General features: G+C 60.6%; 100 protein-coding genes, 2 tRNA genes and 3 pseudogenes (1 of these 105 running past the window's edge). 63 read left to right on the top strand and 42 right to left on the bottom strand.

The annotated features are described in order from the left end of the window. The 9 genes from AC72UB_RS09790 to AC72UB_RS09750 form a co-directional block, all read left to right on the top strand. Positions 1-91, top strand: the 3' portion of a protein-coding gene (locus tag AC72UB_RS09790; protein WP_505189606.1) for an asparaginase. 770 nt of this gene lie to the left of the window's left edge; only the last 91 of its 861 coding nucleotides appear in the window; its start codon lies off the left edge, out of view; the stop codon is at positions 89-91. Positions 92-193: 102 nt separating this feature from the next. Beyond that, positions 194-1,444: a sarcosine oxidase subunit beta family protein gene (locus tag AC72UB_RS09785; protein WP_505189605.1), complete on the top strand. Its 1,251-nt coding sequence runs from the start codon at positions 194-196 to the stop codon at positions 1,442-1,444. 11 nt (positions 1,445-1,455) lie between these two features. Beyond that, on the top strand, positions 1,456-1,728 hold the full coding sequence (locus AC72UB_RS09780; protein WP_505189604.1) for a sarcosine oxidase subunit delta: 273 nt from the start codon (positions 1,456-1,458) through the stop codon (positions 1,726-1,728). After that, positions 1,725-4,646 (top strand): sarcosine oxidase subunit alpha family protein, encoded by a 2,922-nt coding sequence (locus AC72UB_RS09775; protein ID WP_505189603.1) that lies wholly within the window; start codon positions 1,725-1,727, stop codon positions 4,644-4,646. The genes AC72UB_RS09780 and AC72UB_RS09775 overlap by 4 nt, the downstream gene beginning before the upstream one ends. Continuing rightward, positions 4,639-5,175 carry a sarcosine oxidase subunit gamma gene (locus AC72UB_RS09770; protein ID WP_505189602.1) on the top strand — a complete coding sequence of 179 codons (537 nt, stop codon included), beginning with the start codon at positions 4,639-4,641 and terminating at the stop codon, positions 5,173-5,175. The genes AC72UB_RS09775 and AC72UB_RS09770 overlap by 8 nt, the downstream gene beginning before the upstream one ends. Continuing rightward, the gene (locus tag AC72UB_RS09765; RefSeq protein WP_505189601.1) at positions 5,175-6,323 is read left to right on the top strand and encodes an amidohydrolase; all 1,149 of its coding nucleotides are present in this window, start codon (positions 5,175-5,177) and stop codon (positions 6,321-6,323) included. Before AC72UB_RS09770 ends, AC72UB_RS09765 begins: the two co-directional genes overlap by 1 nt. Before the next feature lie 92 nt (positions 6,324-6,415). Continuing rightward, complete coding sequence (dnaG, locus tag AC72UB_RS09760) at positions 6,416-8,341, top strand: DNA primase (RefSeq protein WP_505189600.1); 1,926 nt, start codon at positions 6,416-6,418, stop codon at positions 8,339-8,341. Between the two features lie 95 nt (positions 8,342-8,436). Further along, positions 8,437-10,437, top strand: coding sequence for an RNA polymerase sigma factor RpoD (gene rpoD, locus AC72UB_RS09755; protein ID WP_505189599.1), 2,001 nt, complete (start codon positions 8,437-8,439; stop codon positions 10,435-10,437). A 186-nt stretch (positions 10,438-10,623) separates the two neighbouring features. Next, positions 10,624-11,004, top strand: a complete 381-nt coding sequence (locus tag AC72UB_RS09750; RefSeq protein ID WP_505189598.1) for a hypothetical protein — start codon at positions 10,624-10,626, stop codon at positions 11,002-11,004. Between the two features lie 69 nt (positions 11,005-11,073). Here AC72UB_RS09750 and AC72UB_RS09745 read toward each other — a convergent pair whose 3' ends face one another. After that, positions 11,074-14,844, bottom strand: coding sequence for a beta strand repeat-containing protein (locus AC72UB_RS09745; protein ID WP_505189597.1), 3,771 nt, complete (start codon positions 14,842-14,844; stop codon positions 11,074-11,076). A 247-nt stretch (positions 14,845-15,091) separates the two neighbouring features. After that, positions 15,092-15,167, bottom strand: a tRNA-Ile gene (locus AC72UB_RS09740). Between the two features lie 118 nt (positions 15,168-15,285). On the opposite strand from AC72UB_RS09740, the gene purM reads away from it, so the two are divergent. The 7 genes from purM (at position 15,286) to AC72UB_RS09705 (ending at position 22,099) form a co-directional block, all read left to right on the top strand. Continuing rightward, positions 15,286-16,332: a phosphoribosylformylglycinamidine cyclo-ligase gene (gene purM / locus AC72UB_RS09735; protein WP_505189596.1), complete on the top strand. Its 1,047-nt coding sequence runs from the start codon at positions 15,286-15,288 to the stop codon at positions 16,330-16,332. Beyond that, positions 16,329-16,922 carry a phosphoribosylglycinamide formyltransferase gene (gene purN / locus AC72UB_RS09730; protein ID WP_505189595.1) on the top strand — a complete coding sequence of 198 codons (594 nt, stop codon included), beginning with the start codon at positions 16,329-16,331 and terminating at the stop codon, positions 16,920-16,922. Before purM ends, purN begins: the two co-directional genes overlap by 4 nt. Before the next feature lie 145 nt (positions 16,923-17,067). After that, positions 17,068-18,102 (top strand): cysteine synthase A, encoded by a 1,035-nt coding sequence (locus AC72UB_RS09725; RefSeq protein ID WP_505189594.1) that lies wholly within the window; start codon positions 17,068-17,070, stop codon positions 18,100-18,102. A gap of 8 nt (positions 18,103-18,110) precedes the next feature. Then, entirely contained in the window at positions 18,111-20,537 is a 2,427-nt protein-coding gene (locus AC72UB_RS09720; RefSeq protein ID WP_505189593.1) for a DUF3772 domain-containing protein, read from the top strand. Continuing rightward, a complete protein-coding gene (locus tag AC72UB_RS09715; protein ID WP_505189642.1) occupies positions 20,537-21,253 on the top strand; it encodes an alanyl-tRNA editing protein in 717 nt (238 codons plus the stop codon). The genes AC72UB_RS09720 and AC72UB_RS09715 overlap by 1 nt, the downstream gene beginning before the upstream one ends. 111 nt (positions 21,254-21,364) lie before the next feature. Next, positions 21,365-21,454, top strand: a tRNA-Ser gene (locus AC72UB_RS09710). 438 nt (positions 21,455-21,892) lie between these two features. Next, positions 21,893-22,099 (top strand): hypothetical protein, encoded by a 207-nt coding sequence (locus AC72UB_RS09705; RefSeq protein WP_505189592.1) that lies wholly within the window; start codon positions 21,893-21,895, stop codon positions 22,097-22,099. A 19-nt stretch (positions 22,100-22,118) separates the two neighbouring features. Here the strand turns inward: AC72UB_RS09705 and AC72UB_RS09700 are convergent, their stop codons facing one another. The 5 genes from AC72UB_RS09700 to AC72UB_RS09680 form a co-directional block, all read right to left on the bottom strand. Continuing rightward, positions 22,119-22,595, bottom strand: coding sequence for a DUF411 domain-containing protein (locus tag AC72UB_RS09700; protein ID WP_505189591.1), 477 nt, complete (start codon positions 22,593-22,595; stop codon positions 22,119-22,121). A 29-nt stretch (positions 22,596-22,624) separates the two neighbouring features. Further along, positions 22,625-23,227, bottom strand: a complete 603-nt coding sequence (locus tag AC72UB_RS09695; RefSeq protein ID WP_505189590.1) for an SCO family protein — start codon at positions 23,225-23,227, stop codon at positions 22,625-22,627. Then, positions 23,206-23,679, bottom strand: coding sequence for a copper chaperone PCu(A)C (locus tag AC72UB_RS09690; RefSeq protein ID WP_505189589.1), 474 nt, complete (start codon positions 23,677-23,679; stop codon positions 23,206-23,208). Before AC72UB_RS09690 ends, AC72UB_RS09695 begins: the two co-directional genes overlap by 22 nt. 5 nt (positions 23,680-23,684) lie before the next feature. Further along, the gene (locus AC72UB_RS09685) at positions 23,685-24,278 is read right to left on the bottom strand and encodes an SCO family protein (RefSeq protein WP_505189588.1); all 594 of its coding nucleotides are present in this window, start codon (positions 24,276-24,278) and stop codon (positions 23,685-23,687) included. 89 nt (positions 24,279-24,367) lie between these two features. Beyond that, positions 24,368-25,693, bottom strand: a complete 1,326-nt coding sequence (locus tag AC72UB_RS09680; RefSeq protein ID WP_505189587.1) for an Nramp family divalent metal transporter — start codon at positions 25,691-25,693, stop codon at positions 24,368-24,370. A 120-nt stretch (positions 25,694-25,813) separates the two neighbouring features. Between AC72UB_RS09680 and mntR the strand changes: the two genes are divergently transcribed. Continuing rightward, the gene (gene mntR / locus AC72UB_RS09675) at positions 25,814-26,266 is read left to right on the top strand and encodes a manganese-binding transcriptional regulator MntR (protein ID WP_505189586.1); all 453 of its coding nucleotides are present in this window, start codon (positions 25,814-25,816) and stop codon (positions 26,264-26,266) included. A 6-nt stretch (positions 26,267-26,272) separates the two neighbouring features. On the opposite strand, the gene AC72UB_RS09670 is transcribed toward mntR, so the two are convergent. The 5 genes from AC72UB_RS09670 to AC72UB_RS09650 are packed head-to-tail and all read right to left on the bottom strand — an operon-like array spanning position 26,273 to position 30,747. Continuing rightward, the gene (locus AC72UB_RS09670; protein ID WP_505189585.1) at positions 26,273-26,932 is read right to left on the bottom strand and encodes a DsbA family protein; all 660 of its coding nucleotides are present in this window, start codon (positions 26,930-26,932) and stop codon (positions 26,273-26,275) included. After that, positions 26,929-27,366, bottom strand: coding sequence for a disulfide bond formation protein B (locus tag AC72UB_RS09665; protein WP_505189584.1), 438 nt, complete (start codon positions 27,364-27,366; stop codon positions 26,929-26,931). The genes AC72UB_RS09670 and AC72UB_RS09665 overlap by 4 nt, the downstream gene beginning before the upstream one ends. Then, on the bottom strand, positions 27,353-27,838 hold the full coding sequence (gene lspA / locus AC72UB_RS09660) for a signal peptidase II (RefSeq protein WP_505189583.1): 486 nt from the start codon (positions 27,836-27,838) through the stop codon (positions 27,353-27,355). The genes AC72UB_RS09665 and lspA overlap by 14 nt, the downstream gene beginning before the upstream one ends. After that, a complete protein-coding gene (locus AC72UB_RS09655; RefSeq protein ID WP_505189582.1) occupies positions 27,835-28,458 on the bottom strand; it encodes a methyltransferase family protein in 624 nt (207 codons plus the stop codon). Before AC72UB_RS09655 ends, lspA begins: the two co-directional genes overlap by 4 nt. A 3-nt stretch (positions 28,459-28,461) precedes the next feature. After that, positions 28,462-30,747: a heavy metal translocating P-type ATPase gene (locus AC72UB_RS09650; protein ID WP_505189581.1), complete on the bottom strand. Its 2,286-nt coding sequence runs from the start codon at positions 30,745-30,747 to the stop codon at positions 28,462-28,464. 89 nt (positions 30,748-30,836) lie between these two features. Between AC72UB_RS09650 and AC72UB_RS09645 the strand changes: the two genes are divergently transcribed. Beyond that, positions 30,837-31,277 carry a MerR family transcriptional regulator gene (locus AC72UB_RS09645; protein WP_505189580.1) on the top strand — a complete coding sequence of 147 codons (441 nt, stop codon included), beginning with the start codon at positions 30,837-30,839 and terminating at the stop codon, positions 31,275-31,277. After that, positions 31,274-31,606, top strand: coding sequence for a YnfA family protein (locus AC72UB_RS09640; protein WP_505189579.1), 333 nt, complete (start codon positions 31,274-31,276; stop codon positions 31,604-31,606). The genes AC72UB_RS09645 and AC72UB_RS09640 overlap by 4 nt, the downstream gene beginning before the upstream one ends. A gap of 822 nt (positions 31,607-32,428) precedes the next feature. On the opposite strand, the gene AC72UB_RS09635 is transcribed toward AC72UB_RS09640, so the two are convergent. From AC72UB_RS09635 to AC72UB_RS09565, 15 genes are all read right to left on the bottom strand, one after another. Continuing rightward, positions 32,429-33,031 (bottom strand): class I SAM-dependent methyltransferase, encoded by a 603-nt coding sequence (locus AC72UB_RS09635; protein ID WP_463290505.1) that lies wholly within the window; start codon positions 33,029-33,031, stop codon positions 32,429-32,431. An 89-nt stretch (positions 33,032-33,120) separates the two neighbouring features. Then, entirely contained in the window at positions 33,121-33,975 is an 855-nt protein-coding gene (locus AC72UB_RS09630) for an SDR family oxidoreductase (RefSeq protein ID WP_463290472.1), read from the bottom strand. A gap of 72 nt (positions 33,976-34,047) precedes the next feature. Next, on the bottom strand, positions 34,048-35,145 hold the full coding sequence (locus AC72UB_RS09625; protein ID WP_505189641.1) for an AraC family transcriptional regulator ligand-binding domain-containing protein: 1,098 nt from the start codon (positions 35,143-35,145) through the stop codon (positions 34,048-34,050). A 114-nt stretch (positions 35,146-35,259) separates the two neighbouring features. Further along, on the bottom strand, positions 35,260-35,661 hold the full coding sequence (locus AC72UB_RS09620; RefSeq protein WP_505189578.1) for a hypothetical protein: 402 nt from the start codon (positions 35,659-35,661) through the stop codon (positions 35,260-35,262). Continuing rightward, entirely contained in the window at positions 35,661-36,026 is a 366-nt protein-coding gene (locus tag AC72UB_RS09615) for a hypothetical protein (protein ID WP_505189577.1), read from the bottom strand. The genes AC72UB_RS09620 and AC72UB_RS09615 overlap by 1 nt, the downstream gene beginning before the upstream one ends. Positions 36,027-36,032: 6 nt before the next feature. After that, positions 36,033-36,572, bottom strand: coding sequence for a recombinase family protein (locus AC72UB_RS09610; protein ID WP_505189576.1), 540 nt, complete (start codon positions 36,570-36,572; stop codon positions 36,033-36,035). 139 nt (positions 36,573-36,711) lie between these two features. Then, entirely contained in the window at positions 36,712-37,893 is a 1,182-nt protein-coding gene (locus AC72UB_RS09605; RefSeq protein ID WP_505189575.1) for an NAD(P)/FAD-dependent oxidoreductase, read from the bottom strand. Between the two features lie 63 nt (positions 37,894-37,956). Beyond that, the gene (iolG, locus tag AC72UB_RS09600; protein ID WP_505189574.1) at positions 37,957-38,952 is read right to left on the bottom strand and encodes an inositol 2-dehydrogenase; all 996 of its coding nucleotides are present in this window, start codon (positions 38,950-38,952) and stop codon (positions 37,957-37,959) included. A gap of 15 nt (positions 38,953-38,967) precedes the next feature. Next, positions 38,968-39,732 carry a 3-methyl-2-oxobutanoate hydroxymethyltransferase gene (locus tag AC72UB_RS09595; RefSeq protein ID WP_505189573.1) on the bottom strand — a complete coding sequence of 255 codons (765 nt, stop codon included), beginning with the start codon at positions 39,730-39,732 and terminating at the stop codon, positions 38,968-38,970. Positions 39,733-39,779: 47 nt separating this feature from the next. Then, positions 39,780-40,553 (bottom strand): TIM barrel protein, encoded by a 774-nt coding sequence (locus AC72UB_RS09590; protein WP_505189572.1) that lies wholly within the window; start codon positions 40,551-40,553, stop codon positions 39,780-39,782. Between the two features lies 1 nt (position 40,554). Then, a complete protein-coding gene (locus AC72UB_RS09585; protein ID WP_505189571.1) occupies positions 40,555-40,866 on the bottom strand; it encodes a MocE family 2Fe-2S type ferredoxin in 312 nt (103 codons plus the stop codon). Positions 40,867-40,876: 10 nt separating this feature from the next. Further along, entirely contained in the window at positions 40,877-41,695 is an 819-nt protein-coding gene (locus tag AC72UB_RS09580) for an ATP-binding cassette domain-containing protein (protein WP_505189570.1), read from the bottom strand. Continuing rightward, a complete protein-coding gene (locus AC72UB_RS09575; RefSeq protein WP_505189569.1) occupies positions 41,695-42,576 on the bottom strand; it encodes an ABC transporter permease in 882 nt (293 codons plus the stop codon). Before AC72UB_RS09575 ends, AC72UB_RS09580 begins: the two co-directional genes overlap by 1 nt. A 194-nt stretch (positions 42,577-42,770) precedes the next feature. After that, entirely contained in the window at positions 42,771-43,742 is a 972-nt protein-coding gene (locus tag AC72UB_RS09570) for a substrate-binding domain-containing protein (protein WP_505189568.1), read from the bottom strand. 104 nt (positions 43,743-43,846) lie between these two features. Next, positions 43,847-44,935: a sterol desaturase family protein gene (locus tag AC72UB_RS09565; RefSeq protein WP_505189640.1), complete on the bottom strand. Its 1,089-nt coding sequence runs from the start codon at positions 44,933-44,935 to the stop codon at positions 43,847-43,849. A 169-nt stretch (positions 44,936-45,104) separates the two neighbouring features. Here AC72UB_RS09565 and AC72UB_RS09560 point away from each other — a divergent pair, with 169 nt between their 5' ends. Then, positions 45,105-46,127 (top strand): LacI family DNA-binding transcriptional regulator, encoded by a 1,023-nt coding sequence (locus tag AC72UB_RS09560; protein ID WP_505189567.1) that lies wholly within the window; start codon positions 45,105-45,107, stop codon positions 46,125-46,127. A 47-nt stretch (positions 46,128-46,174) separates the two neighbouring features. Here AC72UB_RS09560 and AC72UB_RS09555 read toward each other — a convergent pair whose 3' ends face one another. From AC72UB_RS09555 to AC72UB_RS09545, 3 genes are read right to left on the bottom strand one after another with little or no spacing between them, the layout of a single operon-like run. Continuing rightward, positions 46,175-46,579: a hypothetical protein gene (locus AC72UB_RS09555; protein ID WP_505189566.1), complete on the bottom strand. Its 405-nt coding sequence runs from the start codon at positions 46,577-46,579 to the stop codon at positions 46,175-46,177. Continuing rightward, positions 46,576-47,904 carry a recombinase family protein gene (locus tag AC72UB_RS09550; protein WP_505189565.1) on the bottom strand — a complete coding sequence of 443 codons (1,329 nt, stop codon included), beginning with the start codon at positions 47,902-47,904 and terminating at the stop codon, positions 46,576-46,578. Before AC72UB_RS09550 ends, AC72UB_RS09555 begins: the two co-directional genes overlap by 4 nt. Next, a complete protein-coding gene (locus AC72UB_RS09545) occupies positions 47,901-48,356 on the bottom strand; it encodes a DUF2924 domain-containing protein (protein ID WP_505189564.1) in 456 nt (151 codons plus the stop codon). The genes AC72UB_RS09550 and AC72UB_RS09545 overlap by 4 nt, the downstream gene beginning before the upstream one ends. Positions 48,357-48,743: 387 nt before the next feature. On the opposite strand from AC72UB_RS09545, the gene AC72UB_RS09540 reads away from it, so the two are divergent. The 5 genes from AC72UB_RS09540 (at position 48,744) to AC72UB_RS09520 (ending at position 55,082) form a co-directional block, all read left to right on the top strand. Next, entirely contained in the window at positions 48,744-49,472 is a 729-nt protein-coding gene (locus tag AC72UB_RS09540) for a hypothetical protein (RefSeq protein ID WP_505189563.1), read from the top strand. A 403-nt stretch (positions 49,473-49,875) separates the two neighbouring features. Beyond that, positions 49,876-53,364 (top strand): toprim domain-containing protein, encoded by a 3,489-nt coding sequence (locus AC72UB_RS09535; RefSeq protein ID WP_505189562.1) that lies wholly within the window; start codon positions 49,876-49,878, stop codon positions 53,362-53,364. Further along, entirely contained in the window at positions 53,361-53,888 is a 528-nt protein-coding gene (locus AC72UB_RS09530) for a hypothetical protein (RefSeq protein WP_505189561.1), read from the top strand. The genes AC72UB_RS09535 and AC72UB_RS09530 overlap by 4 nt, the downstream gene beginning before the upstream one ends. A 502-nt stretch (positions 53,889-54,390) precedes the next feature. After that, the gene (locus AC72UB_RS09525; RefSeq protein ID WP_505189560.1) at positions 54,391-54,669 is read left to right on the top strand and encodes a hypothetical protein; all 279 of its coding nucleotides are present in this window, start codon (positions 54,391-54,393) and stop codon (positions 54,667-54,669) included. Positions 54,670-54,818: 149 nt separating this feature from the next. Further along, entirely contained in the window at positions 54,819-55,082 is a 264-nt protein-coding gene (locus tag AC72UB_RS09520) for an SPASM domain-containing protein (RefSeq protein ID WP_505189559.1), read from the top strand. Positions 55,083-55,625: 543 nt separating this feature from the next. Here the strand turns inward: AC72UB_RS09520 and hppD are convergent. After that, positions 55,626-56,738, bottom strand: a complete 1,113-nt coding sequence (gene hppD / locus AC72UB_RS09515; protein WP_505189558.1) for a 4-hydroxyphenylpyruvate dioxygenase — start codon at positions 56,736-56,738, stop codon at positions 55,626-55,628. A 129-nt stretch (positions 56,739-56,867) separates the two neighbouring features. Between hppD and AC72UB_RS09510 the strand changes: the two genes are divergently transcribed. The 5 genes from AC72UB_RS09510 to AC72UB_RS09490 all read left to right on the top strand — a co-directional run bounded on the left by AC72UB_RS09510 (position 56,868) and on the right by AC72UB_RS09490 (position 61,459). Further along, entirely contained in the window at positions 56,868-57,329 is a 462-nt protein-coding gene (locus AC72UB_RS09510) for an Lrp/AsnC family transcriptional regulator (RefSeq protein ID WP_505189557.1), read from the top strand. A 539-nt stretch (positions 57,330-57,868) separates the two neighbouring features. Beyond that, the gene (locus tag AC72UB_RS09505) at positions 57,869-58,873 is read left to right on the top strand and encodes an NAD(P)H-dependent amine dehydrogenase family protein (RefSeq protein ID WP_505189556.1); all 1,005 of its coding nucleotides are present in this window, start codon (positions 57,869-57,871) and stop codon (positions 58,871-58,873) included. A 16-nt stretch (positions 58,874-58,889) separates the two neighbouring features. After that, positions 58,890-59,798 carry a PhzF family phenazine biosynthesis protein gene (locus tag AC72UB_RS09500; protein WP_505189555.1) on the top strand — a complete coding sequence of 303 codons (909 nt, stop codon included), beginning with the start codon at positions 58,890-58,892 and terminating at the stop codon, positions 59,796-59,798. Positions 59,799-59,824: 26 nt separating this feature from the next. Further along, on the top strand, positions 59,825-60,286 hold the full coding sequence (locus AC72UB_RS09495; protein ID WP_505189554.1) for a RidA family protein: 462 nt from the start codon (positions 59,825-59,827) through the stop codon (positions 60,284-60,286). 12 nt (positions 60,287-60,298) lie between these two features. Further along, entirely contained in the window at positions 60,299-61,459 is a 1,161-nt protein-coding gene (locus tag AC72UB_RS09490) for an amidohydrolase (protein ID WP_505189553.1), read from the top strand. An 8-nt stretch (positions 61,460-61,467) separates the two neighbouring features. Here the strand turns inward: AC72UB_RS09490 and AC72UB_RS09485 are convergent, their stop codons facing one another. After that, positions 61,468-62,268 carry an IclR family transcriptional regulator gene (locus tag AC72UB_RS09485; RefSeq protein WP_505189552.1) on the bottom strand — a complete coding sequence of 267 codons (801 nt, stop codon included), beginning with the start codon at positions 62,266-62,268 and terminating at the stop codon, positions 61,468-61,470. Between the two features lie 226 nt (positions 62,269-62,494). Between AC72UB_RS09485 and AC72UB_RS09480 the strand changes: the two genes are divergently transcribed. From AC72UB_RS09480 to AC72UB_RS09450, 7 genes are all read left to right on the top strand, one after another. After that, positions 62,495-63,601, top strand: a complete 1,107-nt coding sequence (locus tag AC72UB_RS09480; protein WP_505189551.1) for an ABC transporter ATP-binding protein — start codon at positions 62,495-62,497, stop codon at positions 63,599-63,601. 22 nt (positions 63,602-63,623) lie between these two features. Then, positions 63,624-65,318 (top strand): FAD-dependent oxidoreductase, encoded by a 1,695-nt coding sequence (locus tag AC72UB_RS09475; protein WP_505189550.1) that lies wholly within the window; start codon positions 63,624-63,626, stop codon positions 65,316-65,318. A gap of 101 nt (positions 65,319-65,419) precedes the next feature. Continuing rightward, positions 65,420-66,466, top strand: coding sequence for an ABC transporter substrate-binding protein (locus tag AC72UB_RS09470; protein WP_505189549.1), 1,047 nt, complete (start codon positions 65,420-65,422; stop codon positions 66,464-66,466). A 15-nt stretch (positions 66,467-66,481) separates the two neighbouring features. After that, on the top strand, positions 66,482-67,663 hold the full coding sequence (locus AC72UB_RS09465; RefSeq protein WP_505189548.1) for an ABC transporter permease: 1,182 nt from the start codon (positions 66,482-66,484) through the stop codon (positions 67,661-67,663). 6 nt (positions 67,664-67,669) lie between these two features. Continuing rightward, on the top strand, positions 67,670-68,458 hold the full coding sequence (locus tag AC72UB_RS09460) for an ABC transporter permease (RefSeq protein WP_505189547.1): 789 nt from the start codon (positions 67,670-67,672) through the stop codon (positions 68,456-68,458). 104 nt (positions 68,459-68,562) lie between these two features. Beyond that, positions 68,563-70,044, top strand: a complete 1,482-nt coding sequence (locus tag AC72UB_RS09455) for an FAD-binding oxidoreductase (protein ID WP_505189639.1) — start codon at positions 68,563-68,565, stop codon at positions 70,042-70,044. Further along, a complete protein-coding gene (locus AC72UB_RS09450; RefSeq protein ID WP_505189546.1) occupies positions 70,041-70,928 on the top strand; it encodes a DMT family transporter in 888 nt (295 codons plus the stop codon). Before AC72UB_RS09455 ends, AC72UB_RS09450 begins: the two co-directional genes overlap by 4 nt. A 243-nt stretch (positions 70,929-71,171) precedes the next feature. Here AC72UB_RS09450 and AC72UB_RS09445 read toward each other — a convergent pair whose 3' ends face one another. The 3 genes from AC72UB_RS09445 to menC form a co-directional block, all read right to left on the bottom strand. Beyond that, positions 71,172-73,649, bottom strand: a complete 2,478-nt coding sequence (locus AC72UB_RS09445; protein ID WP_505189545.1) for a GcvT family protein — start codon at positions 73,647-73,649, stop codon at positions 71,172-71,174. Between the two features lie 462 nt (positions 73,650-74,111). Beyond that, positions 74,112-74,843, bottom strand: coding sequence for a GNAT family N-acetyltransferase (locus AC72UB_RS09440; RefSeq protein ID WP_505189544.1), 732 nt, complete (start codon positions 74,841-74,843; stop codon positions 74,112-74,114). Beyond that, a complete protein-coding gene (gene menC, locus AC72UB_RS09435; protein ID WP_505189543.1) occupies positions 74,840-75,982 on the bottom strand; it encodes an o-succinylbenzoate synthase in 1,143 nt (380 codons plus the stop codon). The genes AC72UB_RS09440 and menC overlap by 4 nt, the downstream gene beginning before the upstream one ends. Before the next feature lie 125 nt (positions 75,983-76,107). On the opposite strand from menC, the gene AC72UB_RS09430 reads away from it, so the two are divergent. The 4 genes from AC72UB_RS09430 (at position 76,108) to AC72UB_RS09415 (ending at position 80,592) form a co-directional block, all read left to right on the top strand. After that, positions 76,108-77,022, top strand: a complete 915-nt coding sequence (locus AC72UB_RS09430) for a MurR/RpiR family transcriptional regulator (RefSeq protein ID WP_505189542.1) — start codon at positions 76,108-76,110, stop codon at positions 77,020-77,022. A gap of 79 nt (positions 77,023-77,101) precedes the next feature. Then, positions 77,102-78,625: a M81 family metallopeptidase gene (locus AC72UB_RS09425; protein WP_505189541.1), complete on the top strand. Its 1,524-nt coding sequence runs from the start codon at positions 77,102-77,104 to the stop codon at positions 78,623-78,625. Next, entirely contained in the window at positions 78,622-79,770 is a 1,149-nt protein-coding gene (dapE, locus tag AC72UB_RS09420) for a succinyl-diaminopimelate desuccinylase (protein ID WP_505189540.1), read from the top strand. Before AC72UB_RS09425 ends, dapE begins: the two co-directional genes overlap by 4 nt. Positions 79,771-79,818: 48 nt before the next feature. Continuing rightward, a complete protein-coding gene (locus AC72UB_RS09415; protein WP_505189539.1) occupies positions 79,819-80,592 on the top strand; it encodes an SDR family oxidoreductase in 774 nt (257 codons plus the stop codon). Between the two features lie 3 nt (positions 80,593-80,595). Here AC72UB_RS09415 and AC72UB_RS09410 read toward each other — a convergent pair whose 3' ends face one another. Then, positions 80,596-81,705, bottom strand: coding sequence for a histone deacetylase-like amidohydrolase (locus AC72UB_RS09410; protein WP_505189538.1), 1,110 nt, complete (start codon positions 81,703-81,705; stop codon positions 80,596-80,598). 219 nt (positions 81,706-81,924) lie between these two features. On the opposite strand from AC72UB_RS09410, the gene AC72UB_RS09405 reads away from it, so the two are divergent. The 7 genes and pseudogenes from AC72UB_RS09405 (at position 81,925) to AC72UB_RS09375 (ending at position 88,902) form a co-directional block, all read left to right on the top strand. Continuing rightward, a complete protein-coding gene (locus AC72UB_RS09405; protein WP_505189537.1) occupies positions 81,925-82,857 on the top strand; it encodes a MurR/RpiR family transcriptional regulator in 933 nt (310 codons plus the stop codon). After that, positions 82,857-84,431: an ABC transporter substrate-binding protein gene (locus AC72UB_RS09400; RefSeq protein ID WP_505189536.1), complete on the top strand. Its 1,575-nt coding sequence runs from the start codon at positions 82,857-82,859 to the stop codon at positions 84,429-84,431. The genes AC72UB_RS09405 and AC72UB_RS09400 overlap by 1 nt, the downstream gene beginning before the upstream one ends. Positions 84,432-84,454: 23 nt before the next feature. Then, a complete protein-coding gene (locus AC72UB_RS09395; protein WP_505189535.1) occupies positions 84,455-85,381 on the top strand; it encodes an ABC transporter permease in 927 nt (308 codons plus the stop codon). Continuing rightward, complete coding sequence (locus AC72UB_RS09390; protein WP_505189534.1) at positions 85,381-86,226, top strand: ABC transporter permease; 846 nt, start codon at positions 85,381-85,383, stop codon at positions 86,224-86,226. The genes AC72UB_RS09395 and AC72UB_RS09390 overlap by 1 nt, the downstream gene beginning before the upstream one ends. Next, complete coding sequence (locus AC72UB_RS09385) at positions 86,226-87,185, top strand: ABC transporter ATP-binding protein (RefSeq protein WP_505189533.1); 960 nt, start codon at positions 86,226-86,228, stop codon at positions 87,183-87,185. The genes AC72UB_RS09390 and AC72UB_RS09385 overlap by 1 nt, the downstream gene beginning before the upstream one ends. Continuing rightward, positions 87,182-88,135 carry an ABC transporter ATP-binding protein gene (locus AC72UB_RS09380; RefSeq protein WP_505189532.1) on the top strand — a complete coding sequence of 318 codons (954 nt, stop codon included), beginning with the start codon at positions 87,182-87,184 and terminating at the stop codon, positions 88,133-88,135. The genes AC72UB_RS09385 and AC72UB_RS09380 overlap by 4 nt, the downstream gene beginning before the upstream one ends. Before the next feature lie 58 nt (positions 88,136-88,193). Continuing rightward, positions 88,194-88,902: pseudogene (locus tag AC72UB_RS09375) on the top strand (IS6 family transposase). An 87-nt stretch (positions 88,903-88,989) separates the two neighbouring features. On the opposite strand, the gene AC72UB_RS09370 reads toward AC72UB_RS09375, so the two are convergent. The 4 genes from AC72UB_RS09370 to AC72UB_RS09355 all read right to left on the bottom strand — a co-directional run bounded on the left by AC72UB_RS09370 (position 88,990) and on the right by AC72UB_RS09355 (position 94,614). Further along, positions 88,990-90,132, bottom strand: a complete 1,143-nt coding sequence (locus AC72UB_RS09370; protein ID WP_505189531.1) for an MFS transporter — start codon at positions 90,130-90,132, stop codon at positions 88,990-88,992. Positions 90,133-90,604: 472 nt separating this feature from the next. After that, positions 90,605-92,560 carry an ABC transporter permease gene (locus AC72UB_RS09365; RefSeq protein ID WP_505189530.1) on the bottom strand — a complete coding sequence of 652 codons (1,956 nt, stop codon included), beginning with the start codon at positions 92,558-92,560 and terminating at the stop codon, positions 90,605-90,607. Continuing rightward, positions 92,557-93,588, bottom strand: a complete 1,032-nt coding sequence (locus tag AC72UB_RS09360; RefSeq protein ID WP_505189529.1) for a quaternary amine ABC transporter ATP-binding protein — start codon at positions 93,586-93,588, stop codon at positions 92,557-92,559. The genes AC72UB_RS09365 and AC72UB_RS09360 overlap by 4 nt, the downstream gene beginning before the upstream one ends. Positions 93,589-93,669: 81 nt before the next feature. Continuing rightward, entirely contained in the window at positions 93,670-94,614 is a 945-nt protein-coding gene (locus tag AC72UB_RS09355) for an ABC transporter substrate-binding protein (RefSeq protein ID WP_463291373.1), read from the bottom strand. 189 nt (positions 94,615-94,803) lie between these two features. Here AC72UB_RS09355 and AC72UB_RS09350 point away from each other — a divergent pair, with 189 nt between their 5' ends. Beyond that, on the top strand, positions 94,804-95,511 hold the full coding sequence (locus AC72UB_RS09350; protein WP_463291372.1) for a response regulator: 708 nt from the start codon (positions 94,804-94,806) through the stop codon (positions 95,509-95,511). On the opposite strand, the gene AC72UB_RS09345 is transcribed toward AC72UB_RS09350, so the two are convergent. Then, on the bottom strand, positions 95,492-98,386 hold the full coding sequence (locus AC72UB_RS09345; RefSeq protein WP_505189528.1) for an ATP-binding protein: 2,895 nt from the start codon (positions 98,384-98,386) through the stop codon (positions 95,492-95,494). The two genes, AC72UB_RS09350 and AC72UB_RS09345, sit on opposite strands and share 20 nt — an antisense overlap. A gap of 61 nt (positions 98,387-98,447) precedes the next feature. Here AC72UB_RS09345 and torT point away from each other — a divergent pair, with 61 nt between their 5' ends. Next, on the top strand, positions 98,448-99,521 hold the full coding sequence (gene torT / locus AC72UB_RS09340; RefSeq protein ID WP_505189527.1) for a TMAO reductase system periplasmic protein TorT: 1,074 nt from the start codon (positions 98,448-98,450) through the stop codon (positions 99,519-99,521). A gap of 260 nt (positions 99,522-99,781) precedes the next feature. After that, positions 99,782-100,150, top strand: coding sequence for a hypothetical protein (locus AC72UB_RS09335; protein WP_505189526.1), 369 nt, complete (start codon positions 99,782-99,784; stop codon positions 100,148-100,150). A 234-nt stretch (positions 100,151-100,384) separates the two neighbouring features. Here the strand turns inward: AC72UB_RS09335 and AC72UB_RS09330 are convergent, their stop codons facing one another. Continuing rightward, positions 100,385-101,191 carry a helix-turn-helix transcriptional regulator gene (locus AC72UB_RS09330; protein WP_505189525.1) on the bottom strand — a complete coding sequence of 269 codons (807 nt, stop codon included), beginning with the start codon at positions 101,189-101,191 and terminating at the stop codon, positions 100,385-100,387. A gap of 76 nt (positions 101,192-101,267) precedes the next feature. On the opposite strand from AC72UB_RS09330, the gene AC72UB_RS09325 reads away from it, so the two are divergent. The 12 genes and pseudogenes from AC72UB_RS09325 to AC72UB_RS09270 form a co-directional block, all read left to right on the top strand. Next, a complete protein-coding gene (locus tag AC72UB_RS09325) occupies positions 101,268-102,326 on the top strand; it encodes an ABC transporter ATP-binding protein (RefSeq protein ID WP_505189524.1) in 1,059 nt (352 codons plus the stop codon). Further along, positions 102,326-103,261: an ABC transporter permease gene (locus AC72UB_RS09320; RefSeq protein WP_505189523.1), complete on the top strand. Its 936-nt coding sequence runs from the start codon at positions 102,326-102,328 to the stop codon at positions 103,259-103,261. Before AC72UB_RS09325 ends, AC72UB_RS09320 begins: the two co-directional genes overlap by 1 nt. After that, a complete protein-coding gene (locus AC72UB_RS09315; protein ID WP_505189522.1) occupies positions 103,258-104,061 on the top strand; it encodes an ABC transporter permease in 804 nt (267 codons plus the stop codon). The genes AC72UB_RS09320 and AC72UB_RS09315 overlap by 4 nt, the downstream gene beginning before the upstream one ends. Before the next feature lie 18 nt (positions 104,062-104,079). After that, positions 104,080-105,108 carry an extracellular solute-binding protein gene (locus AC72UB_RS09310; RefSeq protein ID WP_505189521.1) on the top strand — a complete coding sequence of 343 codons (1,029 nt, stop codon included), beginning with the start codon at positions 104,080-104,082 and terminating at the stop codon, positions 105,106-105,108. Positions 105,109-105,156: 48 nt separating this feature from the next. Next, positions 105,157-105,921: a carbon-nitrogen hydrolase family protein gene (locus AC72UB_RS09305; protein ID WP_505189520.1), complete on the top strand. Its 765-nt coding sequence runs from the start codon at positions 105,157-105,159 to the stop codon at positions 105,919-105,921. A 10-nt stretch (positions 105,922-105,931) separates the two neighbouring features. Further along, on the top strand, positions 105,932-108,022 hold the full coding sequence (locus tag AC72UB_RS09300; protein ID WP_505189519.1) for an oxidoreductase: 2,091 nt from the start codon (positions 105,932-105,934) through the stop codon (positions 108,020-108,022). 220 nt (positions 108,023-108,242) lie between these two features. Beyond that, a pseudogene (locus AC72UB_RS09295) lies at positions 108,243-108,677 on the top strand (aldehyde dehydrogenase family protein); the annotation flags it as partial. 65 nt (positions 108,678-108,742) lie between these two features. Then, complete coding sequence (locus AC72UB_RS09290; protein WP_505189518.1) at positions 108,743-109,657, top strand: LysR substrate-binding domain-containing protein; 915 nt, start codon at positions 108,743-108,745, stop codon at positions 109,655-109,657. A gap of 502 nt (positions 109,658-110,159) precedes the next feature. Continuing rightward, a complete protein-coding gene (locus AC72UB_RS09285; protein ID WP_505189517.1) occupies positions 110,160-111,932 on the top strand; it encodes a sigma-54-dependent Fis family transcriptional regulator in 1,773 nt (590 codons plus the stop codon). A 150-nt stretch (positions 111,933-112,082) separates the two neighbouring features. Further along, entirely contained in the window at positions 112,083-113,882 is a 1,800-nt protein-coding gene (locus AC72UB_RS09280; protein ID WP_505189516.1) for an NAD(P)-binding domain-containing protein, read from the top strand. A gap of 876 nt (positions 113,883-114,758) precedes the next feature. Next, a pseudogene (locus AC72UB_RS09275) lies at positions 114,759-115,148 on the top strand (IS21 family transposase); the annotation flags it as partial. Between the two features lie 82 nt (positions 115,149-115,230). Then, the coding region (locus tag AC72UB_RS09270; RefSeq protein ID WP_505189638.1) for a transposase at positions 115,231-115,343 on the top strand (113 nt) is incomplete at its 3' end.

Here is a 115,343-nt window from a genome sequence, read left to right as displayed (position 1 = left end):
CGCAGGCGTGGAGAATGGCGGCCGGATGTCGGCTGAACAGGCGCTCGCCCGGCTGTGGCTGCGCCTCTCTGTCGCGCCGCCCGCAGCCTGATTGCGACAAACTTTGTCGTCTGCGTCAAAGGAAATCGCGCCAAGCTCTTGCATATAAACCGCTAAGCCGCTTCACTGCGGACGAAAGAACGGGGCAGGCATCATGCGCTATTCAGGCTTCAAAGTCTTCACCGAAGGGCTTTTCGGCAACAAGGGTTGGATGCCCGCGTGGCGCGACCCGGCCCCCAAGGCCGCTTACGACGCCATCATCATCGGCGGCGGCGGGCATGGATTGTCGACCGCCTATTATCTGGCCAAGAACCACGGGCTGCGCAACATCGCGGTCTTGGAAAAAGGCTATCTCGGCAGCGGCAATATCGGGCGCAACACCACCATCGTGCGCGCTAACTACTTCCTGCCGGGCAACTCGGAATTCTACAGCCATTCCATGAAGTTGTGGGAAGGTCTTGAGGGCGAGCTGAACTACAACGTCATGCATTCGCAGCGCGGGTTGATTAACCTCTTCCATTCGGACGGCCAGCGCGATGCTTTTGCCCGGCGCGGCAATATGATGATCAACCAAGGCGATGATGCGATCCTTCTGGACCGCGAGGGCGTGCGCGATCTCTTGCCCTATCTCGACTTTGAAAACACCCGCTTTCCGATTTACGGCGGGCTTTTGCATCCGCGCGGCGGCACGGCGCGCCATGATGCGGTGGCGTGGGGCTATGCGCGCGGCGCGGACCAGTTGGGCGTTGATCTGATCCAGAACTGCGAAGTCACCGGGATTGATGTCGAAAACGGCAAGGTCGTGGGCGTGCAAACCACGCGCGGCGCGATCAAATCGGCCAAGGTCGGCATCGTCGTGGCAGGCCGTTCCGGTCAGGTCGCGGCCATGGCGGGCATGCGCCTGCCCATTGAAAGCCATATCCTGCAAGCCTTTGTCACCGAAGGCCTGAAGCCCGTCATCGACCATGTCATCTCATTCGGGATGGGGCACTTCTACATCAGCCAGTCCGACAAGGGTGGCCTTGTGTTCGGGGGCGATCTGGATTTCTACGCCTCCTATGCCAGCCGCGGCAACCTGCCGATGGTCGAGCATGTGATGGAAGCTGGCATGACGCTGGTGCCAATGATTGGGCGCGCCAAGGTGCTGCGCTCATGGGGGGGCATCATGGATATGACGCCCGATGGCAGCCCGATCATCGACAAGACCGCTGTTGACGGTCTGTTCATCGACTGCGGTTGGAACTATGGCGGCTTCAAGGCTGTGCCTGCCTCGGGCTGGTGCATGGCGCATCTGATGGCCACCGGCCAGTCGCATGATGTCGCCCGCCGCTTCCGCCTTGACCGCTTCCGCGCCGGCCAGATCCTCGACGAGGAAGGCACCGGCAGCCAGCATAACCTGCATTAAGGGACACTTTCATGCGCATCCCATGCCCCCTTTGCGGCCCCCGCGACCGGCGCGAATTCTACTACTACGGATCAGATGACTATCTGAACCGCCCCGCTCCCGATGCCCCGATTGAGGCATGGGACGACCATTTGCACCTGCGCGACAACCCGGCGGGCAAGACGCATGACCTGTGGTATCACGAAACCGGCTGCGCCCAGTGGCTGCGCGTCCATCGCAACACCGTCACCCACGAGATTTACAGCGCCGAACTGGTGGCCGATCTGAAAGGCGGTGCGAAATGAGGATCGCAGGCAAGGGGCTGATCGACCGCGCAAAGCCCGTCAGCTTTACCTTCGACGGCAAGCCTTATCAGGGGTTCAAGGGCGACACTGTCGCCTCGGCGCTTTTGGCCAATGGCGTCAAAGTGGTGGGGCGGAGTTTCAAGTACCACCGCCCGCGTGGGGTGCTGACCGCCGGATCTGAAGAGCCGAACGCGATGATCGAAGTGATCGGCGCAGCCAACCAGACCCCGAACGTCCGCGCCACGATGCAGGAGTTGTTTGAGGGGCTGACCACCCGCAGCCAGAACCGCATGGGGTCCCTTCGCTTTGACCTTCTGGCGGTGAATGACCTTATGGCCCCGTTTCTCTCGGCGGGCTTTTACTACAAGACCTTCATGTGGCCGCGCGCCTTTTGGGAGCGGATCTACGAGCCCGCCATTCGCCGCGCGGCAGGGCTTGGCAGTCTTTCGGGCCGCCATGATGAGGGGCATTACGAAAAGGCTTTCGCATTTTGCGATCTTCTGGTCATCGGCGGTGGCCCGACCGGGCTTATGGCGGCCCTGACTGCCGCCCGCGCCGGGGCTGATGTCATTTTGGCCGATGAGGACAGCCGCCTTGGCGGGCGTCTGATATCGAACGGTGAGACCATCGACGGCGCGCCGGGGTTGGATTGGGTGGCCGCGGCCGAGGCCGAACTCGCCGCGCTGCCCAATGTCCGCATCATGCGCCGCACCACGGTGACCGGGGCCTATGATGACGGCGTGTTCGCGGCGCTTGAACGCGTGGCGCTGCACAAGCCCGCCCGTCCCGATGTGCCGCGCGAATGCTTCTGGCGCATCACCGCGCGCCGCACGATCCTTGCCTCTGGCGCGCTGGAACGGCCGATTGCCTTCCCGATGAATGATCGCCCCGGCATCATGATGGCCAGTGCTGTGGAAACCTATCTGCACCGCTATGGCGTTGTCCCCGGTCAGCGCGTGACGCTCTTTGCCAACAACGACGGCGCCCGCGCCAGCGCCCGTGCGCTGATGGCCGCAGGCGTGCAGGTCGCGGCCATCCTCGACAGCCGCACCAATGCCAGCGCGGTTGAGGATTGCCCGGTCTATCTGGGTGCCCGCATCACCGACACCGCTGGACGCCACGGTCTGACCCGGATCGAAGGGCACCATGCGGGGGGCGAATTCAAGCTGGAAACCGATCTGCTGGCGATGTCAGGCGGCTGGAACCCCACGCTGCACCTGACCTGCCACATGAATGGTCGCCCGCGCTGGAACGATGAGATTGCCGCCTTCGTGCCCGCCGAGGGCGCGGTTCCCGGCCTCACGGCCGCCGGGTCGGCCAATGGCATCTTCACCACCCATGGCTGCCTTGCCGCGGGGCATGAGGCCGCGAAGGCGGCGCTGGGCGATCTGGGGCTGAACCCCGGCAAAGCCGCGCTGCCCAAGGCTGAGGGCCTGCCCTATGCCATCGAACCCCTTTGGGCGGTTGAGGGCAAAGGCCGCGCTTGGCTGGATTTTGCCAATGACGTCACCACCAAAGACGTCAAACAGGCCGCCGTGGAAGGCTATGCGTCGGTCGAGCACATGAAGCGCTATACGACCCAAGGCATGGCGCCCGATCAGGGCAAGAACTCGAATGTGGGGGCCTTGGCCGTTCTGGCCGATGCCACCGGGCGCGGCATCCCACAAACCGGCACCACCACCTTCCGCCCACCCTATACGCCCGTTTCCATCGCGGCGATGGGGGCAGGGGGGCGCGGGGCTGGCTTTGCGCCGCAACGCTTCATGACATCGGATCAGGCCAGCCGCGACCGTGGCGCGCCGATGATCGAGGCTGGGCTTTGGTATCGCCCCAGCTACTTCCCCAAACCCGGCGAGACGACGTGGCAAGAGGCCTGCGACCGCGAAGTGGCCATGGTGCGCAGCGCCGTGGGCGTGGCCGATGTCTCGACCTTGGGCAAGATCGACATTCAGGGCCGCGACGCCGCGCGCTTCCTTGATCTGGTTTATGCTAACACCTTCAGCACCTTGCCCGTGGGGCGCGTGCGCTATGGGTTGATGCTGCGCGAAGACGGCTATGTGCTGGACGATGGCACGACGGCGCGGTTGGGGGAAAACCACTTCCTGATGACCACCACCACGGCCGCCGCTGGTCTGGTGATGCGCCATCTCGACTTCATTCACCAAACCCACTGCATCAACTGGGACCTGCGCTTTATCTCGGTCACAGAATCTTGGGCGCAATTCGCCGTGGCGGGCCCAAAATCCCGCGCGCTTCTGAACGCGGTTCTCGATCAGCCTCTCGCGGATTTCCCCTTCATGGCCTGTGGCCCGGTGACGGTGGGCGGGGTCAAGGCCCGGCTCTTCCGCATCTCGTTTTCGGGCGAAGAGGGCTATGAAATCGCCGTGCCCACCCGCTTTGGCGAAAGCCTGTTCCGCGATCTGGTGGCCAAGGCCGAAACCATGGGCGGTGGTCCCTACGGGATGGAGGCGCTGAACGTCCTGCGCGTCGAGAAAGGCTTTATCACCCATGCCGAGATTCATGGCCGCACCACGGCCTTTGACATCGGCATGGAAAAGATGATCAGCCCGAAGAAGGACTGCATCGGCAAGGCCATGGCGGCCCGCCCCGGCCTTGTTGGGCCCGAGCGTCAGCAGCTTGTCGGCCTGAAGATCGTGGTCGGCACCCCACCTTGCTCGGGCGCGCATCTCTTTACCCAAGGCGACACGGTCGGGCGCGAACAAAGCCAAGGCTATATCACCTCATTCGCCCATTCTGATCTGATGGGCGCCTGCCTTGCGCTGGGCTTCTTGAAAAACGGCCGCGCGCGGCATGGCGAAAAGATCCGCATCGTCGATCACCTGCGGGGCTTGGACCTTTTGGCCGAGGTCTGCGATCCGGTGTTCCACGACAAAGAGGGGGAGAAGCTTCGTGCCTGAACTCATCGCAAAGCCCGCCGTTGACCACGCGGCCCTGACCCATGGCAGCTGCACCCTAACCCCCGTGGATCTTGGCCCGATCACCTCGATCGCCCTCTTTCCGGGGCAGGAAAAGGCCGCAAACAAGGCGCTGAAGCCCTTGGAACTGACCTTTCCCGCCCCCAACATGCTGGCGCATAAGGACGGCGCTGTGCTGGTCTGGACTGGCCGCGAACAGGCCTTCCTGATCGGTGTTGAGGCCCCCGATTTTGGGGCCTCTGCCGCGGTTACCGACCAATCCGGCGGTTGGTCCGCGCTGCGTCTGACGGGCGCCAAGGCGCACGATGTGCTGATGCGCCATGTCCCCTTGGACCTGCGGCTGCAAGCCTTCCCGGTGGGCCGCGCGGTTCGCGCGCCCTTGGGGCACATGTCCGCCATCTTGCTGCGTGAAAGCGAGGAAAGCTTCCTCGTCCTCACCTTCCGCTCCATGGCCCGCACCGCTTGGCATGAGGTGGAGACCGCCCTGCGCACCGTGGCCGCCCGCGGCTGATGCTGACCCCCCGCGACATCGCCGAGTTGACCGACTGGCGACGCGACCTGCACCGCCACCCCGAGGTCAGCCGGCATGAAGCCGATACGGCCGCCCGGGTGGTGGCAGCGCTCCAGCCCCTTGCGCCCGATCAGCTGCATACCGGCCTTGGCGGCCACGGGGTTGCGGCGGTCTTTGACAGCGGTCATCCCGGCCCCACGGTAATGTTCCGGGCCGAGCTTGATGCCCTGCCGATCACCGAGATTTCCGATATCCCTCACCGCTCCACCCGCCCCGGCACCGGGCATCTCTGTGGCCATGACGGGCATATGGCGCTTCTCGTCGGCTTGGCGCGGCTCTTGTCGCGGCAGCGCCCGGCGCGGGGCAGGGTGATCTTGATGTTCCAACCCGCCGAGGAAGACGGCTCGGGCGCAGCGGCGGTTGTGTCCGACCCGGCCTTTGCCGCCATGATCCCCGATTGGGCCTTTGCCATCCACAACCTGCCCGGCATTGCCTTGGGCCATGCGCTGGTGAAACCCGGGGTGGTGAACTGTGCCAGCCAAGGGCTGAAGATCACCCTTGGTGGCAAGACTGCCCATGCAAGCCAACCCGAGACTGGAACCTCGCCGGGCCTCGCGCTGGCTGCCCTCATCACGGCCTTCTCCACTTTGGCCCCACCCGCGCCCCTTGCCCCGGGCTACCGGCTTGTCACCGTCACCCATGCCCATCTGGGTGCGCCCGCCTTCGGCATCGCCCCCGGTGCTGCGGAGCTGTGGATCACCCTACGCACGCTCGAAGATGCCGACATGGCCGCTTTGCGCGCCGAGGCCGTGGCGCTCACTGAAACTCAAGCCCGCGCGCATGGCCTGACGCTTCATCTGGAAACTCATGACGATTTCGCGGCCTCAGTAAACCACCCCGAGGCCACCGCCCGCATCACCGCAGCACTTGGGGCCTTGGGCATCGCCCATGATCCCGGCGACTTGCCGATGCGCGCGTCAGAAGATTTTGGCCGTTTCGGCCAGCCCGGCACGCGCTCGGCCATGCTGTTTCTGGGCGCGGGCCAAACCCACCCCGCCCTGCACAACCCCGATTACGACTTTCCTGACGCGCTGATTGCCCCCGGCGTCGCGATTTTCCACCAGATTGCCCACGAAGTTCTGGGGTGACTCTCGCCTTCAATGTGGCCTAAATATCCCACGGGGGTGCGGGGGTGTCCCCCCCCCCCGCACCGCCTGCCAAATGCACTACGAAAGCCCCAATGTCCCTGCCGCCCGGTTTCCTTGACGAACTGCGCACCCGCGTCTCCCTGTCGTCCGTCGTCGGGCGCAAGGTCACATGGGATGTGCGCAAGTCCAATCAGGGCAAGGGCGACATGTGGGCGTCTTGCCCGTTTCATCAAGAAAAATCCGCGTCTTTTCATGTGGATGACCGCAAAGGCTATTACTATTGCTTTGGCTGCCACGCCAAGGGCGATGCGCTGACCTTCATCAAGGAAACCGAAAACCTTGGCTTCATGGAGGCGGTGGAGGTCTTGGCGCGCGAGGCGGGCATGCCGATGCCCGAACGCGACGCCCGCGCGGCCCAAGTGGCCGACCGGCGCACGCAACTGATTGCGGTGATGGATGAGGCGGTCAAATGGTTCCGCCTGCAGCTGAAAACCTCTGCCGCCGCCGAGGCGCGGGCTTATCTTGCCAAGCGCGGGCTCTCGGAAGCCGCGCAAGACCGCTGGGACATCGGCTTTGCCCCCGATGGCTGGCACGGGCTGCAACTTGCGATGAAGCAAAAGGGGATTTCTGACGATCTTCTCGTCGCCTCCGGGCTCTGCGCCAAGTCCGACAAGGGCGGCGAGCCCTACGACCGCTTTCGCAACCGCATCATCTTTCCGATCCGCGATGGCCGGGGTCGGGCGATTTCGCTGGGTGGGCGGGCGATGGACCCCAAGGACAACGCCAAATACCTCAACGGTCCGGAAACCGAGATTTTCGACAAAGGCCGCAACCTTTACAACCACGCCCCCGCGCGTGAGGCGGCGGGCAAGGGCAAGCCGCTGATCGTCGCCGAAGGCTATATGGACGTGATTGCGCTTTGTGAGGCCGGGTTCACCGCCGCCGTGGCCCCGCTTGGCACCGCCGTCACCGAAGACCAGCTGCGCCTGACGTGGCGCATCCATGACGAGCCGATCATCGCGCTGGATGGGGATGCCGCGGGCATCCGCGCCGCGCTGCGCGTCGTGGACCTTGCGCTTCCCCTGCTTGAGGCGGGCAAAGGCCTGCGCTTTGCGGTTCTGCCCGGTGGTCAGGACCCTGATGACCTCATCAAATCCCAAGGCCCTCAGGCCATGCAGGCGGTGATTGAGGGCGCGCAACCCATGGTGCGTCTCTTGTGGCAGCGCGAGACCGAAGGCCGGGTGTTCGACAGCCCTGAACGCAAGGCCACGCTGGACAAATCCCTGCGCGCCGCCCTGAAACGCATCGCCGACCCTTCAATCCGCGCCCATTACGGCGAGGATATCAAGCGGTTGCGGCTGGAGCTGTTTGGCCAAGGTGGCGCTCGGGTTCCGGCGTTTCGTGGGGCGCGTTTTGTGCCAAAGGGCACGCCCTTGCCCGCCTCTGCCTCGGCGCGCCAATCGCTCTTGGCCCAAGGCCTTGCCGTCGAGGAAGTGCTGCGTGAGGCGGTGATTCTCGCCAGTCTGATCCTGCACCCTGGCCTTATTCACCGCTTTGAAAGCGCGTTGGAACGGCTGGACCTAACGGGCGAGGATCACAACCGCCTGCGCGCGCTTCTACTGGCCCATGCCGACGAAAACCCCGCCAGCTTGGACGATATCCTGCGGGTTAAGGCGGGCGCGGCCCTTGACGCGTTGATGCGCCGTCCCCATGTGCAGATCGCACCGCCCGTTCGCAACCGCACGGACGTTGATCTTGCAACCCTTTGTCTTGCCGAGGAAATGGCCAAACTTGACGCCCATCGCGCTGCCCGGCGCGAGATCGAGGACGCGGTTCTTGACCTCACCGGTCTGGCCGATGAGGGGCTGACATGGCGGCTCTCACAGGCCGCCGAGGCCCGCCACCGCGCCGATCATCCGGCGCGCGATGATGCCAATGACATGGGCGAAGACCGCGCCGCCCTGTCCAGCCACCTTCAGGCCTTGATCGATGATCGGGTCTGGGAAAAGAAACGCTAACCCAACGCCCGCACCCCCCCTGTGCTTTCCGCTGATTCGCGCTATTGATTCGCAAACGCTCAAGTGATTCGCCCTTACTGACGAACGGAGACGACATGGCCTCGAAAGACAATGACGACGGCAAACCCGAAGGCGAAGAGGCCGAAGTTTCCCTTGATCTGAGCCAAGCCGCCGTCAAACGGATGATCGCCGACGCCAAGGAGCGCGGCTATATCACCTATGACCAGCTCAATTCGGTGATGCCGCCCGATCAGGTCTCGTCCGAGCAGATCGAAGACGTGATGGCGATGCTGTCGGAGATGGGCATCAACATCATCGACGACGAAGAGGTTGAAGAGGGCGAGGCGCCGGTGGGCGAGCTTGTCGAGACCAGCTCGACATCGCGCGAAGTTGCCGTGGTCGGGGCTACCAGCGAAACGCTGGACCGCACCGATGACCCGGTCCGCATGTATCTGCGCGAAATGGGCAGCGTCGAACTTTTGTCGCGTGAGGGCGAGATCGCCATCGCCAAGCGTATCGAGGCCGGCCGCAACACCATGATCGCGGGCCTGTGTGAAAGCCCGCTGACCTTTCAGGCGATCATCATCTGGCGCGACGAACTCTTGTCTGAAGACATCCTTCTGCGCGATGTGATCGACCTTGAGGCCACCTTTGGCCGCTCACTGGACGGCGAGGAAGATATCGTTGGCGCCGGTCTAGAGGGTGTTGATGTCGACGCCAGCGCCGCCACGCGCCGCGCACCGGGCGCTGCCGAGCCTGAACTGGATGCCGATGGCAACCCGATCTTTGCCGAGGTCGAGGAAGATGATGACGAAGACGGCGTGTCCATGTCGCTGGCTGCAATGGAAGCCGCGCTGAAGCCCAAGGTTCTGGAAACGCTGGACCTGATTGCGCGCGACTATGACAAGCTGGCCGAGATGCAAGACGCTCGTATGTCGGCGACGCTCTCCGAAACCGTGCGCTTTACCGCCGCCGAAGAGGCTGCCTATCAGAAACTGCGCTCGGAAATCGTGGCGCTGGTCAACGCGCTGCATCTGCACAACAACCGGATCGAAGCGCTGATCGACCAGCTTTATGGCATCAACAAGCGCATCATGGCGATCAACTCGGGCATGGTGAAGCTGGCCGACGCCGCCCGCATCAACCGCCGCGAATTCATCGACGAATATCAAGGCTATGAGCTGGACCCGACCTGGCTTGACCGCATGGCCGCCAAGGCGGGCCGGGGCTGGCAGGCGCTGATCGAGAAATCGCGCGACAAGGTGGAGGAACTCCGTACCGAAATGGCGCAGGTCGGCCAATATGTCGGCGTCGACATTTCCGAATTCCGCCGCATCGTCAATCAGGTGCAAAAGGGCGAAAAAGAAGCCCGTCAGGCCAAGAAGGAAATGGTCGAGGCGAACCTGCGCTTGGTCATCTCGATTGCCAAGAAATACACCAACCGCGGTCTGCAATTCCTTGATCTCATTCAGGAAGGCAATATCGGCCTGATGAAGGCGGTCGATAAGTTCGAATACCGCCGGGGCTACAAGTTCTCGACCTATGCGACGTGGTGGATCCGTCAGGCGATCACCCGGTCGATTGCCGACCAAGCCCGCACGATCCGGATCCCGGTTCACATGATCGAGACGATCAACAAGCTGGTGCGCACCGGCCGCCAGATGCTGCATGAGATTGGCCGCGAACCGACGCCGGAAGAATTGGCAGAAAAGCTGCAGATGCCGTTGGAAAAGGTCCGCAAGGTGATGAAGATCGCCAAGGAGCCGATTTCCTTGGAAACCCCGATTGGCGACGAAGAAGACAGCCAGCTGGGCGACTTCATCGAAGACAAGAACGCGATCCTGCCCTTGGATTCTGCCATTCAGGAAAACCTGAAAGAAACCACGACGCGCGTTCTGGCCTCGCTCACCCCGCGTGAAGAGCGTGTGCTGCGCATGCGCTTTGGCATCGGTATGAACACCGATCATACGCTGGAAGAGGTGGGCCAGCAGTTCAGCGTGACCCGCGAACGCATCCGCCAGATTGAGGCGAAGGCGCTGCGCAAGCTGAAGCACCCCTCGCGCAGCCGCAAACTGCGCAGCTTCTTGGATCAGTAAGTCGGGGTTCACCCCGACGCGCCTGCCGCAAGATCAAGCCGCCGATGCCCCATCGTGCGCTTGCTCTTGCGTTGTGCGCCGAAGCGCCGTGGAACCCTTTAGGGCGCTATGATCGGCCAGTCCTTGCCACTCTTCAGAGTCGGACTTGCCTTTGACTGCGCCAAGCCTCAGAAAAGATCAGGTCTCATGTATGAGGTTCCCATGTTTCGCTGTCTGCTGCTCTTATCGCTTCTGGCCAGCCCTGCCATGGCCTTTCAGGCCCGAAATGGTGCAGAAGTTACCGGCACGGCGACCGAGATCGTGGTGGTCGCACGTCCGGGACTGTCCTCCTCGGAAAGCTGGTGCGCGGCGGGCGATTTCGTGATCCGCGCCCTGGGCCAGCCCGCCACGACGCCGCTTTACCGCGTCACCCCACCGCCGCGCCGGGCGGGTGAGGGGGTCTCCTTCTCGCTCTCGCCCGAAGGTGCGACCGATCGCACGGGCCTCTTGCTGCTTGGTGATCGCGATGCCAGCCTTAGTGCGGGCCATGCACAGGCGCTGTGCCGGGTTGGCCGCTGGCGGTTTTGACCGCGGCATCCGCCAAAAGCAAACGCGCCGCCCTTTTTGGCGGCGCGCTATTGTCGGGTTCGGCTCAGATCAGCTCCACAAGAAGTCTGACCCGGTGACTTGCGTGGCTTCGGTCATCCCCGTCAACACGAGATGGAAGTTTGCGGTGCCATCGCCGTCGGTGTCGATCAACAGCCGATCCGTTGCACCGTCAAAACGCGCCTCCGAATTGTTCGATCCGCCCGTGAAGGCCGCATCGCCACGATAGACAAAGGTTCCAACCAAAAGGCCTTCGAACACCAGCCGGTCACCTTGTGCCCCGCCGCCGTTCACAGCGTTGAAGTCGGTGATGTTGTCATTTCCGGGCGTGGTACCCGAGAACACAAAGTGATCCGCCCCCGCGCCACCGGTTAGCACATCATTGCCTGCGCCGCCGTTGAGGGCGTCATCACCATCGCCCCCCTGCAGCATGTTTTTGCCACGGTTGCCGATCATCACGTTATCAAGTTCGTTGCCCACTCCGCGGTACGATCCGGTGCTGACCATCGTCAGGTTCTCAAGATGGGCGCCCAGCGTCCAGTGGGTCGCGGCCAAAACCGTATCGACCCCAGCTGCAGCACTTTCTGAAATGCGGTCGCCCGACGCGTTGACAGAGTAGGTGTCATCGCCCAAGCCGCCAATCATGCTGTCATTGCCGGTACCGCCGTTCAGGGTATCGTTGCCCGCGCCACCGTTCAGCGTATCATTGCCTGCCCCGCCGTTCAGCGCGTTGTGTCCCGCATTGCCGATGATGGTATTGGCCGAGGTATTGCCAGTCGCTGTAAGGTCAGCGGTGCCTTGTAGGATCAGGGTCTCAAGCCCGCTCGCCATTGTGTAGCTGGCGCTGGCATAAACCAGATCCATTCCCCCCGAGTTGCTTTCGACGATCACGTCAAAGCGGCTGTCCACCATGTAAACGTCATCGCCCGTGCCGCCCAACATGCGGTCATTGCCGCTGCCGCCGTCCAGCGTGTCGTCGCCGTTGCCGCCGGACAAGGTGTCATTGCCACCGAACCCGCTCAGCAGGTTGTCGCCGTCGTTGCCGGTCAGCTTATTGGCTACCGCGTTGCCAATCCCGTTCAGATGGGCGTTGCCGGTCAGCACCAGATTTTCGACCGTCGCGGCCAATGTGGTGTTGAACGCGCTCTGGATGGTGTCGGTGCCGCCATTGGCCGCTTCGATCACAACATCGCCCAGCGAGTCGACGATGAACAGGTCATTGCCGGTGCCGCCGCTCATCACGTCATTGCCGATCCCGCCGTCCAAGGTATCGGCACCCGCGCCCCCCGTCAGGGTGTCATGACCGCCGAGCCCGCTCAGCCGGTTCGCGCCGCCATTGCCGGTCAGGATGTTGGCGGCCGCGTTGCCGGTTCCCATCAGGCCCGAGGTTCCTGATAGGGTCAGGTTCTCAAAGTTCTCAGTCAGAACATGGCTGACAACCGTGATCACCGTATCAATGCCTTGACCTGCCAGTTCGATAAGGACATCGCCCGCCGCGCTGAGCATGAACGTATCGTTGCCCATGCCGCCTGACATGGTGTCATTGCCGGAGCCTCCGTCCAAGGTGTCGTTCCCAGCGTTGCCGCTGAGCACGTCATTGCCGCCATCGCCGCGCAGCAGATTGTCGCCAAGGTTGCCTAGGATGGTGTTCGCCATTGAGTTGCCGGTGCCATTGGCATGGGCAGACCCCGTCAGCGTGAGGTTTTCCAAGTTACTGCCAAGGACATAGCTGACCGAGGCTTCGACCCGGTCAATGCCGCCTTGGTTTGACCGCTCAAGCACTTTGTCGCTGGTGTGATCAACGACATAAACATCGTCGCCCGCGCCACCTTCCAAAGAGTCGATGCCCATGCCGCCGTCCAGCGTGTCATTGCCCGCACCGCCGAACAGGCTGTCATTGCCGCTGCCGGCATAGAGTGCATTGTTGCCGTCATTGCCCGTCATGCGATTGGCGGCGGCGTTGCCGGTGCCAATGAAATCGCCAGTGCCATCCAGAAGCAGGTTTTCCAGATGTTCTGACAAAGTATAGCTTGCGGCGATTTGAACGGTATCGATGCCGTCGTTCAGGGTCTCGACGACGACCTCTGTCGCGCTGTCCAGCACGAAGGTGTCATTGCCCTCTCCGCCGTGGAACACATCCACCCCTGCGCCGCCGATCAGCGTATCCTCGCCATCGCCACCGTGCAGCGTGTCATTGCCGTCCATCCCGTTTAGCAGGTTGTCGCCCCCCCCGCCGGTCATCACGTTGTTCAGGAGGTTGCCAATTCCGTCCACGTCGCCGCCACCGATCACCAAAAGGTTTTCGATACCGACGCCCATACTGTGGTGGGCGGTCACTTCGACCCGGTCATTGCCACCCGATCCGGCCAGCGTTTCCTCGGCAATGTCGTCGACGTTGTCGACGCGGTAGACATCGTCACCCGCACCGCCCTGCATGCTGTCGGCCCCGGTGCCGCCAATCAGCGTGTCATTGCCCGCGCCCCCGAACAACGTGTCATCGCCGGTCTTGCCATCCAGCAGGTTGTTCGAGGCATTGCCGGTCAGGATATTGCCCAGACCGTTGCCGCTGCCGGCCACGACGTTCACGCCCAGGTTCAGGTTTTCGACATGGTCGGACAGGGAATAGCCGCTGACCGCAGACCAGACGGTATCGATGCCGCTGTCGATCGCTTCGGACACATCATCTTGGCTGTGGTCGAAATAATAGACATCATCGCCCAAGCCACCGATCATGGTGTCATTGCCGATGCCACCGTCCAGAACATCATTGCCTTCCTCGCCGCGCAGCATGTCGTTGCCACCGCCACCCGTGAGGATGTTATGGCCCGAGTTGCCAATCAGCGTGTTGCGCAGGCTGTTGCCGGTGGCCGTCAGGTTGGCGGTGCCGGTCAGCGTCACGTTCTCGATGTGGTTTGAGGTCACAACGTCATACAGAATGTAGTTGATGGACGCCGCCACCGTATCGGTGCCACCGTTGGCCAGTTCGATCACCTGATCGCCTGCACTGTCGACAATGAACAAATCATCGCCCGTATCGCCGTACATCACGTCATTGCCGGTGCCGCCGTCCAGCGTGTCAAAGCCGTTGTAGCCAAACAACGTGTCATTGCCGCCCAGACCCCGCAGAATGTTGTCGCCACCAAAGACCAGGGTGCTTTCGTTGCCGTGGAGTATATTGGACAGCGCGTTTCCGGTGCCGTCGACGTCGTGTGTCCCGAAAAGGCGCAGCACCTCGACGTTGTCGCTCAGCGTATGGCTGACCCAAGCATTGACCGTGTCATTGCCCGCGTTCAGCGCCTCGATCACGATGTCGTTCGCATCATCGACCTCATAAAGGTCATTGCCCGCGCCGCCGTGCAGAGTGTCCGCGCCCAGACGTCCGTCGAGCGAGTCATCCCCCGCAAGGCCCCAAAGAACGTTGCCAAGGGCGTTACCGGTCAGTGTGTCGTTAAATGCGCTGCCACTCAGGTTTTCGATGTTGGTGAAGGTGTCGCCCAGTGCGTGGCCGCCTTCGGCCGTGCCGCTGGATAAGCTAACAAACACGCCGACGTTCGAGGTCAGGAAACTGAGCGTGTCGATGCCATCGCCGCCGTCTATGTCGTCGTTGCCCGAACCGCCTTCGAGAATGTCGTTGTTAAGGCCGCCAAACAGCGAGTCATTGCCGTCACCGCCAAGCAACGAGTCATTGCCATCGCCGCCATAGATTGAGTCATTGCCGCCGAGGCCCAGGAGTGTGTCATTCTCCGCAAAACCCGTGATGCTGTCTGACTCGGCCAGACCCGTCAGCGAGTCATTGCCCGTTCCACCGTTGATCGTTGCCATTCTAATGCTCCGAATTCAAAACGGGCCAAAGCCCACCTAAACATCGTGAATTTTTAGGCGTGGATTTGGGTTTGAATGTGACCTTGGGCGCAGCAAACCGGGCCAGCCTTGGGCAATTGCGCGGCAGGCCTGCGCAGATCGGCGCGAATGCTGGGAATGGGGGATTATTGTCCCTTGGGTTGAACCAATCGCCAAACTGGACGACTTGATTCGAATGCGCGCGGTCTGACGGCGCGGCGCCGGTCTGTGGTAGGGCCGGAGGGACTCGAACCCCCAACCAAGGCGTTATGAGCGCCCGGCTCTAACCATTGAGCTACAGCCCCCCACGCGCCTGCCTACCAGAGCGGGGCAGGGCGTGGCAAGCGGGCGGCGTCATGCGTTGCGCGCCCGCGGCAGATGGCGTAAGGGGCAGGCAATTGCCGCCAGCATGGGATTCTCGACATGACCACCGGACATAATGGCCTGACCTATGCAGATGCGGGGGTGGATATCGATGCTGGAAATGCGCTGGTGGACCGGATCAAACCCGCGGCCAAGCGCACCAATCGCACCGGGACCATGGGAGGCCTTGGTGGCTTTGGGGCGCTCTTTGATCTGAAGGCGGCGGGCTACAACGACCCCATCCTTGTGGCGGCAACCGACGGTGTGGGCACCAAGCTGCGCATCGCCATCGACACCGGCAATGTCGACACCATCGGCATTGATCTGGTGGCCATGTGCGTGAACGATCTGGTGTGCCAAGGGGCCGAACCCTTGCTGTTCCTCGACTACTTTGCGACCGGCAAGTTGGACGTCGAAGAGGCGACCCGCATCATCACCGGCATTGCCGCAGGGTGTGAAGCCAGCGGCTGCGCGCTGATCGGTGGTGAGACGGCGGAAATGCCGGGCATGTATCACAAGGGCGATTTTGACCTTGCAGGCTTTGCCGTGGGCGCGATGGAGCGCGGCACCGAATTGCCCGCAGGCGTGGCCGAGGGCGATGTGCTGTTGGGGCTGGCGTCGAACGGGGTGCATTCCAACGGCTATTCTTTTGTCCGCAAGGTGGTGGAGTTGTCTGGCCTTGGCTGGGATGCGGCCTCGCCCTTCTCGGACGGTACGCTGGGGGCGGCGCTCCTTGCCCCGACCCGGCTTTATGTCAAGCAATCCTTGGCCGCCATTCGGGCTGGGGGCGTGCATGCGCTCGCCCATATCACCGGCGGTGGGTTGACCGAAAACCCGCCCCGCGTGGTGCCTGAAGGGCTGGCGTGTGAGATTGATCTGTCCGCATGGGACTTGCCGCCAGTGTTCCGCTGGCTGGCCAAGACCGCCAATATGGCCGAGCCAGAGCTTTTGAAAACCTTCAACTGCGGCATTGGTATGATTGCTTTTGTCGATCAGGCCCGGGCCGCCGAACTGGCGGATCTCTTCCGCGCTCAGGGTGAAACCGTGGTCGAGCTTGGTCGCGTCGTCAAAGGTGAGGGCGTGATCTACAAGGGTCGCCTTCTGTGAAACGCGTCGCCATCCTGATTTCCGGGGGTGGCTCAAACATGCTGGCGCTGCTGCGCGACATGGCGTCCGGGCCGCATCCGTGCGTGCCGGTTCTGGTTGCCTCGAACGATCCCACGGCGGGCGGGCTGGCCAAGGCGGCCGCCCTTGGCATCCCGACCGCCGCCGTCGATCACCGCCCCTTTGGCCGCGACCGCGCGGGCTTTGAGGCGGCCCTTTTGCAGCCGATCCTTACGGCCAAGCCCGACATCCTGTGTCTGGCGGGTTTCATGCGTATTCTGACCCCCGACTTCATTCGTCAGTTTGAGGGCCGGATGTTGAACATCCATCCTTCGCTCTTGCCGAAGTACCCCGGTCTGCACACCCATGAGCGTGCGCTGGAAGCGGGTGACGCCGAGGCCGGTTGCACCGTGCATGCGGTGACGGCGGAGCTCGATGCAGGGCCGATCCTTGGCCAAGCTCGCGTGCCGGTTTTGCCCGGTGACACCGCTGACAGCCTTGCCGCACGGGTTTTGGTGCAAGAGCACCAGCTTTATCCGGCGGTCCTGCGCCGCTTTGCGCTGGGTGAAACCGTCCCCCTGATGATGGGCTGATCGGGGCAGGGTTCTGCCAAACGCGGCCTATCCGGAACGGCTTTCCCTTCGCTTTGACCTTGGCGGATATGCCGCCTTTTCCGCCGCGCTGGCTTGAGTTTGCCGCCGCTCGGGCCTAGGTTCGCTCAACAGTCAGGGGAAGACCATGCGCATTCACAGCGATCTGGCCGATACGATCGGCAACACGCCACTTCTGAAGCTCAAGCGGGCGTCGGAAATGACCGGCTGCACGATCCTTGGCAAATGCGAGTTTCTGAACCCCGGCCAATCGGTCAAGGACCGCGCGGCCTTGTTCATGATCCGCGATGCGGTGGCCAAGGGTCTTTTGCGCCCCGGCGGCACGATTGTCGAAGGCACGGCGGGCAACACCGGGATTGGCTTGGCGCTGGTCGGGGCCTCGATGGGGTTCAAGACGGTGATCGTCATTCCCGAAACCCAGTCTCAGGAAAAGAAAGACATGCTGCGGCTGGCGGGGGCGGAACTCGTGCAGGTGCCCGCCGCGCCTTACAAGAACCCCAACAACTATGTGCGCTATTCTGGCCGTCTGGCCGAAGCTTTGGCGCAGACCGAAGCCAATGGCGCGGTTTGGGCCAATCAGTTTGACAACGTGGCCAACCGCCAGTCGCATATCGAAACCACTGGGCCCGAGGTTTGGGAACAGACTGGCGGCAAGGTTGACGGCTTTATCTGCGCCGTGGGCTCGGGCGGCACCTTGGCGGGTGTGGCGATGGCCTTGCAGCATAAAGGCGTGAAGATCGGTCTGGCGGACCCTGAAGGTGCTGCATTGCACAGCTTTTACACCACGGGCCAGTTGGACGCGCCCGGCTCATCCATCACCGAGGGCATCGGGCAGGGCCGGATCACCGCAAACCTTGAAGGCTTCACCCCAGATTTCAGCTACCGCATCCCCGACGCTGAGGCGCTGCCGCTGGTGTTTTCCATGGTGGAGGAAGAGGGCATTTGTCTGGGTGGATCGTCAGGCGTCAACATCGCAGGCGCGATCCGCATGGCGCGTGAGATGGGACCGGGGCACACGATCGTCACCATCCTGTGCGACTATGGCAACCGCTATCAGTCCAAGCTCTACAATCCCGCCTTCCTGAAGGAAAAAGGCCTGCCCGTGCCGCGTTGGCTGGATCGTGCGCCCATGGCCATTCCTTCGGTCTTTTTGGACGCATGAGACGGGGCTTGCGCCTTACTCTCGGGCTGATCCTTGCCGCGCTGGTTTGGGTCGGCCCACTGCACGCCCCGCCCGCGCAAGCGCAGGACAGCCTGCGTCAGGTGGATGAAACCGGCGCCTTGGTGCCGCGGCAGGGGCCGGGGCTTATAGCGCCCGTCGCCAGTGCCACAGCAGACGCGGTCTCGCTGGACTATGCCGCTTGGGAGCGGCTGGCTGAACGCGCAGAAAAGGCGGCGGCCAACCGCAACGTCGGGTCTGAGGCTTTGGAGGCGATCCGTCGGCAGATGGTGGATTGGCGCAGCGCCCTTCTGGGCGAACAAAACGCCAATGCCGCCCGCATCGCCACCCTGCGCGCCCAGATTGCCGCCTTGGGGCCATCCCCTGGCGAAGGCGTTCCTGAGGTGGAGGAGATCGCGCAGCGCCGGGCGGTCTTGACGGAACAGCTTGTTACCCTGCAAGCCCCCGGCCTTGCGGCAGAAGAGGCCTATCGTCGCGCGGATGGCCTGATCGCGGAAATTGACCGTGTGCTGCGTGAGCGGCAGGCCGACCAGTTGCTCAAACTCTGGCCCGCGCCAATCAACCCGGCCAATTGGCCCGAAGCGCTGATTGGCGTGACCGATACAGGCGTGCGGATTTGGGAGGAGACGGCCGAGAAATGGGCCGATCCCAAGGCCCGCACTGCTTTTGGCGATAACGTCCCTTTCATCCTGCTTTTGCTGGCGCTTGCGGTGGGTCTTTTGGTCTATGGGCGGTCTTGGGTGCAAGACTTGTCCAGCCGATTGCAGGACCGCGCCTCGCTGCGCGGGCGCAAGATCTTGGCGCTTTTCGCTTCGCTTGGGGAAATCGCTTTTCCTTTGGTCGGGATTATGTGCGTCCTTTTGGCCTTGTCGCTGACCGAGATGCAGGGCGAGGTGGGCGCAAGGCTGGTCGATGCGGCAGGCGATCTGGCGTTGTTTGTGATCCTTGCGGCGTGGTTGGCCGGACAGGTTTTCCCGCGCGGGGTGTCGGCTGGGCCGTTCGGCCTGCCATCTGAACGCCGGGCTGAGGCGCGCTATAACGCGGTGCTGATGGCGGCCCTGCTGGGCCTTGATGGCCTGCGCTTCGCGGCGATGGATGCCCAGTCTTACTCGGAAGGGACCACGTCGGTTGCAAGCTTTCCGCTGCTGGCTGTCTCGGGGCTGTTGCTGTTCCGGATGGGCCAGCTTTTGCACCGCCACTTGCTGCGCGAGCGTCGCGAAGGGGATGTCACCCGCTATGGCATGCGGCTGATCGGCTTTCTGGGGCAGGGGGCCATGCTGGTGGCCGTGGTGGGCCCGCTGTTGGGCGCGGTTGGCTATATCCCGGCCGCCACGGCGCTGATCTACCCGGCCATCCTCAGCCTTGGCGTTGTCGGCTTGCTTTTGGTGCTGCAAGAGTTGGTCAGCGACATCTATGGCGCCATCACCCGCGCCGAGGGTGATCCCAGCGAAGCGCTGGTGCCGGTTTTGGCGAACTTTGCGCTGGCGCTTCTGAGCCTGCCCGCGGTGGCGTTGATCTGGGGTGCGCGCACCTCAGACCTCACCGAGCTTTGGACGCGGTTCCGTGAAGGTATCGCGCTGGGCGACACCCGCATCTCGCCGACCAATTTTCTGGTCTTTGCCACGGTTTTTGCGCTGGGCTATGTGCTGACGCGGCTGTTTCAGGGCGGATTAAAGAACACGATCCTACCGCGCACCTCGCTGGATCAGGGGGGGCAGAATGCCATCGTGTCGGGCGTGGGCTATCTGGGGATGTTTCTGGCGTCGGTGGTGGCCATCAATGCCGCCGGGATCAACCTTGCGGGTCTGGCCATCGTCGCCGGTGCCCTTTCGGTCGGTATCGGTTTTGGTTTGCAGACCGTGGTGTCGAACTTTGTCTCGGGCATCATCTTGTTGATCGAGCGGCCCGTCAGCGAAGGGGACTGGATCGAGGTCGGCACCACCCAGGGCATTGTGAAATCCATCTCGGTGCGCTCGACCCGAATCCAGACTTTTGACCGATCAGATGTCATCGTGCCGAACTCAGACCTGATTTCGGGCCGGGTGACCAACTGGACGCACTTTAACCTGACAGGCCGGCTGATCGTGCCGATCAGCGTTCCCCTAAGCGCGGACAGCCGTAAGGTCGAGGCATTGCTGCGCGAGATTGCCGAAGCGCAGCCTTTGGCCATTTTGCAGCCACCGCCGATGGTGGCGCTGGTGGGCTTTGGGGCCGAGACCATGAATTTCGAGATCCGGCTGATCCTGCGCGATGTGAATTTCCAGCTGCAGGTGCGATCCGAGGTCAATCACCAGATCGCCGCGCGATTTGCGGCGGAAGGCATCTTGCCCATGCCCGCCCAAACCCTTGCCGAAGCCGCAACCCAGTCTGCCGCCCGCACTCGAAAACCCGCCGCCAAGGACGCCACCAAATCATGATGACCCATCCCTTGTTTCGAGACGACGCCTATCTGCGCGAGGCCGAGGCCCGCGTTATTGGTCACACACCAGAAGGCGGCATCGTGGTGGATCAATCGGTGTTTTATGCCACCAGTGGCGGCCAACCCGGTGACAGCGGGCTGATCGATTGGGAGGGTGGGCGGTTGACGATTGCCACCGCCGTCAAGGTCGAGGGGGGCGCCATCGCGCTTGTGCCGGCCGAGGCCCGGCCGCTGCCCCCGATTGGCGCCGATCTGCGCCAGCGGATTGACTGGGACCGCCGCCATCGCCACATGCGCGTGCATACGGCCTTGCACCTTCTGTCCGTGGTCATTCCGCTGCCGGTGACAGGTGGGCAGATCGGCGCGGACAAAGGTCGGCTTGATTTCGACATGCCCGAGGCCCCGGCGGATGTGCCGGCGCTGAACGCCGCCTTGGCCGCCCTGATCGCGCGCGATCTGGCGGTGAGCGACAGCTGGATTAGTGATGACGAACTTTTGGCCAACCCCGGCCTTATCAAAACCATGTCAGTGCGCCCGCCGATGGGGCAAGGCAAGGTGCGGCTTGTGCGGATTGGCGACGCCGAGAGCCAGATCGACCTACAACCCTGCGGCGGCACCCATGTCGCGCGCACTGCCGAGATTGGCGAGGTTGAGATCGGCAAAATCGAGAAGAAGGGCAAGCTAAACCGCCGCGTCAGCCTGATCCTGTGCTGATCAGAGGTGGATACTCGTATCATCACGGGCTTACGCTGACGAAATCCTTCGTGAATTTCAGCCTCCTCCCCCCTTGAGTGCCCCCGCACTTCCCGCTAAACACCCCGCAACGGATCGGTGGCCGAGTGGTCGAAGGCGCACGCCTGGAAAGTGTGTAGGCGGGGAACCGTCTCTAGGGTTCGAATCCCTATCGATCCGCCACTTGCACATTGCAAACCCGAGATGAGGTCCCTGACGGGGCCTTTTTTCTTTTTGTTTCAAAGGGGTTTAGCGAGGCCATGCGACTTTCAGAGATTGGCGTTTCCGCCGAAATCGGTCTCTGAACGCCCCGCGTCTCTTTCCATCCGCCCTTCACCCAAATTGAGACGGATTCAAAAAGTGACGCTTTTTCAGTGCTTTGGCGAAATCAGTCTACGCCGCGGTTGAGGCACGTTCGTTTGCCCTCGGCCCGAACCGAGACACCCGAAGGCGGCGTGGTTGTGCGTAAGCGCGCGCATGTCAGCGGGCCGCTGGTCAGGAGGCCTGCGGTCGCAACGGGCGGACAGCGGTCAGTCACTAAGCTCATCATGAATGGCAGCTTCGCCCTCTCGCGCGCCTGTTGGCTGGTCATATACCCGCTGGCCGGCTGGATCGGCGCCGGTGCCCGATCTTTGCGTCACGGCGCTCATCGGCGCGGCTGGCCTCGTTGCGGTGCTGCGCCTCTGGCCCGCGAACGATCAGACGATCTTGCGGCACGACCTTCCTGACCTGCCCGCCGATTATCTCCACCTGTCAGAACACGGGCCCCACCACACCCATGCCGTCTTCATCGACAACCTGCATCGCCGTTGGCCGAAGGCGGCATGAAGCACGGCCGACACAATTGTCAGGCGGCCAGATAGCGGGTGAAGACCTCGGTTGAGCCATCGCGGCGGATCAGCAGGACGTCGTAGGCCTCACGCTGACTTTCCGGTCCCATCCCGGGCGATCCATAGGGCATCCCTGGAACGGCAAGCCCGACCGCGTCCGGCCGCTCCTCAAGCAGGCGCCTGATATCGGCCGCAGGGACATGGCCTTCGAGCACATAGCCCTCGATCATCCCTGTGTGGCAGGAGATCATTCTTTGAGGCACCCCCACTTCGGCCTTGTAGGTCATCAGGAGCGTGCCGTAGCGCTCCTCGTCCGTCACGGTGAAACCCTCGTCCCGAAGATAGGCCACCCAGGCGTTGCAGCATTCGCAACCGGTTCCCTTGACGACATGGATCGACGGGGCGGCGCTGCGCACCGGACTGGCCGCGAAAGCTGCGACGGCGAGGCCGGACAGCAGCATTGTGCGGCGGGTCAGAAAGGGTGTGTTGGTCATGTGGCTCTCCGAAAGAACAGGGATGGCTGTCAGGTCAGAACCCTGCGGATCTTTGGCAGGGCGAAGCGGCGGTCCTCGTGGTAGTCGATGATGCTGGCAAAGCGACCGTCGGCGCGGAACAGGAACACGCCGGCGGTGTGGTTCATGGTGTAATCCCCGTCGCGGGGCACCTTTTCGAACCGGGCGCGGAAGCCTGCGACGGCGCGTTCGACCTCGGCCAGCGGGCCGGTCAGGCCGGTGATCCGCGGATCGAAGTTCGCCAGGTAGTCTGCCAAAACCTGCTGTGTATCCCGTTCGGGATCGACGGTGATGAAGACGGTGTTCAGCCGGTCGGCGTCGGGCCCGAGCTCTTCCAGCCAGCCCGAGATGTCGCTGAGGGTGGTCGGGCAGACATCGGGGCACCAGGTGAAGCCGAAGAAGGCCATGGTCGGGCGGCCGATCCAGTCTGCCGGGCGCACCGGTTCACCGCGATGGTTGGTCAGGGCAAAGCCCATCTCGCCGATGGGATGTGGCAGAAGCGCGGCGGGCGGCTGCGCGCGGCCGCGGCTTTGCCACCAGCCGAGGCCGAGCGTGAAGGCCAGTGCTGCGGCCGTCCCACCAAGGCCAAGTGCTACTGCCCGGCGTGTGCGCAATCCGGCCCCTCCGCCCGTAGGGACAGAACGTCGACATTGACGACGATTTCCCCTGCATTCTGGAAAGTCAGCGTCACGGGGAAGCTGTCGCCTTCGGCCAGTGTTGCGGTCAGGCCCATCAGCATTCCGTGATAGCCACCGGGCGCCAGTTCGACGGTTTGGCCAGCCGGAACCGGGATCGACATGGCATGCGGCATCGAGGCGACGCCGTCGGTCACCACGGTTTCGTGCAGCATCGGCATCCCGGCAGCAGGTGTCGCGATGCCGATCAGCGCATCATCTGTGCTGCCGTTGTTGGTGATCTCGACATAGAACACCCCCGGCCGGTTGGCGCCGATGGTGGCGCGGGACCAAGCGTGGTCGATGGTCAGATCGCCCAAGGTGAAGGTTTCACAGGCGAGCACGGGGGTGGCGGACAAGGTGAGGAGGGTCGAGAGGATCAGGGATTTCATGGGCGTCACAATCTGGATTGAAGGTCGGCAAGGATATCGGCGGCGGGCGTGCCGTAGGTGAACTGACGCAACCAGTCGCCGGTAGGCCCGATGAGGTAGAGCGCCGGGCTGTGCGACATGGTGTAGCCGTCCGGGGCCGCGGCATCACCCTCGCGCGCGTAGAAGATGCGGAAGCTGTCTGCCGCGGCACGGGTCTGTGCCTCATCCCCGGCAAGCCCGATGATCGACGGGTGGAACGCCTCGGTGAACTCGGCCAGCCCCAGCCTGCGATCCCGTTCGGGGTCGATGGAGATGAACAGGGGCTGCACAAGGGCAGCATCGTCGCCCAGATCGTCCATCACCTGCGCCACTTCGGAAAGCGTTGTCGGGCAGACGTCCGGGCAGTTGGTGAAGCCGAAGAAGACCAGAAGATGCTGGCCCGCAAACTCGGAAGGGGTGCGCATACGCCCCTCAGCATCGGGAAGCGAGAAGGTCGGCCGGAAGTCGGCTTGCGTGACAACCTCCGGCGTGCGGTTTGGCAGCAACACGAGCAGCCCATAGGCCAGCGTGGCCAGTCCCGCCGCCGCCCAGAGGATTTTCTGTAACCTTGTCAACTGCATCCATTCCTGCCTCTAATAATGCTCTGTCTAAACCCTCTAGCCGCTTGAGGTTCAAGCCCGAATTCGTGTTGTCACCGAAGGGTGAAGGGTCAGCCCAAAAGCACGGTCGACAAGAGGTTCACGTTCAGCACGATGATGACAGCGGCGATCAGCCAGCAGAGCCCGGTCAACCAGCGGGGGGCGACCAGTTCGCCCATCTTGGCGCGGCTGGCGGTGAACATGACCAGCGGGACGATGGCGAAGGGTAGTTGGAAGGACAGCACCACCTGGCTCAGGATCAGCAGCTCACCCACGCCCTCACTGCCGTAGAGCAAGATCACGAAGACCGCCGGGATGATGGCAAGGCCGCGCGTGATCAGTCGCCGCGCCCAAGGCGCGATGCGCAGCCGAATGAACCCTTCCATCACGATCTGTCCGGCCATCGTGGCGGTGACGGTGGAGTTGAGCCCTGCGCACAAAAGCGCCACCCCGAACAGAATGGGCGCCAGTGACGAGCCCAGCAGGGGTTCAAGCAACAGATGCGCCTTGTCGATCTCGGCCACGTCGGTTTCGCCCACGGTGTAGAAGGCGGCGGCCGCAAGGATCAGGATCGAGGCATTGATCGTCAGCGCGAACATCAGCGCAATGGTGCTGTCCCAGGTCGCCAACCGCAGCGCCTCGCGCTTGGCGGGCAGGTCCATGCCAAAGGCGCGGGTCTGCACGATGCCCGAATGCAGATAGAGGTTATGCGGCATGACCGTGGCCCCGATGATGCCAAGTGCCAAGTAGAGCATCGTCGGGTTACTGACGATCTCGCTGCTGGGCGCGAAGCCTGCGATCACCTCGCCCCAGACCGGGTCGGCCTGCGCGATCAGCACGACGAAACACGCGGCAATCAGCGCCATCAGCGAGATGATCAGCGCCTCAATCCAGCGAAAGCCCTTGTACTGCAGCCACAGGATCAGGAACACGTCGGCAGCGGTGATGAAGATGCCGATCTCCAGCGGGATGCCGAACAGCAGGTTCAGGGCGATGGCGGTGCCGATCACCTCGGCCAGGTCGGTGGCGATGATGGCCAGCTCGGCGAAGATCCAAAGCGGGACCGACATCCATTTCGGGAAGGCATCGCGGCAGGCCTGCGCCAGATCGCGGCCCGAGGCGACAGCCAGCCGGGCGCACAGCGACTGCAGCAGGATCGCCATGATGTTCGACAAAAGGGCAACGAACAGTAGCGTATAGCCGAAGGCCGCCCCACCGGCGAGCGAGGTCGCCCAGTTGCCGGGGTCCATGTAGCCCACGGCCACCAGATAGCCGGGGCCAATGAAGGCGAGGAACCTTCGGAACCGGCTGGTGCCGCCGTTGCCCACCGCGATGGTGCGGAAGACCTCGGACAGCGAGGGCGTCTCGCGGTCTTGCCGCCAAGCTTGGGTGGACATGGTTCTTGGCGCTCCCGGCTTCGCCACAATCCTGACCAGACGCGGCGCATAAAGTTAGCCAGTGCTAACAATCTGCCCCGCGACTTTACTTGTCAATCCATCCCATGCGACACTCTGCGGATGACCGAGCTCGACCCTGACACCCGCACCTCACCGCACGACGGCCCCGCAGACCCCCGCACCGAGGCGTTTCAGGGTGTGCGCGAGGCACGGCGGAATGAACTGGCCGAGGACTATGTCGAACTGATCGCCGAACTGATCCACGAGCAGGGCGAGGCGCGCCCTGTAGACATTGCCGCCCGGCTTGGCGTGAAGGTGCCGACCGTGAGCAAGACCCTCGACCGGCTGGCGCGCGAGGGGCTGATCACCCGCGCAAAGTATCGGTCGGTGTTTCTCACGGACGCGGGCCGCTCGCTGGCCAAAGAATGCCGGCGGCGGCACGAGATCGTCCTGCGCTTTCTGATCAGCCTTGGCCTTGATCCCGAGACGGCAGAGCGTGACGCCGAAGGCATCGAGCACCATGTCAGCGAACGAACGCTGGCCCTGTTTTCGGCCTTCGCCAACCGGTCCTGAGCGCCGTCAGCTGTTCTCGACGGCAAACCGTACATCGGCGATCAGGCTGTCTGCGCTGAAGTTCTCCAACCGCCTGCCGTTCAGAAAGAAGGTCGGCGTCTGTCGAATGGCCAAGGCTTCGACGTCGTCTGCGTCCTGGTTGAGGATGCCGGTGATCCCCGGAAACAGCCTGTCGCCTCGCGCCTTTTCCAGATCAAGCCCCGCAGCCCCGGCGATTTCCCAGGCCACGTCCAACTGCGGCGCACCATGCACTGCCCAGCCCGGTTGCTGTTCCAGCAGCGCGTCCAGCACCGGCTCGAACTTGTCCTGCATCCGCGCGGCCTCGAGGATGCGCACGGCCTCGTCCGATCCTTCGTGGAAGACGGTATAGCGCAGCACGACGCGGACCTGCGTGGGGAACTGCCGCCGGATCTCTTGCACCACGGGGTGATAAGCGCGGCAGGCCTCGCAGGACGGATCGAAGAACTCGACCAGTGTGACAGGCGCATCGGCGGGGCCAAAGCTGGGGGAATACTCCCGGACCAGTAGCGTCTGGTCGGCCGTTGGCGCAGCTGCGGCCGCCGCTTCTGCCTCGGCGTCGCGGCGCTGGTTCAGCACGTAGGCACCACTCGCGAAGGCAGCGAGCCCGAGTGCGGAGGTTCCGATCAGAAGGGTGCGGCGGTTCATGGGCGGTGTCCTTTCGGAAAGATGAGACAGGCAAGGATCGCCGCAAAGGCGACCGCGGAAAGATAGGGGATCGGCAGGCCAAGGATCATCTGCGCCTCACCGGTGCAGGAAGGGCCATTCTCAGTGCAGGGCACGATTGGCGCGGGCAAAAACCCTGCGTAAAGGCCCGAATGCCACGCCGCCAGCGCCAACCCGGCGAGGGACAGCGGCAGGGCATAGGTGCGCGCCATACCGTCGCCCCACCAGAGCGACATGCCGAGGATCGGCACCAAAGGGAACATGGCGATGCGCTGATACCAGCAGAGCGTGCAGGGCATCTGGCCCAACACTTCACCGATGAAGAGCGCGCCAAGTGTGGCCGCCAGCGCAATCAGGAAGGCGGCAGTCAGGGCAAGGTCGTCGCGCGACAGGGTTTCGGGGTCAGCTTTTGTCAAGAACCGGCTCCTTGCGGCGGCGAAGGGGAAGTGAGGCGGCGAGGATCAGGACCGCGCCCAACGTGATCGCAATATCGGCAACGTTGAACGTGGGCCAGTGCCAGTCGCGCCAGTAAAAATCAAGGAAATCGGTCACGGCACCCTGCCGCAGCCGGTCGATGATGTTGCCAAGCGCCCCGCCCACGACCAGTGCAAAGCCTGCCCGTTCCCATGCGTGTTGCGCACGGAATGACATGACGGCGAAAGCAAGGGTCAGTGCGCCCGTCAGCGCGGCCATCAGAAGGGGCTTACCCGCCATTATCCCGCCCATCATGCCGAAGCTCGCGCCTGTGTTGAACCCGAGGGAGAGGTTGAAACTCGGAAAGACAGGGACAGCCGTCCCTTGCGACAGCAGCGATAGTGCCGCTGCCTTGGTCAACTGGTCTGCCACCACTGCGGCAGCGATCAGGGAAATCAGCATCGCCTTGGTCATTGAACAGTCTTGCCCTTCATGCCGATCCAGCGCGGGACCGATGCGGTGTAGCGGTCATAGTCCGGCCCGATTGCCATGCGCAGGGCGGCCTCTTCGGACCGGACCTGCGTGGTGGCGGACCAGAGAAACAGGAGTGGGGCCAGGACCGTCGGGACAGAGGGCACTGCCAGGGTAACACCCGCCAGTAGCGCCGCTTGCCCCACAAAGGTCGGGTTGCGGCTAAAGCGGTAGAGGCCGCCGGAGACCAGATCGCCGGTTTCGCCGCCGACCACGCCGACGCGCCAGGATGATCCCATCGACATCTGCGCGGCAAAGGCCACCATCGCGCCGAGTCCTGCGACAAAGACCCCGACCAAGCCAAGAAGCACGGCGCGCCCCTCGCTCCAAAGCGGATCGATCTTGTGCAGGATAGGCATGGCGAGCCAAAGAAGCGGCCCAAAGAACGCCAGGGCAAAGGCCACGCGGAACCCGATGGCGGCCAGACGGTCGCGTCCGGTCGCACGGGCGAACAGCCAGACTGGACGCCCCGCCGCTTGTGCGGCCAGCGCGCTGCCCCAGAAGAACAGCGCCAGATAGCCGAAGAGAAGGGCCAGTGCGGCCCAGCCTAAACCGGAGATCATCGCTTACGCCTCCCGTTCAGGATTGAACCGCAGCAGGCGCAGGGCGTTCAGCGTCACCAGCACAGTCGCGCCCGTGTCGGCCAGGATCGCGATCCAGAGGCCGGTCAGGCCAAAGACCGAGGTCACGAGGAAGACTGCTTTCAGGCCAAGCGCGATGGTGACGTTCTGGCGGATATTGGCCATCGCCGCGCGCGACAGACTGATCGTTGCGGGAATGTCCGTCACCCGGTCGCGCAGGATTGCCGCATCGGCGGTTTCCAAAGCTACATCGGTGCCCGATCCCATCGCCACGCCGACACTCGCCTGTTTCAGTGCGGGGGCGTCGTTGATACCGTCGCCGATCATCATGACGCCGCCTTGGGTGCCGATCTCGCGGATGTAATCGAGCTTGTCCTCGGGCATCATGTCGGCTTCGAACTTCAGCCCGAGGCTTCCGGCGATGGCGGCGGCCGTGCGCGGGTTGTCGCCGGTCAGGATCACCGAAGTCACTCCCATCGCCGTCAACTGGCGCACCGCCTCTTTGGCATCCGCCCGCGGCTCGTCCCGCATGGCAATCAGACCGAGTGGCGTCTTTTCGCGGAACACGGCGACGGCGGTCTTGCCGTCCTCTTCAAAGATGGTGGCCTGCCGAAGACCGATGCCATCGAGCCCGCCGTTTTCCATCGCGTAACGGGGTGAGGACACATAGGCCACAGCGCCGCCCACGGTTGCAACAACGCCCTTGCCCATCAGGGCCTTGGCATCCTGCGAAGGCAGCGCGGAAATGCCCGCGTCCTTGGCCTTGTTCAGGATCGCAATCGCCAGCGGGTGGCTCGACCCTGTTTCGACGCCCGCAGCAACGGCAAGAAGCTCGGCCTCGGTCGTTGCCCCGAACGGCACCACATCCGTCACCTGCGGGCGGCCATGCGTCAGCGTTCCGGTCTTGTCGAAGGTCACGACATCCACCTTCGCTGCGGCTTCGATCACGGCGCCGCCCTTCATCAGGAGCCCGCGGCGCGCCCCGGTGGACATGGCCGACGCGATGGAGGCAGGCACCGAGATGACCAGCGCGCAGGGGCAACCGATCAAGAGAAGCGCAAGCCCCCGGTAAATCCACGTGTCCCAAGGCTGACCAAATGCCAGCGGCGGTACCACGATCACCAGCGCGGCAACCGCGACAATGGCGGGCATGTACCAGCGGCTGAAGCGGTCGATGAAGCGCTCGGTCGGCGCGCGGGCCTCCTCGGCCTCTTCGACCAGGCGGATTATGCGCGCGATGGTATTGTCTTCTGCGCCCTTGGTGACCTTTACCCGCAGCGCCGCCTCGGTGTTGATTGCGCCTGCAAAGACCGCATCTCCCGGCCCGCGCGTCTTGGGCACGCTTTCGCCGGTGACCGGGCTTTCATCCACACCCGAGGTGCCGTCCACGATCTCGCCATCGGCCGGAATTCGGTCACCGGGGCGGACAAGGACTGTCTGGCCCACAGACAGGCTTGCGGCTGGAACCTCGCGCGTGGTGTCGCCGGTGACCAGTTGCGCCGTTTTCGGGACAAGGTTCGCCAAGGCCCGGATGCCGTCGCGCGCCTTGCCTGCGGCCACGCCTTCCAGCACTTCGCCCACGGCGAACAGGAAGACGACCAGCGCCGCCTCTTCCGCCGCATTGATGAACAGCGCGCCGATGGCGGCGATGGTCATCAGGCTTTCGATGGTAAATGGTTGCCCCATCCGTAGCGCCGCAAAGGCGCGCTGTGCCACCGGGGCCACGCCGATCAGACAGGCGGCGACAAAGGTCCATTTGCCAATCTCGGGCGCAAGATATTCGATGATCCAGGCGGCACCGAGCAACAGCGCGGTGAAGATGACCAGCTTGCTCTTGGCCGTCTGATACCAGCGCTTGCCCCAGTCGGCGGGGTCGTCATGGACATGGCCGGGGCTACCGTGGCCGCTGTCATCGCGCTTTGCGGCGGCCGCCTTCGGGCCGTGGTCGTGCCCGGCGTGATCGTGGCCCTCATGTGCCGCATCGTCATGGCCGTGCCCGTCATGGGCGCCGGGCAGCACAAAATCCTTCTTCGCACCGGCAGCGCGCGGCGCAATCTGATAGCCAAGCGCCCGGACGGTCTTCTCGATCTTGTCCCGCCCGGTCTGCGCCTCATCCAGCGTCAGCCGCAGGCGTTCTGTCATGATCCCGACCTCGACGCCGCTCACCCCCGGAAGACGCGCCACCGCATCCTTGATCTTGGTCGCGCAGGACCCGCAGTCCATGCCCGTCACGGTCCAGTCACAGGACGTTTCGCGTGCAGCTTCCGACATTGTCATTCCTCCTGCCGCAGTGCGGGCAGTTGCTTTCATCGAATCAGGAACCTAATGTCTCTAGCAACTATAGCTTCAAGGGGAATCTGATGCTGACCATCGGAAAACTGGGCGAGGCCGCGGGGGTGAAGGTTCCGACGATCCGCTACTACGAGCAGATCGGCCTCTTGCCCGAAGCCGAGCGCAGCGCGGGCAACCAGCGGCTCTACGGTCGCAAGGCGCAGGAACGGCTGGCATTCATCCGCCACGCCCGCGATCTGGGTTTCACGCTGGAGGCGATCCGCGATCTCCTCAGCCTGTCGGACAGACCTGACCAATCCTGCGCTGCCGCCGATGCCATCGCCAAGGCGCAACTTGCCGAGGTCGAAAGTCGCCTTGCCCGGTTGACGGCGCTGAAAGCCGAACTTGAGCGCATGGTCGTGCAATGCGCAGGCGGTCGGATCGCCGACTGCCGGGTCATTGAAGTTCTGGGCGACCATTCGCTATGCGCAACCGATCACCGGCATCCGGAGAGCGAGGGGGCATCGTGAACTTACCCGGCACCCTCGCCATCTACATCGGTGCCGCTTTGGCCGAGATTGCGGGCTGCTTTGCGGTCTGGGCCTGGATGCGGCAAGGGGCGAGCCCGCTCTGGCTGGTCCCCGGCCTCCTCAGCCTCGCCGTTTTCGCTTGGCTCCTGACCCTGGCCCCATCGGATTTCGCAGGGCGCGCTTATGCGGCCTACGGTGGCGTCTACATCGCCGCCTCGCTTGTATGGCTATGGGCGGTCGAGAAACAGAGGCCGGATACCTGGGACTTGGCCGGGGCCCTGCTCTGTGTTGCCGGTGCTGCCACCATCCTGTTAGCACCGAGGACGTAGGGGCTGCCGTCGTCCAGATTGGCCGAGGGTCGAACCCCACCCCTCCTCGGACAGACTTGGCCTGCGACCATCCGAGGCTCCATATGGAGAAGCGGAAGCTAGGCTCTTAGCTTGAGGCTCCCATCACACAGTGAGCTGCGGGATACTGCGGGATGAACGAATGGCCGGTCTCGGGCGCACGAGACCGAGCGTGATGAAGTTCGGCTTAGGGCCGTTCACGCCTATCTCACTCCTCGTTCGCCAACGGCCCGCCCCAACTGCTCTCCCCAAGTCTCCCCTGCCAGAAAACACAGATCGTAAAGACTGACCGTCGAGGCCTCCCGCTCGCAGGTCAGTCGTTTCAGCACCTCCGGTGCCAGATAGGCCAAGCGTAGCTGGCGACTGACATGCCGTTCTGCCAAACCAACGGCCTCGGTCAGTTCCTAAATCGTAGCGAACTCACCAGCTTCCATGCGCCGCTGCCAGCCCCATGCCCCGCCGATAGTGCGCTGCGCGGTGCTGAAATCGGGACAAGCCAATGTTGAAGCGGGTTGGTCTCAGCTCTCTCTGGCAACAGAGACACCCGAAGACGGCGTGGTTGTGCGGGTTGGTGCCCATTTCAGCGGCTACTGGTCAAGAGGCCCGAGGTCGCAACGGGCGGGAGGCGGACGGCCACCAAGGCGCGCTTGAATGGCCGCTTTTCTCGAAACCATCAGCCCCCGCACAGGAGCGAGGGATGTTTATAGAGCCATCTGCGCAAGCCGTACTGTGCTTTTGCATCGCCGGTGAAGGTTGCGTCGTGCCAGACTGCGGTGCGGCCGTCTTTGCCCACAAATGCTTTGTTCACAGACCATGCACTTCTTGCCGCAAGGAAAAAACTGATGCAGGTGGAATGTTCATCGGAACGAATGCTATTCGCCGCGCAACCAAACCAAGGCGCGCCCGAATGACTTTAGAGACGGGGCATCTGGGGCCGTAGGTGAACAGGCGCAACTCGCCGTCCTGCCTGAGGGACCGCATGCAGCCTGACAAGATGCGCAACACCTTTGCAGGTGGCATCGACAACAGAGGCAGGCCGCAGATGATCAGAGCCGCGCCGCTGGGACCGAACGGCGTCAATTGCGAAATGCGCACAGCGTCGCCATGAATGACGGTCACCCGAGAAAGCTGCCCGGCCAAAGTGACGGCAAATCCTTCACTGGCCTCGATGGCTGCGATCTGTTCCGGCAACACGCCGCGTTCGATTAAGGCACGCGTAAACGCGCCCGTGCCGGGCCCCAATTCCAGAACTGGACCATCCGTTTTTGACAGTCCGTTGGTGATTGCATGCGCAAGGTAGGCACTGGATGGGACGATAGCCCCGACGCTCCGTGGGGACCTAAACAATTCACGACCGAACAGACTAATGGGCGAAGCAGAGATGTTGCGAGCAATGCAGCTGCGCACTTTTCCATGATTGGGACGCAGGTTGGGTGCACCCCCTTTAGGGGTGCAGCCACATTCGGTCTGGCCACTCGTGATGCGGAGCAACTCCGTCAACCGCCTAAGCCGAACTGCGCCTTGACGCCGCTGATGAAGGTCGCGTCATCCTGCGTGGACCGCGCTGCCATGTATGCGGCGGCATCTTCCCCCGCGGTATAGCGCAGGCTGGACGTGCCGTCCGTGGCGGCGGCCCAGATTGTCTCGCTCACGACCGATGGCGGCGATGCTGTTGCGGCCAACTCGGGGCTACCGAGTACAGCAAAAAGCTTGTCAACTACAGGCTGATAAGCAGTCAGATCAGGCGTCTGGCGAAAATCAAAGGAACGCCCGCTGAAATCGGTGGCGATCATGCCGGGCTCGACGATCTTGACCCGGATCCCCAACGGTTCCAGCTCATAATGCAGGGCTTCGGAGAGGCCCTCCACCGCGAATTTCGTGCCGTGATACAGGCTTCCAAGTGGAAAAGTCATGCGCCCCCCGATCGAGGAGATATTCACGATCACACCTTTGCCCTGTGCGCGCATGCTGGGCAGCACGGCCTTGGTCACTTCCAAAAGCCCGATTACGTTGGTGTCGAACTGACGGCGGATGCCTTCCATGTCAAATGCTTCCAGAGGGCCATAAGCGCCGTAGCCTGCGTTGTTCAGCAGCACGTCGATGCCGCCGAACCGCGCGTGGGCTGCATCAACCGCCGCTGCGATTGAGGAACCGTCGGTGACATCCAGACGCGTAACCAGCACACGTGGCAGATCTGAAAGATCGCCCGCCTGCGTCGGATTGCGCAGGGTGGCCACAACGTTCCAGCCCTTGTCATGGAAGTAATGCGCCGTTGCCTTGCCGATGCCACTGGATGTCCCAGTGATGAAGATGGTCTGAGTCATGGTCCTGCCTTTGAAACTGTCTTTCACGCTTCAGAGGTGGCCGTCGCCACGCTTTGCTTCAATCGCAGATCGCGCCAACAGACAAACGGATCGCGCCAATCAAGCAGCGGGTGATGCGCGCGCCTCTGCCGGGGTCATGCCGGTCCATTCACTGAAGGCGCGATAGAATGAGTTCGGGTCGCGGTAGGCCAACAAGAAACTTGTCTCTTCCGTGCTAAGCTTGTGCTCGCGCAGATAGATCAGCGCCAAAGCCGCGCGAGTCTCATCAAGGATAGTCTGAAACGATACCCCTTCGTCCTTCAGCTTGCGCTGCAGGCTGCGCGTGCTGACCCGCAAACGGCTAGCCACTGCTTCGGCCGACACCCGGCCTGATGGCAGCATATCTCGGATCTCGCGCCGCACGCGGTCTGCCATGCCGATCGCTCCGGATAGCGAAGTTAAACGGGCCATAAGTTCTTGCTCGATGGCGCGGTAAACAGCGGTATCAGCCGAGATGATCGGCAATGACGCATTTGCGGCGTACAGCGCAATGCCAGCGTGGTCGCCAATAAGGACTTCACACCCTGCGAACAGGCGCAAGGCGTGGGTGATCTGCACCGATGCGGGTAGGGTCACAGATTGTGGCATGATCTGTTCAGACGCGAACGTTCGTAGGATTTCCAGAAAATAGGACACCTCCATGATGGCGATCCCAGGGGGCAGGGCAGCAGTCACGTCTGCGGAGGTAAGCGTGATTGAAAGCACTCCGTCCTTTTCCACAATCGCAAGCGAAACAGGTGCGATCAGAGGTTTGAACAAGGCCAGTCGGTTCAGTCCCGTCCGGATGTCGGGGCTTGACGAGAAGGCAATCAGGGCAGGGTGCAGCGGCCCCGTGGCCAGCGCGCGCCCAAGCTCCATCGCGCGATCCAGGTTTCCCGCCTCAGTGACGAGTGCCTCCAGAACCGCAAACCATGCGACAGCATCAAGGCCGCGCCCCTCATGCGCAAGGTAGTCGACCGAGAGGCCTGCGCGTGCAAGCACGCGGGCAGGTCCGAAACCAAGCGTCTTGCAGGCCTGTGTTAGAAATGGAGCGATTTTGTAGGTGCGTGATTGCATCTTTGGGTCACCCCCTTTGCTAACCACTTGTAATTTCATTCTGGACGCAATCGCCATCGCATGCGCGATCGTTGGCGCGAAAAGATTTACCTTTGGCGTCATCAGCAAGTAAAATGCTCCTCATAGGAACTATTGTCGCACTGCCTGCGTGTCGTTGCGGATATCAAGCAAAGCGGTCCCTCGCGCACCGTAGGCTGAACATTGTGCATGGGCCGATCACATTGATTTCGCTGCGCTGTCGCCAACGGCCTGCCGGGTCTGCTCATTCCAAGCCGCACCCGCCACAAAGCACAGATCGTACACGCTGGCCGCAGACGCCTCACGCCCGCAGGTGAGGCGCTTCAGCACCTCGGGCGCCAGATAAGCTAATCGAAGCTGACGGCTGACATGACGCTCAGCCAGTCTAACGGCCTCGGCGAGTTCCTGAATTAAAGCGAACTCACCGGCATCCATGCGGCGCCGCCATCCCCATGCCCGGCCGATTGCACGAAGGATGTGCGGGTCTTGTGTCTGATCCTCGCTCGGCAGGTAATCTGAGGGCGGCATGATTTTGGGCCGCCCGTTCTTTTTGCGCAGCGTCAGCGGCACAAAAACCTGAATGGTGTCGCCGGACCCCATTATTCCGCCGCCTCAAGCTGGCGTGGCGTCATAAGGTCCCGCATGACACCGGCGATGCCGTCGGTGCGCAGGTCGATGACAAGGCCATCAGCCATAACCGTTACGCGCCTGACGAGGAGCTGAATAATGCGTGCCTGCTCTGCTGGAAAGAGCTGTTCCCAAAGCTGCGGGAACCGCTGCAGGGCGGCAAGTGCTTCCGCCTCGGAAATGTCATCCCGGCCTAGCGCGGAGATGACCTGCGCGGTGGTTTCTGGGGTCCGCAGTACCCTGCGGATTTCACCGATCACAGCGCCTTCGGCATTATCCGCTGGCAACCGACGCGCAATGCCGTCATCGGGCGGCTCGCGGTTTTTCAAAAGGTCCATCGACACTTAATACCGGTACCGGCGGGAACCTTTCTTTGTGCTGGAGGGCGTCATGGCTGCACCCGTTGCGGTGAACAGCAGGCCCTTCAGAAGCGCGGGCGTTTGCGTGCGGCTGTTATTCGCGCGCGTGCGTGGGCTTTCGCTCAAGATGTCATGCACTTGATCCCAAAGCCGCACATCGATGATGGCCTCGTGTTCACCGGCATAGGACTGGCCTTTGTGAACGGCCTCCCCGAGGTAGACCCGATTGTTCAAGAGCCGATAGAGATAGCCTTTGTCTGCGGGTGCACCCTGTTTGGTGCGCATGCCGTCACGGCGAAGCTCCCGCGCCAAAACCGTGGCGGACCCAACCTCGACAAAGCGCTCGAACACCCTGCGCACTTTGGCGGCATCCTGTTCGTTTACCACCAGCTTGCGGTCTCGCACATCATAGCCAAGCGGCACATATCCTCCCATCCAGATGCCTTTCATGCGCGAGGCCTTCACCTTGTCGCGGATGCGTTCGCCGATGACTTCGCGCTCGAACTGGGCAAATGACAGCTTCACTGCTATTCGCCCAGAAGCCGTGGACCAATGAAGGCAATTGGACCGCGCCAGTCCTTTATCCGAGCATAAGAATGGTCGGAGAGACAGGCCCGGACAGCGCATCTGTTTGGATTGCCTGCAGTTGGTGCAGGCTGAAAATTCATCCAGCCTTCAACATGGCTTTGAGATTGAAATCGATGTTCGAGATATCAGCGGGTACGACCGCAGCCCGCCTTTCGATGATTTTCTCAAGGATAAGAATGTCCTTTGAAATGATCTGACCATGGCCAACGCCAGCCGCCGCTGTAAGGGTGCCAGTGTCGTCGCATTGAAAAAAAATCTTGGCACCTAGGCCAAGATCACGCTCGTGCGTGGGCCTTGAACCCTCGAACAGACCGGCGACTTGTATGGATTGGTCATAGTGATCCGACCAGAACCATGGAACCTTGTCGTAAGCTGCTCGTGCGCCAAGCATCGCAGCTGCGACGTGATCCGCATGGTCTTGAGCCGCTCGCCAGCTTTCCAGCCGAAGGCGCGTGCCACGCCAAGGGAAATTGCAGCAATCGCCAGCCGCATAGATGTCGGGTGCCGATGTGCAGAAGGACTCATCGACCTGAATGCCGTTTTCAACAGACAAGCCAGCGTCTTGCGCCAGTTCAACATTCGGTACAGCTCCGATCCCGGTGATGACGCAATCGAACGTCCTCGTCAGGCCAGCGGCCAACGTTATGCTCGTCGCATCAGCCGATTGAACGGTCGCACCAAGGTGCAAATGCACGCCTTCAGCCCTGTGACGCGCCGCAATGATGTCGGCGACCTGTGGAGGTACAGACCGCGAAAGGACGGCTTGACCGTCGTGATAAACCGAAACCTCTGCACCGATCTTGCTCGCCGTCGCTGCCATCTCAAGTCCGATAAAGCCTGCGCCTATGATGCCGATCTTTGCGCCCGGCTTCACGTGCATCATGATCCTTTGGGCATCTACAAAGGTGCGCAAAGTCAGTGTCCCGGCGAGCGTTTCGGCCTTACGTGCCCGAGACCCGGTTGCAAGCAGAAGCATTTGAAAGGGCAATGCCCGACCCCCCACCATGACCCGCTTATTGACCCGGTCAATGGCTTGCACCGCTTCACCGCGACAAAGCTTGATGCGAGCGGTCTCAAAGGCTTCTTTGGGTCGGATGGCCTGCAATGCGCCGTCCGCACTTTTGGAAAGTGGCGGACGTTCATAGGGCATTTCGGGTTCAGAGCCGATCAGGGTAACGGAGCCATCGAAACCAGCGGCGCGCAGGGCAAAAGCCGCCATGACGCCACATTCCCCGGCACCGACGATCACGATACCCATGAGCTGCCCCCTTCAAGCAACACCACGACTTTCCTCCTCAGTTCGAGGTGTGGCGCAAAGCGGTTACCCAAGCACACTGGTCAAGCTGACCGGTGCGCCGGACTTGGCCGAGAGAGTGGCCGCTTCGGCCATTGCCAGGGCGGCGATGCCATCAGACAGCGTCACGGGCAGCGCTGATCCTTGTGTGATCGCAGTAACGAAGGCTGCCCACTCTGCCGCGTAAGACGGCATGTAACGCTCCAGGAAGAAATAGGTCGGCTTAGCCCCCGTCACCCCTGTAGTCGTGGATTTGACAACGGTGTTTTCCAGCATGTTCTGCGCCTGTAGGAGTCCCTCGGACCCCAGCAGTTCCACGCGCTGATCATAGCCATAAACGGCGCGGCGGCTGTTCTTGATGACCGCAATGCGCCCATCGGCGTAGGACAGGGTAACCACCGCGGTGTCAACGTCGCCCGCAGTCCCGATGGCCGGATCGACGATGGACGAGCCAACGGCAGAGACAGTCACGGGGGCACCTCCCATCAGAAAATTTGCCATGTCAAAGTCATGGATCATCATATCGCGGAATAGGCCGCCCGACACCTTGATGTATGCTACTGGCGGCGGGGCGGGGTCGAACGAGGTGATCGACAAAAGTTCCGCCTCGCCGATCTCGCCCTTGTCGAGTGCGGTTTTCAGCGCTGAGAAGTTCGGATCAAAACGGCGGTTGAAGCCAATCATCACCGGGCTTTGCCCAACCGTTTTCTGGCAGGCCTGCGCGCGGGCAAGGCTGAGATCAACTGGCTTTTCACACAGCACGGCCTTGCCAGCCGCCGTGGCACGCTCGATCAGGTCTGAATGGGTATCGGTCGAGGTGGCGATCAAGATTGCGTTGATCGAGGGGTCGGCAAGGATGGCTTCGGTGGTCCGGGCTTCAGCACCATATTGGGCAGCTAGCTTGCCCGCCGCTTCGGCATTGATGTCCGAGACGGCGACAAGGCGGCTGCCGGGATTGGTGGAAATGGCAGTCGCATGGACGCAAGCAATACGGCCAGCGCCAAGAAGGGCAGTGTTCAACATGGGGTATCCTTGGGGTTACAGGCCAAGACCGGCCTTGAAAGCGTCAAATTCAGCGTCCGGCATCGGGACGTTGTTCTGTGGTTGGGGATAGGCGCCGCTGTTCACATCCGCAATATACTCTCGGAAGGCAGCGACTCGTTCGAACTGCAGGCGGGCATATTCGGCGGCGAAGTTGCGATAGGTTTTTGCGTGCCGCGGTTTGTGGCCATCGGTGCAACCTAGGACGTCTTCGGCGAACAGGTATTGCGCGTCGGCTCCCGGCCCTGCGCCCATACCCAGCATGATCATCGGGGTGTTGCGGCTGATGACCTCGCCCAGACGGTCCGGCACGACCTCCAACTCGGCACCAAAGCAGCCGATGGCCTCCAACTGCTTGACATGGTCCCAGACGGCGCGGGCCTCGGTCGCGGTCTTGCCCACGGCACGCCAGCCTGTCCATGTGATATAGCTGGGGATCAGTCCGACATGGGAAACGATGGGGATGTGATTGTCACACAAGGCTTTCTGGATATCGAGCGACGCTGCGCAATAGAAGCAGTCGCCCCCCATCGCGGTGTATTTGAAGGCTGCACGCAGGTAGTCTTCTGCCGTCGCCAATCCGCCGTAGGGGCCGAAAGGAAGTCCGACTTGCACAAAGCAGCGGCCGGCCGCAGCGCGCATTTCAGGGGTGAAAAAGCGCGATTCTATCGACAGCATGTGGATGCCTGCTGCATCAGCCGCGGCTGCCTCGTCCAGCGTGGTGACGTAAAGCATGGAAATCTTCTCGCCGCGCGCCTTCATGGCGCGAATGTCGGCGACATTGGGGCGTTGATGAAACTGGACCATGGTTACACCGTGAACGCGGTGCGGAAGGCCGTCAGGGCTGCTTCCTCATCGCCTTTGGCAAAGCTTTCCAGACCCACCGGGCCGGCATAGCCCATATTTTTCAGCGCATTGGCAATGCCATGGTAGTTAATCTCGCCGGTCCCCGGTTCACAGCGGCCAGGATTGTCGGCAACCTGTACCTCTCCGATCCATGGAAGGCAGGCCTGGCACCAGCGGACAAGGTCACCTTCACCAATCTGGGTGTGATACAGATCGAGGTTGATACGCAACTGCGGACGGTCGACCGCTGAGACCAGCGCCAGCACCGCAGCGGTGGACCCAAACGGGCAGCCGGGGTGGTCGATGGGGTTCAGGTTCTCAAGGGTGAAGACCTGATCCGACGCCTCAGCCAGATCGCAGATCCGGTGCAGCGTGTCACGGGCGCGCTGTTCCATGCCGGGGGCATAGGAACCGATATGGGGAATGGGGATGCCCATGTCGCCCAGACCGGTACCGTGCAGGTTCAGGCGGTGCACGCCCAAACGCTTGCCAACCTTTGCCGTCTCTGTGGCGGAGGCCAACAACATCGCACAGCCGTCAGCATCATTCAGGCGGCCCTGAAGATAGCCATTCATGATGGTAAAGGTGGCCCCGGTTTTCTCGAGCGCCGCAAGATCCCACGCGGGCCAGTTCCACAGGCCGACGCCAAATCCCATTTCCTTCAGGTGCGACGCGCGCCAGTCGATGGGCCGGTCGCGCCACAGCATTTCCGCGCAGGCGGCAAGTTGAAAGGTCATGTCAGATCTCGATATAGACAGCGCCGTCTTCAACTTTGACGGCAAAGGTTTTCAGGTTGATGCAGGCGGGAGCCGATTTGGCTTCGCCGGTGCGATAGTCGAACGTGGCACTGTGCTTGGGGCATTCCACACGACCTTCCATCACAAGGCCATCGCAGAGATGCACCTTTTCATGGCTACAGATACCGTCCATGGCGTGAAACGTATCTTCTTCGCTCCGCACGATGACGAAGGTCTGCGCGCCATGGTCAAAACGGATCATCTCATCAAGTTCGATGTCGGTGGTGGCACAGGCTTTAATCCAAGAGGGCATGGGCATTCTCTCAATGAGTAGGGGGTGGGGGATGGCCATCATGGCTGGCCATGTAGCCTTCGATCTCGGCTTCCAGACTGGCCATCGACGCGCCACCGGCCATGAGGTCGGTGATTTCCTCGCGCGATTTCTCGCCCTTGTTGAAATCGGCGGCGACGGCCCCGCGGATCAGCACTGCGAAATGATCGCCCACGGCCATGGCATGCATCACTTGATGGGTGATGAACACGACAGCAAGGCCGCGCTTCTTGGCCTCGTTCACAATGCGCAGAACATGGGTCGCCTGTTTTACGCCAAGGGCGGCTGTTGGCTCGTCCAGGATCAGCACCCGCGCGCCGAAGTGGACGGCGCGGGCAATGGCCAACGACTGGCGCTCGCCCCCCGACAGGCCGCCAACCAGACGGTCGCCGTCATCAATGCGGGTGATGCCGAAATCCCGCACTGCCTTGACCGCAATGTCGTTGGCGCGCTTACGATCATAGATCTTGAACGGACCCCAGCCCTTGGTTGGCTCCACCCCAACAAAAAAACTGCGTCCGATGGACATCAGCGGAAAGGTGCCGCCGAATTGGTGAACGGTGGCGATACCGTTTTCGGAGGCCGCACGGGGGGTGGGCAGGCCGACGGGCACACCATCAATCTCGATCACGCCCGAGGTCGGTTGATGCACGCCCGACATGATCTTGATCAGCGTCGATTTACCCGCGCCGTTATCACCCAGCAGGCACAAGACTTGACCGGCCTGTACCTCCAACGTGATGTCATGTAGCACGTCGATGGGGCCGAAGGATTTGTTCACACCGCGCAGAGCAAGGATGGGGGTGGGCATCATTTACCACCTTTCTTGGGTGCATAGGCCAGCGCCATGTGGCGGAAGGTATTGTTCATCAAAACCGCGCCGAGCAGCAGCACCCCGATGATCAACGACGACCAGTTGCGATCAAAATCGGTGTAGTAGATGCCTTGGGTGACGATGGCGAAGGTAATTGTGCCGAAGAAGATCCCGACCACTGAGCCAAAACCCCCGGTCAGCAGCACGCCCCCAACCACCACCGCGATGATCGAGTTGAAGATAAACGATTGCCCGCCTGCGACCTGAGCTGAATTGTAAAGGATCGCCTGGCACATGCCGACAAAGGCAGCCGAGGTCGACGACAGCACGAACAGGATCATCGTGAGCCGATTCGTTGGGATACCTGCGTTTCGGGCGGAAACCTTGTCACCGCCCATGGCGAAGATCCAGTTACCGAACGGGCTGAAGTGGACAAAGAAGATGTAAAGCGCGGTCAGGCCTAGCCACCACAAGACCATCACCTGAAGCTGCCCGCCCAGCACGAAATCACCGAAGATCGCTTTTGCCGGGCCTTCCGTAGCCAGCGCGACCGAGGTAGACTTGGTGATCAGCACGGTCAGACCCAGCACGATGCCTTGCACAGCAAACAGGCTGCCCAGGGTGACAATCAGCGATGGTACAGCGGTCTTGATCACCAGAAAGCCGTTGACCAGCCCGACTGCCATTCCGAAGGACAGTGAGATGGCGACGCCGAGCCAGATCGGCAGGCCATAGTGCCCGGAGATGACGGCGACGGTCATCGCGCCAAAAGGCACCATCGCGCCTACCGAAATATCCAGCTCACCGGCGATCATCAACAGCCCAAGTGGTATGGCGATCACGCCAAGGTTGGCGGCGACGTTCAGCCAGCTGGCCATGCCGCCAGGCTTCAGAAAGGTTATGCCACCGAAAATTGCAAAGAAGATTAGGACGGCAACAAGGCCAAGGGCTGCCCCGGCTTCGGGACGGCGCAACAGGCCGCTAAGGGAAATGCTGGACATGGTCTGCCCCCGGCGAAAGGAAAGAAGGTGGGTAGGTCCGGCCCGCAATTGCTGCGGGCCGGAGGGGCGACTTAGCGCGCCCCCAGTTTGACGCCCGCCAGCGTAGCGTCGATGTTCGAGGCATCGACAATACCCGGGCCAGTGAGCACCGGGAACACCGGCAGATCGGTACCGAAATCAATGGCCGATGCCAGTAAGCTGACCGCAAGGAACGACTGCAAATAGGGCTGCTGGTCGATAGCAAACCCCTGAGTGCCCGCCTTGATCCGGTCGAGCCCAGCCTGGTTCATGTCAAACGAACCCAACATGGCTGGTGTTGCCTGACCTGCCTGCGCCACCGCAATCGCGGCACTATCGGCATCGCCTGCGCTTATGGTGATGACGCCATCGATGGTGCCGTCCTTCAGCAGTTCTGCCTTGATTGCCTCAGCCACCGCGGTCGCATCACCAAAGCTGGTGGTCGGTAGCGGCAGTTGAATACCGGTGCCGCCAGCTGCTGTGATGCCTTCAATCACGCCTTTGCAGCGCGCTTCGGTGTTGGCCGCGCCCGGCAGGGTGTTGACGCATAGTACGTTCTTTTTGCCAGCTGTGCCAAAATACTCGCCACCAGCAACTCCGGCTACATATTCATCCGAGCCGACATAGTTGATCGCGCCCAGTTCTGTGGCCTTGTCAGCCCCGCCGGCGTTCATCAGGATCACGGTGATGCCAGCGGCAATCGCGTCCTTGATGGCCGGATCTTCTGCTTCAGGCACCCAGTTCGGGATCACTAGCCCATCAACTTCCATCGAAATTGCGGTGCGGATCAGCTGCACCACGTCGGGGGCAAAGTTGTCATAGTTGACCAGACGCAGATAGTTCACGCTGCCGCCATTTGCCTCAACAGCCGGCGTGGCATCGTCGATGCCCTTTTTGATGATGTTCCAGAACGCGTCATCATTTGAGCCGCCGATCACCGCAATATCGGCCGCCATAGCAACGGAGCCCGCTGCCACAAGTGCAGTCGTCGCCATCACCTTGGTGAGTGTTTTCATGAAGTTCATAGTCTATCTCCTCCCTTGATCCGTCTTTCCTGACGGGTTTCGTTTGTCGTGACTTGCAGAGCTGACCCCACCTCCTCGTGGGATCACATCCGGTTTGCGTCAGTTCAGCCGCGTGCCGCCTTGGCGTTCATCCGCGCTTTCTTGGCTTCGAAACGAGCCTGCATTTTCGCCTCAGCCTCTTTTGACCCGTCGTGGAAATAGCCAAACCACTTGTCCAACGGGATCAGCCCATCGCCGCCATAGTTCACCTCAAAGTACTTGTGGTGCAGATAATGGGCGTAGGCGTGGCTGTTGAGCGGGGTGTTTTCGGTCAGTTCCAGCTTGTCGAAACCAATGTGCCCGTTCACAGCCCCAAAGCCCGCCAAATGCAGCTGATACATCGCCAGCAGCGGGTTTGAGGGGATAACTAGGTGCCAGAAGGCCACGGCGTGGTAGAGAAATCCCTCTACCGGGTGCATCGAAAGCGACGACCAAGGGCTGGGGTTGATCGAGTTGTGGTGCACAGAGTGGATCCATTTGTAGAGGATCGGCACATGGATGAGTCGGTGGATGCAGAAGAAATGAAGCTCATGGATCGCGGGGCTTATCAGCGCCAGAACGACCAACCACGGCCAGTGGGTCTCCCACGGCAACCAGACCGCCCAGCTGTTTGCGAAGACCCACAAGAACAGAACTTCGACCAGCGTCCAAAGCGGGATGGAAATGAAAAATGACCGCAGGAAATTGTCGATGTTCTGCGACTTAAACCAGAATACGTCCGAAGGCTGATCAGCGGGAAACTTGCCGTTGTATTTAAAGCGCGTGCCCTGCTTGCGACGGACGTACCACAACAGCTCGACCGAGCCATAGAACACGAAAATGGCGGCGGCGTTCACCGTATAAAGCCAAAGCGCCCAACCCCAGGACAGAGTTTGCATCGTGGATACATCGGGTACCACGAAGAACCACCACAGCAGCGCCGTTGCCATGTGGAAGGCGTTCCAAGGGAACAGATATTCGGGAATCCAAGCAATCGACTTGGGAAGGCTGAAGGGTCGGCGCCAGAACGGTGGAAGTTCAAGATGCGCATTTGGCGCCCAGTCACCACGCTTGTTGCGAGTGCCAAATTGCAGGTCGTCCATCTTTGTCCCTCCACTTGTCGTCGCGTCGTTACATGCAAAACTGCCCGTCGGGATCAGTACCCATAGGTTCATTTCAGCCAAATCAACTTTCCCATCGGATCTGAGCTTCTGCCTCCGTCAGGTTGGCTGCAGATAAACGCCTTGACGCATATCAAATCAAGCAGTCATGATATGATGAACATGTAATCGTATCATTCAGCGCATTTTGGCATGTGAATGACATGAAAAGGATCATATAGATATGCGACGCCCCAAGATTCCTGACCTTGCCGAGGCTGCCGGTGTGTCCGTTGCCACAGTTAACCGTGTGCTGTCAGGGGCATCGAATGTCCGCCTTGCCACGCGTGAAAAGGTGCAGCAAGCCGCCGAGCGGATCGGTTTCTACGGCCTTGGAAGCATACAGGCGCGAGTTGCAGCGGCACGCCCGCACTTGCGTCTCGGGGTGATGCTCTTGCAGCGCCATCGGCCGTTCTATCAGAATGTGGCAAATGCGCTGCAAAGTGCTGCCGCCGAAGCTTCGGGCGCAGAAGTCGAGCTTCAGATTGAGTTTCTCGAGGATCTTTCGCCGCAGAACACTGCGACATGCGCGCTTGCGTTGGCCAAGGCCTGCGATGCTATCTGCCTGACCTCAGCCGTTCACCCTGTCGTCACCGCAGCGATCGAACGTATCCAGTCTGATGGTCTGCCAGTCTTCGCGCTGATCTCGCAACTCTCGGCAACTGGACAGATGCACTATGTCGGGCTCGACAACTGGAAGGTAGGCCGCACATCGGCCTGGGCCTTTGCCAATATTTGCAAAATTCCCGGCAAGATTGGAATCCTGATGGGCAACCCGCGTTATCGAAATCAAGAAATGAATGAGACTGGTTTTCGGTCCTATTTCCGCGAGCTGGCCCCAGAGTTCACACTGCTTGAACCGATTTCGACCCACGAAGCGGCAGCTGTTGCCGAAGAAGTGACCGAGCGGCTCCTGGCGCAGTACCCCGAACTTGTCGGGCTCTACGTTTCCGGAGGCGGGATCAGCGGTGCATTAGCCGCGCTTAAGTCGAGCGGGCGTGCCGGGAAAATTGTCGTTGTCGGCTATGACTTGACGGAGGTCACTCGTTCGGCGCTTCTTGATGGCTCTTTAACGGTCGTCATTTCCCACCCCCTTGCGCGTCTTGCAAAAGAAGTGATTGACGGAGTGGTGCGTGCCTCCGCTAACCATGGCGCGAACCAAACCTGCATCGTCCCGTTCGAAATATATACGCGAGAAAACATCTGAGTGTTGACCATCTGCTGTGTTTGTGGCGGTCGTCAGCTAAGGGCCAATCACGGATGTCTGGCCGATGTATCGCCGAACGCCTGAAATACTTGCTCCCCCCAAGCCTCGCCTGCCAGAAAACACAAATCATAGAGGCTGACAGCCGACGCCTCGCGCCCGCAGGTCAGCCGCTTCAGCAACTCCGGCGCGAGGTAGGCCAGCCGCAGCTGCCTGCTGACATGGCGTTCCGCCAGTCCAACGGCCTCGGCCAGTTCCTGGATCGTCCCAAACTCACCTGCATCCATCCGCCGCCGCCATCCCCATGCCCGGCCGATGGCGCGCAGGATGTGCGGGTCCTGTGCCTTATCCTCGCTCGGTCGATAGTCGGCGGGCGGCAGGATCTTCGGCCGCCCGTTCTTCTTGCGCACCTTCAACGGGATCAGCACGCGGATGGTGTCGTCTGGCCTCGTCATTCTGCAGTCTCCAGCCTGCGCGGCGCGACCATCTCCCGGATGACGCCCGCAATCCCCTCTCGGCGAATATCGACCTCAAGCCCGGCGGTGGTGACCGTGACGCGCCGCACCAGCAACTGGATGATACGCGCTTGCTCGGCTGGGAAGAGTTGCGACCAGAGAGCCTTGAACTCGTGCATGGCCGCGATGGCATCCGCCTCAGATGCCCCACCGGAGTCGCGTTTCAAAGCGGCCACCACCTGTGTCACGACCTCTGGCGTTTGCAGAATGCGCCGGACCTCGGTGACGACAGCATCTTCAACCACTCCGGCGGGAAGCCGCATGGGCGCGGTCTCCTCGCCCGTCTCGCGGTTCCGGATCACGTCCATGGACACATAGTAGCGGTAGAGCCTTGCCCCCTTCTTCGTGCTGGTCGGCGTCACGGCGGCACCATTTTCGCCGAAGATCAGGCCTTTCAAAAGCGCTGGCGTTTGCGCGCGGCTGTTGTTCGCCCGCTTCCGGGGGCTTTCCTGCAGGATGGCATGCACGCGATCCCAAAGATCAACGTCAATGATGGCGTCATGCTCTCCGGGGTAAGCCTTACCCTTGTGCAAAGCCTCGCCACGATAGACGCGATTGTTAAGAAGCCGGTACAGATAGCCCTTGTCGATCAGCGTGCCCTGCTTGCTGCGGAACCCATCGTTGCGCAGTTCGCAGGCCAGAACGGTGGCAGAGCCTACCTCAACAAAACGCTCAAACACCATGCGGACCTTGGAGGCTTCCTGTTGATTCACCACCAGCTTGCGGTCGACGACATCATAGCCGAGAGGCACATAGCCTCCCATCCACATGCCTTTCATGCGCGAGGCCTTCACCTTGTCGCGAATGCGCTCGGCAGTGACCTCACGTTCGAATTGTGCAAAGCTGAGCAGAATATTCAGGGTCAATCGGCCCATGGATGTTGTAGTATTGAAGCTCTGCGTGACCGAGACGAAGGTAACCCCGTTGCGATCAAAGACCTCCACCAGCTTAGAAAAGTCCATCAGAGAGCGCGACAGACGGTCAATTTTGTAGACGACAACCACATCCACAAGGCCGTCCTCGATGTCGGCCAGAAGCTGCTTCAGCCCAGGGCGCTCCAATGTGCCACCTGAGATGCCGCCATCGTCATATTGATCGCGAACCAGCGCCCATCCCTCTGACTTCTGGCTGGCGATGTAAGCCTCGCAGGCTTCCCGTTGAGCGTGCAGGCTGTTGAACTCTTGCTCGAGCCCTTCCTCGCTCGATTTGCGGGTGTAGATGGCACAGCGCAGGCGGCGGGTGGGTTTTGTTGACACGTCCTTCATGCCTCACCCCGTTTCCGCTCGCGCAGCCCAAAGAAGCGATAGCCGTTCCAGCGCGTGCCCGTGATGGCACGCGCCACCGCAGACAGCGACTTGTAGCGCCGGCCATCCCAGTCGAAGCCTTCCCTGAGAACAGTGACCGTGTGGGCGACGCCGTCCCATTCGCGGATGAGCTTGGTGCCGACGACCGGGTTCCGGGGATCAGCAATCTGCGCTTTGCGAGTCAGCGTGCCCTCGACCTCGTCGGCAAGTAGGTCCAGAAGCCGTCGCGTTTGCTTGTCCGGGCCGCCATAGGTCAGTTCCTGGATTCGATAAGCCAAACGGCTTTCTAGGAACGTGCGGCTGTTGTTCGGGGCGGGCGCATCAAACAGTGCCTGCCATTCAGCCTTCAGCTCGTTCACGGTCATGTTTTTTTGGGCTGCCAGTCGCGCCAGGATGGGTTCATGTGTGGTCATGCAGATCTCCTCCGAGTTGGAGTTGCAGTACCGCTCTGTTCGGGGCGGAAGTGTAGCGAACAGTCTCCCTCATTCTGGGATAAAAGGTCGCGATCATGGTCCAAGAGCCGCAGTACGGCTGTGGCGAGCAGACCATAAAGCTCGGTGCGGCGCTCGTGTGCCGTCATCCGATCAGGGTGCAGCGGGTTGGGACGGCAAGTGTGGGTTCGATCGAACGTCATGGGTCATAGGTGAAGCATTCCAACGTTCACCGCGACCTCAGAACCGGTCAGCCCAACCAATGTCACCAAAAGTGAACCCCTGCGCCCTTGCAACACTTGTGTGGGTTGAGCGGATCAGATGTTCCCATTATGTTCGGGTCATCCCCCATGAATCACGAGGCCGCAAATGTCGCTGCAATCACTTGATCGTACCCAATGGACTTTTGCGGAGGCATTGGCCCATGTTCAGAACGTTACCGTCTCCCGGCGCGCAGCCGAGACAGCTAAGCTTCCGCCAAAGCCTGCCGTTGTGCATGATCGTTGGAACGCGCCGCCGGATCCAACGCACGCCTGGAAATTGGAAGCCGAGAACGAGTTGCTGATCGCGCTGCGAGACGGTGATCTGATCGCGCAGGGTCGCTACACCGAAGAGCGAACGCATGGCTGGGGGAATGGTGCCAACAGCAGCGGCTTTGGCCTACACTCGGGCTATCACACCAGCATTAGGCCAGAGCAGTGGCGAGAAGGTAAATGCTCGCACGGGCGCCTGACCGCGCGCGATTGGGAGTTCATTGACATGCGCATGCCGCGCTTCTTGGTCAGGACGATTTGGCCAGATTATTTGCCCCCGCTCACCATTTCGGATGTCGGCCGGCCAGTTCAAGGCAGGGATCACACACCATACGTCACGCCCTATTTGGAGCTTATGCAGACGGCCATCACGAAGTTCGGGATCACGGCTAAGGAGCAGGGCAAGAAGGACTGCCTTGTGGACTGGTTCCTCGCCCAGACGGTCGAGGGAGAGCAGGTGTCCCACAAGCTTGCCGACGCGATGGCGACGCTGATCCGCTTGCCCTCGGCTCAGCGCGGTGGCGCCAAGCGCGTACTGGGTCCGGATCTGCGCGCCCCACGCTGACGCCAACCGAGATCGACGTGGACTGTGGCAGCGTTGACGCCGCAAACCCCAGGGCTGAACCGTTCACCCCATTCGCGAGGATTGGGGGGTGAGCCCCAAGGTGTGCCGCGGCCGCCGAGAGTGTTTCGTAGGGGGCGTACGGCCCGGTGGGGTTACCCCATTATCTGTCTTCATTTCAACGCCTTGCTGGAAGGTCTCACCCCTTCCCAACATGATGGGCTAAGTCTGGGCGAACCGGCTTCGACGTAGCACGGGCTGCCTAAACGGCGGCAAAACTGAGGGCAACAACCCCCCTCATTCGGTTTCGCAACCCCGTGTCCGCCCGTCCCCATCACCTTGTGCGCCTAACCGCATCGGCACGCCGGCCGACGGGTGTGCCTGCGCCTGCCTCTTGGGGGCGGCGATGAGTGAACCGGATTGGGGGGCCTTTGATGCCGAACTGCGCGCGCGCGTGCCGGAGCTAGCTCTGGAACTCCTGGGCAATCCGACCTTCCGCTTAGGTCAGGAATGGCGCTGGGGCCGCAAGGGCAGTCTTTCGGTCGTTGTCTCTGGCGACAAAGCTGGCATGTGGTTCGATCATGAGATTGGTCAGGGTGGAGGCTTTATCGATCTCGTCGGTCGAGACCTCCGCATGGTTCGCAGCGAGGCGAACAACTGGATCGCGGACCGGATCGGCACAGGCGGGCGTTTCTGGCCGGTTCGACAACGACCTGCGCCACGCGCCATACCGGCCAACGTTCCAACTGCGCGATCATTGGCATTCGACCCGGCATCATCGCCCGGGATTCATATGAAGGAGAGTTCTGCGTCTGTCCCAATCCGGGCAGACGAGACCGCTCGACGCGCCGCTCGGATTTGGTCCCGTGCGTGTCGCGCTCTGGACGACCATGCCTATCTGACCCGTAAGCAAGTTGCGCCGCTCAGGCTGCGCATGGACGCAAGCCGTCGGCTCGTTGTGCCGCTGCAAGACATTGATGGCCACATCCAAACTGTGGAGTTCATCACGGTTGAGGGCGCCAAGCGCTACCTCGCTGGCGGTACCAAGAAGGGCCATTTTGCTGTTGTGAGCACGGAACCCGGTCCCTTGCGTAAGCCCCTCGGACCGTTGCTGATTTGCGAGGGATGGGCCACCGGCGCCAGCCTGCATATCGCCACAGGCCACACCGTCATCGCCGCGATGGACGCGGCTAACCTGGTGCCGGTCGCTCAGGCCCTGCGTGCAAGGTTCCCCGAGGCGGATCTCGTGATTGTTGCCGACAACGATGTTAAGCCAAACACTTTGGCCAATCCTGGCGTCGAGGCTGCGCGGAAGGCTGCGCTCTTGCTCGAGGCCCGTCTCGCCATTCCGCCAGCGCCAGGCGATGCGAACGACCTCTTTTGCGCCCAAGGCCCTGAGGCTGTCGCCGCGCTTGTGGCCAGTGCGGCCCAGATCTCACCGTCACCGCCAACCTATCCGGCCCCCGTACTCACCCCTGATGAGGCACGAACCAGCCTTGGTGAGGCGATCGCCAGCTTCATGGCCGCAATCCCGGATTACTGGGCCGCTGTCGAAGTGGCACGTGAGGCGGCAAAGAGTTTCGACGCCAACCGCGATCCACTGGACTTTAACGTTGTCGCCCGCGCCGCTCTGCCGCCGCTCCTCGGCCTGCCGGTCGACGTGGGTCTTGGCAAGACCTCAAGTGCGCGCGCCGCAATAGCCGAACTGATCGCTTCGGGTGGGCTCGCAAATCGCAAGGTCGTTTACGCCGTTCCGCGCCACGATCTTGGGGCAGAGCAGGTCTTGGCCTTCCAAGCGCTTGGCCTCAGTGCCATGCTCTGGAAGGGCCGCACCGCGCCAGATCCTAGTGACGCCAATCCTGACCAGCTGATGTGCCTCGATGCCGAGGCGACCTTCGATGCGCTCGAGATCGAACACCCGGTTGAGCAGAGTTGCTGCAAGGTCAAAGACGGCGCGGCATTGCTTTTGTGTCCGTTCTTTCAACACTGCGGCTACCAGCGTCAGAAGCCACTTGCGCAGGCAGCGCAGGTCATCGTCTGCGCCCATGACAGCCTCTTCCATATGAAGCCCGAAGCCATCGGCACCGTCGGCCTCCTCGTGATTGACGAGGCCTTCTGGCAGTCAGGGCTACGCGGCCTCGACGGCAAGGCGACGCTGACGCAAGACGGGCTTGAGCCCAGTCGTACCTCGCTCATCTGCTACAACAGCAAGGGAAGGATGGATGTTGGCGCGACAGCAGATCTCGTCGCTGTGCGGGAGCGTCTTTGCAAGGCTCTGAGGGTCACGGGCACGGGTCCGCTCCGCTTGGGGCTCCTGGAGGCTGTAGGTCTCACTCCCGAGGACTGCCGTCATGCCGCAAGGCTTGAACGCAGCCGCATGCGTAACGCAGGCCTCCTGCCGGGTATGTCGCCGCTCGATCGGCGCAAACGCATTGAGGCGGTTCTGCCGCCCCCGGGTGAGCCTTGGGCTCCGCCTGGGCGCTGCATCACACTCTGGCTGATCCTCGCCGAGGCACTGGAGAACGGACACGATGCCGCAGGTGCCGAGCTTGTTCACGACAAGACAGAGGCAGGTTCGGTCCGCGCCCTCCGCTTGCGCTGGCACAGCCGTATTCGCTCTGGCTGGGCCGCTGAGGCACCGATCCTGCATCTTGACGCAACGCTCCAGCCCAAACTCGTCCAGACCTACCTGCCAAGGATCGACATCGGCCCACCCGTCGCTGCGCGTCAGCTCCATGTTCGCGTCCGGCAGGTGACAGGCAGCCCGACCTCGGCGCGCGCACTGACCCCCTCGGTCGACGCGCCTGAGCGGGACCGCAAAGCCGCGGCGACCCGCCTTCGCGACCTCCGCGCCTGGATCGAACTCCGGGCCCAGCAATGCCATCGCCCCGGGCAGTCCATTGATCTCCTGATTGTTGGGCAGAAGGCGGCGATCGATGCACTCAGAACCATGGGCCTCCCGCCGCGGGTCGAGGCCGTGCATTTTAACGCCCTCAGCGGCCTTGACCGCTGGGGCGGGATCGGCGGCATGGTGATCCTCGGCCGCACTCTGCCCACGCCGCGTACGGTCGAGTTGATTGCAAAGGCACTGACTGGACGCGTGCCCACCCAAAACCCGCAGGACGCCAGCTGGTGGTATCCCACGGTTGAACGCCGCGTCTGTCTCGGTGGCGATCGGACTGCACCGCTCGCGATGGAGAGACATGTCGATCCAATCGCTGAAGCCGTGCGCTGGAGCATTTGTGAGGGGGAGTTGATCCAAGCCATGGGCCGGGGCAGGGGCGTCAACCGCACCGCCCGTACCCCCCTCGAGATCGACCTACTTGCAGACGTGGTCCTGCCCATCACTGTCAACGCGCTAGTGCCTTGGTCGGACATAAGGCCGACCCGGCACGATCTGATGGCGCTCCAAGGCATTGTACTTGAGAACGCCGCCGACATGGCGGCCTGTTTTCCCGACCTATGGCCCTCACCGGTCGCAGCTCGGCAAGATCGCTCAAGGAGTGTGACAAACTGCTATTATAGGGATCTCTATAATAGCCAAATGTCACACTCCTGCGCCCAGCTGACGTATCGGCCAGAGGGTGCCGGCCATCGCGCCCGCACGGCGCAGGTCAATCTCTCCCGCATCCATGACCCTGAAGCATGGCTGACCAACCGTCTTGGGCCGCTCGCCAGCTTCACGATCAACCACATCGCGGGTGAATGTGCAGACATGCCTGATCCGGCCAACACAGCACGCCTCGACGCCCTCGCATGCCGCCTGACCGACAGCATGCAGGCCGCCCTCGCAGGACACCGTTCCGCGCTTGATGCGCTTTCAGCCCGACTGGAAGCCGCGAAACCCTCCGATTTGCCACACCCCCAACACCCCCCCAAGGAGACCCAGCCATGAGCTGCAACACAATGCGAATCTACGACGCCGGCCGATTCTACGATGCGGAACTGCCCGATTGGTATACGGCCGCCGAGCAATTGAGTGAGACCGATTGTCTGGACTGGCACCGCGCCCTTGATCGCGTCTTGGACTGTGAACACTGTTTACTCACCGAGGAGGGCAAGGTCAGCTCGGCTCTGGAGATACGCGTTTGGTCGAGCCAAATGGCCGGTTACTTCGTTCTCATCGAGACGCCGCTCGCACTTATCGAACAGGTTGTCATCCTGAATTCTGAGGACTGGTTGCCGTTCCTGTCCCAGTTTCTTGCCCCGATCATGACCACCTCGGGCAACCGAAATCTGTTTGCACTGCACGAAAAACTTGCAAATGCATTCATCGCATGGGCGCGCCACGGAGCGGGCAGCCATATCAATCGTGAGACCGGTCACAGCCGGATTGACCTCGACAATGATCGTGATCGCCGCCGCGCTCAACAAGCACGTGCGGCCATGGCGCAGGTCGCCCACGAAGGTCCAGGATGACGAAAAACGACGGCATCGGCCTCGAGCGCCGGGCCTGCGTCGACGTCAGCCACGATGTCTAGTTCATCGAAGCAAACTTGCGTCACGCCTTCTGCGTCCTTGTCGTCCTCTCGCCGTGCGTAGGCGCGCGAATTTGTACGGGTCCCTTCCGGCCGTTTCGTATACGGAAGGGCTCAGCCCGAGGGTTTCCCAGTGACAATCCCGAAACAAGGCATTTCGTTTCGCATCGAGATTTACGTCAAGAAATAAAGGGACCAGTGGCCAACCAAACCGTCTGGAAACGAAGTGCCTAACCTTCAGCGTTTCGTTTTGGCAGCAGCCCCTTGGTCGCCATCATGGGCGCTAAAGCTCACGTAGGTTGGCATGAGAAGCGCTGCGGCTGCCCGCTGAGCCCGACATCTTCGCCCCTATCCCGGCGCTGGCGGAGCGGTTCCCGAAAGCAACCTTCTCGCTCATCACGAATAACTCCCTCCTAGACCGTGAGAAGCTCGACTTCATCGCCATGCATGACCTTGCGATCACGATCTCGTATGACGTGCGTAGCCAGCATCTGAGTGGGCCCGATCCACTTGATGATCCGGATAAACAGCGCTGGATTGAAGCTCTGCTGGCGGAGCGCCCGTACAAGACCAGCTTCAACGCGGTTCTGACGCGCCAGCATCACGACCTTCGGGCGCTCAAGGCCTGGTTCGCCGAAAAGGTTGGGCCGGACATCTTCGTCGGGCTCGAGGGCGTCGTGAATGTTATGATGCCGCGACTGCCATCGGGACGGGGCGGGTAGAGCCTGCGGAGCTGAACAGCCTGACGTGTTCGATCTTCGAGGCGCTGGTCGAGGATCCGAACGCCTTCGGCCTCGGCGAGCGCATCAACGAGTTCTACGCCTCGATCCAACGCCAGCGGCCGATCCAAGCCCTCGGTCAGAAATGCGGGATGGACAGCCCCGAAGCCATCGCCGTCGATCTGCGCGGGAACGTTATGACCTGTCAGAACACGGGGGCCAAGGGGGCGCACAAGATCGGTCATGTAGCTGACTTTGACGCCATCGCGCTCGACACTGCGACGCATTTTGCCTTCCGCGAGGAATGCATGGCTTGCCCGGTCGTTCAGCTCTGCAAAGGGTCCTGCATGTCCTTGAGGGGGAGTTCTTCAAGCAAAGCTGTGCCAACGAGTTTGCCTTCAATATGGGGATCATGATGGCGGCGGTCTGGCATTTGACGGGGATGGTGGTGGCGGGCGCCTCGTTGGCCTCGAGCCTAACACCCGTTGCCAAATCTTCATCCGCCGCATCAAGCGCAGCTTGAGGAAACCTCTGATGGAAATCGCACTCTGGACACTGTTCGAAGCCCCCACGAATGAGTGATTGTCCGCATGCCTGCGATCATCTGCATCCACAGGCACTTACCAACGCAGCGCTACCGATAGATCTATGGCCAGTTTGAACGGTACCGCAGAGCCATTCCCGCAGAATGTGGCAACCTTCTGACAGCCTGAAACCTAGCTGGGCTGGGGAGACGGAGACTGGTTCGCATTTGTCTGACAGCGCCCTTGCTAGGCAATCCCACTAACCCCAACGTGGCAACATTTTGTGCTGCCCTTTGGCTCAATTTTTCTCTGCCGTTGACAGGCAAAGTCGCGTTTCCAAAGGCGGGCTGCTCGGTTGATGGCTGACGACACCCAGATCATGTGAACTCTATCCGCAAAAGGGTATAGCCACGAGATAGAGGCCCACTCCTGAAGTCACTCTACAACAGCAGGCTGAAGCAAGCCCCGACGCACCTGATCTTCTTCGATGGACTCGAACAAGGCTTTAAAGTTGCCTTCGCCAAAGCCGTCGTCACCCTTGCGCTGAATGAACTCGAAGAAGATCGGTCCTATCACCGTTTTTGAGAAGATCTGCAGAAGGATGCGCGTTTCACCGCCGCCGATGACACCTTCGCCGTCGATCAGAATGCCGTGGGTCATCAGTCGGTCGATGGGTTCCTGATGCCCGCTCACGCGGGCATGTGACATGTCATAGTAGGTCGCCGGCGGGCTGGGCATGAAGCTTAGGCCGCGCCGGGCTAATTCGTCGGCACCTTCGTAAATGTCTTCAGTGCCGATGGCGATATGCTGGATGCCCTCGCCCTTGTAGCGGCGCAGATATTCCTCGATCTGGCTCTTGTCGTCAGAGCTTTCATTGATCGGAATGCGGATCTTACCACAGGGCGAAGTCAGTGCGCGGCTGGTCAGCCCAGTATGTTTGCCCTGGATGTCAAAGAAGCGGATTTCCCGGAAGGCGAAGGTATCGGCGTAGAACCGATACCAAGTGTCCATGTTGCCGCGAATGACGTTGTGGGTCAGGTGATCGAGGTAGTAGAAGCCGATCCCCTCGGGGCGCGGGTCGGGAATTCCCAGCCAGTCGAACTCTGCGGCATAGGCGCTGCCCTTGTCACCATATGTATCGACCAGATACAGTAGCGATCCGCCAATGCCCACCAGCGCGGGTACATCCATCGACTTGCCCGGCCCGGTGTATTCGGCGGCACCCAATTCCAATGCCCGGCGCAGCGTGTGCTGTGCATCTACAACGCGCCAGGCCATCGCCGGGGCGCATGGGCCGTGATCCTCAACAAAGCGGGCGGCATGGCTGTCAGGCTCGGCGTTCAACAGGTAGTTGATGTCGCCCTGACGGTAGAGAGTGACGTCCTTGGTGCGGTGTTTTGCCACCGGCACAAAGCCCATCTTGCGGAACAGCGTGTCTAGGACGGCCGGGTCTGGATGGGCGAATTCAACGAATTCAAAGCCATCGGTGCCTGCGGGATTAGCCGCGTTGATCGTAGCTTGCGAGGCGTCGTGCGGGAAAGGGCCCATGGTAATGCACTCCTTTGATGGCTTGGCAGTGATCATGCCACGGGAGGCGCGCACGGTGTGTGCGATTGCGCAGTTCGCGCATCGGCGTTATGGTCGTTTTGTGCGTGAATTTAGATTATGGTGCACGAAATGGACATAGATAGCTTTGATCGTGAACTTCTGAAGGCGCTTCAGGCCGATTCGTCGTTGACCAATGCGTCTTTGGGCGAGGTAGTGAACCTGTCCGCCTCGCAATGCTCACGCCGTCGCGTGGCGCTGGAGGCGGAGGGTGTCATCACCGGGTACATGGCCCGCCTAGACCCATCGAAGCTGAACTTCGGGCTGCGGGCGATCATCCGTGTCAACCTGCGCGGCCATTCGGCGCGTGAGGATGACAGCTTTGTCGATTTCATACGGCGGCAGGCAGCGGTGATTAAGGCACATTCCGTCTCTGGCGATGCGGATTATGTGCTAGAGGTGCTGGTGCGCGATCTGGCCGCCTTTGCCGATTTCATCCACCATCGCCTGCTGCCGCATCCGCAGGTGGCGCAGGTCCGGTCCGAGATTGTGCTGAAAACGATCAAATCCACCCAAGGTCTGCCGTTAGAATAGCGCACCTCGCCACCGGCCAGGGTGCGCTGCGGCAATGGTGGCCTGCCAAAGTGCGCTGACTTTGCGCAGCATCTTTGGCATCTGGTCAAGGTTGATCCCTTAACCGCATACAATCTGGGCTAACGGACAGACGAGGCACTGCTGCTCAATGAGTAAACGTTTACGAAATGCCATAATGATTTTGCGGTCGTCAAACGACAGCCCAACGCGAGTGTCTATCAGATCGTCAAAGTTCTTATCGATTTCAAACTCGATCCTGTGACCTCGCGTGATTTCGTCCGAATTCTTAACACTGATTTTCCATCGCGTTCTGAAGCCCCGCTGCAAAGACTAGCAGAAAGCAGAGCGCGGTTTTGCAAGTAATGCAGTCTATGTAGTTGAAAGGTCGAGAGCAACACCTTGTCTGGGCATATACTCCACGCTGCTAACAAAGCATCAAAGTGTGGCGTTGACAGGTGAATTGCGAGCCGATAGATTACCTTTTGAGTAATATATTACGTTAAACGTAATAATGCATTAGGCAAGGCAGGGAGAAAACTATGTCCATGCAGGATACACGAGTCATCATTTTCGGTATCGGCTCGGTCGGTAAGGAGGTCGTCAAAGCCCTTTCCATTAAAAAGGGGCTGAGAATCGTCGGAGCATTGGACAAGGGGCCGGTTGCAGGGCGAGACTTGGGTGAGGTTGCTGGACTGGGCAGCGATCTTGGGATTCTGATATCAAATGACGAGGATGCACTGTTTGCATCGACCAAGGCCGACGTCCTGATCCATACGACAACGACCCATGTTGCGGATACCTATGACCAATTGAAAAAACCTTTGGCCGCTGGGATCAATGTGATCACCGCTGCGGAAGAGATGTCCAGCCCGGCGACTTATGATCCTGAGGCCACCAAGCTACTGGATGATCTAGCTAGGAAGCACGGTGTTGCGGTCCTGGGCACCGGCCTTTGGCCGACCTATGTGGATATCGATATACCCCTGCTGCTGAGCGCGGGGAGCCGGGGCGTGCAAAGCATCAAGTACTGTCGGCACGGGGACTTCCGCGCATACATGGGCAGTGTCGTGGCCAAGCACTTCGGAATGGGCGTCACCAAGGAAGCCTATTCCCAGGGTGTCAAAGACGGGGTGATCGTCGGGCATGTGGGCTTTGAAGGATCATTCGAGCGCCTTGGACATTATTTCGGCTGGACGATCGACAAGGTTACCAAGGATGAAGCGCAATTCTATGGCCCGGCGGGCACGACAACCGGAATCCGGACAATCGCGCGAGGGTGGGAGAACGGCGTTCAGAGGATCGAGATGGAGATCCATGTTTGTGTCGATGAGGGCTGGGAAACCTATGACAAGTTTGACATTGAGGCTGAGGTTCCGACCCACATGATGATCAAACCTGCGCTCTATGGCACTCGTCCGGTAGCCAATGTTCTTGTGAACCATATCCCCGCCCTTCTTCAGGCCAAGCCCGGTATCGTGCTGCGTTCAACCGTTGGCGCCTTTGCGTTTGGCAGCGAAGTCGGCAAGTACCTTAGTGATTGCTAGTTACCGGATGGTCGGGATGGAAATTGCGTTCCACACGCTTGATGTTTTTACGACGCGCCGCTTTGGCGGGAACCCCTTGGGCGTGGTTTTGGGGGCCGATGCGCTCTCGACTGAAGAAATGCAGACCATTGCGCGCGAGTTCAATCTGGCCGAGACGATCTTTGTCCGAAAGCCCAAGGACCCCGCGCACACGGCCAGCGTGCGGATCTTCTATCCGACGGATGAGATTCCCTTCGCCGGTCACCCGACGGTTGGCTGCGCCATCCTTCTGGCCGAAATGCTGCATGGCCGTGGCAAGCCCTTCGAGACGGAGATCCTGCTAGAGGAGGTCGCTGGGCTGGTGCCGGTGACGGTGCGCAACACAGGTGGCGCGAGTTGGGCGCAGTTTACGGCGCCAATTGTCCCGTACTCCGTACCAGGTCCACTGCCTTCGGTGCAGGATGTCGCTGTCGCTCTGGGCCTTGCCCCGTCGGACGTCTGCCCAAGCGAGGTTCCCTTGGGTCTGCACGAAGGCGGGCCAAGGTTCTTCTATGTGCCGATTGCCTCAGGCGACGCTTTGACCCGGGCGCGGCCGCTAGAGCCGCACTGGTCCAACATTCTGAACTCACTCGGGACGGTCGGCGGCTATCTCTATGCGAAGGGTGGGCAAACCCCGGCCACTGACTTTTGCACCAGAATGTTCAATCCTTCGGGCGAGGGCATCGAAGATCCGGCGACGGGTTCGGCGGCGGCCCTTTTCGCGTCACAACTTTACCAGACACTTAGCCTCAAAGATGGCACTCATGCTTTCCGGCTGGAGCAAGGTTATGACATGGGCCGGCCTTCCGACATCGATATGGAAGCGGACGTTCAGAAAGGCAAACTTGTTGCGGTGAGGGTTGCGGGAAGCGCTGTAAGGGTGATGGAAGGGCAGTTGTCCCTCTAGGAGTTGAGTTGCGGAAAGGAGCAGTAATGAGCGCTGAAGCCAAATTGAAGGAACTGGGCATCAACCTGCCCGAAGTGCCGGGCCCGATTGGCAACTTCGTGCCTGGCGTGTTGCACAACGGTCTGCTTTACATGTCCGGCGAGGGTCCGCTGATCGACCTGCAAACTTCGGCCACAGGTGTGGTTGGGCAGGACGTGTCTGTCGAAGAGGCTTATCAGCATGCGCGCTTGACGGGACTTGCGATGCTCTCCTCTGTGCGGCGGCTTTTGGGCTCTCTGGACCGGGTCGAGCGGATCCTGTCTGTTCATGGAATGGTCAATGCAGTACCAGATTTCAAGCAGCACCCCAAGGTGATGAACGGGTTTTCAGACCTGATGGTGCAGCTTTTTGGGGAGAACGGCCGGCATGCGCGGGCCGCTGTGGGCATGGGATCGCTTCCCGACGGGATCACGGTCGAAGTCACGGCGATCTTTGCTGTCAAACCTTGAGGTGGAGTTGCCATGCATGACGACTGGCTGAATGCCAACCATCCTAGGTTCACCGCCATCCGGCGCGATCTGCATCAACACCCCGAGCTTGAATTTGACGAACTTCGCACCAGCGCCTTCGTGGCCTCGGAGTTGACACGGTTTGGCTATGAGGTGACGACAGGCATTGCCAAGACCGGGGTTGTGGGCACCTTGAAACGTGGCCAGGGCAACCGCGCCATCGCGATCCGTGCCGATATGGATGCTCTACCGATCAAGGAGTTGACCGGGTTGCCCTGGGCCTCGAGCTATTCGGACAAGATGCATGCATGCGGGCATGACGGCCATACCACTTGCCTTTTGGCCGCCGCTGAATCCCTCGCGCTGCAGGGGAGTTTCGACGGTACCATTCACCTAATCTTCCAGCCTGCCGAAGAAGGTTCGGGCGGTGCATGGCACATGGTTCAGGACGGGCTGTTCGAAAGGTTCCCTGTCGAGGCCGTCTTTGCCTTGCACAATCTGCCGGGTCTGGAACTGGGGCAGATTAAGACCCGCCCCGGCCCCATAACGGCCCGCATCGACATCGGGAGGATACGGGTCACGGGGAAGGGAGGGCATGGGGCCATGCCGCATCTGGCGACAGATCCTGTGGTTGCTGGTGCATCGATCATCATGGCGCTGCAGACGATCATCTCTCGTAACCTAAACTCCATTGACCCGGGCGTCCTGACGGTCGGAGGGATGCATGGCGGTGGGACCGCCACCATCATTCCGCCTTTCGTCGACCTACCCATAGGGCTACGCACCGTTACAGCCGAAGCCACATCATTGCTGCGTGAGCGCGTCGTCACTATCGCCTGCCAACAGGCCGAAAGCTTTGGCTGCACCGCGGAGGTCACGTTCGACGACGAGATCATCTATCCGCCGTGTGACAACGATCCGGCCCTCGCCGCAGAAGTTCGCCGCGTTGCCGTTGGCATGGGGCAGTTGCCAGAGACTGTCGATCTGCCGGGCCCCTACATGTTCTCAGAGGATTTCTCCTCAATGCTGGCGGTCACCAAGGGCTGCTTCCTGATAATCGGAAACGGCGACAGCCAGCCGCTTCACGATCCGCGCTATGATTTCAATGATCGCCTGATCCCCAAGGCGGCGAGCTTCTGGTGCCACTTGGTCGAGCAAATGTTGCCCATCTGACCCAGCTTTCAGAAGCTCTTTCGCCCAGAAAACGCATCGGACAGCCTGCGCGTTGCGCTGGTGACCTTTCGTACTAGATTGCCATCAAGGCTGGTGTCGATTCGCCCAGCCTTGGCGAAAACGCTGATCCCCATAATGAACTTGCCAGATCCATCGAAGACGGGAGCACTTACAGCTGCGTTGCCGCTGTTTCCCCCATTCTCAATCGTCGAAACGCCGTTCGAACGGATCGTAGCGACCATTCCGTCAAGTTCTGCCATGCTCACGGGTGCATTTGTCCGGTTGAGCAGCTTGTTCTGTTCGATCTCGCGATGGATCAGTGCCGCGGTGCGCGTCGAGGCCTCATAGGCGCTGAACAAGAGGCCAGTCGCGGACCACGTAAGCGGGCAGATATGGGTGATTGGAACAGTGCTGGCCTGCCCGTGGCGGGCTTCTGCCATCCGGATGAACTTTGGCCCGGCTTCGCCCCAGATGACCAGCGCAACCGTCTCGCCAATTTCGCGTCCCAGCTGCTCGATGCAGTCGACGGACTGCCGCAGAATGTCAAAACGGATGAAGCCTTTGAGCGCCATCTGCAGCGCCATCGGCCCAAGGTCGTAAAGGCCGGTCGCGGTGTCCTGAGATGCAAGTCCGATCCGGGTCAGGCTAACGAGATAACGGTGTGCCTTTGCAGGGTGCATTCCCGACGCTTGGGCAAGATCGGAAAGGCGCATGGGGCCGTCTGCCGCCATCAGTGCGCGGAGAACCTCTCCTGCCACCTCGACCGACTGAACGCTTCCCTGCTGTTTGTCTTCTGCCCGAGTATCCATTTTCCCAGTCTCCCTACTCTCTTTTCTGGCATTCAGAAGGCATTGACAAGGTGGTTGCCAGCACCTTAGGCTACATTCGTGTAATTAGTTACGCTAATCATAATAATGACTACGTACGTGCGGAGGAATAATCCAGAATGCTGCTGTCCAAGACCCTGTCTTCGGCAAGTTTAGTGAGCACGTCGCTACAGTCGCAAGCTATCGACTTGTTGGTGAGGTGGCACACATGTCTCTGATCCAGTTCGAGAATGTTTCAAAGCATTACGCTGGGAAAACCGTCATCGCGGTAGACAACTTGAATCTTGGGATTGAACAAGGTGAGTTCCTGACATTGCTCGGGCCGTCCGGTTCAGGAAAGACCACGTCCCTCATGATGCTGGCAGGCTTCGAACGACCGAGCGCAGGGACAATCCGTTTTGATGGCATCCCCATCGAGACACTGCCCGCGCATCGCAGGAATATGGGCGTCGTCTTCCAAAGCCATGCGCTGTTCCCGCATCTTTCGGTCGCCGAGAATGTCGCCTTCCCTCTAAAGGTTCGCCGTCTTTCGCGAAGTGAGACTGAAGCGCGCGTGAACGGCGCGTTAGAAAAGGTCCGGCTTGCACAATTCGCCGAGCGCATGCCTCACCAACTGTCCGGCGGTCAGCAGCAGCGGGTCGCTCTGGCGCGCGCACTCGTGTTCGAGCCGCGCCTTGTCCTTTTGGATGAGCCTCTGTCCGCACTGGACAAGAAGCTGCGCGAAGAAATGCAGCTCGAAATCCGCCGCCTGCATCGGGAATTGGGCGTTACAATGGCTTTCGTGACCCATGACCAGTCCGAAGCGATGGTGATGTCTGATCGAGTTGCTGTCTTCAATCACGGCAGGATCGAGCAGATCGGGCCGCCTCAACAACTGTATGATGCGCCTTGCAATACGTTTGTTGCTGGCTTCTTGGGGGACAACAACAAAGTTGAGGGAAAGGCCGAGCCTGAATCGGTTGCCCCGGCGGGGCAGATTGGAATCCGCTTAGCCAACGGCCTCGCCTTGCGTGGCCGTCTGGCAGGCCAAATCACAAATGAGCCTTCCAAAGTTCTGTGCGTTCGTCCCGAGTTTTTGAGAGTTGGCCTCCATGAAGGGCAACTTGATACCGGCAACCGGATAAGCGCCCGGTTGGTCGACATCATTCAGCAGGGCGACCACTGGCGGCTTGTCGCGGCTCTTGCAGGCTCAGGCAGCGATCTTCCGTCTGAGAATTGGACTGTCAAAGTCAATGTTGGGTCGGTGCCTACGGACCTGACCGTCGGACAACCGGTCGTCCTCGGGTTTCGCCCCGAAGACGCCTGGATCTTCTGAAGAACGAAAGCGAGGAGCCATGATGGCGATGGATTTGGAATGTGATGTGCTTGTGGCGGGTTCCGGCGCTTCGGGCTTTGCGGCGGCACTGACCGCTGCCATCGATGGTCTCGACGTGCTCATGGTTGAGAAGGCCGATGTCTTTGGTGGCACGACCTGCTTTTCGGCTGGGGTTATCTGGATTCCTGGTAGCCGCCAGGCCCGCGAGGCCGGGATTTCCGATAACAAAGAAGACGTCCTGACCTACTTACAGGCTGAAGCCGGAAACCGCCTGGATCGCGACAAGGCAGAGACCTTCGCCGACCATGCTGCCGAGGTGCTGGAGTGGTTCGAGGCCAACAGTCATGTCTCCTACATGCTGTCGCCGGCATGGAGCGATTATCACCCTGGCCAGCCTGGTGCCTCCAAAGGTGGGAGGTCGCTTGGGCCGCGCCCTTTCGATGGCCGTACCCTGGGCAAATGGTTCGACAAACTCCGCCCGCCGCTGAAGACGACGACGATCCTCGGGGGCATGATGGTGGGGCGCGAGGATCTGCCGCAGTTCTTTACCATGACCAAGAAACTGTCTTCGGCCAGTCATGTGGGCAAGTTGTTCCTGCGCTATGCGAAAGACCGGATCAGTTACAGCCGCGGCACCCGTCTTTCGAATGGTAACGCGCTTGTCGCCATGTTGGCCCAGTCGGCTTTTGAGCGCGGCGTGAAGCTTATGCTGAAAACGCCGGTGGTTGAACTTACGACGGAGGCGGGGCGTGTGACAGGCGCGGTGGTCGAGGGGTCAGAGGGTCGCCGCATGATCCGCGCCCGCAAGGGTGTGGTTCTGGCCTGCGGCGGCTTTCCTGCAAATGACGAACTCCGGGCGCGGCTTTATGACCATGTATCGGCGGGCAAGAACCATCGAACCGTCGCCCCAGCCGACAACACCGGTGACGGCATCCGGCTTGGCCGTTCGCTTAATGTGGCCGTCGTGGAAGGGCAGGCCCAGCCTGCGGCCTGGGTCCCGATCTCTCTGGTGCCGCAGAAGGATGGGACAACAATCCCCTTTCCCCACTTCATCGATCGCGGCAAGGCAGGGTACATCGCAGTCGACAAGCGCGGGCGGAGGTTCATCAACGAGGCCACCTCTTACCACGATTTCGTACCAGCTATGGTCGAGGCCTGCCGCAACGATCCAGATGTCCACTGCCATCTCATCTGCGACTCAACTGCAATCGCGGCCTATGGTCTGGGCGCAGCACCACCCCGGCCTGGTCGTCTGGGCCGCCATATTGCGTCGGGATACATCAAGCAGGCCGATACATTGCTGGAACTGGCCGCGCTCTGCGGCATTGACTCAAAGGGCCTTAGTCAAACAGTTTCGCGGCTAAACAAGGGGGCCGCCTTGGGCGAGGATCCCGAGTTCGGTAAGGGCACTGATCCCTATCAGCGCTTCAATGGCAGTATCGGGCATGGTCCGAACCCCTGTGTCGCCCCAATTGATCGGGGGCCATTCTATGCCGTTCGCCTTGTACCAGGTGACATAGGAACCTTCATCGGCATGCGCACGGACGCCCACGCCCGCGCGCTCGATACCGCCGGCCAGCCGGTCGCGGGGCTTTATGTTGTGGGCAACGATGCCGCCAGCTTCATGGGCGGAACCTATCCGGGGGCGGGCATCACGCTGGGTCCGGCCCTGGTTTTTGGCCATCTGGCCGCTCGGCACATCTCTGTGGGCAGCTGAGTTATCCGGAGACGCGACGGGCAATGTTTGGTCGGAAGTCAGGATAACGAGCACCCTCTTGGTGTAATAAATTACGAATAGAGAAAAAGGGAGGAAGTCAAATGAAGAACACCGTAAAGACTATGGCGATGGGCATCTTTGCCGTCGCTTGCCTTGGACAGGCTGCCGCAGCCAATGACCTGACGGTCGTCGGCTGGGGTGGTCCGCACCAGGAAGGACTGCATGCCGTCTATTGGGCGCCCTATGCCGAGGCGAATGGCATCAAGATCAACGAGGAAACCTGGGACGGCGGACTCGGGGTGTTGCGCACCAAGATCGAAGGTGGCAGCAACACTTGGGATATCGTCCTGACCGAGGCGCCCGAAGTTGCGGCCGGGTGTGACGAGGGTCTATTCGAGGAGATTGACCCGGCTGCCATCGGCGGTGTCGATCGCTACATCCCGGGCGGGGTCAGCACCTGCGGTGTCGGCGCCCTAGTCTGGAATATCATGTTGGCCTATGATGGCGACAAGATGGCTGATGGGCCCCAGGATTGGGCTGACTTCTTCGATACAGCCAAATTCCCCGGCAAGCGCGCGCTTCGCAACAACGCGAAATGGAGCCTCGAGATCGCCCTTTTGGCCGACGGGGTCCCCGCGGATCAGGTCTATGACCTTCTGAAAACGCCCGAAGGCGTCGATCGCGCCTTTGCCAAGCTGGACACGATCAAGGCCGATCTCGTCTTCTGGAAGAGCGGGGGACAACCCATCGAGATGCTGGCCGCTGGCGACGTCGTGATGGCCGCCGCCTATAACGGGCGGATCTTCAACGCCAACAAGAACGACGGCAAGAACTTCAAGGTGGTCTGGAAGGATTCGCCTTACACGATGGACAGCTGGGTCATCATGAAGGGCTCGCCGAACAAAGACGAAGCCCTGAAGCTGATCGAGTTCATGGGCCGTCCTGAAAATCAGGCCCTCATTGTGCCGTACTCGCCCTACGGTACCACGGCGGTCGGGGCCGACGCTCTGATCGATGCGGCGCTGCTCAGCCAGTTGCCGACGGCTCCTGAAAACCTGGCGGTCGTCTTCCATGAGGATGCGACGTTCTGGAACGACAACGGTGACAAGCTGGCCGAACGTTGGGCGGCCTGGACCGGCACAAACTGAGCAGGGAGACTCGCCATGCAGAAAGTCCGTCATCGGCTGTTGCTCTTGGCGCCGTTGGCGGCCTTTCTTCTGGTATTCTTCGCGGGTCCGATAGCCGACCTGCTGTCAAAATCGGTGCGCGAGGTTGAAGTACCTCGCGCACTACCCCAAACCATCGAGGCGCTTGAAGGTTGGCATTATGGCACCCCGTTGCCTCCTGCAGTTTTTGCGGCCTTCGCCGGCGACCTTGTGACTGCCCGAGAAAACGAGACACTCGCCCACGCTGCGCGTCGGTTGAACTACGAAATTCCGGGCCTACGTACCACCATCATGCGCGCTTCCAAGAAAGTAGGGGCAGAGCCGGAAGGGACGCAGTTTGACAGCGCCTTCTTTGCTGAACTGGATCCCAATCTCGCTAGTCCGGAGTTCTTCGCGGTTGTCCAACGCGCGCGCGGGCCGGTGTCGGGCTTCTATCTCTTGTCCGCCTTTGACCTTCAGCGCGACTTTATCGGCGATATCGAGTGGGCACCGGAAGAGTATCGCATCTATATTGATGTCTTGTTCCGAACCCTGCTCATCAGCGGTTCTGTGACATTAGGTTGCATTCTCCTTGGGTTTCCCCTCGCGCATCTGCTGACTTCCGTGAGCGAAAAAACCGCCGACTGGCTCATGGTGCTGGTCCTGCTTCCGTTCTGGACATCGCTTTTGGTGCGGACAGCAGGCTGGGTTGTCCTTTTGCAGCGCGAGGGCCTGATCAACAAGACGCTGATTGATCTAGGCTTTCTCGCGGAACCCTTGGACCTCATCTACAACCGGACAGGTGTGCTGATCTCGATGACACATGTCCTGCTGCCCTTCATGATCCTGCCGCTCTACGGCGTCATCAAGGGCATCCCGCCACTGTACATGAAAGCGGCTGCCAGCCTCGGGGCAGGACCAGTCACGCGCTTCTTCTGGGTCTATGTTCCGCTCGCTGCACCGGGCTTGGTCGCCGGGGGCCTCATGGTCTTCATTCAGGCCCTTGGCTACTACATCACGCCTGCCCTAGTGGGTGGAGCCTCTGACCAAATGCTGTCCTTCTTTGTCGCGAACTATACGACCGACACGGGGAACTGGGGCATGGCCGCGACGCTGGGCCTTATCATGCTGATCCTCACACTTGTCCTTTATGCGATTGCCCAAAAACTTTCGGGCGGCCGCACTCAGCTTGCAGGGTGAAGTCGCATGTACCTTTGGAAACTCATCTACTGGACGTTTTGCGCAGCCATTCTGGTCTATCTGATTGCACCGATTTTGGTTGTCATTCCGCTCTCGTTCTCAAGCGGCAATCTAGTGAGTTACCCGCTGCCGGGTTTCTCGCTGCAATGGTACGAAGAAGTGCTATTTGGCGATAAGTGGGTAAAGGCCATCGCGAACTCTCTGTTTGTCGGCGTACTGGCCACGGTCCTGTCGGTGGCGCTGGGAACACTCTCTGCCTTGGGCCTCGCCCGGTCGCAATCAGGTTGGGCTGGCGCACTGAAGATGCTCTTCATCGCGCCGATGATCGTCCCTGTGATCCTGATTGCGGTCAGTGCATATTTCTTCATGGCTCCACTTGGCCTGACCAACAGCTATCTTGGATTGGTTCTTGGACATACGATCATCGCTGTGCCCTTTGTCGTGCTGCCTGTTCTGACGGCGCTGGAATTGCTTGACCCAAATCTCTCGCGGGCAGCAGCCGCTTGCGGTGCGACGCCGCGACTGGCGTTCCTGTCGGTCACCCTGCCCATTATCATGCCAGCTATGGCATCGGGGGCGCTTTTTGCCTTTGCAACTTCTTTCGACGATGTGGTCGTTGCGCTGTTTATTGCCGGCCCGGACCAGCGCACGCTGCCGAAGGAGTTATTCACAGCGATGCGAAGCCCAATGACGCCGGCTTATACGGCTGTCGCGACCTTGATGATCCTCTTTTCGACCACCTTGTTCATCCTGATGCAGCGCCTGCAGCGCCGTGCCCGTGCGCAGCAGAAGTAAGGAACTACCACAGTGATAGCCGAAACCGCATCTCGCTTATGTAAGCATTTGATGCCCAACGTGTTGGGATCTCGGAAACAGCGCTGGAGAGCGACGTGAGCAATATGATTTCCAGGGTCCAATTGGGTTTTCTGAAATCCGTAGAGGATGTGATCGGTTCTTCCTACGTGCTGACTGGCACAGATACGGCCGCTTGGGCGTGTGATTGGACCGGCGATTGGCGTGGAGAGCCACTCCTTGTCGCGCGTCCCGGCTCGACTGAGGAGCTGGCGCGTATTCTTCGTCTTGCAAGTGCGGCGCGCCAACCCGTCGTTCCCGCAAGTGGCCGAACCGGTTTGACAGGTGGGAGTATGGCAGAAGGTGCTGCGGTTATTTCGTTGGATCGCATGAACCGCATCCGCGCTGTAAAGCCGGACGCCCGCGTCATGATTGCCGAAGCGGGGGTGACCATTCATCGTCTTCAGGAAGAGGCAGCGCTTCATGACCTCCACTTTCCGCTTTCGTTCGGAGCCCGCGAGTCTGCAATGATTGGCGGAGCGTTGTCGACCAATGCTGGCGGCTCGAATGTTCTGCGGTACGGCTCGGCTCGGGAACAGTGCCTTGGCCTGGAGGTCGTCCTGGCTGATGGCCGCGTTCTGGACCTCATGTCCGAGCTGCATAAGGACAACAGTGGGTACGCTTTGCGACATCTGTTCATCGGCGCTGAGGGAACACTAGGCATCATCACCGCCGCCACCCTCAAACTCGTTTCAAAGCCACGCGAATACGCCACCGCAATGATCGCGATGCCGTCCATTGGCGCCGCACTAAAACTCTTGGGGATTCTGCATGACGCAATGCCGGGAGCGGTTGAGGCTTTCGAATACATGCCGCGCAGATTCATCAAGACTTATCTTCAAAAGATCCACGGAGCCCGCGAACCTTTCGGGGCCCCTTTTGAACATTGTATCCTGGTCGAGGTGGCCCGGCATTCGGTCACCGATGCGGATGACGTTCTGGACGAGTCATCGTCTCTTTCCAGTCGTCTCGAAAGCGTTTTGGGACAAGGTCTGCAGGATGGCATCGTTCTCGACGCGGTCATCGCCCAGTCGGAAGCACAGCGGCGTGACATGTGGGCGGTGCGCGAAGCCGCAGCCCATCTCACGCTCGATCGCCATCCCTGTGTTGACACTGATGTGGCGGTGCCGCTTGATTGTGTTGAGCCCTTTCTCCTGGCTGCGCGCGCGCGCATCCTAGAACTGGATCCCCAATCCGACGATTTGGCTGTGGCTCATCTTGGTGATGGCAACATTCATTACACCGCTCTGCCGTCCCGCTCCGATCCGACCCTCTGCGACGCCATTCGGGCGGCCATTGACGAGGAGGCCATCAAGCTAGGGGGAACCTTCTCCGCCGAGCACGGAATTGGTCTTCTCAAACTCTCGTCGATGCGGACCCACAAGAACAGTGTTGCGCTCGAGACCATGCGCGCCATCCGTTTGGCGCTCGACCCGTTTGCGATCCTCAATCCGGGCAAGACCATTCCAGACGCCGAAGGCAATTTTGTAAAGCTGGACGGCGTCTGTGACGATGGTGGAGCACCATGAACATTGATCTTGCACCCTCGTCCCGCCAAGCCACCGGGATATTCCTCGTAGTCTTGTCTGCAATCCTGACCGCTGTGGTCCCGACGGCGGCAAAACTGGCCCTTGAAGCAGGCGCGACGACACTGACTGTGCTTAGCGCCCGTGGGTTGATTGCGGTCGTGGTCCTGTCCTTGGCGATGCTGGCCACTAGTCAAAGCTTCGCCATAGGACGCGGGGCTCTAACGGCCTGCCTTCTTGCTGGAATAGCCTATCTGTTTATGGCCTACGGCTACATCGGTTCGGTTGCTCATGTTCCTGTCAGTCTAGTGGTCCTGATTTACTTCACTCACCCTTTGCTTCTGGCGCTTATCGCCCATCTGCGTGGGACCGAGAGGCTGAACGGCCGCAAGATAGGTCTTGCCATAGCGGTTCTGTTGGGCCTGACCCTTGCGATTGGCCCCGAACTGGCAGTTTTGGACCCGCTTGGAATTGCGCTCGCCACGCTGGCATCGGTAGCCGTCTGCGGGCTGATCCTGTTCGCGGTCGAGGCGCAGAAAGGGGCAAGCTCGGTTCAGATCATGGTTTATTCGGGCGTCATTACGTCGGTCTTCTTTTCCGCGGTCACCACCGGCCTTGGCGCTTGGTCCATGCCCGTCTCCACTTTGGGATGGATTGGCCTGCTCCTTGCTGGTCTCGGCTCTGCCCTCGGGCTTTTAGCCTTCTTCGCAGCCTTCCGCTATATCTCGCCAGTCCGGGCCACGATGATCAGCAATCTAGAGCCGCTGCTTGGCGTTCTGATTGCCGTGGCGGTGCTGGGCGAACACCTTGGAGGCTGGCAATGGCTGGGCGTCGGTGTGGTCGTGGCCGGGCTCGTCCTTTTTGAAAAGGCATCCGGCAAGGAATGAACGCCCCTTTGCCTCCGTAGGCCCAATCAGATAGTCCCGCGCGTTGCGGTCAAGGCTGATGATAGCGTGACCTTCGGCAACCGCGCTGGTGATCGCAGCCCTCAGTCGCATCCGTTCTGCCAAGGCGGTTTGGCGATCGCTTTGGATGCTCGCGTCCGACCCTTCGGCCACTTACAACCGCCGCTCCACCGTGCCGAGGCTTGGCCGGCAGGCCGGCGAACTGGTCGCCGGGCTGCCACGGTTTCATGCCCGCACGCGCTCCAGTTTGGGATCATACCAGGCGCCCAGACGCAGCTCTGCAGGGAACCGATCGCAGGCGATCTCAACCTCGAACTTGCCATTGGCCAGAAAAGCTGCGTCGACACCGTCCTCGGAGCGGATCATGCCAAGGGCCAGCGAAGCCCCAACGCGATGCCCGAATGCGCCCGTGGTTACCGAGCCTATCATCCGCCCGTCCAGCAGGATTGGCTCGTTATGGTGGAGGAGAGGAGCCTTGTCGCCGCCTTCGAGCCTAATCATTACCATCCTGCGGCGGGGCTTGCCGACGGCCTTGGCATTCAAAAGCGCGTCGCGACCAAGGAACCCTCCGGGTTTGTTCCAGGCCACCGCAAAGCCCAAGCCCGCCTCGATCGGCGTATCTTCTTCGCCGATGTCGTGGCCCCAGTGCCGGTATCCCTTCTCCATGCGTAAGGAATTGAGCGCAAAATAGCCAGCATGGCGCAGCCTGTCGCCGCCCGCCTCGACGATCCGGTCGAAGACATGCTGTGCAAAGTCGGCAGGCACATAAAGTTCCCAGCCGAGTTCGCCCACATAAGTGATACGCTGCGCCAAGACCCTTGCATATCCGATCTCGATTTCGCGTGCGCTGCCGAAGGGGAAAGCCTCGTTTGACAGATCCTCTCCGGATAGGCGCGTCAACAGGTCCCGGGAGTCGGGGCCCATGAGGGTCAGCATGGCAAGACCAGCGCTGGCGTCCGCCACATGGGCGCGAGCGTCCTCTGGAACATGACGCCGCAACCAGGCAAGGTCGCGCGTATGCGAAGCTGGGCCGGTCACGACCATGAACCGGTCTGAGCCAAGCCTCGTGACAGTAACATCCGCCTCGATACCCCCGCGCTCGTTCAGCCATTGGGTGTAGACAACGCGCCCAGGTTCAACATCCACGTCACCGGCGCTGATCTGGCCAAGAACCTTGCAGGCATCCCGCCCCTCGACGGTAAACTTTGCGAAGCAGGATTGGTCAAAGAGGCTGACGCCTGCGGCAGTGTGCCGGCACTCTTCGCCGACGGCCGAAAACCAGCTTGGGCGCTCGTAAGAGAAGTCCAGCGGTTCCGTCACGCCCTTGCGTCGGAAAAGACCGGGCCTTTCGTGTCCGGCACCTTCGGTCATGATTGCCCCAGCGGCAAGAAGGCGATCGTGGAAGGGGCTGTGGCGCGCACCACGCGCCGTGTCATACTGGCGTGAAGGCCAGTGCATCTGGAACAACAGGCCGAGCGTTTCCTTGGTGCGGTCGAAAAGATACTGCTTTGTCGACTGGAAGGGTTGCATCCGGCGGATATCCACATCGGCAACATCCATCGGCGAGCGTCCGTCCTTGATCCAACTCGCCAAGAGCCGCCCCGCGCCGCCGGACGACAGAATGCCGACGGAATTGAACCCGCAGATGCAAAAAAGGCCCTGCACTTCAGGCGTCTCGCCCAGCAAGTACCGATCGTCGGGAGTGAAGCTCTCGGGGCCGTTGAAGAACAGTTGGATCCCAGCATTCTTCAGAAGTGGGACTCGGCGCGTCGCTGCCTCCAGAACGGGTTCGAAGTGGTCGAGGTCTTCAGGCAGCGAATCAAAACAGAAACTTTCTGGAATGCCTTTATGGCCCCAAGGCTTGGCGACCGGCTCAAAACAGCCCATCAGGATCTTTCCCGCGTCTTCCTTGTAGTAGGCGTACTCGTCGGGCACGAGCGCCACCGGCAGGTTCCGCTTCAACTCGGGGATCGGTTCGGTGACCATGTAGAAATGTTCGGCGGCATGCAGGGGCACCGATGCTCCGGCCGTACGTGCCAGGTCACGCGACCACATTCCCCCTGCAATTACGACCTTTCCAGCTCGGATGACACGGTCGGCAAGCTGCACGCCGACAGCCCTCGAGTTCTCGACCAGAATGTTTTGGACTTTGACATTCTCTAGAATACGCACACCACCGCGCCGTGCGCCTGCGGCCATGGCCAGTGTTACATCCACTGGATTGATCTGGCCGTCATTTGGATACCAAGTCCCGCCGACGACGTCTTCCACTTCCAGGTGCGGCCACCGTTCGCGTATCTCGGCGGGACTGACGACGTGACCCTCGATGCCGAAGTTGTGGGCCATCGAGACGCCTCGCTTGAATTCGTGCAGGCGTTCAGCGGTTTTGGCGACGCGAATGCAACCGTTCCGTTTGAGCCCAGTCGCCACCCCCGTTTCAGCTTCGAGGCGCCCATAGAGTTCGCTTGAGTACCGCGCGAGCTGGGTCATGTTGTGGGAGGCGCGCAACTCAGTAACGATTCCTGCAGCGTGCCAGGTTGTCCCGCAGGTCAGTTGACGCCTTTCGAGCAGCACAACATCCTGAACACCAAGCTTTGCCAGATGATAGGCGACCGAGCAGCCGGCCACCCCGCCCCCGATGATGACCACCGCAGCTGATTCAATATTCCCGGCGGGGTCGCCTTGAATGGGCACTTCTGTCATCTCTACCTCTTCAGAGTTATGTATTGCGTAATAGCTTATTCATAAAGTAATGTGCGAAAAATAGACGAGTCAAGCTCTATTCATGCGCTGCGGACCCGGACGCTTGCCTCTCTTGTTGAAGACCATCTGTACGGCCTGTAGAGGCTAAACCACCACAAGATCAGCTCTGGCATAAGGTTCTGGTGGGTTAGGCCCTTTCCCTTGGGCCCGAACCGGTCGTGGCAGGTCAGGTTCAAATCATGATCGATGGGCTGGCTTGGACGCTTGGCTTTTTTCGCCGCCCGCCGCTACTTCCACCCGCTCAGGGCAACATTGTTCACAAGTCCTGAACGGTTCCTTGGCCTTCTGATTGCCGTGGTGGTCCCGGGCGAACGCCTTGCGAGTTGGCAATGCCTGGTTGTCGTTATGGTCGTGGCTGGACGGGTCCTTTTTGAAAAGGCATCCGTTACGGAATAAGCGTCTCTAGGCCTCCAAAGGTCCGATCAGATACTCCTGTGCGCCGCGGTCGTAGCCGATGATGGCGTGACCTTCTGCAATCGCCCCGGTGATCGCCGCCCGCAGTCGCATCCGTTCTGCCAAAGCCCGTGGGGGATCGCTCTGAATTATCGCGTCAGACCCTTCGGCCAACTTCAGCCGCTGCACCACCGTGCCATGGGCCGTCGCTGGCAACCCGGCCGCTCGGGCTCTGACTGGGGCGCTGCCCAAGCGCCATTCCGCAAGCAGCCGGTCCGAGGGAAGGCCCGCGTTGATGCCCTGCATGTCACCGTAATAGTCGGGAAGATAGGAGCGGACGACGGCGCCGAGCGTGCCGATGTTCAGGCTGGCGTTCAATCCGCGCAAAGGGTCAAAGGTCCAGCGAACAAGATTGACACCACGCGCAAGGCACCACTCGCGCTGATACCACTTCAGCCGCGAGCCGAGATGTAATCCGCGTGCGTCCGGATGAACTGCGAGGCGATGGGAATGCTGCACGCCAGAGTCTTTGGTTGGAAACCCGAAGACATAGCCGATCAGCTGCCCCTCCAGAAACGCGCCTGCGCAAAGCCCGCCTTCCGCCTGGATCACCATCAAAAGATCAGCCGGATCGGCGGTGTCGTCCTTGCCCCAGACCTCATTCTGCAAGGTCTCGGCCTGTCGGAATTCCGACATTCCGGACAGTTCGCGGATTTCGGGTTGCGAGAGGGACTTGCTCACTTTGAAAAGGCCTCGATGCCCGAGGAAACTTTGGCAAGGAAGTCCCAGTCCAGCGTCACGCCGATCCCGGGGCCGGGCGGAACCGGCATCAGGCCCTCTTCTGCGGTTAGGACCTCGTTGATGATGTCCTTGGTGAAATAGCGACTGGAGCTGGAGGTGTCGCCCGGCTTGCGGAAGTTCGGTTGCGTCGAAAGGTGGATGTTATGCGCCCGTCCGATGCCTGCCTCAAGCATGCCGCCGCACCAGACGGGCACGTCGAAGGCCGCGCACAGGTCATGGATGCGCTTGGCTTCCAAATGGCCGCCGACGCGCCCAACCTTTATGTTGATGACACGCGCCGCATCGCTTTCCAGCGCCTTGCGGGCATCGGCCACCGAGCGGATGCTCTCGTCCAAACAGAGCGGTGTCTTGATGCGGGACTGCAGCTTGGCATGGTCATGAATATCGTCCCAAGCCAGCGGCTGCTCTATATAGTCAAGGTCAAGGGCATCCAGCGCCCGGAAGACCCCCGTGTCGGACAGCGAATAGGAAGTGTTGGCATCCACCGTCAGGTGGGCGCCCGGCAGCACATTGCGCACAGCAGCAACAACATCCACATCATGGCCCGGCTTAATCTTCAGCTTGATGCGTTTGTAGCCCAGTTCTTGATGTGTAACCGCCCGCTTTACTGTCTCCTCGACCGATGTGATCCCAAGCGAGACGCCAACCTCGATCGCGTCGCTTGTGCCGCCTAGAAGCGTCTTCAAAGGCAAGGACAACGACTTGGCCCAAAGGTCCCAGAAGGCCATCTCGACCATGGCCTTGGCCATGTAGAAACCACGCCAGGGGGTTAACAGCGCCTCTAGTTCCGCCGGGTTGGCAAAGCTTTTGCCAATGATCTGCGGCAAAAGAACGGTGCGAACAAAGTCCATGCTGCCGGTGATGGATTCGTCAAGATAATCAGGCAAGGGGTCCATGACCCCTTCGCCATACCCTTCCAACCCGTTGGCCTTCAGAATCAGCAGCGGGAAGGTCTTTTCATACATCGTGCCTGTGGCGATGGTGAAGGGCGTCACCAAGGGCAGGCTGACAAGGCGCATCTCGGCGCCGTCAATGCGCAGAGGCGCGTTGCACGGATGAGACGGTGGGTTTTGCGACATAGAGACCTCCCGCATGGTGCAGTTCGCCATGCTCTCAACTGCGCAGCCTAGCATTATGAAATCTTCCTTTCAACATTGACTGAACATCCACCATCTGGCAGTTTTCTTTCCAAAGGAGTCGAGCTTTGCCTGAACTGGTCAGCGAAAGGTCTGAAGATCGCCCCGCCGAGTTGATTGCGCGGCTGAACGCCAGTGCCAATTCTGCAAGCAAGGTCGAGCGTCGAATCGCGGGCTATCTGCTGGCCAACCTCGCCGAGTTGCCGTTCGAGACCGGCGCAAGTCTGGCTGAAAAGGCGGGGGTCAGTGCGGCCTCAATCAGCCGGTTCTGCAGGTCCATCGGATATGACGACATTAAGGACCTCAAGGCGAGCCTGAAATCCGGGTCGAGCGAGCCGGCATGGCTGATCGGCGACAAGTTGCAGGAATTCCATCAGCGCAGCCTTTTGGGCAACCGGCAACTCTCCATCGCACTTGAGAAAGAAATCGCTGCCCTGACAGCGGTGTATGCCCTTGCTGTCACGGCAGAGTTCGACCGAGTCGTGGAGCGTCTTGCCAGTCGCCCGAAGGTCTTCGTTGCCGGGTTTCAGGCTGAGCGCGGCCACGGCGCGAGCTTGGCCAATAACCTGCAATATCTTCGGCCGGGCGTGCTTCAAGTGGACGTCGCGGGCGGCCATTTTGCCGAAATCCTGCTGTCAGACCCGTCAAAGACCTGCCTCATCCTGTTCGACGGCAGGCGATATTCGCGTCTGACGCACGACCTTGCCTTCGCCGCCGAGGCGCGCGGAATCCCGGTGACGCTGATCTCGGACCCCTATTGCAGTTGGGCACGCGGGAAAGTTTCTGAAATCCTGACCGTGCAGACGGACCTGAACCATTTCTGGGATGCAACGTCGGCCATGAGTAGCCTGATCGGCCTTCTTGCCAACGGTGTTTTCAAGGTCCTTGGCGCCGCAGAAGTCGAGGCCCGCATGGAAAGCGTCAGCACACTTTACGATCAGTTCATTGGCCATGTCGGTAAAGACGGGCCTGCAAGTGGCTAAGGGCGCGAAAGCACACGACAGGTTCTGGCATCTCGTCAGCGCCATGACGCCCCCGCCCGGCATTTCCTGAAGGATCGCCATGCCCTACATCGTCCTTTCTGCCGAATTCTTTACGGAAAACAATACGTTCAAGAAGGGATTGACGGAGCTGCGTGATTTCCGCTCCGACACGCTTGCCCTGGGAAGTGCAGCAATTGATCTGCGCGGATCAGCGGAAAACACGGAACTGGCAGGTTTCATTGCTGCGGCCAAAGAGCTTGGTTGGACCCTGAATCACACGGTTTCCGCCACCGCAGCCCCCGCTGGCCCGGTCTCGCGCGAGGCTTTCGAGCATATTGCGGGGATTATCTGCGACGCGGCCCGGGCACAGCGGGGCAAGCTTGACGGCATCCTTCTTGGCCTTCATGGCGCACAGGTGGTCGAGTTCTGCGAGGACGGCGAGGGCGAGCTTTTGCGTCGTCTGCGTCAGATCGTTGGCCCAGACCTGCCGATTGCCGTGACGCTGGATCTGCACGCCAACGCCACGCAGACGATGGTGGACCTTGCCCAGATATGGGTCAGCTACAAAACCTATCCGCATGTCGACATTCGCTTTGCCGGGCACAGGGCGGCGCACTTGCTTCATGCAGCCATGGCGGGCCAGACCCGCCCCGCTACCCTGCGCCGCGCCCCGCCGATGCTGGAGGAGGCGACCTCAGGCCGTTCAGACACTGGGCCGATGGTTGCGGCCTATGCCCGTGCTCGCACAGAGGAAAAAGAACCGGGCATCCTTACTGTTTCCCTCAACGCGGGCTTTGCCGAAGCCGATATCCGCGATGCGGGGCCAAGTGTGCTTGTCACCTTTGACCGCGCGGTCCTGGGGGCAGACGTGCGTGCGAGTGAAATTGCCGATGCCCATGCCCGCGCCATCTGGGCGGCCCGGCATATCAGCGGCAATGATTACCTGACCGTCGAAGAGGCCGCGCACATCGCTAGGGACTTTGATCCAGGCCGGGGCCCGCTGGTCATTGCCGATTATGCCGACAATCCCGGCGCAGGGGCTTATGGCGATGCGACCAATCTTCTGCGCGCACTTCTGGATGCCGGAGTGACCAACGCAGCCTTCGCCCCGATGGTTGACCCCGCATTGGCAGAGGAATTGCACCTCCATCGCGAGGGCGAGGTTGTGACCGTCGATTTGGGCGGCAAGAACGATCCGGGCTTCGGCGGCGGGCCGCTTCGGCTGTCGGGAAAGATCATGAAGCTGTCGGACGGCGCCTTTCGAGGCGATGGTCCGATGTTGGGCGGGCTTCAGCGGACCTACGGAACGACGGCGGTGCTTCGGGTGGACGGGATCGACATCCTTGTCGTGACCGAGCCTGAACAGGTGCTGGACCGGCAGCAACTGGCGGCGTTCGGCATCATGCCTTTGGAAAAATCGGTCCTGGCGCTGAAGAGCATGCAGCACTTCCGCGCTGCCTTCGAACCCATCGCGGGCAAGGTCATCGTCTGCGACAGCGGCGCTTTGGCAACGCCGGACCTGACACGAAAACCCTATAGCAAGGTTCGTCGACCCGTCTGGCCGCTTGACCCGGAAGCAGTTTACTCAGGGGGCGAGCCATGACCCAGATCGATCCGGTAGAACTTTCAGCGCGGCTGATCCGCTGCCCCACCGTAACGCCAGCCGAAGGCGGGGCACTGCAACTTCTTGAGGCACTCCTGACGTCTGGCGGCTTTGAATGCCACCGGGTTGACCGCAACGGCATTGCCAACCTTTTCGCTCGTTGGGGACCAAAGGGTGCCATGCGCACCTTCGGGTTCAATGGTCATACCGATGTGGTGCCGGTGGGCGATGCAGCGGCATGGACACATGACCCGTTCGGTGGGCAGATCGTCGACGGGGAGCTTTGGGGCCGAGGGGCGACCGATATGAAGACAGGCGTTGCTGCCTTTGTCGCGGCAGCGGTAGACTTTGCACGGCAGGCCAGCCTTGGTGAGAATGCGATCATCTTGACTATCACTGGCGACGAAGAAGGCATCGGCGCCGATGGAACGCGCGCCATCCTTGACTGGATGGAGGCCACGGGCGAACGGATGGATGTCTGCCTTGTGGGCGAGCCGACCTGCCCCGAGCGCTTGGGTGACATGATCAAGATCGGTCGGCGTGGGGCCCTGATGGCACGGATCACAGCTACGGGTGTTCAGGGCCATTCCGCCTATCCTCACCGCGCGAAAAACCCCTTGACCGCTCTGGTCCGGCTTCTGGACGGGCTGGCCAGCCATGAACTGGACAGAGGAACCGCGCACTTCGACCCTACGACCCTTGCAATCACCACGATCGATACCGGCAACACGGCCGACAACGTGATCCCCGCCCGGGCAGTGGCCAAGGTCAACATACGATACAATGACGCCCATTCATCGGCCAGCCTCGATACTTGGCTGAAAAGCGAAGCGGCACGGGTGACCGCAGAGACCGGCATCAGCTTCGAGATCGCGCTGGACGTATGGGGGGAGAGTTTCGTTACCCAACCCGGCCCGCTTGTCGAGCTTGTCGCAGCGGCCATCAAGGCCAAGACGGGTCTCATGCCCGAGCTTTCAACGACCGGAGGCACGTCGGACGCGCGCTTTGTTCGCGGTCATTGCCCCGTGGTCGAGTTTGGACTCGTCGGAAAGACCATGCATCAGGTTGATGAGCGGATCGAAGTGGCACAGATCGTGGGTCTGAAGGCGATTTATGGGCGGATACTTCGCGACTATCTCGAATAGGCTGCCCCGACGGGGGCGCAAACGCCATGACAGGCAGGGGGTAAAGACATGGATTTTGGTTTGAAAGGCAGGACAGCGGTGGTCTGTGCCTCAAGCAAGGGGCTTGGCAAGGCCTGTGCCGCGGCCCTTGCAGCAGAGGGAGCGGATGTTGTTATCAACGGCCGGAATCCCGAGACTGTCGCCGCGGCGGTCAAGGAGATCTCTGCCGTTGCGAAAGGGCGCGTTATCCCAGTTGTGGCCGATGTGGCGACCGAAGACGGGCGCGCCCTGCTTCTGCAGCCGATCCCCCACCCCGACATTCTTGTCACCAACTGCGGCGGTCCGCCCTTCGGCAATTTCCGGGACTTTGATCGCAACGATTGGATGCGCGCGATCGAGGGGAACATGCTGTCGGCCATTGACCTCATCAAGGCAGTGATCGACCCGATGATCGAGCGGAAACATGGGCGGATCGTGAACATCACATCGGTCGCGGTGAAGGCACCAATCGCCGAACTATGCCTGTCGAACGCGGCCCGCAGTGGCCTGACGGGCTTTGTCGCTGGCCTTGCGCGTGAGGTCTCGCGTGCCAATGTGACTATCAACAACTTGTTGCCCGGCACTTTTGCGACAGATCGCATTCTGGAACAGGCCCGCCATGCAGCCCAAGACATCAGTTTTGAAGAGCAGGTTGCACTCTGGCAGTCACAAGAGGTTTCGGGCCGCATGGGCAGGCCCGAAGAGCTTGGCGCCCTTTGCGCGTTCCTCTGCAGCGACCATGCCGGCTATGTCACCGGGCAGAACATCCTGATGGATGGCGGGGGCTATCCGGGGACGTTCTGACCCTCAGGCCAGGCCTAGATCCTGCGCCTGGGCGTCGATCAGTGCTCGCTGAAGGTCGATGAACGGGGCAGGGGGCTGCTGCAGCATCTGGTTGTCTGCCACCGGGTCGACGACATCGGTCCGGCGCCCCAACAGGCTTTCCACGACAGCCAGCCCGCAAAAGGGTACCATGGCTTCGGAGTAGCCACCCTCGTGGGCGCATACCAGACGCCCGCCGCAAAGCTCTTCGGCCAACGACAGAGTCCCTTCCGCTAAAGCACGGAACGTGTCCGACGTGGCCAGCATGCGCCCCATCGGGTCCAACCCGTTGGCGTCGTAGCCGCAAGCGACAACGATCAGGTCGGGTGTAAAACGACGAAGTGCGGGGGCAACGATCCTTTCGAAGGCATCAAGATAGCTATGATGGCCCCCGCCCGGCATGAGCGGAATGTTGATGTTGAACCCTTCGCCAGCGCCACGACCACGATCTTCGGCCTTGCCCCGGCTGACCGGATAATTCGCCGCTTGGTGGATCGAAATGGTCAACGTATCATCGCGATCATAGTAGATCGCCTCGGTTCCATTGCCGTGATGCACGTCCCAGTCGAGTACCGCAACGCGCAGCTTGCCTTCCTGGGCACGGGCAGCCTCCAAGGCGATGGCGATATTGGCTAGAAGGCACAGCCCCATGCCTTCCCCGGGTTCGGCATGATGCCCGGGCGGCCTTGCCAGCGCATAGGCGTTGCGAATGCCACCCCACAGCACATCCGCCACCGCCCGCTTGACCAGCCCGGCCGAAAGCGAGGCCGCCTCGAAACTGTGACGCACCATCAAGGATGTCTTGCCGGGTGCTGCCATGCCACTGGCCGAGGTTTCGCGGAAAAGATCGACATAGTCCTTGGTGTGAACGCGCAGAATGTCATCAAGTGTGACCGGTTCCGCCTTGCGCACATTCAGATGGTCCCAAAGGCCGGAAACCTCCAGCAGGTTCTTGAACCGGCGCTTGGTCTCCGGATTCTCTAGGTGGCTGGTTCCCGCTGGCGGCTGAACATAGCCACCAACCGGCAGGGTCAGAACGGCTTCCCCCCAAGAATGCCACAGGCATCGTTCGTCATGGTAGAACGCTGTCGTCATCTTTTCCTCCTGTTCCAAGCCGGCGTCAGCTCGCTGGACTTGTCACCCCGGTTTCCCAGTCCTTCAGGCGCGCTCTTCTGAGCCAGCGCCGGCTGCCGAAATGTCATGGGCAGTTTTCGATCCTGAGCCCTTGATAGCAAGATGGAGTTTTTCTGGCAATAATTGACTCAAAGACAGAAAAGCTCCATTCTTGACCTCTAACATTGCAAAGGGATCGAAATGGCGGACGAATCAGCCCCTATCGTGGCTCTTCGGCAAGTGCTGGAACAAAGCCGGGAAAGCGCTACCCCTGCGGAACGTGCGATTTCCACTTACATGATGGAAAACCTCTCCAGCTTGCCCTTCGAGACAGCAGCGTCGGCTGCGCGCAAGATCGGCGTGTCGGAGACCACATTGGGGCGCTACTGCCGCGCCCTCGGGTTAAAGCACTTCAAGGACCTGAAGGCTCGGCTTCAGGCCGATATCGGCACCCATGCTTGGCTTCCCAGTGACCGGTTGCGCGACTTCAAGGAACGCTCACGTCGCGGCACGGTCGAGGCGAGCCTGGCGCTGGAAAAGGAAATGTCGGCTATCCTGACCGTACATGAACTGGCCGCATCTGCCGGGTTTTCGCGGGCCGTCAACATGCTCGCCACACGCAGGGAGGTCTACGTTGCTGGCTTTCAGGCTGAGCGTGGCTTTGCGCATTATTTTGTTGACAGCCTGGTTTATCTGCGACCGGGCGTGCGGCTCGCTTCCGCGGCCGACGGGCACTTTGCCGATGTCTTGACCGCAAACCCGAACGAGGCCTGTCTCGTCCTCTTGGATGGTCGGCGCTATTCCCGTCTGACGCTGGAGCTTGCGCAATCCGCCAAAGCGCGGGGGATGCCTATAATCCTTGTCACGGACACCTATTGCGATTGGGGGCGCGAAGTTGCGACCGAGGTTTTCGCTGTGCCCAGCGATCTCAATCACTTCTGGGACGCGACCACGCCAATGGTCAGCCTGCTTGGGCTGATGCTCAACGCCATCTTCACCGTGCTTGGCCCCGAGGTGGAAGCCCGCATGGCCGAAGTGTCAGATTATTACGGCAAGTTTGTGGGCCACACCGGGCCCAGCCGAAACCAGAAAAAGAAATCCAAGAACACATCTTCAACAGGGGAGAAGGAATAATGACGAGACATCACCGACATCTGTGGGCTGGCCTAGGGCTGAGCGCTATGCTCAGCTTCTCGGCACCGGCTATGGCGGACGAGTTGGTCGCAGCGCTGAAGGGCGCCGAAGTTGGCGTGTCGACCTACGACATGCTCAAGGCCATCAACTCGAACGTTGCAAGCACGCTGATTTACGACTCATTGATCGAACAGGATGCCAATCACGGCTATGTGCCCGCTCTGGCGGAAAGCTGGGAAGAAGCGCCGGACGGCCTGCAGTGGACCTTCCACCTGAAGAAGGGGGTCAAGTTCCACAATGGCGTTGACTTCAATGCTCAGGCGGTGGCCGACTGGCTGGCGATGTTCAAGGGCACCGATTTCGAATACTATCTTGGCGCGGTTAAGGAGATCGTCGTTGTCGACGAATACACAATCCGCCTGGACATGACCCGATCCGACCCGAACCTGCTTTACAACCTGTCCACCCCCTTCGGCGGTGTCATGGAACCCGGCGCCCGGAAGGCCGATGGCGACAATTACGGTTTGACTGCCGCAGTGGGCACGGGGCCCTACAAGCTGGAAAGCTTTGCCGTGGGACAAGAAACCGTTCTCGTCCGAAATGACGACTATACTTGGGGCGCCAAGACGGCGACCAACACTGGCCCTGCCAATATCGAACGCATCCGCCTGCGCGAGATCGGCGAGGCCTCGACCTCGTTCCTTGAGCTTCAGACGGGTGGCGTCGACATGCTTCTTGGCGTACCGCAAGAGTTTCTGTCAGAGGCTGCGGGCCTGCCGAACATCAAGCTGATGACGATGCCTGAGCTTGAAATCTACTACTTGGGCATGAATGTCACCGCCGCGCCCTTTGACGATATCCGGGTGCGTCAAGCGGCGGCCTTGGCCGTGAATCAGCAGGCGATCAAAGACAACCTCTTTGGTGGGGCAGGAAATACTCCGTCGACTTTCATGATCGCGTCCCTGCCTGAAGAGAAGGTGGCCGATCAGTTCCGCATCAAGTTTGACATGGATAGGGCGAAGGCCCTTCTGGACGAAGCGGGATGGGTGGCTGGCGCCGATGGAATCCGTGCCAAGGATGGCCAGCCGTTGAAGATCACGCTCTGGACGCAGTCGGATTCTAACTTCCGCCGCGTGACCGAGGTGATTCAGGCGCAGTTGAAGGATGCAGGCTTTGCAGCTGATATCGTGACCTTCGACAGCGCAACCATTCGCGACCAGTATAAGGCCGGCACGCATCAGGCTGCCGTGCGGTCCTACTTCTATGACAACGCAACTATCCTGGATTGGTTCTTTGGAGGGGATCGTCTTGGATATCCGAACATCTCGATGCTTAACGATCCCAAGGCGGAAGAGCTGCGCAACACGGCGATGACAGGCTCGAAGACCGGCGAAGAGTTCACCAAGAACTTCATCGCATACCACGAATACATCCTGTCGCAGTTCCCGTTTGCGCCGATCTACGAACCGGTAGGCAATGTTGCCTATAACGCTGACCGGGTGATCATGCCCGAGACCATCAATTCCCCGGTCTTTCAGCGGGCTGCGGTCATGGACCTGAAGCTGGCGAACTGACACAAGGAAACGGGGATCGGGAGATGCTTGGCTTTATCATCAAGAGAAGTCTTCTCCTGATCCCCGTATTCTTTGCGGCGTCGATCGTCGCTTTCCTTCTGATCCACCTTGTTCCTGGCGATCCGGTCGACAGCCTTCTGACTGTCGGCTCCCCGCCTGAGCAACGGCAGATCCTCACCGAGCGCTACGGCTTGGACAAGCCGCTGGTCGTTCAGTATGGCATCTGGATCTGGGGTGTCCTGCAAGGGGACCTTGGCACTGCCATCATCATGCGCCGCCCGGTTGCCGACTTGATGGCCGATGCGCTGCCTCACTCCATCGCCCTTGGGGTAAGTGCTTTTCTGTTCTACACCGTTGTTGGCGTAACGCTTGGCGTGACTGCTGCGCTTTTCCGGGATCGCTGGCCCGACCGGGCGATCATGACCGGTGTCCTCTTTGGCTCGACTTTGCCCAGTTTTTGGCTCGGGCTCTTGTTGATGCTTGTCTTTTCCGTCTGGCTTGGCTGGTTGCCCGTTTCAGGGGCACGTGGGGCCAGCAGCCTTGTGCTGCCGGTCCTGACCATCGGTCTCGGCGGCACGGCCCTCGTGGCACGCATAACCCGTGTCGCCATGGTGGAAACCCAACGGAAGGATTTTGTTATGCTTCTCCATGCCAAGGGGATGCATCCATTGCGCATCCAACTCTTGCGCGTGTTGCACCATGCCCTGATCCCGGTCGTCACGATCCTTGCCCTCAGGATCGGCTTTGTCCTTGGCGGTGCCATCACGGTCGAGATCGTCTTTGCCCGTCCGGGCATTGGCACGCTTCTGATCAGGGGCATAATGCAGCACGACTACCCTGTGGTGCAGGCCTGTCTCTTGATGCTGTCCACGGCCGTCATTCTGGGCACCTTCTTGGGCGACGTGCTGCAGGCACTGATGGACCCCCGGGCGCGGGCGAACCTGTCATGATGCGCTGGATTGCCCCCTTTCGCAGTGCGTTTGGTCGGTCCATGGGGTTCGTTGCCGGCTCTTGGCTGGTGTTTCTGATTGCCGTCGCCGTCTTTGCGCCAGTGCTGACCCCCTACGACTACGATGTTCAGAACCTCGCCAATGCCAAGATGCCCCCCGATGCGGCGCACTGGATGGGCACGGACGAGTTCGGCCGAGACCTGTTGACGCGCATCCTCTATGGCGCGCGGACATCTTTGACCGTGTCCACCGTTTCGATTGGCCTGTCGCTGATGGCAGGTCTGACACTTGGTGCGGCAGCAGCCTATTTCGGGGGCTGGTTCGACCGGGTCGTGACAACGGTGGTTGACCTCACTTGGTCCTTCCCGGAAATCCTGATCGCCTTGATCCTTGTGGCCATCATCGGGCCCGGGACAACAGGCACCATGGTTGCGATCGCGGTGGCGTATCTGGCCCAATTCACCCGTTTGACCCGGGCGCAGATCCTGTCTCTGAAGTCCGAGACGTATATCGAGGCTTCCCGCAGCCTTGGGGCTAGCCACAAGCATCTGTTGTTCCGGCACCTGATCCCCAATGCCTTGGCACCTGTGCTGGTTGCCGCGATGCTGGCCACAGGCGATGCGATCATCCTGGAGGCGACGTTGGGTTTCTTCGGCCTCGGGGCACAACCGCCCACGCCCAGCTGGGGTGCCATGATGTCTTCGGGGGCAGCCCAGCTGTTTACGGCGCCCTGGATCATTCTGCTGCCGGGCCTTGCCCTGACCATTACCGTGATCGCAATCAATCTGTTCGGCGATGCCCTCATTTCGGCGCTAGACATCCGAACCAAGCTGAGGGACGCCTGATGCTGTTGCAGGTTCAGGATCTTCGGGTCTCAATCGGCAATGTCACGCCGCTGGACGGGGTCAGTTTCGCGCTGGATCGGGGTCAGATCCACGGGTTGGTCGGCGAAAGCGGCTCCGGAAAGTCGCTGACTGCCATGGCGATCATGGGTCTTCTGCCCCTGATAGGCGGTCGCATCATTGGTGGAAATCTGGCCTTCGACGGTCATTCCCTTCAGCGCCCTGAGGCTGAACTTCGCAAACTGCGCGGGCGCCGCATTGCCTTCATCACCCAGAACCCGATGACTGCCCTTGACCCGGTCCGCCACATTGGCGGCCAAGTCGACGAAGTGGCGATGATGCACCTGGGCCTTGATCGCAAAGCCGCACGCGAACGTACGATCGAGATATTGACCCAATTGCGGATTTCGTCGGCCGAGACGGTCGTCCAATCCTATCCCCACCAGCTTTCGGGCGGGATGAAACAACGCATCGTCATCGCCATGGCTCTGGCGGGTGAGCCTGACCTGATCGTGGCGGACGAACCCACGACAGCGCTCGATGTTACCGTACAGGCCCAGATCATCCACATCCTGACCTCGCTGGTGCGGGAAAGGGGTCTGGGGCTTTTGCTCATAACGCATGACATGGGCGTTGTGGCACAGGCTTGCGATCTGGTGACCGTACTCTACGCTGGTCGCGTGGCAGAGAAGAGCACCACCGCCGCACTGTTTCAGGCACCGCGCCACCCCTATACCAACGCCTTGATGACCAGCGTTCCGCGCGACGACATGGCGCCTGGGGCGTTGAAGGGGATTCCTGGTTCGGTCCCCTCGGTCGCTGGCTATCCGGCAGGATGCCGTTTCCATCCACGTTGCCCCCGCAAAACGGAGGTCTGTGTCGCGACCGTGCCGCCGCTTGTGGCAATCAACACAGAGAGTGCGCTTGCCTGCCACAATCCGCTGGAAGGAGCCCGCTCGTGACCGAGATCTTGCGGCTTGAAAACCTGACCAAAGTTTTCACGCAGCCCGATGGGGCCTTTGGCAAACCGCGTCAGATGACGGCGGTGCGTGATGCATCTCTGTCGGTCAATAGGGGCGAAGTCGTGGGCATTGTGGGCGAATCCGGTTGCGGGAAATCCACCCTTGCCCGCCTGATCCTGCGCCTTGTCGAGCCGACTTCGGGCCGGGTGCTACATGGCGGGACGGACATCACCCAACTGTCCCATCGCGCGCTGCAAGAGGCGCGCAGGAACATGGCCATGGTCTTTCAAGACCCCTATTCCAGCCTCGACCCCCGCTACACCGTGGCCGATTGCCTAGCCGAGCCCTTTGTCGTGCAGGGTGTCGAGGTGCCGAAAGGCCGGATCGAGGCGCTGCTGGATCAGGTTGGGCTGTCGCGCGCCATGGGGCAAAGCTATCCGCACCAACTGTCAGGCGGGCAACGCCAGCGGGTCGGCATCGCCCGTGCGCTTGCCTTGTCGCCCCACCTGCTAATCTTGGATGAACCGACCGCGTCTTTGGATGTTTCCATACAGGCCCAAATCATCTCGCTTCTGCAAGAGCTGCAAGCGTCAATGGGCCTGACCTATATCTTCATCAGCCACGACCTTGGCCTTGTCCGCTATTTCTGCAATCGGATTGTCGTGATGTATCTGGGCTCGGTGGTGGAAGAAATCCGCGATCCCAGTGCGCCGCCGCAACATCCCTACACCGCCACTTTGATGGCATCAACTTTTGCCCCGGATCCAAGGCACCGCAAGGATCTGGTTGCCCTTGAAGGGGAAATCCCATCACCGTTCAATTTGCCGGTCGGTTGTGCGTTCGCCGGGCGCTGCAATCGCGCCTCGGAACGCTGTCGGTCAGAAAGGCCGGGTCTAGCAGCCGGGTTAAATGAACATTCGGTCGCGTGTTTTAATCCTTTGCCCGCCTAGGGGCTTTGTCAGAACAAACTGGCTTGAGGCGGGCAGGGCGTCTGCGTAGCCTTTCGGGATGACCAATCGCTCCCCTTTTCTCTACTTTAAGACAAGCCCAGAGATCATGCGCTTGGCAGTGATGCTCTACATTCGTTTCCCGCTGTCGCTGCGCAACGTCGAGGACCTGCTGCATGAACGCGGTGTCGAGATCAGCCGCAAAAAAAGTGTGCGATTGGTGGAACCGGGTTGGTCCGATGTTGGCTGCAGAACTTCGGCGCAAGCGGGTAGAACGAATGCGCGGATGCAATCACTGGCGCTGGAATTTCGACGAGGTATTTGTGCAGATGAGCGGTGTGACGCACTACCTCTGGCGTGCTGTTGATCACGGGGTTGAGGTGCTGGAAAGTGTGGTTACCAAGACCCGGGATCGCAAGACCGCACTGAAATTGCTTAAGAAATAGGTGAAACAGCATGGCAGACCAGCGAGCATTGCGACGGACTGCATGCGCTATTACGGCGCGGCCCATAGGGACCCTGGGCGCGGCGATGACCGGGAGATGGGCCGCTGGCTCAACGATCGGGCTGAGAACTCACACCTGCCACTCCGACGACGGGAGCGGGCGATGTTGCGGTTCCAGCGCATCCGAACGTTGCAGAAGTTCGCGTCAGTCCATGCCTTGGTCCACAACCACTTTCCGACGGAGTGTCACCTCCAGAACCGCGTTCACTTCAAAAAGCCACGCGCCGCCGCTCTCGGTGAGTGGCGCGGCCTTCTTGCCGCCTAATGCCCACGTCGGTTTGGTAAACGGAGACTGGTTCGGATTTTTCTGATAGCACCCAGCACGGCGCTACGAACTGGTTTCAGCTTTTGGCTATGGAATAGAGTGAGGTGTGCCTTGGCGGAAGAACGCAAGGATGGCGCAAATTGATGTCACTCCAAGAATCCCCCCCATCCAGAGCGCCAATTGATAAGAGTGCGTGCGGTCAAACAGTATTCCGGCAAGCCATGGAGCAAATATCCCAGCACACCCCCATGCCGTGAAAACACGTCCGTAAATCCTTGAGCTGTTCGCGGCTCCGAAAATCTTTGCGATGACTGCGGGATAAGCAGCGATAATGCCGCCGTATGAAAAGCCTACAACGGCTAAGCTGCACATTGTTAGGTCAGGGTTCATCGGAACTGAAAGAACGCCCAACCCGGCCGCTGACAAGAATGGCAGAGCGACAAGCAATCGAGGCGCAAGAATTTGGTCAACCAACCGGCCTGCGATTAAGCTGCCTGCCAAGCTACATGCCGCGATCAATGCAGGAGCGATCCATACGGCGCCCCCAAACCCTTGAGCATGCGCTATGCCGGCCGCATGCCCGATCGTCATCAACCCAGCAGCGACAGCGGATCCGTATCCCACCCACAACAGTAGAAATTCGCCAATTCGCAAATTGGTATGTGACGTTTGACTGGCTTCTACTTTGAAAGCCACCTTCGAAACTTGCAGCAAGCTGGCGCAGATTAGGGCAGCCAAAACCAGTGCACCAGCCAATCCGAACATCGCTGATCGTACCCCGCCAAACGTGACGGCTTGCACGAAGAAAAAGGGGGAAATTGTCGCGCCAAGCGCATAGGCTGCCGTGACGATGCCTATGGAGGTGCCTTCACGCCCTTCATTTGCCTGCGAGGCAATGTGAAGCCCAAAGCTATAGCCGAGACCGTTCGCCCAACCAAAAAAGAGGCTGTAGCCAAGCCAAACAATCGGTAACGAGGGCGCTGTCGCAGCGATCAATGCGCCCAGTGCGGCAACCGCGCAGATGAGCAAGACAAAACGGGACGCTGAGAAACACGCGAATAACCGATGGCCGAAGAGGACCGCAATTGTCAGCGACCCAAGCGCAAGTGAGTAAGTCGCACTGACCAGTGCACGCGGCGCTCCAAAATGGATTTCCAGAGGCGGCACAAGCACAGAAAACGCATGAATAGACCCCAAGGCAAATGCAAGAATAGAAGCAGCAAGCAGCACCAAAGTTCCGCTATGTGTTCTGGACCGAGGCATGACCGATTTCCTGACCTAGCAGTTTTTTTGAAACCCAAGACTCACGCCGATACGGCGCATTGCTCGCTCGGCTCAGGTAGAGCCGCGATGGGTCGCTTTGTGTTGGCGCGGTCTTGCTTTTTCTGGCTCTGAGTCATTGGGCGAACCTCGCGCAGGCGCGCAGAGTAACAGGCGTACGCCGCACACGGATGAAGAGAATTCTTCACTGGGTCGAGCCCGACCGCAGCCAATTCAGAAATGGCAGGTCTGCTTTGGCGATCCTTCAAAGCCACCTAGGTACATCCTTGCCGCCGGGGTACGTCATCTTCTGAAAACCGCGCGGGTACCGGACTCTTCGTTCGCAGGTGCCTCGGACGACGATCAGAAGGACTGTAAAAAGGGCGCTCTCCCTTGCTCCAGCCGGACCTCCTGAGAAAAGGGTACCGACTTTGGCACGGCATTACATTCCCAAAGCATGTTTGCGCGTTTCGGACCATCGTGTGATCAGGTGGTCCGTCATCATCCCCATAAAGGCCACCGCGAACCCTAGCACCAGACCCTTACCGACATCGGTCGAAGACAGAGCGCGCTGCATCTCTTGCCCAAGATCCTGGGTGCCGATGAAGGCGGCAATGATGACCATGAACAGTGCGAACATGATCGATTGATTGGCGCCCACCACCAGTGTTGGCACAGCAAGCGGCAGTTTCACATGCCAAAGAATCTGGCCTTTGGTCGCGCCTGACATCTCGGCTGATTCCACGATCTCGGGTGGGATTCCGCGCAGGCCTTCAATGGTGTAGCGAATGATCGGCACAGTCGCAAAAACCATGACCGCTGCAATCACCGCCACGTCATTCACCCCGAACAGCATGACGACCGGGATGAGATAGATGAAGCTGGGGAAGGTCTGAAGCGTGTCGCAGATCAGCAGGAACCGCTGCGCGCGGACTGGCTTGCTCGCACCGAAAATGCCCAGAGGCACCCCGATTATCAGGGCAAGCGCGACCGAAACCGTCACGGTATAGACCGTGATCATCGCGCGGTCCCACCAGCCCGACAGCGCGATGGGCAGGACGAAGGCCAGACAGATCAGCGCCGAACGTGCGCCCCCAATGCGCCAGCCGATACCGGCCAGTAGCACCAGAACGGCTGATGTTGGCAGCCACAGGAAGGCATCGCGCACCGGGATGAGAATCCATGTGATAAGGAACCATCGCAGCCAATCGGTCACTGGCGAGATCATATCGATGAAGCCGCCGACAAGGCTGTCAATCGGCCCGGCTAGGCTAAGCGCCTGCTTGCGGTCAACTTCGATGAAATAGGGATGGAGGGCTGCAAGACCAAGACCAATTGCCACCAGCCCCGCCCAGATCACCCAATACCGATGGCGCTGGACCCAGCTTGCGCCGGGTGCGTGATGTTCGGGCTGTTTCACCGCCCAAGCCTTGGACAGACGGTCCAGAACGACGGCCAAAAGCACAATGGTTATCCCGATTTCCACCGACAGACCGATTTTCAGTGCCTGCAACAGTTGCAAGAGCTTCTGGCCAAGGCCTGGCATGCCGATAAACGAAGCCAGAACCACCATGGCCAAGCTTTGCATGATCACCTGATTGACGCCGATCAACAGCTCGGTCCGAGCTGCTGGCAGGCGGACACGGGTCATCAGTTGCCAGCGCGTCGCACCGCTCATCTTGCCGCTTTCGATGATTTCAGGCGATACCGCGCGCAATCCCAACAGCGTCATGCGGATCATAGGTGGCACCGAAAAGATCACCGTTACAATGGCGCCAGCCTTGGGGCCAACGCCGATAAACACCACGACCGGGATCATGTAGGCAAAGTGCGGCATTGACTGCGCGATGTTCAGCAGCGGATTTATGATCCGCTCGGCAAAGCGCGACCGCCACGCCAACGTCCCCACGGCAAGGCCAATCACAATCGAAAGCGGTGCCGCAACCACGATGACCGACAGCGTCTCCATCGCCCATTTCCATTGCCCCATGACAGCAATCCAGACGAATGTGCCCCCCGAGATCATTGCCAGACGCCAACCCGCCAAGGCGTAGCCGATCACCGCAAAGGTTGCCGCGATCACCACCCAAGGGATCGGACCAAGGCGGGGCCACCGCGATTTGCCGTAAAGGAGGTTTGCCGTGACATCGAGACAGAACTCTACCGCATCTGAAAAGGCGCGGGTGGCCGTCATCAGGCCCAGATCATCTCGGGCAAAGGCAAAAATAACGTTGATCACGTCGGCAAAGGGCAGCACCAGAGCCTCGGGGACGCGCAGCAAAGGCGGGGGCAGCACATTGCGAAACACAACAAGCACGACCGCGGCCAGCACAAGTGCCAGCGCAATGCGCTTTTGATCGAAGGCTTGGTGTTCGACCGTCTTGGCGTCCGACATCATGGGGCCGGCCCCAGCAACAGATCCACTGCGGCCTTTCTGTCCAAGACTCCGGTGATCCGCCCTTGGTCATCACACAACGGGATTTGCGAACGGGTGTCTTCGACAATCTGGCGGCCCAGCATATGCAGCGTCTGTGCAGCGGGAAGCGCGTGGCCATCAACCGGCGTGCCGTTGACCGCCTTGGCGAGCGCCCCGGCGCGCACCACCCGGGTGCGATCAACCGCGGCGGTGAATTTCGCCACATAGGGCGTTGCGGGCGACAGCACGATGCGCTCGGGCGTGTCGACCTGCTCCACAGCCCCATCCTTCATAATGGCAATGCGGTCGGCCAGACGCAGGGCTTCGTCAAAGTCATGGGTGATAAACACGATGGTCTTGGCCACCATCGCCTTGAGTCGCAGGAATTCGTCCTGCATTTCGCGCCGGATCAGCGGATCAAGTGCGGAGAAGGGCTCGTCCAGAAACCAGATGTCTGGCTCAACGGCAAGCGACCGGGCGATGCCCACGCGCTGTTGCTGCCCGCCTGACAATTCGCGTGGGAAATATCCCTCGCGGCCCTTAAGGCCGACCAGCGCGAGCATCTCGCTGGCGCGCGCGATCCGCGATGCGCGATCCTGTCCGCGCATTTCCAAAGGAAAAGCCACGTTTTCCAGTGCCGTGCGATGCGGCAGCAAGCCAAAGCTTTGGAACACCATGCCCATCTTGCTGCGCCGCAGTTCGATCAACTCGGCATCACTCAGACGGCCAATGTCGCGCCCCTCGACCGATACTGTGCCTGCGGTAACATCCAATAGGCGGGCAAGACAGCGAACCAGCGTCGATTTGCCCGAGCCTGAAAGCCCCATCACAACCAGCATTTCGCCCTTGTGAATGTCCAAGGTGACATCGCGCACGGCAGCGATGTGACCCGTTGCGCGCAAATCATCAACGGTGGTCTGCGGTGTTAGGCGGGGTCCAAGCTGGTCTGGCCTGTCGCCAAAGACTTTCCAGACATTCTTGCAAGAAAGGACAATATCTGTGTCAGCCAACGGGGTCTCCGGTATGAAAGGACCACCCGGCAAAGCCGGGTGGTGAGTTTTGGACATGTCACCCGAAGGTGGCGTCGGAGATCATTCGGTCCAAGGCTTCCAAACAGCCTCGTTCGCGGCCAGCCATGCGGCAGCAGCGTCTTCTGGTTCCATCCCGTCAATGTCGACCAACTTGGCCATCTCGGCGATCTGGGCGTTGTTGAAGTTGACCTTTTGCAGCGCAGCATAGGCGGTGGGCCACTTATCCTTCATCCCATCCCATGCGGCGATCTTCATATAGCCATTGGCCGGGTTGCCGCAGTCGTAGACCTTGTCTGGCAACGGACCTTTGGCCGGATCCTTGTCGCAACCGTCTTCCCACGCAGGGAATTCCACAAACTCGCCCGGCCAGACGGCTTCAGCAAAGTTCGGGGTCCAGTTGAACAAGACGATCGGTGTCTTGTCTTTTTCAGCGGCTGCGATTTCGGCCCAAAGGGCTGCGGCCGAGCCTGCGTTGACCACGGTAAAGTTCATGCCCAAGGCTTCGACTTTTTCCGCGTCATGCTTCAGCCAGTCCACGGGGCCGCCCAAGAAACGACCCTTGTCGCCGGTTTCAGGGGTCACGAACAGCGCGGCGCAGTCATTCAGCGCCTTCCAGTCGGGCAGACCCGGGCAGGCCTCTTTGGTCCACATCGGATACCACCAGTCTTCGCGGGTGATGGCGGCGTGGGTCGTCACGTCATGAAGGCCACCTTTTTCCAGTGCCGAGCGGAACGATGCGCCAAATGCGCCTTCCCAGACCTCAAGCTCGAGCGTGGCATCGCCAAGGCGCACGGCCTCATAGACCGCCTGACTGTCGGTCGAAACATACTCAACGGAGTTACCCATGGATTCGAACATCTGACCGACGACATTCGACATCACGATCTGGCTTGACCAGTTGTGGGTTGGAATCATGATCGGGTCGGTAGAGTCTGCGGCCAAAGCGGGCGAGGCTGCCAGCGCAAGAGTTGCCGCGCTGAGAAGCAATCTGGTGGTTCTGTGCATCATTTTCGATCCCTGTTTCACGCCCACCCGGTGGGGCGGCGTCGTTTCATCGGAAAGTCGAGTGCTTTCCTAAGAGGAGAGATTATGAAGCATATGTGAACGTGTCAGACCCCCGGGATGAACAGACTGGAAAAAGATGTTACAAAATGTTAACTGTTCTGGGCGGGACCAAACATGGGGACAAACCGAATGACGGTAATCGCCGCCCATATCGTGGTAATCGAAGATGATCCGGTCACGCGCACCGCGCTTGGGGGGTATCTTGAGACCTTTGGCTACCGTGTCACGACCTGCGCCGGTGCCGAAGCGGCTGAGAAAGTGCTGGCCCAGGAAAGCCCTGATCTGCTGATTGTCGATATCAATCTGACTGGCAAAGACGGGCTGGAAATCACTCGTGAGCAGCGCGCGCGGTCTGAAATCGGGATCATTCTGTTGTCGGGGCGAACCGATGATGTTGACCGCATAGTCGGGCTGGAGCTCGGGGCTGATGATTACGTCTGCAAGCCCTTCAATCGCCGTGAATTGTTGGCGCGGGTCAAGAACCTGTTACGGCGCACCGCGGCAATGCGCCAGTTGACTCGGCGCGTGGTGCATTTCGCTGGCTTCAGTTTTGACACGGCGGCACGCCATGTCGCGGGGCAGGATGGGCAAGACGTGCAACTGACGCGCGCCGAGTATGAGATGCTGCGCACCTTCGTGCTGAACCCGGGCATCGTTTTGTCGCGTGACCGGCTCTTGGCCAGTATTACGCATCGACAAAATGCCAGCGGCGGCACGCGGACAGTGGATGTGATGGTCAAGCGGCTGCGCGCCAAATTCGGCGATGATTCAAAGGTGCCGCGCATTTTTGGCACCTCGCATGGCGAAGGCTACGTGTTCACTGCGCAGCTATCCTGACACCGCTCTTGCCGTCGATGGTGGCGTTGAGTGTCGCAAGCGCGCGGGCGAGATCGCGTTGGGCGTCAGCACTCGCCGCGAGTACGGCATCGGCGTCATTGTGGCGATTGGCCGGGTCGCTGCGCGGTATTCCGGACAAAAGTTCGCTGAGACGCGGCAGGTGAAAATTGCCGACCGCCCCCTTCAACTGATGCGCCCGCCGATCAATCTCCTCGTGTCTGCCAGCGCGCAGTGCCGCGGCAAGGGCCAAGCTGTCAGGTGCCAAACGCTCGAGCATCAGATGCAGCAAGTCACGCGTTCGCTTCGGGCCGAGGTCGTTCAGAATATCGCGAATGGGCGTCGCGGCGATCGTTGCAGGGAAAAGCCGATCGAACGAAAACGAAAGGGCTTCGGGCGCAAGGGGCTTGGAGAGAACCTCATCCATTCCCGCCGCACAGCAGGCCGCGATGTCCTGAGGCTGGACATGCGCCGACACCCCAATGATCGGCAACATGCATGTCGGGGCCTGCAGTTGCCGGATAAGGCGGGTGGTTTCAACACCTGAAATGCCGGGCAGGTTCACATCCATCAACACCGCATCAAACCCGCTGCCGGGAATCAGGGCTAAGGCCTGCTCGCCTGACCCGACGATCTGGGCCGAATGGCCGAGTGCCTCGAGAAAGTCCTGCACGACCTGTTGATTAACGGGATGATCCTCGACCACCAGAATCGATAATGGCCTGCCCGTTGGCGAAGGCGCATGGGCCGCTGGCATGGCGGATGTACGGGCTTCTGCCAGAATGAAAGGCAGATCCAAAGTGAATGTAGCGCCCTCGCCAAGCGTGCTGTGCGCGGTCAAACGCCCGCCCATCAGGGCGGCCAGACGGCGCGAAATTGTCAGCCCCAAACCCGTGCCGCCATAGGTCCGCGAGGTCAGGCTGTCTTCCTGTTCAAAGGCGGCAAAGATGCGCTCCAGCGCTTCGGGGTGGATACCACGGCCCGTATCACTTACGCAAAAACGCACCCAAAGTGTATCGTCCGCCACCCCTGAACGGATTTCAACTGTGATGCGGACTTCGCCATGTTCTGTGAACTTCACCGCGTTGGACACAAGGTTGAACAAGATCTGACGCAGCTTTCCCATATCTCCAGTGAGGGGAGGCACAGGATTTTGCGGCAGCGATATCCCCAGCTTGAGGCCCTTTTCTTCTGCCATAGGTGCCATCAAAAGTGCGATATCGCCCAAGGCCAAGGCAAGATCGAAGTCAACCACTTCGATCACGGCGCTGCCCTGTTCCAGCTTTGAATAGTCCAGGATACTGTTCAAAAGCCCCATCAGCCCCTTGCCCGATGCCACCGCAGCATCAAGCCGCGCCAGTTGCCCCTCGCTCAGCCCGCCACGGGGCAGGTTGCGCAGCATGCCCAGAACCCCATTCATTGGCGTGCGGATTTCATGGCTCATCATTGCGAGAAACTCAGACTTCGCGCGGTCGGCTGCCTCGGCGCGATCACGCGCCGCGTCATGTGCCACCACCTCGGCGCGCAACTGCGCGGTCTGCTCGTCGACCAGATCTTGCAATTCGCTACGATGGCGACGCAATTCCTCAAGATGGCGCTCGCGCTCCTCGGCAAAGCTGCGGTTTGCGATGGCCTGTTGCCGAAACACTTCGACTGCCGCTTCCATCTGCGACACCTCGTCGGTGCCGCTTGGGTGGATCTCGTCACCGGGCGCGCCTTTGGCCAGATCGGTCATGCGCATGGACAGCGCATCGAGCCGGCGAATAAGATTGCCGCGGACATAAAACCACAAGACCCCCATCGACAGCGCCAAGGCCAAAAGCGTCGAAAAGGCATAAAGCCGTTGGGTTGCCGAGATGGCCTGCTCGGCGGATTGGCCAGCGGTTACCGCATTGGCCTCGATCCGGTCTGCCAAGGCCGAAGCCGCCCCTTCAAGCGTAAGCGCTGCTTCGCGCAGTTCGGTTTCGGCGCTGGCGATCTGATCTGTAAGCGACAAGACGAGCGTTGCGGTTTCAAAAACTGTTGCCGTCTCTGGCGGGGCTGCCGAGCCCACTCCGATAATGCGCAACAGAACCCGGATCCGCTCTGCCCGGCGGGGGTCTTGGATCATCGAAAGGCGACGCGAGATGACCTTAAAACGCGTTTCCAACTCAGCCTGCAGGGCGCGCAACTCACCCTCGTCGCGCACGCCCGCGACGCGGTTTAGCAAGAGCCCAACCTCAGAGGCATGGGCCCTTAGTTCGAACATCAAGCCAAGCTGAAACAGATCCACCTCGATCAGCTTGTCCAACGTTTCAAGACGCTGCTGCGTTGCGGCTGGTGTAAAGATATCGCCATCATAAAGGCTTGAGATGACAGCCGATGCGCCGGATTCGGCATTGGCTACGAGAGTATCGGCGATTTCGGTCAACTCGATTGCAGCGGCAAGTCCAGCTGCTAGCTGGGCGTCACGCCGATCAATCAGGCTGATCCGCATCTTGACCTGTTGGTCAATTGAGGCCAGTGCATTTCGGACGGCGACCTCGGCGCCAAGGGCATTTGCAAGAGCGACATCCTGCACACCGCGATGACGCGCGAGCCGGTCGCGCAACGCATCTGCTTGAGCATAAAGGAAGGCCGAGCGCTCTTTGCGCTGGGCCTCATCTGTGACGGCGGCAAGTTCGGGAGCCATGGCCACGACGCGGCCGGTCTCTTCGACCACGCCCCGTACCTCAGAAATGGCCGGAATTGCCTCGGTGACAACGCGCGATTGGGTCCGCGCCACATCCTGCAATTCGAACCAGCCCAGTACGCCGGTTGCCGCAGGAAAGCCCGCGATCAACGCGATGGCAAGCAAGAGCCGCCCACCAAGACTCGACTTGTAGCCAAATTTCCGCAAGGGTTTTCCGAAGCTTTGTGTCAAGCTTAAGCTATCACTGAATCTGGAGCTTGGAAGGGTTATGTCGATCAGACTGAGCGCTGCATTTGCTCTGGGCATAACGGGGCTCGCCTGCGGTGCGCTTTTTGCGGCGGAGCCACTGGAGCTTGAGGTCCGCTCAGTGCCCTTTGATGACACAAGCACTGCCGTAAAGACCAGCTATATCCCGTTGCTGCATGCGAATAAACCTTGGCGGTTTTGCGTGCTTTACCCGCATCTTAAGGATGCCTACTGGTTGTCCGTCAATCATGGCATGGTGCAAGAGGCCAGCCGTCTGGGCGTCGGGTTTGATATCTTCGAGGCCGGCGGTTATCCGAACCTTGCGCGCCAGATCGAACAGCTCGAGGGCTGCGCCAGTGACGAATTTGACGCGGTGATCCTTGGCACTGTGTCGTACGACGGGCTGACGCCTGTGGTTCAAGAGATCTCCCGCCTCAAACCGATCATCGCCGTTGTGAATGATATTGCCACCACCGGAATCACAGCCAAGGCCAGCGTGCCATGGACGGAGATGGGTGCGGCTGCTGGACGGTTCATCGCCCAGCGCCACCCGCCGGGCAGCCCCCCAGTTACCATCGCTTGGTTTCCCGGACCTAAAGGGGCGGGGTGGGTTTCCTTCGTGGAAGCCGGGTTTAATGAGGCCATCGCCAACAGTTCCGGCGAGATTATCATGACTCTGTATGGTGACACCGGTCTTGAACAGCAGGTGCTGCTTGTCGAAGAGGTGCTCGAAGCGATGCCGGATGTCGATTATCTGGTTGGCAGCGGTCCCATGGCCGAAGCTGCGGTGTCGATCTTACGCGCGCGCGGCGCCAGCGATGACATTAAGGTCGTCTCGACCTATCTGAGCCATGCTGTCTATCGAGGCGTGAAACGTGGCCGTATCCTTGCAGCACCGACTGATTCACCCGTGGTTCAAGGGCGTTTGGCGATCGAAATGGCGGTGCGAGCACTGGAAGGCACTCTGGAAATCCTGCATGCTGGGCCTCCGATCTGGGTTGTCACCCCAGAAACCGCGACCCAAGAGGTGATCGAGGGCTCGTTGGCCCCAGCCAGCTTTATTCCCGTGTTTTCTCTGCTTCCTCTTGCGCCTTAGGCCTTAACCAAGCAGCGGGTATTGGTAAATGACCTTTGATTAAGACTACCAAATCGTTCGGGTCACGTCCGCGGTTGACCAACCCTTCCCCTTTCCGCTGCTTCCAGCCGTCCTCCAAGGCCCATCTCCATCTGCTCTGCCCAAGCCCCTCCCGCCAGAAAACATAAATCGCGTAGGCTGACCGTTGGAGCCTCCCGCTCGCAGTTCAGCCGCTTCAGCACCTTTGGGGCCAGATAAGCCAACTTCAGCTGCCGGCTAACATGTCGCTCCGCCAGTCCAACAGCTTTGGCCAGTTCCTGAATGGTGGCGAACTCACCGGCATCCATGCGTCGCCGCCACGGTCATGCTGTTCCGACTCGGCGAAGAACGTGCGGATCTTGGATCTGATCCTCGCTGGGGCGGCAGGATCTTCGGTCGGCCGATTTTCTTGCGCACATGCAGAGGGATCATCACGCGGATCGTATCGTCTTGCTTGGTCGCTCTACGGCCTCCATCAGATCCAGTCCGACCTTCTCAAGAGTGGCACCCTCAGTGCCTTCGCGGCGAAGTTCGACCTCGATTCCGGCGGTGGTGACGGTAATACGCTGCACCAGAAGCTGAATACTCCTGGCCTGTTCAGCCGAGAATAGGTGCGACCAGAAGGCCTCAAACTCGCGCAGGGAAGCGATGGCATCGGCTTCAGAATCTCCAACGTTATCGCGCCTAGAAAACTTGCCGCGTCAGGCGTGATTCCGATCTGACCGCAGCAAAATTCGCGCGTGATATTTATAATCCAGTGAATGTGGTCGTCATCACACGCACGACAGATCCAGCCAGCTAAATCGCGCGCGAGGTGCACTCACGAGGGGTTATCCAGCGCCTGTTCAGCTTGCTTCTTGCTCTGCAGACACCCGCAGCAATGGCATCATCAGCGCAAACAACTCGGCCTGCGAGCTAATGGTGCATTTGTCGTAAAGCTGGCGGCGGAAGACCTTTACGGTCTGTGGAGAAAGGCCCAGCCGCAGGCCGATGGCCGGTGTCGAATGTCCGCGCAGGATCATGAGCGCCACCTCAGCCTGCCGTGGGCTAAGACGAATCCCATGACGCTGCTGCAACGCGGCCATCACTTCGGCCGTGATGTTATCGGCCCCGCCGCCCGGAGCAAGCCCAGCCCAGTGCTGTTCGACCAAAGCGGTCAGGATCGGGGCCAGACGCTGTGCCAAGACGACTTCGGCTGCAGAGAACGCCCGCGCCGAGGTTGCATCGCGACCAAGGCAGATGTTCAGCGAAACATCAGGCTTTGGATAGGCGATGAAGGTCAACTCATCCAGAAGCGTGGTCTGCTGGTAATACTCGGTGAAATACTGCGAGCGTTGAAACGCATCCGGCGCCACATCGCGCAGACGGTAAACGCCCGCAGTAACACGCGCGCTGTGCAGCGCGTGATAGGGGTCCAGAAGATAAGCCCCGGCCAGATAGGTGTTTTCCAACTGGGAAAAGACCTGCGGGCTGTCGGACTGAAGGTAAAGCACCTGCGGCGGCCCTGAATCGCGGTAGGCCAGCACGATCAGGTTGTCTGGTGCCAGACAGCGTCGCAGCCAGTCATGCAGCACGCCTTCAAACTCCACCCCGCCAAGGCGACGGATCACTTCGGCCAGCCGGGTTTCTGCGGCATTGGGCAGCGGGCGCATCATACCTCTTTGGGGGTATATACCCCCTTGGTGCGGAAAACTAACGTCAGACAGGATTCTGGGGGGTATGCGCAGGATGTCAACGGCGATCGAGATCAGATCTGCGGTAAAGCGCTATGGCACGACCACGGCGCTGCATTCCATCTCGCTTGAGATTGCCGATAACGAGTTTTTCACCCTGCTTGGCCCGTCAGGCTGCGGCAAGACCACGCTTTTGCGATGTATTGCGGGGTTTGAGGATTTGAACGAGGGCGAGATTCGCCTGTTCGGGCGCGACATTGCCCGGCTTGATCCCAACCATCGCCCGGTCAACACCGTGTTTCAGCAATATGCGCTGTTTCCGCATATGACGGTGCTCGAGAACGTGGCCTTCGGGCTGAAGATGAAGGGGATGGGTCTGGCTGACCGCACGGCGCGGGCGGGCAAGATGCTGGAGATGGTGCATCTCTCCGCCTTTGCCGACCGCATGCCGGCGCAACTGTCCGGCGGCCAGCAGCAGCGCGTCGCGCTGGCCCGTGCGCTGGCCCCAGAACCCAAGGTGCTGTTGCTGGATGAACCGCTGTCTGCGCTGGACCTGAAGCTGCGCCAAGCGATGCGGGTAGAGTTGAAAACGCTGCAGGAACAGACCGGCATCACCTTTGTCTTTGTGACCCACGATCAGGAAGAGGCCCTGACGATGTCGGACCGCATCGCAGTCATGTCTCTTGGCCGGGTGCAGCAAGTGGGCACCGCGCGCGACATTTATGAGGTACCGGTCAACCGGTTTGTCGCTGATTTCATCGGCGAGACGAACCTTCTGGAGGTCACCGTTGACGCCGTCAGCGGCGCGGCGGCCAAGGTCACCCTGCCGGGTGGGCAAAAGATCACCTGCCCTGTCGCTCAGGGCGTCATGCCGGGTAAGCATCACTTGTCGATCCGACCCGAGCGCATTTCGCTTGCGGCAAAGGGGGAACTGGATGCGGTGGTGGATCGCATTGTCTACCTGGGCACCGACCTGCAGATCCTGACGCACCTGAGCACCGGCGAAGCGTTTCACATCCGCATCCAGAATTCGGCCCGGATTGCGCTGCCCGCCCCCGGCGACCGCGTTGCCTTGCAGATCGAGGAAGGCGCAGCGCGCCTATTGGCAGACTGATGGCGGGGATGGCCCCAGAGCCCGGCGCGGGCGGTGGCGGCAAGGCGGGCCTTGGCTATCGCCGTCTGATCGGCCCCCTTCTTGTGCCGACATGGGTGATGATCGGGATTTTCCTGGTGCTGCCCGTGCTGCTGATGGCGGTCTATTCCTTTTTGACAAAGGAATTCCGTGGCGGCGTGGTCTGGGATTTCACCTTGGCCGCTTATGACCAGTTCTTCCTCAACCGGGGCCTGTTTGGCGACGAACCGCCTGTCATTGAATGGACCTATATCACCATCTTCTGGCGGTCGATCTGGCAGGCGGCGGTGGCGACGCTGATCTGTTTGGCAGTGGGCTTTCCGACCGCGTGGTTCATTGCCACAAGGCCCCCGAAATCCCGCGCGATTTGGTTGTTTCTCATCACGGTGCCCTATTGGGTGAACCTGTTGATCCGCACCGTCAGCCTAAAATTCCTGATCCGCGACAATGGTCCCTTGAACGAAAGCCTGATGGCGATGGGTCTGATTTTGGACCCGCTGCCTTTGGTGAACACCAATCTGGCGGTCCAACTGGGCCTGTTCTACAGCTATTTGCCCTTCATGGTGCTGCCGATCTATGCCGCGGTCGAGCGCTATAACTTCGCCCTCTCCGAGGCGGCTGCCGATCTTTACGCCAGCCGCTGGGTCACCCTGCGCGAGATTGTGTTGCCCGTTGTCAAACCCGGGATCATCGCGGGGTGCATCCTTGTCTTTGTGCCGTCGCTTGGGGCCTTTTTGGCACCCGATCTTTTGGGCGGGGCCAAGACGTTTATGATCGGATCGCTGATCGACGAACAGTTTCGCGGGTCGCAAGGCAACTGGCCCTTCGGGGCCGCCGCCGCCATGATCTTGATGACGCTCGTGCTGATCGTCCTCATGATCTACGCCCGTGCGCAGACGAAGGCGGAGGCGCGATGAAAGGCGTGCGCCATTATCCGGGGTTTCTGGCCATGGCGGTGGCCTGTCTGGCTATTCTTTACGTCCCGCTGATTGTGGTGATGGTCTACAGCTTTAACGATTCCACCTCGATCACCACATGGGGCGGGTTTTCGTGGCGCTGGTATGCCGATGTCTTCACCGGCCCCGAGGCGCCCCGCTTCAAGGCAGCAGCGTGGAATTCAATCACCATCGCGGTGCTTGCGGCATCCGCCGCCACGACGATCGCGGTGGCCGCCAGCCTTGCCATGATCCGGGGTGGGCGGTTCCGGGGGAAGTCGGCGACCTTCGCGCTAATCAACCTGCCGCTTATGGTGCCCGAGATTGTTACAGCGGTTGCGACACTAATCTTTTTCTCGGCCATCGGGCTGGTCACGGGCTATGTGACCATCCTCATCGCCCATATCGTCTTTTGCATCCCCTTTGCCTATCTGCCCATCGCCGCCCGCTTGCAGGGGATTGAGGACAGCTTTGAACAGGCGGCCCGTGATCTTTACGCCACCCAGTGGCAAGCGTTTCGGCTGGTCTTGTTGCCGCTGATGCTGCCGGGGGTGGTGTCGGGCTTTCTTCTGGCCTTCATCATCTCGCTGGATGATTTCATCATCACCAATTTCGTCAAAGGCGCGGGGATGGAGACCCTGCCCACCGCGATCTTTGGGTCGGTAAAACAAGGCATCAAACCCAACATCATGGCAATCTCGACCATGATGCTGGCGGTTTCGATTGTGTTCGTCACGCTGTCCTACTTCGTCAACCGCATCGGTCAAAGAACCCGATCCTGAACCTAATGGGAGTTTACCATGAAGAAGCTTCTTTCCACCGCCACCGCCTTTGCCCTTTTGGCGGGCGGGGCCAATGCCGAGGGCTCGCTCTCGGTCTACCACTGGTTTGAATACATCCCGCAAGAGTTGGTAGACAAGTTCACCGCCGAAACCGGCATCGCGGTGACCATTGACACCTATGACAGCAACGAATCCATGCTGGCCGCGCTGAAGGCGGGCAAGCTGGGCCAATATGACGTGGCCGTCCCGGGCGACTATATGGTTGAGATCATGGCCAAGGAGGGGCTGCTGGATAGCTTTGCGCCCGCAGACCTGCCGAACTTTGGCAATATCGCCCCGGAATGGGTGGACGTGCCCTTCGATCCCGGCCGCAAATCGTCGATCCCTTATCAGTGGGGCTCGACCGCGTTTTCGGTGAACCGCGATGTCTATACCGGCGACATCAACACGCTGGCCATGATCTTTGATCCGCCTGCCGAACTGCAAGGCAAGATCAACGTGCTGGACAGCCAGGGCGAGGTACTGGCGCTGGGGTCGATCTATCTTGGCATCCCGCAATGCTCGACCGACAAAGAGCAGCTCAAAGCGCTGAACGACATGCTCATCAACGCCAAGCAGCATTGGGCCTCGTTCGGGTCTGACACGGCCAAGGATGTGCTGGTGTCGGGCGATGCGGCAGCCGGGATGATCTACAACGGCTTTTCGGCCAAGGCTCGCGCGGAAGGGGCGAATGTCGAGTACGCTTATCCGAAGGAAGGCTTCGTCGTCTGGATGGACAACGTGGTCCTGCTGAAGGATGCGCCCAACCGTGACAATGCGCTGAAGTTCATGAACTTCCTTCTGGACCCGGCAAATGCGGCCGCGGTGACCAACTATGCCGCCTATACCGCAGGCGTGACGGGGGTGGAGCCGTTCTTGGACGAGGCGATCAAGTCCAGCCCCGAGAACAACCCACCGGCAGATGCGCCGAAGGGCAGCTTCATTCAGGTCTGCGATCAGGAAACCCAAACCTTCTATGACGCGATCTGGACCAATCTGAAAAAGTAACCTGACAGGGCCGGGGCAACCCGGCCCTATCCCCCGATTGGAGGCCCCATGTCCCTGAACATCGCGCTTTGGCAGGGCCCCTCGCCCGAAGGGTCGGACGATCGAGCCTTTGCCACCCTTGAGGCCGCACTGACCGCTGCGGCGGCTATGGGGGCGGTGACGCTTGTGGCGCCAGAGGTCTATTTTCCCGGCTATAACCAGCCCGACATCCCGGCCAAGGCGCAAGCCCGTGGCGGCCCGTGGCATCAGCGGCTGGCTGCATTGGCGCGGGCGCATGGCTGCGGCATAGTCATTGGCTATGCCGAACGCGATGGTGCGACGATCTACAATTCCGCGGTGGCCTTTGATGAGCAGGGCCAAGAGATCAGCCATTACCGCAAGGTCCAGCTTTTTGGGCCGCGCGAAAAGGCGATCTATGCGCCGGGTGATGCGGTTTCGACCTTTGATTTGCACGGCGTGCCGACATCGATGCTGATCTGCTATGACGTGGAATTCGCGCCCTTGGTGCGCAAGCTGGCCGAAGCGGGCACACGCCTTTTGCTGGTGCCCACCGCCAACCCCGAGCCGAACACCCATGTCAGCCGTCTGGTGGTGCCGACCCATGCGATCAACCATTCCATGACCATCGCCTATGCCAATTATTGCGGAACAGAGGGCGACATCACCTATTGCGGAACGTCCGTGATCGCCGCGCCTGATGCGACGATTCTGGCCGCCGCAGGGCCCAGCCCAACCTTGCTGGTGACCGACATCGCTCACAGCCCAGACCCCGCGCTGATGCAGACCCAGCTTCAAGACCACAGACCGATTTAAGAAGGCCGCCATGCCGAACGACACCCGCGACAGCCGCTATGATGTTCTGTTTGAACCCGTTCGCATCGGGCCAAAGCTGGCCAAGAACCGATTCTATCAGGTGCCGCACTGCAATGGCGGTGGCTATCGTGACCCTTCGGCTGTTGTGGAGATGCGCCGGACCAAGGCCGAAGGCGGCTGGGGTGTGATCTTTACCGAACAGACGGAGATTCACCCGACCTCGGAAATCACACCTTTCATTGAACAGCACCTGTGGGATGACCGCGACATACCGGCGCTGGCGCAGATGGCCGAGGCGATGAAATCGCATGGGGCGCTTGCTGGCATTCAGTTGGCCTATTCCGGCATCAACGGACCGAACCTTTACTCGCGCGAAGTTCCCCTTGCGGTCTCAGGCGGTCCGATCCTGACCTTCACCTCGGACCCCGTACAGGCCCGCACCATGGACCGCGAGGATATCCGAGACCTGCGGCGCTGGTTCCGCAATGCCTTTCGCCGCAGCCAGAGCGCAGGTTTTGATTTGATCTGTCTTTATGGCGCACATGGCTTTGGCATTTTGCAACATTTCTTGTCGCGCAACACCAACCACCGGACCGACGAATACGGCGGCAGCCTTGAAAACCGCGCCCGGTTTCTGCGCGAGATTGTTGAGGAAGCCCGCGAGGAAACGAAGGGTGAGTTGGCCATCTCTCTACGGCTTTCGCTGCATGAGGCGGGCGAGATGGGCTTTTCCAATGCCGAACTGCGCGATTTCATCGAGATGCATGGCGAGCTGCCCGATATCTGGGATCTGGCGCAAGGAACATGGGAGGCCTGTTCGGGCACGTCGCGGTTCAAGCCTGAGGGCGCGCAGGAAGATCTGGTCAAAGGCATCAAGGCGCTGACCTCCAAACCCGTCGTGGGTGTCGGGCGCTTTACGAGCGCGGATGCAATGGTTCGGCAGATCCGGTCGGGCGTCCTTGATTTCATCGGGGCAGCCCGGCCGTCGATTGCCGATCCGTTCCTGCCAAAAAAGATCGAAGAGGGACGGTTCGACGACATCCGCGAATGTATTGGCTGCAATATCTGCGTGTCGGGCGACATGACCCAAGGCATCAGCCGCTGCACCCAGAACACCGCCTTTATGGAAGAATGGCGCAAAGGCTGGCACCCGGAACGGATGCACCCCAAGGGCAAGTCGGAAAGCGTCCTGATCGTGGGCGCGGGCCCAGCGGGGTTGGAGGCGGCGCATGTCCTTGGCAAGCGCGGCTATCAGGTGACGCTGGCCGAGGCCACCACCACATTTGGCGGCCGCGTTGCGCGAGAACGGGCCCTGCCGGGGCTTTCTGCATGGGGCCGCGTGGCCGATTACCGCGCCGGACAAATCGCGCCGATGCCGAATGTGCAGACCTATCTCGACAGTCCTCTTAGCGCCGAGGATATCTTGAGCTTTGGGGTTGAGCATGTCGCGATTGCAACGGGCTGCCACTGGCGTCGTGATGCAGTGGCGCGGCTGCATCTGCACCCGATCCCGACCGATCCAGCGATGCCCATCTTTACCCCAGACGACCTGATGTCAGGGGCAGGCCCGAAGGGCGGCACGGTCCTGCTTTATGATGACGACCACTTCTACATGGGCAGCGTCTTGGCCGAGCTTTTGATCGCGCGCGGCTGTAGCGTCCATTTCGTCACCCCTGCCGTGAAAGTTGCGGAGTGGACCGACAATACGCTGGAGCAAGCCACCATCCAGCGCCACCTGGCCGAGATTGGGGTGCACATCCACCTTTCCCACGCGCCGCAGACTGTTCACTCGGGCGCGGTTGATCTTACCTGCACGTGGAGCGGGCGCAGCACCCAGATCACCTGTGATTCCGTTCTCATGGTGACCTCGCGCACCCCGAACGACAGTCTTTTTCACCAACTTAAAGGGCAGGATTGGCAGGGCTCTGGGATCGCCTCGCTCAAGCTTATTGGCGACGCTGCCGCCCCGGGCCCCATCGCATGGGCAACTTACGCAGGTCGGCGCTATGCCGAAGAGCTTGACGCTCCTGATCATGGCGATGCCCTGACCTTCCGCCGTGAAATCGCCGATCTGCAACACGGCCCGTCGCTTTTGCCCTAATTGCTACCTCTCTCGAAGAAGCGGGCCATGACCTTCGACTTTGCGTTAGGCGCCAGACATCGAAAAAACTACCGTGGAGAATGGCTCGTGTAGGCGCTTTGTGGTTGGGGTGGAGTGCCCCCACTGAAGTCGCCCACCAACAGGGATAATATGATCCCGTTTCAGGAGGACTAGAAATGGCTGGAAAGAGAGCCAAACCTGCAGATGTCATGTCGATACTGTCATGCGGTTTGTTGACAGCGGCAAACAACAGGCGCGGTTGGTCTGTGGTGGCGAGCGATTTACGCCGTCGGGCTCGGACGCCTGCGTCCAACCAACTATCTTTGCTGATGTCCCGCAGGATGCCCGTGTAGTGCGCGAAGAAATCGTTGGCCCAGTATTGACTATCCAGACCTTTGAGAGGCAGGCCGAGGCTGTCGCGATGGTCAATGACAGCACCTAAGGCCTTGCCGCATCGGTCTGGACGTGTGACCTGTCGCCGACTTGGCGGGTGTAGGACGTCCTGAACGCGAGCTCAGTATCCGTCAACAATGTTGACGCGCTGTCGGCCATGACGCCATTTGTTGGAACAAAGCAATCGGGTTTCGGGCGCGACCTGTCGCTTTACTCCTTCGGCAAGTACACTACCCTGAAAACTAGTTGGATCAAGATCTGACGGGCCTCTGCCCAGCAGGTTCGTCTTGCGGGGGATTTATGCAATCACGGTTCACTTTGCGGCAGTTGCAGTATCTTGTCGCTGTTAGCCGCCTTGGGTCGATCGTTGCGGCAGCAGACCATTTGTCGGTTTCGCCATCTTCGGTCTCGAGCTCCATCACTCAGTTGGAGGCAGAACTTGGTTTGGCCTTGTTTGTGCGCAAACACGCTTCTGGCATGGCTACCACGCAGGCCGGCCAGCAGTTGACACAGGCGGCGTGCCGGGCGCTTGAAAGTGCCAAGGCGGTGTCTGAGCTCGCCAATTTGCTGCGTAGTACGGTGCAGGGCGAGCTAAATGTTGGGTGCCTTCTGACTTTTGCCCAGATCGTCCTGCCCCGGCTGCGTCGAGCCTATACTGAAACCTACCCCGATGTCCGGTTCCGTCAGTTTCAGCTGCATCAGGCTGGATTGATCGACGGGCTGCGGGATGCCTCGCTTGACGTGGCACTGACCTATGATCTGGCGATCCCTACCGATATGGAATTTGTCGAACTAGCGGTCTTGCCACCGTTTGCGATCTTGCCGGAAAATCACCCACTGGCCCTGCGCGACAGTATTACCATCAACGAACTGGCGGACAGCCCGCTGGTGCTTCTTGATCTGCCGCTAAGCTCAGCGTATTTTCTGTCGCTGTTCGAACAGGCCGGGTTTCGCCCGAATGTGGTTGAGCGTACACAGGATATGGCCGTGGTCCACTCTCTTGTCGGCAATGGTTTCGGGTTTTCCATTGCGAATACCCGCCCTGATTTCAGTACAGCGCCCGATGGTAAGCCGCTGCGGTTCGTGCCGCTGGAGGACAATCTCAAGCCAATGCGGATGGGCCTGCTTTGCCCCACCTGGGGATTCCAGCCACCGACCATTCGCGCCTTTTCTGATGTATGTACAGCGCTTCTGGACAACGCCGCAATAGCGGGCATTACCGTCAAGCGAAGAACAACCTAGGCTATTTGATTTCAATCGATAAAGATGCAGCAATGTCAGTGACTGGGCCATGCTCGTGTAGTTATCTGACTTCTGCCCTTGCCCGAGAGGCCTGCCCTTCCGCGATCCGCTCTACGATATGCCGTTCGAACCGATTAAGACCGGCCCGCTGACTGCCAAGAACCGATTCTATCAGCAGCCACATTGCAACGGCGGCGGCTTTCCTGACCCGTCGACGGTGGCCATGCGCGAGATCAAGGCCTGGACTGTCGTTTGAGTTTATTGGAAGCGCTGCCTGAGCTACTCCCCGAAAATCGGACAGTGACGGAAGCTGTGGTCCGACTTTTTCCGTAAGGATGCGCCCCCAACCATATCCAGGCGACACTGTACTCAACTCTCGCATACTGGTGAACGGCAAACATCGCGCTAGCTTCGACTATGATAAGGAAGTGCCCATACTACCAAAGGGGCATTTTCCGTCCGTCTGTTACTGCATAAGCTCCTGCTGGTAAACGTGAGGAACATGTCGAACCTGTCTCACCTGCGTGAAATAGACCAGGTCCTGTCCGGGCGCGGCATGGGTCGGGACGCGCTTGTCGAACAATCCTGGCGGCGCTGCGTCGAGCAATACGGGATGGACCCCGCCAAGCCCAGTCCTGCCCATATCGTGACCGAGGCGCGGCTGCGCGAACACCGCGAACAGTCGGAGCGGCTGATTTCCATCGCTCGCAGCGGGCTAGAAATGCTCTTCCGCCAGATCGCCGGACAGAAATACGTGCTCCTGCTGGCGGATGCGAAGGGCGTCACGGTCGATTACTTCGGCGATCCCAAGTTCGAAGATGAATTGCGTACGGCGGGCCTCTACCTCGGGTCTGATTGGTCTGAGGAGTTGGCCGGAACCTGCGGCGTCGGGTCCTGCATCATCACGCGCGAGGCGATCACGATCCACCAGTCGGACCATTTCGACCTGACCCACACCCCGCTGTCCTGCACAGCCGCGCCCATCTTTGATACGGACGGCAATCTTGCGGCTGTTCTTGACATCTCGCTTCTGCGTTCACCGCAACCGAAGATCAGCCAGAGCCTTGCGCTGAACCTTGTGAAAGCCAGCGCAAGACGCGTGGAAATGGCGAACCTGATGGCGATTAACCGTGGCGACTGGGTGCTGCGCTTTTCGACCAATCCCGAATTCCTTGACGTAGACCCTGAGGCAGCGCTTGCGCTGGATGGGTCCGGCCGGATCATCGGCATGACGCATGGGGCCGAAAGGGTGCTTTCGCGGCAATTGGGCGGGAAGATGGACGGCGCAGCAATCGGGCACAAGATCGACCATTTCTTCGACCTGTCGATCGACAGCCTGCCCGACCTGATGCGTGGTCGCCCGACCGAGGACCGCCTGATCCAGTTGCGCGACGGGCAGGGGATGTTCGGTCATGCCATCGCGCCCCAGTCGGAACGCCAAAACGCTTCTGGACGGACGGGCGAGGGCGGGCCGCTACAGAATCTTGGCGGCGCGGACCCGGCGATCCGGCGGCTTCGGGCAGATGCGGCGCGTCTTGCTCCCACCGGAATATCGCTTCTGCTGACGGGCGAGACGGGAACGGGGAAGGAACGGCTTGCCCGTGCGATCCACACGAGCCAGCCGGGGAACAGGCCCTTCGTCACGCTTTCCTGCGCCGCGGCTTTGTCAGACCTTGATGGGGTGGCGACCGCGGCGGTCGGTGGAACGCTGTTCATTGACCGGCCGGGTGACCTGTCGCCCGGCGATCAGGGGCGGCTCTTGCAGCTGGTCGCGGGGTTCGACTATCTGCCGGCGCGGCAGCGGCCACGGGTGATGACCGCCACCGTCGATGATCTGGCGGCCAAGGTGCAGGAGAAAACCTTCCGTGCCGATCTGTTTTTCCTGCTGGCCCCCGTGGCGCTCGGTTTGCCGCCCTTGCGCTTGCGGCAGGATTTCGACTGGCTGATCGATCGCATGTTGCGCCAACTGGGCCATCTGCGCCCCACAAGTCTGCGCATTTCGCCTGCGGCGCGGGCCGAACTGAAGGCGCGGGATTGGCCGGGCAATCTGCGCGAACTGGCCAACACGCTGGAGGTTGCGATCACGCTGGCCGATGGGGCAGTTATCGATCTGCCTGACCTGCCGCCCGCACCGCTTGCGCCCGTGCAGGCGGCCGCATCACTGGCCGATGTGCTGGCCGCCTGTCAGGGAAACATGGCGCTTGCCGCACGCAGGCTGGGTGTCAACCGTTCCACCATCCTGCGCCGTGCCCGGCGCGAGGGACTCCTGGCCTGATCCAGTTGCCCCGTGTTGCAGCATCCGTTGCGCGTGCAACGGCGGCGGCGAGAAATTTTATTGCGCGACGCTTCTATCCTAAAATGTCGATGACAAGTGCGGCGTGGCGCACACCCTTTGTCGGGAAGCATAACAAAGGGAGGAACACAAATGCTCGATACCACCGCAGATGCAGAGGTTCAGACGCTTCTGGATACGTTCGGGGCGGCGTTGGAACGGGGAGACATCGCCGCCGCGACGGCATGTTTCCAGGAGGACTGCTACTGGCGCGATCTCGTGACCTTTACGTGGAACATCCACACCAGTGAGGGCAAGGAACAGATTGCCGCCCTGTTGCGCGCGCAACTGTCAACGACCAAGCCCACCGGCTGGACCATCGCCGAGGGTGAGACTGCCAGCGCCGATAGCGGTGTGACCACGGCTTGGATCGAATTCGAAACGGCGGCGGCGCGCGGCTATGGTCTCGTCCGGCTCAAGGACGGCAAGATCTGGACGCTGCTGACCACGATGGCCGAATTGAAGGGGCATGAGGAACACAAGGGCTTTTCCCGTACGCTTGGGGCCAAGCACGGCGCGGGCAAGCACCGCCCCACATGGAAGGAAGAGCGCGAGGCCGAGGCGCGCGAACTGGGCTATACCAAGCAGCCCTATGTCGTGATCATCGGCGGCGGTCAGGGCGGCATCGCGCTTGGCGCGCGGCTGCGCCAGTTGGGCGTACCAGCGATCATCATCGAAAAGAACGAACGCCCCGGCGACAGCTGGCGCAACCGATACAAGTCGCTCTGCCTGCATGACCCGGTCTGGTACGACCACCTGCCCTATATCAAGTTCCCCGAGAACTGGCCCGTCTTCGCCCCTAAGGACAAGATCGGCGACTGGCTCGAGATGTATACCAAGGTGATGGAGCTGAACTACTGGTCCAAGACCACCTGCCAGTCCGCCAAGTATGACGAAAGGACCAAGGAATGGACGGTCGTGGTCCACCGCGACGGTCAGGAAGTGGTGCTGCGCCCGAAGCAGCTGGTGTTGGCAACCGGCATGTCGGGCAAGGCTAACCTGCCCAAATATCCGGGGATGGAGACGTTCAAGGGCGACCAGCACCATTCCTCGCGCCATCCGGGACCGGATGCCTACAAGTGTAAGAAGGCCGTGGTCATTGGCTCCAACAACTCGGCCCACGATATCTGCGCCGCGCTTTGGGAGGGCGATGTTGACGTGACGATGGTGCAGCGCTCCTCGACCCACATCGTGCGGTCCGACACGCTGATGGAAATCGGACTGGGCGCTCTCTATTCCGAACAGGCTGTACGGTCGGGCATGACGACCGAAAAGGCGGACCTGATCTTCGCCAGCCTGCCCTACAAGATCCTCCACGAATTCCAGATCCCGCTTTATGACAAGATGCGCGAAGTGGACGCCGACTTCTACGCCGGGCTTGAAAAGGCAGGCTTCTGGCTTGATTGGGGCGCGGACGGATCGGGTCTGTTCATGAAGTATCTGCGTCGCGGATCGGGCTATTACATCGATGTCGGCGCAAGCCAGTTGATCATCGACGGCAAGATCAAGCTTGCTCATGGCAACGTTAAGGAAATCGTCCCCGACGGCGTCGTGCTGGAGGATGGCACGAAGTTGCAGGCCGATATCATCGTCTATGCCACGGGATACGGGTCCATGAACGGCTGGGCTGCCGATCTGATCGGCAAGGATGTGGCCGACAAGGTGGGCAAGTGCTGGGGGCTGGGATCGGATACGCCTAAGGACCCCGGCCCATGGGTGGGCGAACAGCGCAACATGTGGAAGCCAACGCAGCAAGAAGCGCTCTGGTTCCATGGCGGCAACCTGCACCAGTCGCGGCATTACAGCCAGTTCCTGTCGCTGCAACTTAAGGCCCGTATGGAAGGAATCGATACGCCCGTCTATGGCGTGCCGGAAACCTATCATTTGGGTTGATGATGACCGGGGCACGCCGCGCATATCGCGCCGTGCCCCTACCTTAGGGGCAGCAACTTTCGGCAAGCCCCTTGCTTGGTTGAGGGGGTGCAGGAGTAGAATTTTCTTGGCACGATGGACGAGTAGGGTCCGATCAAGAAGGGCTGCTTCACCTCAGCCTGGCGCGCTGCGGCATTAGTCGGGCCGGGCTGAGCACTGAATTCACCACCGATCGTCCGGCTTTCCAGGGTTTCTTCGAGGTCTGTTTCACACGCCATCGGCACAAGAGGGATTTGCCTACTCGTCACGTTTTCTCCAGATCTAGGCATAAATGCTCGCAAACCCTCTCTCTTGCGCTGCGTTGTGCACAGCTTCGAGGAGAGAGTTCGGATCTAGAGCCACTCCCTCCGCCACTTAACTCATGCAAATCGTTGATAAATAAGCGATATTTTTATGGGGAATGGTGGCTATCCCCATATCTGTCCCCAAGTGCGTCCTGTTGCTGAGCAAGCGATTTGAGCGGACAGCTGGTTCGCGGCGGGCAGGTTGCGTAGAAAAAACGCCAGAGCGACTGGTCATGTGGCGCTTGCTCACCCACCCCAAAAGCGAGGCCAACATCCGCGTGACCCCACATGGGGGGTACCCGCCTGTTTCACGCTTGACGCACCTTGGTCGCCTTACACGTGGATCGGCTCAACCGAGGCACCGGCACCTCATAATCGCCGTATCGATCATCGCGCAAAAGGACTCCGGTGGAGTGCGATCTCTGGTCTCACGTAGGTGGGTGTTGATTTTCATCCAGAACTGCGCCGTTTAGGCGGATAATTTTCACTGAGAACTGAGCCATGTGAACCTTTCCCCAAAGCGGTGAGCGGCGGGGGCAACGGAGTGATCCACATGGGACTATTGAACATCACCCGACGGATGCATTTGCGGCAGAAGCTGTCGATCCGCGAGATCGCGCGGCTGACTGGAGTGTCGCGCAATACCGTGACCAAGCATCTGGCTGCGAACACTATCGAGCCCAAATTCGCGACGCCGGAGCGGCAAAGCAAGCTTGATCCCTTTGCCGAGAAGTTGGCGAGCTGGCTGAAGACTGAGGCTGGCAAGTCGCGCAAGGAGCGGCGAACTGTGAAGCAATTGCATGTCGATCTTATAGCGCTTGGCTTCACCGGTTCTTACGGACGGGTGGCGGCTTTTGCGCGATCGTGGCGGGCAGATCGGCAGCGTGAACAGCAGACGACGGGGCGCGGGACCTTTGTTCCTTTACATTTTGACCCTGGAGATGTGAGCTACTCCCCGAAAACCGGACAGTGACGGAAGCTACGATCTGACGTCTGCTGGTCTCCAAGAACGAGGAGATCAGAACATGAAGAAACGCAGGAACCATGACGCGGCGTTCAAGGCGCGTGTTGCGTTAGAGGCGCTGAAAGGCGAGCGCACAGTGTCGGAGCTGGCAGCCGAATATGGTGTGCATCCGAC

This window comes from Allotabrizicola aquatica (SeqCode) (assembly GCF_965194375.1).
GTDB classification, from domain to species: domain Bacteria; phylum Pseudomonadota; class Alphaproteobacteria; order Rhodobacterales; family Rhodobacteraceae; genus Tabrizicola_A; species Tabrizicola_A aquatica.
The sequence above is the reverse complement of the archived record's forward strand: the minus strand, read 5'-3'. Positions and strand labels throughout refer to the sequence as shown.

Bases quoted from the DNA above. Each gene is read 5' to 3' on its own strand.
- AC72UB_RS09555 (WP_505189566.1), bottom strand. From the start codon at position 46,579: ATGACGAGGCCAGACGACACCATCCGCGTGCTGATCCCGTTGAAGGTG.
- AC72UB_RS09335 (WP_505189526.1), top strand. From the start codon at position 99,782: ATGTCGCTCCGCCAGTCCAACAGCTTTGGCCAGTTCCTGAATGGTGGC.
- AC72UB_RS09775 (WP_505189603.1), top strand. From the start codon at position 1,725: ATGAGGATCGCAGGCAAGGGGCTGATCGACCGCGCAAAGCCCGTCAGC.
- AC72UB_RS09580 (WP_505189570.1), bottom strand. From the start codon at position 41,695: ATGCCCACCCCCATCCTTGCTCTGCGCGGTGTGAACAAATCCTTCGGC.
- AC72UB_RS09425 (WP_505189541.1), top strand. From the start codon at position 77,102: ATGCCCTACATCGTCCTTTCTGCCGAATTCTTTACGGAAAACAATACG.
- AC72UB_RS09405 (WP_505189537.1), top strand. From the start codon at position 81,925: ATGGCGGACGAATCAGCCCCTATCGTGGCTCTTCGGCAAGTGCTGGAA.
- purM (WP_505189596.1), top strand. From the start codon at position 15,286: ATGACCACCGGACATAATGGCCTGACCTATGCAGATGCGGGGGTGGAT.
- dapE (WP_505189540.1), top strand. From the start codon at position 78,622: ATGACCCAGATCGATCCGGTAGAACTTTCAGCGCGGCTGATCCGCTGC.
- AC72UB_RS09400 (WP_505189536.1), top strand. From the start codon at position 82,857: ATGACGAGACATCACCGACATCTGTGGGCTGGCCTAGGGCTGAGCGCT.
- AC72UB_RS09310 (WP_505189521.1), top strand. From the start codon at position 104,080: ATGAAGAAGCTTCTTTCCACCGCCACCGCCTTTGCCCTTTTGGCGGGC.
- AC72UB_RS09530 (WP_505189561.1), top strand. From the start codon at position 53,361: ATGAGCTGCAACACAATGCGAATCTACGACGCCGGCCGATTCTACGAT.
- AC72UB_RS09550 (WP_505189565.1), bottom strand. From the start codon at position 47,904: ATGAAGGACGTGTCAACAAAACCCACCCGCCGCCTGCGCTGTGCCATC.
- AC72UB_RS09590 (WP_505189572.1), bottom strand. From the start codon at position 40,553: ATGACCTTTCAACTTGCCGCCTGCGCGGAAATGCTGTGGCGCGACCGG.
- AC72UB_RS09535 (WP_505189562.1), top strand. From the start codon at position 49,876: ATGAGTGAACCGGATTGGGGGGCCTTTGATGCCGAACTGCGCGCGCGC.
- AC72UB_RS09525 (WP_505189560.1), top strand. From the start codon at position 54,391: ATGCATGACCTTGCGATCACGATCTCGTATGACGTGCGTAGCCAGCAT.
- hppD (WP_505189558.1), bottom strand. From the start codon at position 56,738: ATGGGCCCTTTCCCGCACGACGCCTCGCAAGCTACGATCAACGCGGCT.
- AC72UB_RS09645 (WP_505189580.1), top strand. From the start codon at position 30,837: ATGCTGACCATCGGAAAACTGGGCGAGGCCGCGGGGGTGAAGGTTCCG.
- AC72UB_RS09465 (WP_505189548.1), top strand. From the start codon at position 66,482: ATGCAGAAAGTCCGTCATCGGCTGTTGCTCTTGGCGCCGTTGGCGGCC.
- AC72UB_RS09325 (WP_505189524.1), top strand. From the start codon at position 101,268: ATGTCAACGGCGATCGAGATCAGATCTGCGGTAAAGCGCTATGGCACG.
- AC72UB_RS09765 (WP_505189601.1), top strand. From the start codon at position 5,175: ATGCTGACCCCCCGCGACATCGCCGAGTTGACCGACTGGCGACGCGAC.
- AC72UB_RS09450 (WP_505189546.1), top strand. From the start codon at position 70,041: ATGAACATTGATCTTGCACCCTCGTCCCGCCAAGCCACCGGGATATTC.
- AC72UB_RS09520 (WP_505189559.1), top strand. From the start codon at position 54,819: ATGGACAGCCCCGAAGCCATCGCCGTCGATCTGCGCGGGAACGTTATG.
- AC72UB_RS09605 (WP_505189575.1), bottom strand. From the start codon at position 37,893: ATGGGTATCGTGATCGTCGGTGCCGGGGAATGTGGCGTCATGGCGGCT.
- AC72UB_RS09540 (WP_505189563.1), top strand. From the start codon at position 48,744: ATGTCGCTGCAATCACTTGATCGTACCCAATGGACTTTTGCGGAGGCA.
- AC72UB_RS09330 (WP_505189525.1), bottom strand. From the start codon at position 101,191: ATGCGCCCGCTGCCCAATGCCGCAGAAACCCGGCTGGCCGAAGTGATC.
- AC72UB_RS09475 (WP_505189550.1), top strand. From the start codon at position 63,624: ATGGCGATGGATTTGGAATGTGATGTGCTTGTGGCGGGTTCCGGCGCT.
- AC72UB_RS09355 (WP_463291373.1), bottom strand. From the start codon at position 94,614: ATGCACAGAACCACCAGATTGCTTCTCAGCGCGGCAACTCTTGCGCTG.
- AC72UB_RS09480 (WP_505189551.1), top strand. From the start codon at position 62,495: ATGTCTCTGATCCAGTTCGAGAATGTTTCAAAGCATTACGCTGGGAAA.
- AC72UB_RS09415 (WP_505189539.1), top strand. From the start codon at position 79,819: ATGGATTTTGGTTTGAAAGGCAGGACAGCGGTGGTCTGTGCCTCAAGC.
- AC72UB_RS09390 (WP_505189534.1), top strand. From the start codon at position 85,381: ATGCGCTGGATTGCCCCCTTTCGCAGTGCGTTTGGTCGGTCCATGGGG.
- AC72UB_RS09595 (WP_505189573.1), bottom strand. From the start codon at position 39,732: ATGAAGGCGCGCGGCGAGAAGATTTCCATGCTTTACGTCACCACGCTG.
- AC72UB_RS09560 (WP_505189567.1), top strand. From the start codon at position 45,105: ATGCGACGCCCCAAGATTCCTGACCTTGCCGAGGCTGCCGGTGTGTCC.
- AC72UB_RS09510 (WP_505189557.1), top strand. From the start codon at position 56,868: ATGGACATAGATAGCTTTGATCGTGAACTTCTGAAGGCGCTTCAGGCC.
- iolG (WP_505189574.1), bottom strand. From the start codon at position 38,952: ATGTTGAACACTGCCCTTCTTGGCGCTGGCCGTATTGCTTGCGTCCAT.
- AC72UB_RS09570 (WP_505189568.1), bottom strand. From the start codon at position 43,742: ATGAACTTCATGAAAACACTCACCAAGGTGATGGCGACGACTGCACTT.
- AC72UB_RS09315 (WP_505189522.1), top strand. From the start codon at position 103,258: ATGAAAGGCGTGCGCCATTATCCGGGGTTTCTGGCCATGGCGGTGGCC.
- AC72UB_RS09650 (WP_505189581.1), bottom strand. From the start codon at position 30,747: ATGTCGGAAGCTGCACGCGAAACGTCCTGTGACTGGACCGTGACGGGC.
- AC72UB_RS09625 (WP_505189641.1), bottom strand. From the start codon at position 35,145: ATGACGCCAAAGGTAAATCTTTTCGCGCCAACGATCGCGCATGCGATG.
- AC72UB_RS09655 (WP_505189582.1), bottom strand. From the start codon at position 28,458: ATGATCTCCGGTTTAGGCTGGGCCGCACTGGCCCTTCTCTTCGGCTAT.
- AC72UB_RS09700 (WP_505189591.1), bottom strand. From the start codon at position 22,595: ATGACCAACACACCCTTTCTGACCCGCCGCACAATGCTGCTGTCCGGC.
- AC72UB_RS09685 (WP_505189588.1), bottom strand. From the start codon at position 24,278: ATGCAGTTGACAAGGTTACAGAAAATCCTCTGGGCGGCGGCGGGACTG.
- AC72UB_RS09350 (WP_463291372.1), top strand. From the start codon at position 94,804: ATGACGGTAATCGCCGCCCATATCGTGGTAATCGAAGATGATCCGGTC.
- mntR (WP_505189586.1), top strand. From the start codon at position 25,814: ATGACCGAGCTCGACCCTGACACCCGCACCTCACCGCACGACGGCCCC.
- AC72UB_RS09565 (WP_505189640.1), bottom strand. From the start codon at position 44,935: ATGAACCTATGGGTACTGATCCCGACGGGCAGTTTTGCATGTAACGAC.
- AC72UB_RS09615 (WP_505189577.1), bottom strand. From the start codon at position 36,026: ATGGACCTTTTGAAAAACCGCGAGCCGCCCGATGACGGCATTGCGCGT.
- AC72UB_RS09455 (WP_505189639.1), top strand. From the start codon at position 68,563: ATGATTTCCAGGGTCCAATTGGGTTTTCTGAAATCCGTAGAGGATGTG.
- AC72UB_RS09490 (WP_505189553.1), top strand. From the start codon at position 60,299: ATGCATGACGACTGGCTGAATGCCAACCATCCTAGGTTCACCGCCATC.
- AC72UB_RS09545 (WP_505189564.1), bottom strand. From the start codon at position 48,356: ATGACCACACATGAACCCATCCTGGCGCGACTGGCAGCCCAAAAAAAC.
- AC72UB_RS09670 (WP_505189585.1), bottom strand. From the start codon at position 26,932: ATGAACCGCCGCACCCTTCTGATCGGAACCTCCGCACTCGGGCTCGCT.
- AC72UB_RS09505 (WP_505189556.1), top strand. From the start codon at position 57,869: ATGTCCATGCAGGATACACGAGTCATCATTTTCGGTATCGGCTCGGTC.
- AC72UB_RS09575 (WP_505189569.1), bottom strand. From the start codon at position 42,576: ATGGCCAGCTGGCTGAACGTCGCCGCCAACCTTGGCGTGATCGCCATA.
- lspA (WP_505189583.1), bottom strand. From the start codon at position 27,838: ATGACCAAGGCGATGCTGATTTCCCTGATCGCTGCCGCAGTGGTGGCA.
- AC72UB_RS09620 (WP_505189578.1), bottom strand. From the start codon at position 35,661: ATGGGGTCCGGCGACACCATTCAGGTTTTTGTGCCGCTGACGCTGCGC.
- AC72UB_RS09750 (WP_505189598.1), top strand. From the start codon at position 10,624: ATGTATGAGGTTCCCATGTTTCGCTGTCTGCTGCTCTTATCGCTTCTG.
- AC72UB_RS09690 (WP_505189589.1), bottom strand. From the start codon at position 23,679: ATGAAATCCCTGATCCTCTCGACCCTCCTCACCTTGTCCGCCACCCCC.
- AC72UB_RS09385 (WP_505189533.1), top strand. From the start codon at position 86,226: ATGCTGTTGCAGGTTCAGGATCTTCGGGTCTCAATCGGCAATGTCACG.
- AC72UB_RS09725 (WP_505189594.1), top strand. From the start codon at position 17,068: ATGCGCATTCACAGCGATCTGGCCGATACGATCGGCAACACGCCACTT.
- AC72UB_RS09485 (WP_505189552.1), bottom strand. From the start codon at position 62,268: ATGGATACTCGGGCAGAAGACAAACAGCAGGGAAGCGTTCAGTCGGTC.
- AC72UB_RS09300 (WP_505189519.1), top strand. From the start codon at position 105,932: ATGCCGAACGACACCCGCGACAGCCGCTATGATGTTCTGTTTGAACCC.
- AC72UB_RS09285 (WP_505189517.1), top strand. From the start codon at position 110,160: ATGTCGAACCTGTCTCACCTGCGTGAAATAGACCAGGTCCTGTCCGGG.
- AC72UB_RS09745 (WP_505189597.1), bottom strand. From the start codon at position 14,844: ATGGCAACGATCAACGGTGGAACGGGCAATGACTCGCTGACGGGTCTG.
- AC72UB_RS09410 (WP_505189538.1), bottom strand. From the start codon at position 81,705: ATGACGACAGCGTTCTACCATGACGAACGATGCCTGTGGCATTCTTGG.
- dnaG (WP_505189600.1), top strand. From the start codon at position 6,416: ATGTCCCTGCCGCCCGGTTTCCTTGACGAACTGCGCACCCGCGTCTCC.
- rpoD (WP_505189599.1), top strand. From the start codon at position 8,437: ATGGCCTCGAAAGACAATGACGACGGCAAACCCGAAGGCGAAGAGGCC.
- AC72UB_RS09785 (WP_505189605.1), top strand. From the start codon at position 194: ATGCGCTATTCAGGCTTCAAAGTCTTCACCGAAGGGCTTTTCGGCAAC.
- AC72UB_RS09305 (WP_505189520.1), top strand. From the start codon at position 105,157: ATGTCCCTGAACATCGCGCTTTGGCAGGGCCCCTCGCCCGAAGGGTCG.
- AC72UB_RS09395 (WP_505189535.1), top strand. From the start codon at position 84,455: ATGCTTGGCTTTATCATCAAGAGAAGTCTTCTCCTGATCCCCGTATTC.
- AC72UB_RS09320 (WP_505189523.1), top strand. From the start codon at position 102,326: ATGGCGGGGATGGCCCCAGAGCCCGGCGCGGGCGGTGGCGGCAAGGCG.
- torT (WP_505189527.1), top strand. From the start codon at position 98,448: ATGTCGATCAGACTGAGCGCTGCATTTGCTCTGGGCATAACGGGGCTC.
- AC72UB_RS09715 (WP_505189642.1), top strand. From the start codon at position 20,537: ATGACCCATCCCTTGTTTCGAGACGACGCCTATCTGCGCGAGGCCGAG.
- AC72UB_RS09680 (WP_505189587.1), bottom strand. From the start codon at position 25,693: ATGTCCACCCAAGCTTGGCGGCAAGACCGCGAGACGCCCTCGCTGTCC.
- AC72UB_RS09500 (WP_505189555.1), top strand. From the start codon at position 58,890: ATGGAAATTGCGTTCCACACGCTTGATGTTTTTACGACGCGCCGCTTT.
- menC (WP_505189543.1), bottom strand. From the start codon at position 75,982: ATGTCGCAAAACCCACCGTCTCATCCGTGCAACGCGCCTCTGCGCATT.
- AC72UB_RS09365 (WP_505189530.1), bottom strand. From the start codon at position 92,560: ATGATGTCGGACGCCAAGACGGTCGAACACCAAGCCTTCGATCAAAAG.
- AC72UB_RS09495 (WP_505189554.1), top strand. From the start codon at position 59,825: ATGAGCGCTGAAGCCAAATTGAAGGAACTGGGCATCAACCTGCCCGAA.
- AC72UB_RS09780 (WP_505189604.1), top strand. From the start codon at position 1,456: ATGCGCATCCCATGCCCCCTTTGCGGCCCCCGCGACCGGCGCGAATTC.
- AC72UB_RS09470 (WP_505189549.1), top strand. From the start codon at position 65,420: ATGAAGAACACCGTAAAGACTATGGCGATGGGCATCTTTGCCGTCGCT.
- AC72UB_RS09585 (WP_505189571.1), bottom strand. From the start codon at position 40,866: ATGCCCTCTTGGATTAAAGCCTGTGCCACCACCGACATCGAACTTGAT.
- AC72UB_RS09445 (WP_505189545.1), bottom strand. From the start codon at position 73,649: ATGACAGAAGTGCCCATTCAAGGCGACCCCGCCGGGAATATTGAATCA.
- AC72UB_RS09460 (WP_505189547.1), top strand. From the start codon at position 67,670: ATGTACCTTTGGAAACTCATCTACTGGACGTTTTGCGCAGCCATTCTG.
- AC72UB_RS09280 (WP_505189516.1), top strand. From the start codon at position 112,083: ATGCTCGATACCACCGCAGATGCAGAGGTTCAGACGCTTCTGGATACG.